Source organism: Vibrio sp. 397 (genome assembly GCF_033339395.1).
GTDB classification, from domain to species: Bacteria; Pseudomonadota; Gammaproteobacteria; order Enterobacterales; family Vibrionaceae; genus Vibrio; species Vibrio alginolyticus.
Map to the genome: position 1 here is coordinate 229831 of NZ_JAWOUN010000003.1, position 115343 is coordinate 345173.

General features: G+C 45.3%; 104 protein-coding genes and 1 riboswitch (1 of these 105 running past the window's edge). Of the genes, 47 read left to right on the forward strand and 57 right to left on the reverse strand.

The genetic code is table 11. The features are described 5' to 3' along the window. Positions 1-12 precede the first annotated feature (12 nt). Complete coding sequence (locus tag R7P36_RS06505; protein WP_318099029.1) at positions 13-1626, forward strand: alpha-amylase family glycosyl hydrolase; 1614 nt, start codon at positions 13-15, stop codon at positions 1624-1626. 331 nt (positions 1627-1957) lie between these two features. Beyond that, a complete protein-coding gene (locus tag R7P36_RS06510; RefSeq protein ID WP_167415833.1) occupies positions 1958-3574 on the forward strand; it encodes an endonuclease in 1617 nt (538 codons plus the stop codon). Between the two features lie 99 nt (positions 3575-3673). On the opposite strand, the gene pulA is transcribed toward R7P36_RS06510, so the two are convergent. Next, positions 3674-7663, reverse strand: coding sequence for a pullulanase-type alpha-1,6-glucosidase (gene pulA, locus R7P36_RS06515; protein WP_213899070.1), 3990 nt, complete (start codon positions 7661-7663; stop codon positions 3674-3676). Positions 7664-8209: 546 nt separating this feature from the next. Here pulA and R7P36_RS06520 point away from each other — a divergent pair. The 3 genes from R7P36_RS06520 (at position 8210) to pdxY (ending at position 10706) form a co-directional block, all read left to right on the forward strand. After that, positions 8210-9406: a tetratricopeptide repeat protein gene (locus R7P36_RS06520; RefSeq protein WP_213899071.1), complete on the forward strand. Its 1197-nt coding sequence runs from the start codon at positions 8210-8212 to the stop codon at positions 9404-9406. Positions 9407-9546: 140 nt separating this feature from the next. Continuing rightward, entirely contained in the window at positions 9547-9735 is a 189-nt protein-coding gene (locus R7P36_RS06525) for an AbrB/MazE/SpoVT family DNA-binding domain-containing protein (RefSeq protein WP_031780908.1), read from the forward strand. A 101-nt stretch (positions 9736-9836) separates the two neighbouring features. Further along, the gene (gene pdxY / locus R7P36_RS06530) at positions 9837-10706 is read left to right on the forward strand and encodes a pyridoxal kinase PdxY (RefSeq protein ID WP_213899072.1); all 870 of its coding nucleotides are present in this window, start codon (positions 9837-9839) and stop codon (positions 10704-10706) included. A gap of 65 nt (positions 10707-10771) precedes the next feature. Here the strand turns inward: pdxY and sstT are convergent, their stop codons facing one another. The 7 genes from sstT to malT form a co-directional block, all read right to left on the reverse strand. After that, a complete protein-coding gene (sstT, locus tag R7P36_RS06535) occupies positions 10772-11989 on the reverse strand; it encodes a serine/threonine transporter SstT (protein WP_213899073.1) in 1218 nt (405 codons plus the stop codon). A gap of 356 nt (positions 11990-12345) precedes the next feature. Then, the gene (rsgA, locus tag R7P36_RS06540; protein ID WP_053307966.1) at positions 12346-13422 is read right to left on the reverse strand and encodes a ribosome small subunit-dependent GTPase A; all 1077 of its coding nucleotides are present in this window, start codon (positions 13420-13422) and stop codon (positions 12346-12348) included. Between the two features lie 276 nt (positions 13423-13698). Then, positions 13699-14007 (reverse strand): PTS transporter subunit EIIB, encoded by a 309-nt coding sequence (locus R7P36_RS06545; protein WP_005384641.1) that lies wholly within the window; start codon positions 14005-14007, stop codon positions 13699-13701. Continuing rightward, positions 13997-14611: an SCO family protein gene (locus tag R7P36_RS06550; RefSeq protein WP_213899074.1), complete on the reverse strand. Its 615-nt coding sequence runs from the start codon at positions 14609-14611 to the stop codon at positions 13997-13999. The genes R7P36_RS06545 and R7P36_RS06550 overlap by 11 nt, the downstream gene beginning before the upstream one ends. Before the next feature lie 9 nt (positions 14612-14620). Beyond that, entirely contained in the window at positions 14621-15046 is a 426-nt protein-coding gene (locus R7P36_RS06555; RefSeq protein ID WP_017820123.1) for a hypothetical protein, read from the reverse strand. A gap of 243 nt (positions 15047-15289) precedes the next feature. Beyond that, positions 15290-16207: a DUF368 domain-containing protein gene (locus tag R7P36_RS06560; RefSeq protein ID WP_213899075.1), complete on the reverse strand. Its 918-nt coding sequence runs from the start codon at positions 16205-16207 to the stop codon at positions 15290-15292. Positions 16208-16785: 578 nt separating this feature from the next. Next, positions 16786-19494: an HTH-type transcriptional regulator MalT gene (gene malT, locus R7P36_RS06565; protein ID WP_005374834.1), complete on the reverse strand. Its 2709-nt coding sequence runs from the start codon at positions 19492-19494 to the stop codon at positions 16786-16788. A 734-nt stretch (positions 19495-20228) separates the two neighbouring features. On the opposite strand from malT, the gene R7P36_RS06570 reads away from it, so the two are divergent. The 5 genes from R7P36_RS06570 (at position 20229) to R7P36_RS06590 (ending at position 30511) form a co-directional block, all read left to right on the forward strand. Continuing rightward, on the forward strand, positions 20229-22682 hold the full coding sequence (locus R7P36_RS06570; protein WP_005374836.1) for a glycogen/starch/alpha-glucan phosphorylase: 2454 nt from the start codon (positions 20229-20231) through the stop codon (positions 22680-22682). Between the two features lie 117 nt (positions 22683-22799). Continuing rightward, positions 22800-24980, forward strand: a complete 2181-nt coding sequence (gene malQ, locus R7P36_RS06575; RefSeq protein ID WP_005374838.1) for a 4-alpha-glucanotransferase — start codon at positions 22800-22802, stop codon at positions 24978-24980. A 232-nt stretch (positions 24981-25212) separates the two neighbouring features. Then, on the forward strand, positions 25213-27459 hold the full coding sequence (gene glgB, locus R7P36_RS06580; RefSeq protein WP_213899145.1) for a 1,4-alpha-glucan branching protein GlgB: 2247 nt from the start codon (positions 25213-25215) through the stop codon (positions 27457-27459). A 136-nt stretch (positions 27460-27595) separates the two neighbouring features. Further along, positions 27596-28270, forward strand: coding sequence for a monofunctional biosynthetic peptidoglycan transglycosylase (gene mtgA / locus R7P36_RS06585; RefSeq protein WP_031778873.1), 675 nt, complete (start codon positions 27596-27598; stop codon positions 28268-28270). A gap of 180 nt (positions 28271-28450) precedes the next feature. Then, a complete protein-coding gene (locus R7P36_RS06590) occupies positions 28451-30511 on the forward strand; it encodes an alpha-amylase (protein ID WP_005374841.1) in 2061 nt (686 codons plus the stop codon). Positions 30512-30580: 69 nt separating this feature from the next. On the opposite strand, the gene R7P36_RS06595 is transcribed toward R7P36_RS06590, so the two are convergent. Both R7P36_RS06595 and R7P36_RS06600 read right to left on the reverse strand, forming a co-directional pair. Further along, a complete protein-coding gene (locus R7P36_RS06595; protein WP_005374842.1) occupies positions 30581-31297 on the reverse strand; it encodes a DsbA family protein in 717 nt (238 codons plus the stop codon). A 96-nt stretch (positions 31298-31393) separates the two neighbouring features. Next, positions 31394-31681, reverse strand: a complete 288-nt coding sequence (locus R7P36_RS06600) for a hypothetical protein (protein ID WP_049872671.1) — start codon at positions 31679-31681, stop codon at positions 31394-31396. A gap of 448 nt (positions 31682-32129) precedes the next feature. On the opposite strand from R7P36_RS06600, the gene R7P36_RS06605 reads away from it, so the two are divergent. From R7P36_RS06605 to R7P36_RS06620, 4 genes are all read left to right on the forward strand, one after another. Next, complete coding sequence (locus R7P36_RS06605) at positions 32130-32867, forward strand: nucleoside recognition domain-containing protein (RefSeq protein WP_005374846.1); 738 nt, start codon at positions 32130-32132, stop codon at positions 32865-32867. Beyond that, a complete protein-coding gene (locus R7P36_RS06610; RefSeq protein ID WP_318122072.1) occupies positions 32867-33334 on the forward strand; it encodes a YjiG family protein in 468 nt (155 codons plus the stop codon). The genes R7P36_RS06605 and R7P36_RS06610 overlap by 1 nt, the downstream gene beginning before the upstream one ends. Positions 33335-33343: 9 nt before the next feature. Then, a complete protein-coding gene (locus R7P36_RS06615) occupies positions 33344-34468 on the forward strand; it encodes a M20 family metallopeptidase (protein WP_005374856.1) in 1125 nt (374 codons plus the stop codon). 212 nt (positions 34469-34680) lie between these two features. Further along, complete coding sequence (locus R7P36_RS06620) at positions 34681-35055, forward strand: YkvA family protein (RefSeq protein WP_176311355.1); 375 nt, start codon at positions 34681-34683, stop codon at positions 35053-35055. A 98-nt stretch (positions 35056-35153) separates the two neighbouring features. On the opposite strand, the gene R7P36_RS06625 is transcribed toward R7P36_RS06620, so the two are convergent. The 3 genes from R7P36_RS06625 to R7P36_RS06635 all read right to left on the reverse strand — a co-directional run bounded on the left by R7P36_RS06625 (position 35154) and on the right by R7P36_RS06635 (position 39284). Further along, positions 35154-36458, reverse strand: a complete 1305-nt coding sequence (locus tag R7P36_RS06625; protein WP_176311354.1) for a dicarboxylate/amino acid:cation symporter — start codon at positions 36456-36458, stop codon at positions 35154-35156. Between the two features lie 389 nt (positions 36459-36847). After that, positions 36848-38113: a DUF1835 domain-containing protein gene (locus R7P36_RS06630; protein ID WP_213899076.1), complete on the reverse strand. Its 1266-nt coding sequence runs from the start codon at positions 38111-38113 to the stop codon at positions 36848-36850. Between the two features lie 280 nt (positions 38114-38393). Beyond that, complete coding sequence (locus R7P36_RS06635) at positions 38394-39284, reverse strand: LysR family transcriptional regulator (protein WP_213899077.1); 891 nt, start codon at positions 39282-39284, stop codon at positions 38394-38396. Positions 39285-39393: 109 nt separating this feature from the next. On the opposite strand from R7P36_RS06635, the gene R7P36_RS06640 reads away from it, so the two are divergent. Beyond that, on the forward strand, positions 39394-39702 hold the full coding sequence (locus R7P36_RS06640; protein ID WP_005384613.1) for a monooxygenase: 309 nt from the start codon (positions 39394-39396) through the stop codon (positions 39700-39702). 7 nt (positions 39703-39709) lie between these two features. Then, positions 39710-40081, forward strand: coding sequence for a hypothetical protein (locus R7P36_RS06645; protein ID WP_213899146.1), 372 nt, complete (start codon positions 39710-39712; stop codon positions 40079-40081). Between the two features lie 65 nt (positions 40082-40146). Here R7P36_RS06645 and R7P36_RS06650 read toward each other — a convergent pair whose 3' ends face one another. The 3 genes from R7P36_RS06650 to R7P36_RS06660 all read right to left on the reverse strand — a co-directional run bounded on the left by R7P36_RS06650 (position 40147) and on the right by R7P36_RS06660 (position 44055). Beyond that, positions 40147-42315: a polysaccharide biosynthesis tyrosine autokinase gene (locus tag R7P36_RS06650; RefSeq protein ID WP_213899078.1), complete on the reverse strand. Its 2169-nt coding sequence runs from the start codon at positions 42313-42315 to the stop codon at positions 40147-40149. Between the two features lie 51 nt (positions 42316-42366). Beyond that, the gene (locus tag R7P36_RS06655) at positions 42367-42807 is read right to left on the reverse strand and encodes a phosphotyrosine protein phosphatase (RefSeq protein WP_085569411.1); all 441 of its coding nucleotides are present in this window, start codon (positions 42805-42807) and stop codon (positions 42367-42369) included. A gap of 129 nt (positions 42808-42936) precedes the next feature. Next, positions 42937-44055, reverse strand: coding sequence for a polysaccharide export protein (locus tag R7P36_RS06660; RefSeq protein WP_017820139.1), 1119 nt, complete (start codon positions 44053-44055; stop codon positions 42937-42939). A gap of 458 nt (positions 44056-44513) precedes the next feature. Here R7P36_RS06660 and R7P36_RS06665 point away from each other — a divergent pair, with 458 nt between their 5' ends. Beyond that, a complete protein-coding gene (locus R7P36_RS06665) occupies positions 44514-45407 on the forward strand; it encodes a hypothetical protein (RefSeq protein ID WP_065275508.1) in 894 nt (297 codons plus the stop codon). 69 nt (positions 45408-45476) lie between these two features. Here the strand turns inward: R7P36_RS06665 and nfsA are convergent, their stop codons facing one another. Continuing rightward, the gene (gene nfsA / locus R7P36_RS06670) at positions 45477-46199 is read right to left on the reverse strand and encodes an oxygen-insensitive NADPH nitroreductase (protein ID WP_213899079.1); all 723 of its coding nucleotides are present in this window, start codon (positions 46197-46199) and stop codon (positions 45477-45479) included. A 194-nt stretch (positions 46200-46393) separates the two neighbouring features. Between nfsA and R7P36_RS06675 the strand changes: the two genes are divergently transcribed. After that, positions 46394-47035 (forward strand): MarC family protein, encoded by a 642-nt coding sequence (locus tag R7P36_RS06675; RefSeq protein WP_005374889.1) that lies wholly within the window; start codon positions 46394-46396, stop codon positions 47033-47035. A 190-nt stretch (positions 47036-47225) separates the two neighbouring features. Beyond that, the gene (locus R7P36_RS06680; RefSeq protein ID WP_017634445.1) at positions 47226-48098 is read left to right on the forward strand and encodes a patatin family protein; all 873 of its coding nucleotides are present in this window, start codon (positions 47226-47228) and stop codon (positions 48096-48098) included. Between the two features lie 52 nt (positions 48099-48150). Here the strand turns inward: R7P36_RS06680 and gbpA are convergent, their stop codons facing one another. From gbpA to R7P36_RS06695, 3 genes are all read right to left on the reverse strand, one after another. Further along, complete coding sequence (gene gbpA, locus R7P36_RS06685; RefSeq protein ID WP_213899080.1) at positions 48151-49614, reverse strand: N-acetylglucosamine-binding protein GbpA; 1464 nt, start codon at positions 49612-49614, stop codon at positions 48151-48153. A gap of 98 nt (positions 49615-49712) precedes the next feature. After that, a riboswitch (cyclic di-GMP riboswitch) is annotated at positions 49713-49813 on the reverse strand. Between the two features lie 272 nt (positions 49814-50085). Continuing rightward, positions 50086-50586, reverse strand: coding sequence for a fasciclin domain-containing protein (locus R7P36_RS06690; protein ID WP_213899081.1), 501 nt, complete (start codon positions 50584-50586; stop codon positions 50086-50088). A gap of 80 nt (positions 50587-50666) precedes the next feature. Continuing rightward, complete coding sequence (locus R7P36_RS06695; protein WP_318122074.1) at positions 50667-52148, reverse strand: deoxyribodipyrimidine photo-lyase; 1482 nt, start codon at positions 52146-52148, stop codon at positions 50667-50669. Between the two features lie 108 nt (positions 52149-52256). Between R7P36_RS06695 and R7P36_RS06700 the strand changes: the two genes are divergently transcribed. Further along, on the forward strand, positions 52257-52562 hold the full coding sequence (locus tag R7P36_RS06700) for a DUF6482 family protein (protein ID WP_005374898.1): 306 nt from the start codon (positions 52257-52259) through the stop codon (positions 52560-52562). A gap of 68 nt (positions 52563-52630) precedes the next feature. Here the strand turns inward: R7P36_RS06700 and R7P36_RS06705 are convergent, their stop codons facing one another. Then, complete coding sequence (locus R7P36_RS06705; protein WP_017634441.1) at positions 52631-53611, reverse strand: rhodanese-related sulfurtransferase; 981 nt, start codon at positions 53609-53611, stop codon at positions 52631-52633. A gap of 464 nt (positions 53612-54075) precedes the next feature. Then, positions 54076-55371, reverse strand: coding sequence for an alpha/beta fold hydrolase (locus R7P36_RS06710; RefSeq protein ID WP_213899083.1), 1296 nt, complete (start codon positions 55369-55371; stop codon positions 54076-54078). Between the two features lie 210 nt (positions 55372-55581). Here R7P36_RS06710 and R7P36_RS06715 point away from each other — a divergent pair, with 210 nt between their 5' ends. Beyond that, positions 55582-56739 carry a D-alanyl-D-alanine carboxypeptidase family protein gene (locus tag R7P36_RS06715; protein ID WP_104976414.1) on the forward strand — a complete coding sequence of 386 codons (1158 nt, stop codon included), beginning with the start codon at positions 55582-55584 and terminating at the stop codon, positions 56737-56739. Positions 56740-56823: 84 nt separating this feature from the next. Here R7P36_RS06715 and R7P36_RS06720 read toward each other — a convergent pair whose 3' ends face one another. Together R7P36_RS06720 and R7P36_RS06725 are read right to left on the reverse strand one after the other, a co-directional pair. Beyond that, positions 56824-59481, reverse strand: coding sequence for an alpha-amylase family glycosyl hydrolase (locus R7P36_RS06720; protein ID WP_213899084.1), 2658 nt, complete (start codon positions 59479-59481; stop codon positions 56824-56826). 129 nt (positions 59482-59610) lie between these two features. Then, on the reverse strand, positions 59611-61074 hold the full coding sequence (locus R7P36_RS06725) for a helix-turn-helix transcriptional regulator (RefSeq protein WP_318122075.1): 1464 nt from the start codon (positions 61072-61074) through the stop codon (positions 59611-59613). 167 nt (positions 61075-61241) lie between these two features. On the opposite strand from R7P36_RS06725, the gene nfsB reads away from it, so the two are divergent. Further along, positions 61242-61895, forward strand: coding sequence for an oxygen-insensitive NAD(P)H nitroreductase (nfsB, locus tag R7P36_RS06730; protein WP_213899086.1), 654 nt, complete (start codon positions 61242-61244; stop codon positions 61893-61895). Between the two features lie 69 nt (positions 61896-61964). Continuing rightward, positions 61965-62255 carry a putative quinol monooxygenase gene (locus R7P36_RS06735; RefSeq protein WP_213899087.1) on the forward strand — a complete coding sequence of 97 codons (291 nt, stop codon included), beginning with the start codon at positions 61965-61967 and terminating at the stop codon, positions 62253-62255. Here the strand turns inward: R7P36_RS06735 and R7P36_RS06740 are convergent. Further along, a complete protein-coding gene (locus R7P36_RS06740) occupies positions 62252-63175 on the reverse strand; it encodes a LysR family transcriptional regulator (protein ID WP_025768616.1) in 924 nt (307 codons plus the stop codon). The two genes, R7P36_RS06735 and R7P36_RS06740, sit on opposite strands and share 4 nt — an antisense overlap. A gap of 132 nt (positions 63176-63307) precedes the next feature. Here R7P36_RS06740 and R7P36_RS06745 point away from each other — a divergent pair, with 132 nt between their 5' ends. Continuing rightward, positions 63308-63526 carry a VF530 family DNA-binding protein gene (locus R7P36_RS06745; protein ID WP_005374929.1) on the forward strand — a complete coding sequence of 73 codons (219 nt, stop codon included), beginning with the start codon at positions 63308-63310 and terminating at the stop codon, positions 63524-63526. Between the two features lie 1051 nt (positions 63527-64577). Here R7P36_RS06745 and R7P36_RS06750 read toward each other — a convergent pair. Then, entirely contained in the window at positions 64578-65030 is a 453-nt protein-coding gene (locus tag R7P36_RS06750) for an acyl-CoA thioesterase (protein WP_005374933.1), read from the reverse strand. Positions 65031-65240: 210 nt separating this feature from the next. Here R7P36_RS06750 and R7P36_RS06755 point away from each other — a divergent pair, with 210 nt between their 5' ends. Continuing rightward, complete coding sequence (locus R7P36_RS06755) at positions 65241-66005, forward strand: ferredoxin--NADP reductase (RefSeq protein ID WP_213899088.1); 765 nt, start codon at positions 65241-65243, stop codon at positions 66003-66005. 180 nt (positions 66006-66185) lie between these two features. After that, the gene (locus R7P36_RS06760; RefSeq protein WP_025768614.1) at positions 66186-66632 is read left to right on the forward strand and encodes an RDD family protein; all 447 of its coding nucleotides are present in this window, start codon (positions 66186-66188) and stop codon (positions 66630-66632) included. 60 nt (positions 66633-66692) lie between these two features. Here R7P36_RS06760 and R7P36_RS06765 read toward each other — a convergent pair whose 3' ends face one another. The 10 genes from R7P36_RS06765 to R7P36_RS06810 form a co-directional block, all read right to left on the reverse strand. Continuing rightward, positions 66693-67364: a DUF2057 domain-containing protein gene (locus tag R7P36_RS06765; RefSeq protein WP_213899089.1), complete on the reverse strand. Its 672-nt coding sequence runs from the start codon at positions 67362-67364 to the stop codon at positions 66693-66695. 216 nt (positions 67365-67580) lie between these two features. Beyond that, positions 67581-68729: an AI-2E family transporter gene (locus R7P36_RS06770; protein ID WP_005386936.1), complete on the reverse strand. Its 1149-nt coding sequence runs from the start codon at positions 68727-68729 to the stop codon at positions 67581-67583. Continuing rightward, positions 68722-69408, reverse strand: coding sequence for a potassium channel family protein (locus tag R7P36_RS06775; protein WP_017634413.1), 687 nt, complete (start codon positions 69406-69408; stop codon positions 68722-68724). The genes R7P36_RS06770 and R7P36_RS06775 overlap by 8 nt, the downstream gene beginning before the upstream one ends. Positions 69409-69424: 16 nt before the next feature. Further along, complete coding sequence (locus tag R7P36_RS06780) at positions 69425-70315, reverse strand: HlyD family secretion protein (RefSeq protein WP_151515290.1); 891 nt, start codon at positions 70313-70315, stop codon at positions 69425-69427. Between the two features lie 12 nt (positions 70316-70327). Next, entirely contained in the window at positions 70328-70531 is a 204-nt protein-coding gene (locus tag R7P36_RS06785) for a DUF1656 domain-containing protein (RefSeq protein WP_005374946.1), read from the reverse strand. Beyond that, positions 70531-72177 carry a TolC family protein gene (locus tag R7P36_RS06790; protein ID WP_213899090.1) on the reverse strand — a complete coding sequence of 549 codons (1647 nt, stop codon included), beginning with the start codon at positions 72175-72177 and terminating at the stop codon, positions 70531-70533. Before R7P36_RS06790 ends, R7P36_RS06785 begins: the two co-directional genes overlap by 1 nt. Before the next feature lie 10 nt (positions 72178-72187). Further along, positions 72188-74362 carry an FUSC family protein gene (locus R7P36_RS06795; RefSeq protein WP_191116023.1) on the reverse strand — a complete coding sequence of 725 codons (2175 nt, stop codon included), beginning with the start codon at positions 74360-74362 and terminating at the stop codon, positions 72188-72190. A gap of 388 nt (positions 74363-74750) precedes the next feature. Next, a complete protein-coding gene (locus R7P36_RS06800; protein ID WP_318122077.1) occupies positions 74751-75620 on the reverse strand; it encodes a DMT family transporter in 870 nt (289 codons plus the stop codon). Positions 75621-75761: 141 nt separating this feature from the next. Then, on the reverse strand, positions 75762-76730 hold the full coding sequence (gene yidZ / locus R7P36_RS06805) for an HTH-type transcriptional regulator YidZ (RefSeq protein ID WP_213899092.1): 969 nt from the start codon (positions 76728-76730) through the stop codon (positions 75762-75764). Beyond that, positions 76705-77895 (reverse strand): MFS transporter, encoded by a 1191-nt coding sequence (locus tag R7P36_RS06810; RefSeq protein WP_213899093.1) that lies wholly within the window; start codon positions 77893-77895, stop codon positions 76705-76707. The genes yidZ and R7P36_RS06810 overlap by 26 nt, the downstream gene beginning before the upstream one ends. A 132-nt stretch (positions 77896-78027) precedes the next feature. Here R7P36_RS06810 and R7P36_RS06815 point away from each other — a divergent pair, with 132 nt between their 5' ends. The 3 genes from R7P36_RS06815 to R7P36_RS06825 all read left to right on the forward strand — a co-directional run bounded on the left by R7P36_RS06815 (position 78028) and on the right by R7P36_RS06825 (position 80342). Further along, positions 78028-78498 carry a GNAT family N-acetyltransferase gene (locus R7P36_RS06815; RefSeq protein ID WP_005386917.1) on the forward strand — a complete coding sequence of 157 codons (471 nt, stop codon included), beginning with the start codon at positions 78028-78030 and terminating at the stop codon, positions 78496-78498. A 118-nt stretch (positions 78499-78616) separates the two neighbouring features. Continuing rightward, positions 78617-79699, forward strand: a complete 1083-nt coding sequence (locus R7P36_RS06820) for a type I restriction endonuclease (protein WP_053303885.1) — start codon at positions 78617-78619, stop codon at positions 79697-79699. Between the two features lie 184 nt (positions 79700-79883). Beyond that, positions 79884-80342, forward strand: a complete 459-nt coding sequence (locus R7P36_RS06825; RefSeq protein ID WP_318122079.1) for a GNAT family N-acetyltransferase — start codon at positions 79884-79886, stop codon at positions 80340-80342. A gap of 34 nt (positions 80343-80376) precedes the next feature. Here the strand turns inward: R7P36_RS06825 and R7P36_RS06830 are convergent, their stop codons facing one another. Continuing rightward, complete coding sequence (locus tag R7P36_RS06830; RefSeq protein WP_017634421.1) at positions 80377-80889, reverse strand: DUF2799 domain-containing protein; 513 nt, start codon at positions 80887-80889, stop codon at positions 80377-80379. Between the two features lie 259 nt (positions 80890-81148). On the opposite strand from R7P36_RS06830, the gene R7P36_RS06835 reads away from it, so the two are divergent. The 4 genes from R7P36_RS06835 to R7P36_RS06850 all read left to right on the forward strand — a co-directional run bounded on the left by R7P36_RS06835 (position 81149) and on the right by R7P36_RS06850 (position 85132). Then, positions 81149-81859 carry a response regulator gene (locus R7P36_RS06835; RefSeq protein ID WP_031781081.1) on the forward strand — a complete coding sequence of 237 codons (711 nt, stop codon included), beginning with the start codon at positions 81149-81151 and terminating at the stop codon, positions 81857-81859. Further along, the gene (gene creC, locus R7P36_RS06840) at positions 81859-83301 is read left to right on the forward strand and encodes a two-component system sensor histidine kinase CreC (RefSeq protein WP_213899147.1); all 1443 of its coding nucleotides are present in this window, start codon (positions 81859-81861) and stop codon (positions 83299-83301) included. The genes R7P36_RS06835 and creC overlap by 1 nt, the downstream gene beginning before the upstream one ends. Before the next feature lie 75 nt (positions 83302-83376). Beyond that, positions 83377-84717 carry a cell envelope integrity protein CreD gene (creD, locus tag R7P36_RS06845; protein ID WP_213899094.1) on the forward strand — a complete coding sequence of 447 codons (1341 nt, stop codon included), beginning with the start codon at positions 83377-83379 and terminating at the stop codon, positions 84715-84717. Next, positions 84704-85132 (forward strand): DUF2809 domain-containing protein, encoded by a 429-nt coding sequence (locus R7P36_RS06850; protein WP_213899095.1) that lies wholly within the window; start codon positions 84704-84706, stop codon positions 85130-85132. The genes creD and R7P36_RS06850 overlap by 14 nt, the downstream gene beginning before the upstream one ends. Before the next feature lie 240 nt (positions 85133-85372). Here R7P36_RS06850 and R7P36_RS06855 read toward each other — a convergent pair whose 3' ends face one another. After that, positions 85373-86047, reverse strand: coding sequence for a fructose-6-phosphate aldolase (locus R7P36_RS06855; protein ID WP_021707589.1), 675 nt, complete (start codon positions 86045-86047; stop codon positions 85373-85375). A gap of 254 nt (positions 86048-86301) precedes the next feature. On the opposite strand from R7P36_RS06855, the gene R7P36_RS06860 reads away from it, so the two are divergent. Both R7P36_RS06860 and R7P36_RS06865 read left to right on the forward strand, forming a co-directional pair. Then, the gene (locus tag R7P36_RS06860; RefSeq protein WP_213899096.1) at positions 86302-87243 is read left to right on the forward strand and encodes a glycyl-radical enzyme activating protein; all 942 of its coding nucleotides are present in this window, start codon (positions 86302-86304) and stop codon (positions 87241-87243) included. Between the two features lie 2 nt (positions 87244-87245). Next, the gene (locus R7P36_RS06865) at positions 87246-89684 is read left to right on the forward strand and encodes a formate C-acetyltransferase/glycerol dehydratase family glycyl radical enzyme (RefSeq protein WP_213899097.1); all 2439 of its coding nucleotides are present in this window, start codon (positions 87246-87248) and stop codon (positions 89682-89684) included. An 84-nt stretch (positions 89685-89768) separates the two neighbouring features. Here the strand turns inward: R7P36_RS06865 and R7P36_RS06870 are convergent, their stop codons facing one another. Further along, the gene (locus R7P36_RS06870; protein WP_115386815.1) at positions 89769-90314 is read right to left on the reverse strand and encodes a TetR/AcrR family transcriptional regulator; all 546 of its coding nucleotides are present in this window, start codon (positions 90312-90314) and stop codon (positions 89769-89771) included. Between the two features lie 98 nt (positions 90315-90412). Here R7P36_RS06870 and R7P36_RS06875 point away from each other — a divergent pair, with 98 nt between their 5' ends. The 4 genes from R7P36_RS06875 (at position 90413) to R7P36_RS06890 (ending at position 91959) form a co-directional block, all read left to right on the forward strand. Beyond that, positions 90413-90886: an HPP family protein gene (locus R7P36_RS06875; RefSeq protein WP_017634430.1), complete on the forward strand. Its 474-nt coding sequence runs from the start codon at positions 90413-90415 to the stop codon at positions 90884-90886. Between the two features lie 138 nt (positions 90887-91024). Then, positions 91025-91240 carry a TIGR02450 family Trp-rich protein gene (locus R7P36_RS06880; RefSeq protein ID WP_005374999.1) on the forward strand — a complete coding sequence of 72 codons (216 nt, stop codon included), beginning with the start codon at positions 91025-91027 and terminating at the stop codon, positions 91238-91240. A 112-nt stretch (positions 91241-91352) separates the two neighbouring features. Beyond that, positions 91353-91730, forward strand: a complete 378-nt coding sequence (locus tag R7P36_RS06885; protein WP_005386881.1) for a PH domain-containing protein — start codon at positions 91353-91355, stop codon at positions 91728-91730. 10 nt (positions 91731-91740) lie between these two features. After that, a complete protein-coding gene (locus R7P36_RS06890) occupies positions 91741-91959 on the forward strand; it encodes a DUF6500 family protein (RefSeq protein WP_017634431.1) in 219 nt (72 codons plus the stop codon). Here R7P36_RS06890 and R7P36_RS06895 read toward each other — a convergent pair. From R7P36_RS06895 to fliD, 9 genes are all read right to left on the reverse strand, one after another. Further along, positions 91956-92243, reverse strand: a complete 288-nt coding sequence (locus tag R7P36_RS06895) for a hypothetical protein (protein WP_005375002.1) — start codon at positions 92241-92243, stop codon at positions 91956-91958. The genes R7P36_RS06890 and R7P36_RS06895 overlap by 4 nt on opposite strands. Before the next feature lie 77 nt (positions 92244-92320). After that, positions 92321-93316 carry a flagellar motor protein MotB gene (locus R7P36_RS06900; protein WP_005375003.1) on the reverse strand — a complete coding sequence of 332 codons (996 nt, stop codon included), beginning with the start codon at positions 93314-93316 and terminating at the stop codon, positions 92321-92323. After that, positions 93316-94173, reverse strand: a complete 858-nt coding sequence (gene motA, locus R7P36_RS06905) for a flagellar motor stator protein MotA (RefSeq protein WP_005375006.1) — start codon at positions 94171-94173, stop codon at positions 93316-93318. Before motA ends, R7P36_RS06900 begins: the two co-directional genes overlap by 1 nt. Positions 94174-94183: 10 nt before the next feature. Beyond that, entirely contained in the window at positions 94184-94912 is a 729-nt protein-coding gene (locus R7P36_RS06910) for a FliA/WhiG family RNA polymerase sigma factor (RefSeq protein ID WP_005375008.1), read from the reverse strand. A 12-nt stretch (positions 94913-94924) separates the two neighbouring features. After that, the gene (gene fliL / locus R7P36_RS06915; protein ID WP_005375011.1) at positions 94925-95425 is read right to left on the reverse strand and encodes a flagellar basal body-associated protein FliL; all 501 of its coding nucleotides are present in this window, start codon (positions 95423-95425) and stop codon (positions 94925-94927) included. Positions 95426-95447: 22 nt separating this feature from the next. After that, entirely contained in the window at positions 95448-96521 is a 1074-nt protein-coding gene (locus R7P36_RS06920) for a flagellar hook-length control protein FliK (RefSeq protein ID WP_213899098.1), read from the reverse strand. Further along, positions 96518-96838 carry a hypothetical protein gene (locus R7P36_RS06925; RefSeq protein WP_005375013.1) on the reverse strand — a complete coding sequence of 107 codons (321 nt, stop codon included), beginning with the start codon at positions 96836-96838 and terminating at the stop codon, positions 96518-96520. Before R7P36_RS06925 ends, R7P36_RS06920 begins: the two co-directional genes overlap by 4 nt. Then, on the reverse strand, positions 96822-97208 hold the full coding sequence (gene fliS, locus R7P36_RS06930; RefSeq protein WP_005375014.1) for a flagellar export chaperone FliS: 387 nt from the start codon (positions 97206-97208) through the stop codon (positions 96822-96824). The genes R7P36_RS06925 and fliS overlap by 17 nt, the downstream gene beginning before the upstream one ends. Positions 97209-97240: 32 nt before the next feature. Next, positions 97241-98587, reverse strand: coding sequence for a flagellar filament capping protein FliD (gene fliD / locus R7P36_RS06935; protein ID WP_005375015.1), 1347 nt, complete (start codon positions 98585-98587; stop codon positions 97241-97243). Between the two features lie 416 nt (positions 98588-99003). Here fliD and R7P36_RS06940 point away from each other — a divergent pair, with 416 nt between their 5' ends. Further along, positions 99004-99291 (forward strand): hypothetical protein, encoded by a 288-nt coding sequence (locus tag R7P36_RS06940; protein WP_213899099.1) that lies wholly within the window; start codon positions 99004-99006, stop codon positions 99289-99291. A 70-nt stretch (positions 99292-99361) separates the two neighbouring features. On the opposite strand, the gene lafA is transcribed toward R7P36_RS06940, so the two are convergent. The 9 genes from lafA to R7P36_RS06985 all read right to left on the reverse strand — a co-directional run bounded on the left by lafA (position 99362) and on the right by R7P36_RS06985 (position 107571). Further along, positions 99362-100213, reverse strand: coding sequence for a lateral flagellin LafA (gene lafA, locus R7P36_RS06945; protein WP_005375019.1), 852 nt, complete (start codon positions 100211-100213; stop codon positions 99362-99364). A 300-nt stretch (positions 100214-100513) separates the two neighbouring features. After that, positions 100514-101284, reverse strand: coding sequence for an EAL domain-containing protein (locus R7P36_RS06950; RefSeq protein ID WP_005375023.1), 771 nt, complete (start codon positions 101282-101284; stop codon positions 100514-100516). 19 nt (positions 101285-101303) lie between these two features. After that, a complete protein-coding gene (flhA, locus tag R7P36_RS06955) occupies positions 101304-103394 on the reverse strand; it encodes a flagellar biosynthesis protein FlhA (RefSeq protein WP_005375024.1) in 2091 nt (696 codons plus the stop codon). A 31-nt stretch (positions 103395-103425) separates the two neighbouring features. Beyond that, entirely contained in the window at positions 103426-104553 is a 1128-nt protein-coding gene (flhB, locus tag R7P36_RS06960; RefSeq protein WP_213899100.1) for a flagellar biosynthesis protein FlhB, read from the reverse strand. After that, complete coding sequence (gene fliR / locus R7P36_RS06965) at positions 104550-105326, reverse strand: flagellar biosynthetic protein FliR (protein ID WP_005375027.1); 777 nt, start codon at positions 105324-105326, stop codon at positions 104550-104552. The genes flhB and fliR overlap by 4 nt, the downstream gene beginning before the upstream one ends. Beyond that, the gene (fliQ, locus tag R7P36_RS06970; protein WP_005375036.1) at positions 105326-105595 is read right to left on the reverse strand and encodes a flagellar biosynthesis protein FliQ; all 270 of its coding nucleotides are present in this window, start codon (positions 105593-105595) and stop codon (positions 105326-105328) included. Before fliQ ends, fliR begins: the two co-directional genes overlap by 1 nt. Positions 105596-105607: 12 nt before the next feature. Further along, positions 105608-106366, reverse strand: coding sequence for a flagellar type III secretion system pore protein FliP (fliP, locus tag R7P36_RS06975; RefSeq protein ID WP_005375037.1), 759 nt, complete (start codon positions 106364-106366; stop codon positions 105608-105610). Positions 106367-106384: 18 nt separating this feature from the next. After that, positions 106385-106756 carry a flagellar motor switch protein FliN gene (gene fliN, locus R7P36_RS06980; RefSeq protein WP_005375038.1) on the reverse strand — a complete coding sequence of 124 codons (372 nt, stop codon included), beginning with the start codon at positions 106754-106756 and terminating at the stop codon, positions 106385-106387. Then, positions 106753-107571 (reverse strand): FliM/FliN family flagellar motor switch protein, encoded by an 819-nt coding sequence (locus tag R7P36_RS06985; protein ID WP_005375039.1) that lies wholly within the window; start codon positions 107569-107571, stop codon positions 106753-106755. Before R7P36_RS06985 ends, fliN begins: the two co-directional genes overlap by 4 nt. A gap of 379 nt (positions 107572-107950) precedes the next feature. Here R7P36_RS06985 and R7P36_RS06990 point away from each other — a divergent pair, with 379 nt between their 5' ends. The 7 genes in view from R7P36_RS06990 to fliI are tightly spaced (at most 15 nt apart) and all read left to right on the forward strand, a layout consistent with a single transcriptional unit that may run on beyond the window. Further along, the gene (locus R7P36_RS06990) at positions 107951-108970 is read left to right on the forward strand and encodes an OmpA family protein (protein WP_213899101.1); all 1020 of its coding nucleotides are present in this window, start codon (positions 107951-107953) and stop codon (positions 108968-108970) included. Further along, positions 108970-110301: a sigma-54 interaction domain-containing protein gene (locus tag R7P36_RS06995; RefSeq protein WP_031778880.1), complete on the forward strand. Its 1332-nt coding sequence runs from the start codon at positions 108970-108972 to the stop codon at positions 110299-110301. Before R7P36_RS06990 ends, R7P36_RS06995 begins: the two co-directional genes overlap by 1 nt. Before the next feature lie 15 nt (positions 110302-110316). After that, on the forward strand, positions 110317-110673 hold the full coding sequence (gene fliE, locus R7P36_RS07000) for a flagellar hook-basal body complex protein FliE (protein WP_005375045.1): 357 nt from the start codon (positions 110317-110319) through the stop codon (positions 110671-110673). A 3-nt stretch (positions 110674-110676) separates the two neighbouring features. Next, positions 110677-112428, forward strand: a complete 1752-nt coding sequence (gene fliF, locus R7P36_RS07005; protein ID WP_005384024.1) for a flagellar basal-body MS-ring/collar protein FliF — start codon at positions 110677-110679, stop codon at positions 112426-112428. Next, a complete protein-coding gene (locus R7P36_RS07010; RefSeq protein WP_005375048.1) occupies positions 112397-113410 on the forward strand; it encodes a flagellar motor switch protein FliG in 1014 nt (337 codons plus the stop codon). Before fliF ends, R7P36_RS07010 begins: the two co-directional genes overlap by 32 nt. 4 nt (positions 113411-113414) lie before the next feature. After that, positions 113415-114170: a flagellar assembly protein FliH gene (gene fliH / locus R7P36_RS07015; protein WP_017820534.1), complete on the forward strand. Its 756-nt coding sequence runs from the start codon at positions 113415-113417 to the stop codon at positions 114168-114170. After that, positions 114163-115343 carry the 5' portion of a flagellar protein export ATPase FliI gene (fliI, locus tag R7P36_RS07020; RefSeq protein WP_005375057.1) on the forward strand. The gene runs 166 nt beyond the window's last position, so the window shows 1181 of its 1347 coding nt (coding positions 1-1181); its start codon is at positions 114163-114165; its stop codon lies beyond the right edge, outside the window. Before fliH ends, fliI begins: the two co-directional genes overlap by 8 nt.

The following is a 115343-nucleotide window of genomic DNA, read 5'->3' on the forward strand; positions in this document are numbered from 1 at the left end:
AGGGAGAATAAAATGCGTAATATCCTACGTAACCATCGCCTGTCTCGATCGTTGCTTGCGTTAAGTGTGATTGGTGCTTTATCTGCGTGTAATTCTTCTGGTGGTGGCGACACTAATAGCAGCACTCCGCTACCGGATACCAGTTATGCTTGCCAAGCCAATGTCATGGCGCAAAGTAACCAACTTCGTACTTATCAAATCATGGTAGAGAGTTTTGTGGATGGTGATGCGAGCATTGGTCACGGTACAGGTTATGGCACCAGCCATCATAACGGCGATTTGCAAGGAGTGATTGATTCACTCGATTACATCCAAGATTTAGGGATGAACGCGATTTGGTTGACGCCAGTTTTTGAATCGGAAGCGATAGCGGGCCAAGAACACTGGGCCGATCGTCTGGATGCCACGGGCTACTTTGCAACGGATTACTTCACCATTGATCCACGTTTTGGTGATTTAGAAACGGCGAGAACCTTGGTCGAGGAAGCACACAAACGCGGCTTATACGTGTTTTTTGATGGTGTATTTGGTCATCACAAAGATGGTTTGATCAAACCATCTCCCTCCGGTTTGTTGCCATCGGGATCGAGCAATCCCGTTGATTACCCGGCCAGTCTCGATTTCTACAAAGAAGTGGCAACGTATTGGATCAAAGAACTGAAGATTGACGGCTGGCGTTTAGATCAAGCCTATCAAGTTCCGACAGACGCTTGGACACAACTTCGTAAAGCCGTCGATGAAGCCTCACAAAGTGTGACGTACACCAATAGCAAAGGCGAACAAGTGAATCCGTTGGGCTATATGGTGGCAGAGATTTGGAAGGGGGAGTCTGAGATCGCGAATGAGGCGTATGGATCGAACAGCGATCCAGCATTGTGCTCTGCGTTTGACTTCCCTATGCGATATCGCATCGTTGAAACTTTGGCCGTGAATGAGAGCGGCGTGGGTGGTCGCGGTGCGGATTGGTTAGACAACGGCTACAGCACACACAACCAATATCCAACACATGCGCAGCCGAATTTGATGATCGGCAACCATGATTTAGTGCGCTTTGGTGACTTGTTACAGCGCGGAAACTTGGCGGATATGAATGATGCAGAATATTGGTTACGCCATAAAGCCGCGTTTGCTTTCCAAGCGGCGTACACCGGGCCAATCACGTTGTACTACGGTGATGAAATCGGGGATCAAGTGGATGGTTTTGCCGCAAAAGAAGACAACAGCACCTGCGCCATTCAAGGTTTGTGCGATGATCACGTTGCGCGCAGTAGTGCGAAAATTGAAGGCGTGACGGCGACGCTTGATGCAAACCAAGCCGATCTCAAATCTTATGTGACATCGCTGATGACAATGCGCGATGCGCATCCTGCACTTTATCAAGGGTCACGCACGAATTTAGTTGCGAGTAACGGCAGTTATGTGGACTTGAAACAATCTGGTTCGGACAAAGTCTTGTTTGCGCTAAATACCTTAGAGAGCGCTAGAAGCGTCACTCTTACTCAGGAGAGTGTTGGTACTGGTGAGTTGGTGGATTTGCTCACGAATGAAAAAATTACTCCGAGCAATGGTCAATATCAGATTCTGATGTCGCCACTACAAGGACGATTCTTTGCGGTAAAACCTTAAGGAATTATTCAGAATTGATGCTCACCAGTTGAGCTGACCACAAGCTTTCTTATAAACAAGCCAAGTGTTGTTGCTGACCCCCATAGGCGCACACTTGGCTTTTTTCTGTCTGTTTTACTTTTCCCTTAATGGTTTTGCGACGATGTAGCCAACAAGTTGCTTCGCTTTTTGTATTGGCGTTTGTTTTCAGCAGATGGATATTTGTGAGATAAGCTGCACATTAAAAAGTAAATTAACACTTGTGCAACGTAAAAATGTGACTGAAGGATTACTTATGCCCCACTAATATGTTTATCGTGTTTGGGATTTATATAACTAATGGAAAAGTATAATGAAATCCATAACGAACTCCCTCTGTCTCCTTGCTGCTGTTAGCTCGCCGTTTGCATATAGCCAAATTATCAACGGTGACTTTGAACAGTGGAATGGCAATGTACCTACGCAGTGGTCAGAGATTGACGCTGGCATTGCAGTGTCGCCAAGCAGCGAGCAAATCAAATCGGGTGGTCTGGCTGCCCAGGTCGTCGTGAATACAGGTACCCAAAGCAACACCGACTTTTTGCAAACCATTAATGTGGAGCAAGGGAAAACCTATCCGTTTTCTGTCTCGGTTTATCATACCGAAGGAAATGTAAAAGCACGTCTGGTGGTTGATGGTTATCACAATTACTCGAACCCACAACAGATAAACCAGTGGCAAGAGCTCGCGCACAACTACACAGCGAGCTCGAACAAGACCATCAACGTCGGTTTGCGTTTTTACGATGAAGCCAGTTTTGATGGCTCAGAAGTTGTCTACGTCGATAATTTTCAACCGACTGAGACGAGTACACAACCTCCTGTAGAAAATTGTAGTGATCATGAGGTGGTTCTTACACTCACGACGGACAACTATGGCTCAGAAACTAGCTGGGAGTTGAAAAATAGCCAAGCGCAAGTGCTTTTCTCTGGTCAGGGGTATGAGTCGTCAACCTCTGTAGATAAGACCATGTGTTTGGCCGATGGTAACTACCAATTTACGATTCAAGACAGCTATGGCGACGGCATTTGCTGTGGCAATGGTTCGGGGTCTTACGCGTTGAAGGTGGGAGATAAGACTCTTGCTTCTGGCGCTGAATTCTCGAAAAGTGAAACCACCGATTTTAACTTAGGTGACACAACGACGACCCCACCAGTGGTTGATGGTTACTATCAAGCGGCATCTGGTAAGACGGGATACGCTCTAAAAACAGCGTTGTTTAACATTATCAATAATCACTCCAGCCGAGGCTATTCTGCGGTCTGGACCTTGGTAAAAGATGCCGATATTGATCGTTATTATGAAAATGATGGCTCTATTCTCGATATGTACTCTGAAAAGCCATCTGCTAGCGATACGGTAAGCTTTACCAAAGTCACAGACCAATGTGGCCAATACAAAACGGAAGGGGATTGCTACAACCGTGAGCACTCTTTTCCGAAAAGCTGGTTTGGCGGTAAGGTTGAGCCGATGAACTCAGACGGTCATCACTTGTTTGCAACTGATGGTTATGTAAACGCGAAGCGCAGTAATTGGCCATTTGGTGAAGTGGGCACCGCGACCTACGTGTCTAGTAATGGCTCTAAACTTGGCCAAGCAAGCACTAGTCTGGGCTACTCCGGTACGGTGTTTGAGCCGATTGATGAGTTTAAAGGCGATTTTGCTCGTGCCTATTTCTACATGGCAACCCGCTATGAAAATATTGTAGGTAACTGGGAAGGCAATTCAAGCAATGCGGATGCTGTCCTTGATGGTTCAAGTTCAACGGTTTTTGAACCTTGGATGTTAAACATGCTGAAACGTTGGCACAAAAATGATCCCGTTAGTGAAAAAGAACGAAACCGCAATCAACAAGTGTTTGATTTTCAGGGCAATCGTAATCCATTCATTGATCATCCTGAGTTTGTTGAACAGATTTGGGGAAACTAACACCTTTTTGATTTTGGTATCCACCATTTAGTGACGCCAACAAAACAAAGGGGAAGCGTGATGCTTCCCCTTTTTCATTACGGATGTTTTTAAATGAAACTAGTTTTTCGTTACCGTCACGATTGGCGCCGACTTGTCAGCCGCGTTGAAGTGGAAGTTGTAATTTCCTGCTTCTGCAATCGCAATTTTCAGGTTTGCACTACCGCCACCGACTTCCATCGTTAGCGCTTTACCAAGCTCAACACTGCCTTCGCCACCGAAGTTGGTGTCTGCTGCCCAGTCTGCGCTCGCAACTTTCATCTCGTAGTTGCCCGCCGCTAGGTCAATGTCTAGCGAATAAACGTCATTTGCAACATAGCTGAACTTCGCTGTTGAGTCTTGTGCTGGAGCATCCCATGTAGTGATAGTGCCACGTAAGTAAAGTGCTGTTTCACCGAATGTTGGTGCATCTGCTGACTTGGTCACTGACACGACCGGTTTTTCTACGCTTTCATCTTGAACATGCAGCGCGTTCAGAGTGAAGTTGTACTTACCTGTTTCAGCAACAGACAGCTTACAGTTACCTTCTGAACCTAAGTCTAGTGAACCAGAAGCTATATTCGCAGCATCACAACCGATGTTTGGATTTGCCCAACCAGAGTCCGCGAATTTGAACTCGTGCTCACCTGCTTCAAGAACGCCAGTTACAGAGTACATGCCGTTGCCAATAAAGGTCATCGCCCAATCACTGCTATCAGACCACTCGTTCATCGTGCCTTTCACGTAAACAACGGTTTCGCCGTAAGGAGGAATGCTCGATACGTCTTTGTTATCCGTGTTTACTGGCAGGCCAGCACCTTGTGCGCCGTCTTGTGGCTGCACGAATACCGCTGTTGTCAGTGCTGGTACTGTGAACGTTTCATTGGTGAAGCTTGCACCTTTCACGATGTCATCCGCAGAGTTTTGTTGAACTTCATGTAACTCGAAACCAGTTGCGCCAGCAACTTTGAAAGACTTCTCAGTTGATGTTGAGTTCACAACGGCCACAACAGCATCGTAGTTCGAATCTAAATCGGCACCTGCTGATGTACCATCGTCGATAGACATCACAATCAAGCCTTCCACTTGGTCTTTCCCTACGTTGCGGAAGTCCACACGGTTCATCACTTCTTGCGCGGTATCTAGGCGGAACAGTTCGCTTGTGCTACGGATTTTTAGTAGCTCTAGGAATTGTTGCTTAGTCAGCTCGATGTCGGTTGAATCTGGTTTCGCCGTGCTGTCACCAACGATGGTTTTGATCAGCTCCCAGTTTGCACCGTCTTTGTCTTCACGTGGTAGACCAACGTTCCAGTTATTGTCGCTTCCGTCGAAGAATACACGGTTGAACCAGTCACCAGAATCGTACGAGTCGCGCTGCATGGATTTAGAGCGCAATAGCTCAGAACCCATGTGGATGAATGGAATGCCTTGACCAAGCATCACCGTTGATAGGGACACAGACTGCATACGTGCACGCTCGGCAGATGAAGTGCCTGTCGCAATCTTGTAGGCGTTGTTATCCCACAATGTTTGGTTGTCGTGCTTAGACACGTAAGAGATGTTCTCTGATGGCACTTTTGTGTAGCCTGCAGGCGCACCATTGTAATCAACGTTCTTACCCAGTTTGGTTTCGCCTTTGTAATCAAGAAGGATGTAATCAGCCAAGTTACCAGCCATACCTAGACGAACCAGATCTTGGTTGTGTAAACGACCATTCACCGACTCTGCGTCAGTTTTGGTTTCTTCGTTAGGATAAGCGGCGTTACCAAAGCCTTGGTTAAAGCGAAGTGGGTGCTTACCTTCAGAATCTACACCGCCATCAAACGGGCTTCCGCCACGAACTGCGTCACGCAGACGATCAGAGAAAGTACCGATTTCTGTTCCCGCCATGTTGACTTGTGTCGCCTGATCGAAGCGAGCGTTTTGCGCGACTTCACCAAAGTCCCAACCTTCGCCGTAGAACAAGGTATTCGGGTCAATTTCACGGACTTTTTCAAGTGCGTAAACCATCACATCTTTCGGCTGGTGGCCCATAAGGTCAAAACGGAAACCATCGACTTTATAGTCATCCGCCCATACCATCAATGAGTCAACCATTAGTTTACCCATCATCAAGTTCTCGGTTGCGGTGTTATCACAACAGGTTGAGTTTTCGACTCCGCCAGTGTTGACGTTTAGACGGTGGTAGTACCCAGGGACAATCTTATCCAGTACTGATTTTTCGTTCACACCAGATGCATTTGTGTGGTTGTACACGACGTCCATGACCAGTTTCAGATCCATTTTATGCGTCGCTTGAACCATTTCGCGGAACTCAAGAATACGCTTAGACCCGTTAGGATCGGTCGCATAACTGCCTTCCGGCACGGTGTAGTGGTAAGGGTCGTAACCCCAGTTGAAGCTGTCTAGCATGCGAAGATCGTTCATCAACGCTTGTGCTTTGCCCGTTGTTGGGTCGTAGCTATTTAATACCTCTTCAATTACTTTGCCGTCATCTTCGGTCTCACAAATGGAGGCTTCTGGCTTGATGCCACAAAGTTTACCCACGGTGTCGGTGATATCGACTCGCTTGTCAGCGTCTTCATCCACGGTTGCAATATCAAATGCTGGCAAGATATGTAGCGTTGTTAGGCCAGCATCTTTTAAAGCTTGCAAGTGAGATACAGACTCACGCTCAGGTTCTGTAAGCGCCAGATATTTGCCATCAAGACTTGGTGTGCCTTTGCTGTCGTTAAAGCTGAAATCACGAATGTGTGACTCGTAAAGGACGTGGTCTTCGTCTTTTTTAACCGTTGGGCGTGCGTAGTTTTTCCAATCTTGAGGCATTAAGCTTGGATCATCTAAATCAACCACTTGCGAGTATCGTGAGTTCTTAGACAAGCTCATTGAATATGGGTCTGTTACCAAACGCGTTTCAACGACGCCAGTTGTTGGGTGGTATACCTTAACTTGGTAGCGATAGTATTTGTTGACAACGTTGCTTTGTGCCTCAGAAACCCAGATACCTGTTGCTGGGTCTTCCGTCATGGCAACGGTCGCTTCTTCTGCTAAGTTTTCATCGTAGATTATCAGATCAACATCTTGGGCAGTTGGTGCCCATAGTTTGAAGGTTGCGGCACCGCCTTCCACAATCGCACCGAGTTCTTGACCGATCGCGTTACCTGCCTTGGAATCGGCAAACACCGCATCCAAAACGCCCGGTTTTTGCACTTCAGTTGCAGAAATGACGTCACCATTTGCGTTGTAAGCCACCATAACGATTTGTGACTTCAGGATCGTACGCAAGGTCGCGTTATCGACATCGATACCTGCAGCTTGAAGGCTAGCAAGGTGACGGAAGCGTGATTTTAGACCATCAGACAACTCACCAGCTTTTGTCAGCTCAACCGCTGTACCGCCAGAGATTTGCTTATCTTCATCCATTTTGATGTCATTGCTAAGGCTGTAGAACAGCTTCATGGAATCCGCACTGGTCGCCGCTTCCCATGCAATGGTGTTGGCGTCTAACCAATGGGCTTTTTGACCATCAATATCAACAGGGCGCTCTTCTATTGGCTCGTAGTAAAGTTCACTGCTGCCGTGGAAGCCAAACAAACCTTTCGATTCGCCGATTTTCGTTAACTCTACTTTTGAGTTTGCGCTGCCGAACGCTTTCTCATCACCTTTGTGCAGAATGAAGTTCATGCATTCGTGTGGGTCAGAGGCGTCTGGGTTTATTTTCAGTACGTAGTAAGCACCGTAGGTGTCGTTGATGCCATCGAATGGGTGTGGCGCAGACCAATCCGTTCCTGTTCCCGGAATGCCCATTGCGTCTAAATCTGTGCTGGTACAGCCCTCACCGTTCCATAGGTGCAAGCCCCAACCTTCGTAGTCGCTTGCTGTTGAAGCTGATGCTACATCACGTTTGTAATAAATGACGACTTCGTTCTCTCCCGCAGGGTACAAGCCTGAGCCAGGGTTCGTCGTATCTTCGTTCGTGCTATCACTACCACAACCGCTGATTACCGCGACGGAAATCAAAGGCAGTACGGTTTTGGCAATTGTTGATAATTTAAATGTCTTATTGTCCACGTTTACAAATCCATTGTTATTGAATTGATATTGAGCTGCGCGCTGCCTTCGCTGACTCAATCATCAAGAAGGTTTTGCACACGCTAGAAAGGCAGATGCCAAAAAAGGAAATGTTCAATTAGATGCTAATACACTGAATCATCAGCAAAATGTGAGAGCAGGCTGTTAAGTTTTTTACAGATGCAAATTTTCTGTCACAGTCGATTTTGTTCACAAATTAAATAATAAAATAGGCGCATAGTGAGAGATTCTGCACATCATTAAAATGTAAATTTTTATGGGATGAGTAAGGGGGGATGATAGGGGATGAGAATGTCTCAGCCCCAAAACCGTGATTAAGTTCTATAAAAATGAGGGCTATATTTTTCTTTTAAAAATAAGTTGCAGTGATGTTGAATAAAATACCGCCATTAAGTCTTCGCAAGCTTCAGATTTTCGCTAAGTGGTCGTTATATAATGAAGGTAGTCGGCGTTATGTCGGCGCGTAATCATAAGATTTCCCTGAAAGGGAGTTGAATTGGGCCCTGAAACCAAAAGAGGCTATTTATGAGTAGTATGGGCATTGCCATTGCGGCAACTGGCCTTTCACTCGTCCTGATATTTGTGTGGATGATCTCGTTGTCGATGCGGAAACAGAGACTCGAGGCAGAGAGGAAAGCTCGCGAAGCCGCTTATCGAAAGGCGATGCATAAAGCGCGAGAGCAAGAGCGTAAAGAGCGAGAGTTCAAAGCAGAAACCGGGCATATCCCCACCATTTTATTTCTAGCGAAAGAAGCCGAAAAGGACAACATTCGTCAAGCGCTGTATTGGTATGATAAAGCCGCTAAACTGGACAATGTGACGGGGATGTACGGCATTGTTCGCTTAAGTGAACACATGCGCGAAGATGTGATTTTAAAAGAGCAGGCAAACTTCTGGCGTACCGCAATTGCGGGAATGGAAGGGGATACCGAAGCGAAATTTTCGACGGGCAAGGCCTTGGTCTTTGGTCGCGGAACTGAAAAAAATATCCCAAAAGGTAACCAACTGATTGAAACTGCCGCCGAAGAAGGCTGCATTGATGCCATGATTTATATGGGGGAATGGCAGCTTTCACCAGACAATAGTGCAGGACGCAGTGCAGATGCGCTTTACTGGTTTATGAAAGCGGCGGAAAAAGACAGTGCGGATGGCAAAATCCAAGTCGGCTTATGTTACCTAAATGGCATTGGTACAGAAAAAAGCATGGTTAAAGGTTGCTACTGGCTGGAACGGGCCGCGGAAGGTGGCAGTGCTAAAGCGATGTATCATGCTGGCGAAGCGTGGAAGGATAAAGGTAAAACGGGTAATGCAATTGCTTACGTTTGGCTGTTTCTTGCTGCTAATATGGGCTACCAACCTGCACGTACGTTGCGTGATGAAGTGGCAACCAATATTGGTGTTGATGTTGTCGTTGGATTGCAGTCCATAGCGAAGCCGTTGCAAAGAAAGCTGGCCTCAGGAATGGTTAGAAAGCACTCTATTATTCGAGCCCTTAACAAAGTGTACAAACGCGAAGCGTATTTTCCTGCGGAAGAGGAGCTCAATGCGGTGTTGAATGATGAGAATAAAGACGCCTCCGAAGCTTGGGAGGAGACATCAACACTAGATTTTCAGCCTAAGATGACAACGGTAACAGCAGAAGACCAGGCAAGCACATCGCCCAACGAAAAAAAACTCTCTAAAGATGCGCTCGATTTCACTCAAAACTTCCTTCAGCCATAACCTATCTTATCCAGAAGCCTCAAGATTGAGGCTTTTCTTTTGTCTTTAAAATGTTACGCCAAATCCAAGTCAGCTCAACGTATTTGAGGCTAGACATCCAATGACGTGAAAACTCATTTTCGACATTTGGAGGACGAAAGATGATAAGTCAACCTGTTAAAATCGGTGACGACACCGCCGTAGTCATTCCAAGCGTAATCCTGGCTCAGCTCGGGATAAGGGAAGGAGATACCCTAGAAATCGCACTGAATAAAGACAAAATGGAAATTAAGAAGATGGTGTTGAAAACCAACGTTCCAACTTACTCTGAAGATATTGAGGAGAATTGAGTTAGAGAATCTTGGTTTGTCGGATACACTACTGGTTTCGCAAAACTGGCGCTTGCCGCTGTCTTTGAACTATCGATAACTACAATAAGAGGTAAGGTACTATGCAAGGTATCCTCTCTATACAATCTCATGTTTCTTTTGGTCATGCTGGTAACAGCAGTGCTGTTTTCCCAATGCAACGCATGGGTTTCGAAGTATGGCCGATTCATACCGTTCAATTTTCTAACCACACGCAGTATCAAGAAGGCTGGACTGGGCGAGCGTTTGCGGCTGAAGACATCAGCGAGTTAGTTCGTGGACTTGGTAACATCGGCGCGCTGGAAAAGTGCCAAGCGGTATTGACGGGCTACCAAGGTAGCGCAGAGCAGTGCCTTGCTGTTGAAGATACCGTGACGAAAGTGAAGCAAGCGAACCCGAACGCACTTTACGTTTGCGACCCTGTGATGGGCGCGCCAGACAAAGGCTGCATTGTGGCTCCGGGCATTGCTGAAAATCTTCTAACGCGTTTGATGCCAATGGCGGACGTGATCGTTCCGAACCAATTCGAGCTAAGTCAATTTGCTGAGATGGAAATCCACTCACTAGAAGATGCGATCACCGCATGCCAACGTGCGCTAGAGAAAGGTCCAAAAGTGGTGCTAGTTAAGCACCTTTACTGCCTAGAAAATGGCAGCTTTAACATGCTATTGGCTACGCAAGAAGGTATTTACCTTGCGAAGCGTCCTCAATTTGAGTTTGCTAAACAACCTGTTGGCGTGGGCGATCTTATTTCAGCTATTTTTACCGCGGGACTCTTAAAAGGCTGGTCTCCTAAACAAGCTTTCCAACATTGTCATGACGCGTGCTACGGGGTGTTAAGTGCAACGTATCATGCAGGCGAATGGGAGCTGCAAACTATCGCGGCGCAGCAAGAGTTTGTTGAACCAAGCAAACACTTCCCGATTGAAGAAGTGGCTCTGGTCACCGCATAATTGAGCGCAATTAAACAAAAAAGGGGAGCCATCATCGGCTCCCCTTTCTATTTGTTCTGTCAGTCTTACTGAGCTTTTTGCTGCTCTGATTTACAAACTGCTGCCGTAAAGACAACGTCTGTTGAGCTGTTTAGCGCAGTTTCAGCAGAGTCTTGAATCACACCGATAATGAAGCCAACCGCTACAACCTGCATTGCTACGTCGTTTGAGATACCAAACAGGCCACACGCAAGTGGGATAAGTAGTAGAGAGCCACCTGCAACACCTGATGCGCCGCATGCAGAAACCGCAGCTACAATACTTAGAAGTAGCGCAGTCAGTAGATCAACTTCGATACCCATAGTGTGCACAGCTGCAAGCGTTAGTGTTGTGATAGTGATTGCAGCACCAGCCATGTTGATGGTCGCACCTAGAGGGATAGATACTGAGTATGTATCCTCGTCCAGTTTTAGTTTCTCACATAGTGCCATGTTTACTGGAATATTCGCCGCACTTGAACGAGTGAAGAACGCAGTTACACCACTTTCACGTAGACAACGGAATACAAGTGGGTAAGGGTTTTGTTTGGTTTTAACGAACACGATCGCTGGGTTTACAACGAGTGCGATGATCATCATTGCGCCAAGAAGAACCGCCAGAAGGTGTGCGTAGCTTGCTAGTGCGCTAAAGCCCGTTGTCGCAAACGTTGAAGCAACCAAGCCAAAGATACCAAATGGTGCAAGACGAATGATAAAGCGCACAATGTGAGACACGCTGTGGCTTAGATCTTCAAATACGGCCTTCGTTGTTGCCGATGCGTGGTGTAGTGCAAGACCCAGACCCACACCCCAAGCAAGAATGCCGATGTAGTTTGCTTCTACTAGTGCATTTACTGGGTTGTCGACCAGTTTAAACAACAGTGTGCGTAGAATTTCAGCAATACCTTGAGGAGGCGTTGCACCTTCAGCGCCGGTGACAAGCGTTAAATTGGTCGGGAAAAGGAAGCTTAGAACCACTGCTGATAGCGCCGCGAAGAATGTACCCATCAGGTACAGTACAACGATTGGGCGCATGTAAGTGTGTTGGTTTTTCTTTTGGTTTGCAATTGAAGCGGCAACCAAAATAAACACAAGAATTGGCGCGATCGCTTTAAGCGCACCGACAAAAAGGCTACCAATTAATCCCGCGATTTCGGCATGGCTTGGAGAAATTGTCGCGAGCAAAATACCAAAGACGATACCGACAAGGATCTGGACGACGAGGTTACCACGAGCATATCGGGCAACGAGGCTGTTGTGTTGCATACATCATTCCTGCAATTTTATGCCAGAGTGGCAGGGCAATAGTCCATCATTACACGGCGATAATGCCCTTATATTGCAAGGGGTGAGCATTGCTTCTGGTCACTAAGACACATGATTATCAATTATCCTGTTTTTATAAATTCAGCCATTTTCTTGCTGAATATCACATATCTTAGCTTGGTAATATTTTGTGTCTAGTTTTAGTTTGTTTTTGGATTAAATGTTTGCTCAATGTTATTTAAATAAGATTTTTATGTTGAAAATTATCATTAGTTATGAGTAATGGTTTTTAATAAAGTTGTTAAAAAGGAGACTTTCGTCTCCTTTGATTTTATTGACAACTCAAACGCAACAAATTAATAACTTTGTTGGCGCCTGCGCTTATCATTCATGGCATTGCGAGCAAGTTTACCGAATTGTCGACTTTGTGCTCGTTGCTCTGCCAAAGTCGCACCGTTAAAGGCTTGTTCTCGCAATAGTTTTTGATAGTTATTGAAACGACGAACTTCCAGTTTGCCATTTTCAATCGCAGTTTGAATTGCGCAACCCGGCTCAGTTTGATGCTGGCAATCACCAAAGCGACAACGCTGAGCGAGAGCCTCAATGTCAGAAAACGCCTCACTGACCCCCGATTCACAATCTGCTAGTTGAAGCTCGCGCATTCCCGGAGTATCAATCAAGATGCCGCCATCAGGTAATAGATGGATAGAGCGCGATGTAGTTGTATGTCGACCTTTGCTATCGTCTTCACGAATATGCCCAGTTGCCTGTTCTTGTTGCCCGAGTAATGCATTAACAAGAGTTGATTTGCCAACGCCTGAAGAACCGATAAAAGCGAGGGTTTGTCCTTCTTTGCACCAGGTCATGAGTTTAGAAGCACTCTCTATTTCTAAGCCGTTGACTGTCTCTATAGCTAATAGAGGGTCGAGCTTCTGTACTTGGCTTTTTAGTTCATCAGTATTGTCACACAAATCGGCTTTGGAAAGCACGATGACGGGTTCGACTTCGGCTTCATGAGCCAAGGCAAGATAGCGTTCAATACGACTTAAATTGAAGTCGTCGTTAAGGGAACAGACGATAAACACTGTATCCACATTGGCTGCGATGAGTTGCTCTGCCACTTTGCTGCCAGCGGCTTTGCGGCTAAAGAGGCTCAAGCGATCCAGTAAGCGAACAAATTGCTGATCTTCATTTAAGATTACCCAGTCTCCGACGGTCATGTTGGGTAAAGAATGGTGGGCATTAAGATGAACTTGCCCAGTTTCTGTTGCCAATAAATAACCACTTCGGTGGTGCGCAATCACACGAGCAAAGATAGTGTTGTCGTAATCGTCTAATGTCAGTTGTTGCTGAAAAAATGGTTTCCAACCCAATTGTTTTAGAGGGTTTGAAGTTGAAACTAATGTGTCACAAAAAGTATGTGTTTGATTCATTATTGAATTATCCCAGACGCAACAAAGCGCCTTAATACAAATCGCATTAGGGTCTAATTCGGATAGAGTTGACCCCGGTGAAGACCGGGCAGAGAAGGGGAAGTTGTGGTTATGCCACAGAGTTGGTGCTGTTAGGGTTACCCTTGCGATGCCCAGTTAGTGTTATTCAATACAATCATCTTGTGTCCTCTTCGTTGGTTAATAAATAAGTGAGTTAATTAAGCCAAAAGAGTATAGCCGCCGTTTTTTAAAGAGGGTAGCTATACTGCAAAAATATTAACTTTGTTTTGTGATGCGCTCTTCCATAATTTGCGAATACGTGTTGGCTTTTAAGCCGTATATGATTTGGACATGACGATCATCCAATATCACGACGCCATGCGCGCCATGATTTTTGAGTGCGTTCTTATCGATGACGGACGTCGCTCTGAGGGTAAGACGCAGCCGAGTCGCACATGCACCAGTTTCTAGCAGGTTCTCTATGCCCCCAATGGCGTCAATGATCGTATCGACGTCTTGTTCGACATTGGGGTTGGTATGAGTTAGGAAATTGAAAAATTGCTTCAGCACTGACTTAACCGTCATTTGAAGAGCCTTCGGTCGTTAGTTTTGAAATGGCTTCAACAATCGGTGCCGGCGAGAGCGTATGCGGTACTTTAGTGATTAACGTGCCATCCGGCTTCAAGAAGTAAAAGTAAGAGCTATGATCCAGCGTGTACTTTAGTTCCGAGCCTTCCAATTCTGTCTTGCGGAAAATGACACCATAGTTGTGTGCCAAAGGTGTCGTTACATCAAGTGGTGCCGATAGGCCTTCAATCATTGGATGGAAGTAATGGGCATATCTTGCTGATGCATCGGCCTCATCACGCTCTGGATCTAAAGAAATGAACATCGGGCGTAGTTGCGCTTTTTGCGCGTCGTCAATTTGATTCAGTGCCCCTGCCAGCATTGCAAGAGAAGTTGGGCAAACGTCTGGGCAGCGAGTAAAGCCAAAATAGACAACTCGGATGCGAGGGTCATTCACATCGAAGATATTGACGGCTTGGTTATTTTCCCCAAACAGTACCGTTTGTTGAGAGGTGGAGCTGTCCACTAGCTCTGGCTTCGTGTTCTGATTATCTAAATAGCTCTTTACGCCAAACCCGAGTGCGAAAGCAGCTACGAGAAATAGGGACCAATTGCGGCTCATAACGATTCCTTATCTTTGCATTTTTATAGCAGGGTAAACGGTATTCTCTCCATCACTGAGTTCACCAACCCAAGTCATTGCATCCTCCGTGCAAACCGGGAGAATGATGTCACCTTGATATTGGCCAGGAGCGATTTGCTTCAGCAAAAACTTAGGCTCACCCATCTCCATTTCTCTTCCTGAAAGACTTAGGATGAGTTGCTTAGCATCGCTTGTATGCCACTCAACATTTAGAGTGGTAGGAACCAAGGGTTGAGCAGTTTCTGAGTTTAGCGTCATCGTAACATTTTCTTGGACGCAAGAGGTTGTAGAGAGAAAGCAGTATTCATCTATTGACTTGCTTTGAGTGGAAGAAGAAAAGCTTTTTATTAGAGTCGGGGCATAAAATCCCGCAACTAATGCGGCTGAAACAGCGGCGATTTGTAACACTTTCATTAAGGTTCAGCATTTATCACTTAACATTACGAGCATCGTAGCACAGATGCGCCGCTCGCCAACTCGTGACCTCAGTAAATTGTGCGTTATACCTCGGTGACCAGCTTCCTAGTAACGCGACGGACTTTATTGCATCAAATACAGCAGAGTTTTCAATTGAGATGTTTTGCCCTTAGCCAATAGATAAAAACGGAGCCAATTGGCTCCGTTTTTATTTGGTTCAGTATATGTTTGATACCAAAGTTATTTATCTGAATCTGCGAATTTCTCTAGACCCAAAACCAGCACAATGGCTGCAAGCATCATTACGACAGCAAGTACTAACTGAGAAGGTTGTGATGTTACGTGTTCAAATTCAAATGGTGATAGGTTGTGCTGTAGCAATGGCACTTGTTCGCCCTTCGAATTGGTGCGCCAAGTGATGGTTTCTTTCCATGGCCAAATCTTTGGCAACGTACCAATCATTAATCCAGTCAAAAATATCAGGGTGAAATCACGGAACTTGCGTAGTAACCACGACAATAAGTGAGAGAAGGACAGTAAACCGATCACGCAGCCAGACAAAAATAGCGCTAATGTATCGACTTGAAAACCTTTCACTGCGGCTAATACAGGAGCATACATGCCAATCAGCAGCAAAATAAAACTGCCAGAGATACCCGGCAAGATCATCGCACAAATCGCGATAGCTCCAGCGAATAAGGTGTTAATGGCCGTTGGTTCCATGTGTAAAGGTTTGAGCACAGTAATACTATAAGCAAACCCGACACCAACGAGCAGAATGACAAAGCGGACAAGATCGCGTTGCTCAACCTGACGAATAATGTGATACACAGAGACCAAAATCAGACCAAAGAAAAATGACCAAAGTGGGATCGGGTGTGTGTCAAGAAGCCAAGTAATCAACTTTGCTAGCGTTGCAATACTGGTGAAAATGCCGGCAAACAGAGCGATAAGGAAGAATCCGTTGATGTGATTAAACGCGGCTTTAACCCCTTCTTTTCGCCAGATAGAGAAAAGTGAGGGGTTAATGCGTCGAATGCTTTCAAGCAGCGTATCGTAAATACCAGTGATAAACGCGATGGTGCCGCCAGATACACCAGGTACAACATCTGCTGCACCCATGGCGATTCCCTTGAAGAAAGTAATTAAGTAGTTCATTGCTCTAATGCTAAGTCGTTTCGATGGCAGAGAGTATACAAACATTGCGATGAAAAAAGTATGAAATAGTGCTGTAACTACTTGGTTTTATATCCAATCTATTGCCTATCTTTATTACCCGCCAAGAGACAATGCCGCCGTAACGAGCTTTTAATGCTTGGTTTACATTTTTGAGATGATTAACTCTACTATCAATTATCAATCTTGGTTGCATTGTGCAATTGCAATTTGCATTATCAAATTGCATTTTGATAATTTGCGCGTGAATAAATCCAGCTTATATGAGATCTTGTGCCCAAAAATAAGTCTTTGCATTTTGGCATGATTAATGCATAATACTGCTCGACCCTTCTTAAGCCGAGGGTCACCTAGCCAACTGACGTTGTTAGTGAATACAATTTGTTCACACTAAATATAAGCCAATCGCGATTATTGCGGTTGGCTATTTTTTTATATGAACAACGTTACTTACGTGCTTTGCAAATTGCACTTCTCTTACTGTCAGTCATAAAAAAGGGCTGACGTGTTACGCCAACCCTTGTGTTTTACTTTACGTTTTAACCCGTTTATCGAGCAGTTCAGTATCCCATCAACTGCAGCAAATTTTCAGCTGTCACAATGGCTTCTTTACGATTAGCAATATTAAGCTTTTGGTACAGGTTGCGAATGTGGGTTTTAATTGTCGTACCTGCCACATCCAGCTCTTGTGCGATTTGCTCGTTACTAAAGCCTGAATAAATCAGCCCCAGAACCTGCCATTCGCGTTGTGTTAATGGGCTGGTACGTACTAGCTCTGGCACATTAGGGTGATTCACCAACTTTTCAATAAAGTCTTCATCAAAGTGAATCGACCGGCTACGTTGATTCGATGAAATGTCCTTCATTAACTGTTGAGCACGGTGACGCTCAAGATCGCCCAGTTCATGTCGGAGGCTCAACTTCTCCAGCAGACCGCCAATGGTTGCACCATCAATCAGGAAGTTTCCGACCATGCCAGTTTGGTTCGTCATTACTAATGCTTCTTTTAACAGAGCCTTGGCTTGCTCCTCATCTTTTTGGCGAGCAGAAAGGACCGCTTCAACCACTAAGTTGCGATTAGTATCTGTGATTAGGTTAGTGCGACGAGCTTCACCTTGGAGAAAATCTAACGCAGCACGAGCGTCGGTATATTGGCCTAAATTAATGTGGGCGCGAGCAATGTTACGCCATTGCAATTGAGAAAAGTGGTTGCATGCCGATTCAGGACGAACCGCAGTGTTGAGCCATTCTTGCATTGCATCGGTATTCCCGCGCGCTTGCCAAAATAGAATCAACGATAGTGAAGCGTTTGCAGTCCAATCTACGTGATAAGTCGACTGTTTCATCAAGTGCTGTATATGCTCAATGAATTTACCTGCTTTGTCTAATTCACCGCGTCCAATCGCAATACGCGCCAACATCGAATAGCTATGTAAGTGCTTGCTTGGTGAATGGTTTTCGAGAATTTGCAGACCTTTGTACGCGCATTCTTCCGCTTCATCAAGTCGGTTCCAGCACCAAAGTACTTGCGCGCGAATACGCAGCAAAAATTCATGAAGAGGAACATGCTGAAGCTGCTGATCTTCAATCAGACGAAATGCGGAATCTTGTAGTTCAAAGGCAGCTTGCACGTAACCTTGTGCAATTAAAATCTCGCTTTGCTGCAATATTGCCCATAACGCTTGGTGATATACCTGATACTGACGAGCTAGCTTTTCAGTTTGTTGCATCATCGGCAAAGCACGGTCTAGTTTACCTAGCACGTGGTTAACTTCACCAACAACCGAAGTCGCCACAATTCGGCTACGGTAAATTGTGTTATCAAGTTGGCTAAGCGCTAGCTCCGCTAATTCGAGAGCTTTTTCTGGTTGGTTACTGTTGATAGCCACTTGAGCAAGCAACGCGTTTGCTTGACCTTGATAATGAATATCTAACGCAATGTTACGCTTTTTGTGTTCCTCTTCCGCTTCTTCAAGCAGGTGGCCCACTTGGTTATAACGATGCTGACTTTGAGCCAACCATGCTCGGAGCATCGTAAGTTTTGGGTGGCTGAACAACAGATCATCGTCCAACTTGTTAATTGAGCTTTCCAGTGTGCTGAGTTCGCCTTGGTTAAACATCTTCCAGCCGAATTCGTTTAGGATCTCTACCACTAAGTCCTTATCATTCGATTTTTGTGCATGATGAATCGCTTGGTGTGGTGCTTTTTGTTGTAACCAAGCGATAGCAGCATTGCGGTGGAGATCTTTTTCTTGCTGAGGAATACGAGCTTGGCGCTCATGCGATAAAAACTCGCCAAATAAGTTATGGAACCGGAACCAGTTCTGTTCCCCTTCGAGCGGATAAATGAATAAGCCGTAACGGTTAAGCGATTCAATCATTCCCAGTGCATCTTCGCGTTGGGTAAGGGCAAACACTAGCTCATCATTGAAGTGGTCAAGCACGGATACTTGCATTAAAAAGTGACGAGTTTCGTGATCGAGTAAGTCAAACACTTCTTCGACCAAGTAATCCCACAAATGCGCGTGATTGAACTGCGATACCGACTCTACAGTTTGCGCCAATGTGCGGTTTTGATGTTGGGCTTGTAATGCGATCAACTGCATCGCCGATGGCCAACCTTCAACATAGGTTCTTAGGCTGTTCGCCATGTCTTCATCAATACCATCGGCGATACGCTGGTTAAAGAAGCGAGTGGTTTCTTCGGTATCAAACGCCAACATCTCGTTGCCAATTTCGATCATTAAATCACGAACACGTAAGTTTGCAGTGCCTAGAGGCGGCGCTGCACGACTGGTTACCACAACGGTGAGGTTGTCTGGCATGTGCTTTAAAAAGAAACGCATGGATTCATGGATTTCATCATTCGTGATTAAATGGTAGTCATCAAGCACCACGTAGCACTCTTGATGAAAGTCAGCCATTTCTGCGAATACTTCGCTAAATAGGGAGCGTAAAGACGAGATCTGACGTTTTTCCGCCAGTTTTTGTGCGTTAGCGCAACTGAAGTTGGTGGCTTTGTTTAATGCTTGAAGCAGATAGTTTACAAAGCGAAAGCCGTCGTTATCGCTGTCATCAATGCTGTACCAACCGACGTTTGGCTTATCGGATAGCCACTGCGCTGCCATTGTTGTTTTTCCGTAACCTGCTGGGGATCGGAATAAAACCAATTTGTAGTAAGGCGCTTGCTGTAGTAAGTCCAACACTCGTGGGCGCACGATGGCATTGTGCAGGCGTCCTGGTCGAGTAAGCTTAGATGGAATCCACATTAGTAGTTATGTCCTTATTTATGTATACCCAAATGACAGCAACGTGATCATTCTAGTAAAGCCCCCTTGAAAGCCGTCTTACTGAATGATGCCATCAGCATCAAAAACACTGTTTGAATACCGGATAATGTCGCTACTATTGGGGCTTGCGTCCGTCTGAAAAACCATTCCATACGGTCACTTAAATATAAAAGCTAGCGAAAACTAGAAATAACTCACATCGCCTAATTCTAGTTTGTATAAAAAGCGTACAATCCTGTGAGCTGAGAGGGATGTTACGACATCAGAAATGTTCGTTACTTTGATCCACTTCCTAATTCTCAAGGGTTGATGGATTTACCATCAACTACGCCCTTTATTTGTGATTGTCGTCACTTAAATATCGTTTGTTTCGTTAGCGTTAAGATCGCGTTGCACATAGATTACGAAAAGTTCTTCTACGCTGACCGAGTTAATGTGACCGATATTACAATTTTCACATCATCAGATGAGTGGACTATAAAAAGCGTCATGAACGGGTTTTAACCTTTCTCACATTCCATTGTGATCAAAATCACTAAGAACTGGTGCAAAGTTCACTTTGTTGAGATTTGGATCACTAACCTAGCAATGGTACCCCCTCTACGCCCTCAGCCCTCCTCCTTCAAAGGATGAGAATTAGGAGGATGTTTATTCACAGAGGTAAATGCACGATGTATGGCAGATGAATTACCAAAAGACGTGAGAATTTCGTAATGAAACCTACTCAACAAAAACAATTTGACAAGAAGTCGTTCCAAGAAAGCGTAAAGAAACACCTATCTGTAACTTACGCTCATACGATTGAAAACGCAGACAGCCGAGCATGGTACCTAGCAATGGGGCATGCTCTGGCTGAATTTACTACTCTAGATTTGCTTGCGACAGAAGAAGATCCGCGCATTAAAAGTGCGAAGAGCGTTAACTACCTTTCGCTAGAATTCCTTATCGGTCGTTTGACTGGTAACAACCTAATCAGCATGGGTCTGTACGAACAAGTAACAGAAGCAATGGCTGAACTAGGTTACAACCTAACTGATCTGCTAGAAGAAGAGCGCGACCCATCATTGGGTAACGGTGGCCTTGGTCGTCTGGCTGCGTGTTTCATGGATTCATGTGCGGCACAAGAATTCCCAACTGTCGGCTATGGTTTACATTACGAATACGGTCTATTTAAACAGTCATTCAAAGATGGTCGCCAGCAAGAAGCACCTGACGCATGGCGCGGTGTAGAGGGCTACCCCTGGGAAATTGCGCGTCCAGAACTTGCGCAAGAGATCGGTTTCTACGGTCACGTTGAAGTGATTAACGAGAACGGTAAAGAAGTTCGCAAATGGGTACCAGGCATGACAGTAAGAGCAATGCCTTGGGATCTGCCAATTGTGGGTTACGAATCAGACACGGTTTACCCGCTACGTCTTTGGGAATGTCAGGCGATTGCACCATTCTCACTAGCAAGCTTTAACAATGGTGATTACTTCGAAGCTCAGCACGCACTGATCGACGCAGGTAACATCACTAAAGTGCTTTACCCGAATGACAACCACGAGAAAGGTAAAACACTGCGTCTAATGCAGCAGTACTTCCACTCAGCAGCGTCTGTACGTGACATCCTACGTCGCCACGAAGCTGCGGGCTACTCGCTAGCGGATCTACCTAAGCAAGAGACTATCCAGCTTAACGATACACACCCAACGATTGCGATTCCTGAACTAATGCGCATCCTGATGGATGAAAAAGGTTTAGCTTGGGAAGCGGCTTGGGAAATCAGCTCTAAGACATTTGCGTACACCAACCACACGCTACTTCCAGAAGCACTAGAGACATGGCCAGAGTCGCTAATCCAGCACCTGCTACCACGTCACATGGAGATCATTTACGAGATCAACCACCGCTTCCTACAAGACGTACGTGCAATGTGGCCGGGTGATGTCGCGAAGCAACAGAAGCTTTCTATCATCGAAGAAGGTTTCCACCGCATGGTTCGCATGGCAAACCTATGTGTAATCGGCTCTTACGCAGTAAACGGTGTAGCAGCACTTCACTCTGAATTGGTTAAGAAAGACCTATTCCCAGAGTTCCACGAAATGTACCCGACACGTCTACACAACGTAACGAACGGTATTACGCCACGTCGCTGGTTGAAGTTCTGTAACCCAGGTCTGTCTCAGCTTATCACTGAGAAAGTCGGCCCAGAATGGCCAGCGAAACTAGAGCAACTTGAAGGTATTGCGAAGTACGCTACTGACGCGACATTCCAAAAAGAATTCATGGCAGTGAAGAAAGAGAACAAAGAACGCCTAGCAACTTGGGTGAAAGAGAACATGGGTATCGAGCTCGATACTAATGCAATCTTCGATGTTCAAATCAAGCGTCTGCACGAGTACAAACGTCAGCATCTAGACTTGCTACACGTACTGTCTCTGTACCACCGTATTCTTAATGAACCAGGTTTTGAGTGTACGCCACGCGTTGTGTTCTTCGCAGCAAAAGCAGCACCGGGTTACCACCTAGCGAAAGAAATCATCTTCGCAATCAATAAGATTGCAGACAAGGTGAACAACGATCCTCGCATCGGTAACAAGCTGAAAGTGGTATTCATCCCTGACTACCGCGTGAGCATGGCTGAAATCATTATCCCTGCGGCTGACGTTTCTCAACAAATCTCGCTAGCGGGTAAAGAAGCATCAGGTACAGGTAACATGAAGATGGCGCTAAACGGTGCGCTAACTATCGGTACAATGGATGGTGCAAACGTTGAGATTCGTGAGGAAGTAGGCGATGAGAACATCTATATCTTCGGTCTAGATGTTGAAGGTGTGAAAGCGCTGAAAGCTCAAGGTTATAACCCATTTGATTACTACAATGCGGATCACTTACTCAAAGCGTCCATGGACCTACTACTGGGTGAAGAATTCACTCCAGGTCAACCGGGCCTACTACGTGCAACGTACGATAGCCTGCTGGATGGCGGTGACCCATACCTATGTCTTGCGGACTTCGCATCGTATGTGAAAGCGCACGAAGACATGAGCGAACAATATAAAGATCAAGCTGGCTGGGCGAAGAAGGCCATTCTTAATACCGCCCTTGTTGGCAAGTTCACGTCAGACCGCTCAATCCGAGACTACGTGAACAATATCTGGAAACTTGAAGCGGTGAAACGCTAATAGAACCTAGTTAAGACCAAGGTAGCCAAGCGCTACCTTTGGTCATTTTCCAAAAGAAGTTATTGATAACAATAAAACCCTACATGGAAGGTGTTGGTATTACCTTCGGAGAAAGCGATGAAAGAACAAACAGCATTAAAGAAAGTCGCGGAAATGGCGAGATTGGCTGATAGCTATGTCAGTGCTTGGGGAGATGAGGCTAAAGTGTCTGAGGAGACGCTACGCCGCTTGCTCGCTTCGCTTGGCTACGATACTAGCAGTGATGAAAAACTACTGGCTTCTGCTGAAAAGAAACATAAAAAAGACGTACTAGCCCCTGTTCTTGTTTTACGCGACGGCGAACCAGTCGAAGTGGAACTAAACCTAGGTACGAGTGCTCGTGAGAGTGAATTCAGCTGGCGTTTAGAAACAGAACAAGGAGAGGTACTTGAAGGCTATCTTCAGTCCCAAATTGTTCGTGATGAGCGTGCTGAGGGTGGCCCTCTAGTGTTTGCATTGCCAAAGAACTTGGCTTGGGGTTATCACAAACTGATCATCAGTCGTAAGCGTCGTAAAACACCTTACGAGATGTCATTGATCATTACGCCGAAAGCGTGTTTCAAACAAGACGATCTAAACCAACACAAAAAGCTATGGGGTCCTAGTATCCAGCTTTACACACTGCGTACTCAGCATAACTGGGGCATCGGTGATTTTGGTGACCTAAAACAACTGGTGAGTGATATTGCCTCTCGTGGCGGTGACTTCATTGGCTTGAACCCGATTCACTCGCTGTTCCCTGCGAATCCAGAAGGGGCAAGCCCATACAGCCCGTCTTCTCGTCGTTGGTTGAACATTATGTACATCGACGTAAGCTCTGTACCTGAATTCGCGCTAAGTGCAGAAGCACAACAGCGTGTTGGTAGCGCAGAGTTCCAACAACGTTTACAAAAAGCGCGAGACTCTCATTGGGTGAATTACACCGAAGTTTCGCAACTAAAAATGAGCGTTCTTCCGCTACTATTCAGTGAGTTTAAAGCTCGCCATTTAGACAAAAACACCGATCGCGCTCGTGCCTTCTTGGACTTTGTTGAAAAAGGCGGCGACAGCTTGCTACATCAAGCTGCATTCGATGCACTTCATGCTGATTTACATGCAGAAGATGCAAACATGTGGGGTTGGCCTGTATTCCCTGAGAAATACCGCACATTCGACGCAGCTGGTACTCAGAAGTACATCAAGGATAACCAAGATCGTGTTCACTTGTACATGTACCTGCAATGGATCGCAGACGATCAAATCAAAGAAGCGCAAGCGCTAGCCGAAGAAAAAGGCATGGCTGTGGGTTTGTACCGTGACCTTGCGGTTGGTGTTGCTGATTCTGGTAGTGAAACATGGGCTGATGAAGGCGCGCTAGTATTGGATGCAAGCATCGGTGCACCACCAGATGTACTTGGTCCACTAGGCCAAAACTGGGGTCTGCCTCCGCTTAACCCTCAGGTTTTAGAAGCGACTGGCTACGACGCTTACATCAAATTGCTACGTGCTAACATGAAGCATTGTGGTGCATTGCGTATCGACCACGTACTTGGCCTGCTTCGCCTTTGGTGGATTCCAAAAGGCGAGAAAGCGACAGAAGGCGCATACTTGTACTACCCAGTGGAAGACATGCTAGCAATCCTAGCGTTGGAATCTCACCGTCATCAGTGTTCTGTAATCGGTGAAGACTTGGGTACTGTACCTGATGAAATCGTTGATATCCTTCGTGATGCGGGTGTGCATTCGTACAAAGTCTTCTTCTTCGAAACATCAAAAGACGACGGTGGCTTTATTTCTCCGAAGCACTACGCTGAGCAGTCTATGGCTGCGCTGTGTACGCACGATATGCCAACACTACGCGGTTTCTGGCACTGTGATGACTTGAAGATGGGGCGTGAGATTGGTCTGTACCCTGATGAGCAGCAGTTGGAAGGCCTATTCGCTGATCGCTTGAAGTGCAAACAAGGCATTCTAGACAGTGTTCGCTGGCATGGCTATTTGCCAGAAGGCATTGGTCATGATGCTCAGTACGTGCCAATGGATTCATACCTAAGCGAAGCGCTGCAACTGCACGTAGCCGCGGGTGACTCTGCACTGCTTAGTGTTCAGCTTGAAGACTGGCTAGAAATGGATCAACCGGTCAATATTCCTGGTACGGTGGATGAGTATCCAAACTGGCGTCGTAAATTGTCGATGAACCTAGATGAAATCTTCAGCCGTGAAGATGTGAATCGTATTTCTAAACGCCTTACTGAAGTTCGTGCACAGGCGAGTAAGTAAGATGCCTAGAGTGGCGTAGATGGACGAGCTGATTACCAATTTTGTTAGCTCAGAGGTACGAAAGTTCCGTCTAGGTCACTCATTCCTAAAACACAATCCGTTAGGATGAAGTACCGTTATTATGCCCGCGACAATAGCGGGCATTTTTGTATTTTGACGCCGTTTACGCAACGAATGTGAGAAGCGGAGTCTTTTTGTGAGTTCACAACGTTGGCTGTGGAGAAACCGATGTTTGATTCAGATCTCTGGTCTTGAAAAGGATGTTGGCTCTAGGGAGAAAGATTTGAAAACCACCAAAACCAAGAAAATAAAGAAACAACACGAACGCGCATACGAACTGCTTGCTGAGGCGGCTTACTCAGATCCATTTGCGTCACTTGGTCCATTCATTGCTGACGGCGAAGGTTCGTTACGTGTTTGGATGCCGGGTGCAGACAAAGTTGAATTGGTTATCAGCGGCGAACCTCGAATTGAGCTAGAGCGTGAAGATGAAAGCGGCTTCATCTTAAAAGACAAGCGCGATTTGCATCTAACGCATTACCAACTTGCAGTAGACTGGAATGGTGTAGAACAGCTCATCGACGACCCTTATCAATACCACAATATCTACCAAGAGTACGAGCATCTGCATACGCCAAAAGACATGTATCACTACATGGGCGCACACTTTGTCACGCTAGAACGTGGCGGTGAAAACATCTCTGGTGTGCGTTTCCTTGTTTATGCACCACATGCATCTGCTGTTAGCCTTGTGGGTTGCTTCAACCAATGGGATGGCCGTCGTCATCCAATGCAACGCTTAGACTACGGTATCTGGGGCCTATTCATTCCTGGTTTGGAAGAGGGGGTACAATACAAATTTGAGCTCAAAGGGCCAAATGGGGAAGGGTTGCCACACAAACAAGACCCTTGGGGTTTCTACTCTGAGCAATACCCATCGTTCGCATCCATTACCTACGATCACAAGCGTTACCAATGGCAAGATGCGAAATGGCAAAACCGTGCAGTGACACAAAAGCGTGATGAAGCGTTATCGTTTTACGAGCTACATGCTGGATCATGGAAGCGCGACGAGAACGGTGATTTCCTGAACTACCGCGAACTCGCGGAGCAGTTGGTGCCATACCTTGTGGATATGGGCTACACCCACGTTGAGCTGATGCCTGTGTCTGAGCATCCATTCTATGGTTCATGGGGCTATCAACCTGTTGGTTTGTTTGCACCAACTAGCCGTTTTGGCTCACCTGATGATTTCAAATTCTTCGTGGATGCGTGTCACCAAGCTGGTATCGGTGTAGTGCTGGATTGGGTTCCTGCGCATTTCCCATCGGATGATCATGGTTTAGCTAACTTTGATGGTACGCCTCTGTTCCATGATCCAGATCCTCGTCGCGGTTGGCACCAAGATTGGAACTCCTACATTTACGATTTAGGCCGTGAACATGTACGTCGCTTCCTTGTCTCGAATGCGCTGTACTGGTTTGAACAATTCCATATTGATGGCATTCGTGTCGATGCTGTTGCGTCGATGCTCTATCTCGATTATTCACGTAGCCACGATCAGTGGGTCCCGAACGTTGATGGTGGCAACGAAAACTACGACGCAATCGCAACCTTAAAATGGATGAACGAAGAAGTGTACAAGCACTTCCCGAATGCGATGACGATTGCGGAAGAGTCAACGGCGTTTCCGGGTGTGTCTGCGCCAACCTTTATGGGTGGTTTAGGCTTTGGCTTCAAGTGGAATATGGGGTGGATGCACGACAGTCTTTCATACATCAAAGAAGATCCTGTTCACCGTAAATACCACCACAATACCATCACCTTCCCGCTGGTTTATGCGCACAGCGAAAACTACGTCTTGTCTCTCTCTCACGACGAGGTGGTGTACGGAAAAGGCTCTATCCATAACAAGATGCCGGGCGATGAATGGCAGCAAACCGCAAACCTACGTGCATACTACGGTTATATGTATGGTCAACCGGGCAAAAAGCTGAACTTCATGGGCGCGGAAATCGGCCAAACGGCGGAGTGGAACCACGATGATCAGTTGCAATGGTTCTTGCTGGAATACGAACGTCATCAAGGCGTTCAAAAGCTGATGCGCGATTTGAACCACTTGTACCGAAATGAAGCGGCGATGCACGATCAAGATTGTGTTCCTGCTGGTTTTGAGTGGCGTCTACAAGACGAGGCAGATGCAAGCATCCTAGCGCACGAGCGTATCAGTAAAGAGGGTGAGCGTATTCTCATCATCACCAACTTTACGCCCGTACCACACGAGCGTTTCCGTTTAGGTGTTCCAAATGCAGGTCAATACGAACTGCTGCTGAACACGGACGACAGCAAATACGGCGGAAGCGATTTTAAAGTGCTGACCAGTGTGAAAACGGAACAAGTCGAAAGTGAATCACTGCCTCAATCACTTGAGCTTCGTTTGCCTCCACTTTCAACCGTGTTCTACAAGCTGCACAAATAATTTAGTCTAATCAAATTCTAAGCCCGTTTTACATTGTAAATCGGGCTTTTTTTAACCAAGTTTTCACTAACGATAAACAGACTGCATACTCTATACTTGCATCATATTGTTTTATGAAATCAGGCTAGGTCGGACTTTGAGAAAGATTAAATCCCTTCTGTTCAATATCTTATTGGTGCTTTTGCTTTTACCAGTGATGCTCGTTGGCATAGTGAAATACATCGATCCACCAATTTGGGGATGGAAGATCAGCCGCATAATTTCTCCTCCTGAAGGATTTCCTGAAGAGAGTCAAAATGAATGGGTGCCTTTGAGTGATATTTCTAAACACATTCAACTGGCCGTGATTGCGACAGAAGATCAAAAGTTCCCGACCCATTACGGAGTGGATTTTGATTCCTTGTTTAAAGTGATCTCAGAGTCTGGCGAGAGCGGTCCCTCTCGCGGTGCGAGCACGATTACTCAGCAAACTGCAAAGAACGTGTTTCTGTTTCCTTCACACTCTTATGTGCGCAAAGCGTATGAGCTTTATTTTGCTCTGCTGATGGAAGCAATGTGGAGTAAAAAACGCATTCTTGAAGTGTATTTGAATGTGGTGGAGTTTGGTCCAGGTATTTATGGCGCGGAAGCCGCTGCGCAAAACTACTTTGGTATTCCTGCTAAACAACTTTCAACACGCCAAGCAGCAAGGCTTGCGGTGGTGCTGCCAAATCCGTATCGCATCAAAGTTTACCCTCAGACTTCTTACACCATCAGCCGCGTCAATTGGGCGATGAGACAAATGCGTAACCTTGGTAGCGTTCAGCTTTAAACTCCTTTTTACCCTGCTCATAAGTAGAACTACGCCCCCATAAAAGCAAAATGTGAAGCGTCACAAGCTTTAGGGCGTAGCTTTTCAGAATGATGCGCTCAGTTTTTCATCCATTTACTATTAGTGTGAATAAAACTACAACACGAATACTGCGCCTATGCGCAACCAATGGACTGAACGATGAAACTGAATCTGATTACGACTACCTTATTGCTTGCATCGGCAAGTGCCATCGCCGAGCCAAACATCACCATTTCTACCACGACCAACAGCCGTGACTTTCCGTTAAGTGCAGAGCAGCCTTTGGTTGTGCCCTTAACCAAAGACGGATACACGCTCAAAATCACGGGTGTTGAAGGCGACTGTGTCGCGCCTGATGGCCAGAAGGTCAAATTCAACAAACCTATCGCGCTGAACTGCGGAAAACCAACAGAACTGCCGTTAAAAATCCGTTTTACTGGCGATTACTCTTTTGCTTTTGATGCGGAAGCGAAAACACTGCGCTTCAAGCGTGAACCTAAGAAAGCCGCCAAGACTGAATTCAAACGCCCAATCCCACAAGTGCAATGTGAGGTTTACCAAGGCGGCGAAGTCACCATCGCGCTGGGTGACAGTTTCCCCGATGGCACCAAGTTGCGTGATGCCTATTCTGGTCAAATGGTCGAAGTAAAAGATCAGCAAGTATCGCTGACGCCAAGCAAAGACTCAGGCGGTTTGGTGCTACTAGAGCCAGTGAAGAAAACCAAAGAAGCAGTACCGTTTGATTACCGTAATGCCAATATTTACTTCGTGATGGTCGACCGTTTCAACAATGCCGATACCAGCAATGATAACAGCTATGGTCGCAAGAAAGACGGTAAAGAAGAGGTTGGTACCTTTCACGGTGGTGACCTAAAAGGTGTGATCGAAAAGCTAGATTACATAAAGAGCCTAGGTACAGATGCAATTTGGTTGTCGCCAATCGTTGAGCAAGTACACGGTTTTGTGGGCGGCGGCGATAGCGGCTCATTCCCATTTTACGCTTACCACGGTTACTGGACGCGTGACTTTACCAAGATTGATGAGAACTTCGGTAACGAAGCTGATCTTAAAAAGCTGGTGGAAGAGGCACATAAACGTGGCCTTAAAGTCTTGATGGACGCAGTAATCAACCACACTGGTTACTCAACGTTAGCCGATTTGCAATTTGACGGTATTGAGGTGTTAAAACCAAACGCTGACCTACCTAAGAAATGGGGGGATTGGAAACCAAAAGCGGGCGAAAACTGGCATAGCTACCACCAGAATATTGATTACCAGAGTCCAAACTGGGCGAAATGGTGGGGCGGTGACTGGGTAAGAACAGGTCTACCGGGATACCCAGTTCCGGGCAGCAGTGATATCACCATGTCATTGGCGGGTTTGCCAGACTTTATCACTGAATCAGACAAAGCCGTGAAGCCAGCTCAATGGCTATTGGATAACCCTGGCACTCGCGTTGAGGAGCGTGACAATTACACCGTCTCGGACTACCTAATTGAGTGGCAAACTGATTGGGTGAAACGCTTTGGTATTGATGGTTACCGTGTCGACACGGTGAAGCACGTTGAAGGCGATGTGTGGAAACGCTTGAAAGAAGAGGCATCAAGCAGCCTTGAGCAGTGGCGTAAAGAGAACGGTAAGTCAGGTCAGCCATTCTGGATGATGGGTGAAGTATGGGGACATACCGCTTATCGCAGCCCTTACTTTGACGATGGCTTTGACGCGTTGATTAACTTCGATATGCAGAAGAAATTAGACAAAGGCGCGGCGTGTTTCAGCCAAATGGCAGACACCTACCAAAGTTACGCAGATACTATCGCCAATGAGAAAGACTTCAACCCAGTGAGCTACATGTCTTCTCACGATACGGAGTTGTTCTTCTCTCGCTTCAAAGATTACGGTATGCAGCGTAACGCCGCGAATGCACTGCTTCTGAGTCCTGGTGCTGTTCAGGTTTATTATGGTGATGAAGTTGGTCGTAACATTGGTCCTTACGCGGACGATTTCCACCAAGGCACTCGTTCTGACATGGTATGGAAGCTATCTGATGAGAAGCAAGCGCTGCTCAAACACTGGCAAACTCTTGGTCAGTTCCGTAAAGCGCACCCAGCGATTGGTGCGGGTCAGCATCAAGTAATTGAACAAGAAGGCGCGTACGTGTTCTCTCGCTCGCTTGGCAATGACAAAGTCGTTGTGGCGTTTGTGGGTCGCGACAAGTAGTTAGAACTTCGTTTTAAGCCTAGATAGAAAAAGCCCTTCCTTGAGTTATCAGGGAAGGGCTTTGTTGTATTAGTTCGCCAGTTCTTGGTCGATGACTTTTTCTAGCTCGTCAAACGGCACATAGCCAGGAATGACTTGATCATTAATGATCAACGCGGGCGTGCCGCGTAAACCAAGTTGCGTGAAATACTGATAGTTTTTATCAAGCAACGCCTTGGTCTCTTTGTCGTCGACAAGCTGTGCTTCTGTCCCCGTTTTTTTCGCGATTTGATTTAAGGAACGTGCGTCATGTGCGCCCGGTTTTTTCACCAATAACTCATGCACTTGTTCGTACTTATCTCGCTGGTTTTGCCAAACATTTAATGCGTAACTTGCCGAGTTGTAGCCGTTTTTCTCGTATTGTTCTTTAAAAGAGACATTGAGGTTAAGCACTTTTACCTGCGGATATTCCTTACCAACTTTGACCAGCTCTCCTTCTAAACGTTTACAAAAAGGGCAGCTGTAGTCTGTTACGTTAATAATGGTTAACTCAGGGTTTTCAGCACCAAAAGAGGAATGTTTGCCATCACTTAGATATTGACGAACCTCCTTCAAGGTGTCGCCAAATGACTGTTGATACGCAATGTACTCTTGAAGGTTTTGGTGCAATGAATCAAGAATTTGAGGGTTTTCTTTTAGTATCTGAGTAACTTCCTCTAGCTTTTGTTCTGCGGTCTTTTCTGATGCGAAAGATACGGCAGGTACGATAGCCATCGTTAACGCCAAAAGTGTACGAGTGAATGTCATAATATTTCCTAAAACTTTTAAATTTCGTTGTTTGTTATGTGAAGTGAATAAAATATGTACAAAAGTCAGGCAGAAAGGTCTCTCGCCTTGCTGGCTTTATTCTCTAAACACGCAAAGTTTTAGGTGAACCCGATACTTTTCCGGTATCGGTTCTGTGTATTCCAGATAGCGAATTGCTGTGGTTGTCATCGGCAGCGCCACAATCAAAGCAAACAGAAAAAATGGAATAAGAATATGATCAAACTGATGTTGGTACGCTTGAACCAACTTTTCTGAAAGGTCGCAAGATGGTGATAAATTCACGCTTTCATCTTGCTGACTCTGTATTTGGTGAGCCTTTGGGCAGCTTTTCGAGAAACCAGAATTTTGGCTTAAGCATATCATCACCACCCAAAGCACGAGGGCGAGTGTCCATTTGGCTATTTTATATTGTGAGCGTAACAATGGGTCGTATAGTCCTGTTAATTCTGGTTTATGCCGTTTACATATGACCGGACCATCCTAACCTAAATTTCGTGGCTGAATGTTACTTTCGAGTTAATCGATATTGCCTCAATGCCAAAGTATGAAGTACGTCATGAATGTTGTAGAAAGCAATATTCGTCAGAATCATTTTTTGAGTTGATGAAGAAGTCGTGAGCTATCGACATAGATTAATATACCTAATTGTTAGCACAAATTTTTATTATCTTTCAATTGTGATTGAAATCATAAAACAAAACTTCATAACTGAGTCGCGATAATGTTCGGCAGGCGGATTGATTTTGATCATCTCTCTAGCACATTATTCAGGTGAACATATGTGTTAAGTTCCACATGTGTAGGTAATGTTATGAAAATTCCTGTTCAAACTGAGCGTAAAGTTACACTGGGGTGCTACGTTGCTCTGGCGTTTGCGGTTGTGTTCTTTTCTGGCCTGATGCAATCTAGCGAATGGTACGGTGTATTCGACTTTACAACGCTCAATGGCTCTTTCGGCAAGGTGGCGTATGGTGTCACCGAAACGGCTGACGGTGTGCAAGTTGCAACAACGTCGCTTCGCGGTACTGGTGGTAGCGGTGCTCGTGACGGTTTCATTTTCGCACTTACTTTGATTCCAACTGTTATGTTCGCCTTAGGTATGATCAACGTACTTGAGCACTACGGTGCACTTGAAGCAGCTCGTAAGCTTCTTACTCCTCTTCTACGTCCTCTAATGGGCATCCCTGGTAACTCTGGTCTGGCTTTAATTGCTTCTCTACAAAGTACCGATGCAGGTGCGGCAATGACGCGTCAGCTAAAAGATGAAGGTCACCTAACTAAGCGTGAAACGGACGTATTTACCATGTTCCAGTTCACTGCAGGTGCAACCATCGTGAACTTCTTCTCATCGGGTGCTGTGCTGTTCACACTGACGATGGCTGACGGCTCTCTAGCAGTAACGTCTTCTATTGGTTTAGCAGTTGTGGTGATGTTCGCATTTAAGATCATCGGCGCGAACCTGTTCCGTATCTACCTGAACATGACGGAAGGTAAAGAAGACAAGCAAGACCAAAACAAATCAGAGAACCTAAAAGAGGAGACGGCATAATGGGTGACGTTAAAGCGAAAAAACCAATGGTGACGGATATCTTCGTCGAGGGTGCTAAGAAAGGCTGGGTAATTGCGACTACCTCTACGGTGCCTAACGTATTGATGGCGTTCGTTATCATCAAAGCGCTTCAAATCACTGGCGCGTTGGATCTGATGGGCACGGTGTTTTCTCCAATCATGGATGTGTTTGGTCTTCCGGGTGAAGCAGCAGCGGTATTGATCGGTGCTTGGATGTCGATGGGCGGTGCGGTTGGCGTAGTGATTACGCTGTTTGACCAAGGTATCCTGAACGGTACGCACATTGCGATTCTTGCGCCTGCTATCTACCTAATGGGCTCTCAAGTTCAGTACATGGGTCGTATCATGGGTCCAATTGGTACTGAAGGTCGTTACATCCCAGTTATGATTGCAATCTCAGTATTGAACGCGTTTGGCGCAATGCTGGTGATGAATCTGTTTGTCTAGGAGTGAGTCATGCAATTCTCTCTAAATGAATATCTAGAAGAGCTACGTCCGCTGATTAATGTGGATTGTGGCACTTACACGACTGATGGTATCGAGTTTATCGCTTCTCAATTTGAAGAGAAGTACCAAGCGATGTCAGGTTGGAGCGTAAAACGCATCGACTGTGGCAGAGCGGGCATCGGTCTTGAAGTTCGAAACAAGCCGGAAGCTGAGCAAATCGACGTAATGCTGATTGGTCACATGGATACCGTGTTCCCTGTGGGTACTGCTGAGCTTCGTCCAATGTCTCAAGATGCAGAGAAAGCCTACGGTCCGGGCGTCTCGGACATGAAATCTGGCTTGCTGAACATCGTATACGCGATGCGCAATCTAGACCAAGCGGTGTTGGATAAGTTGTCTATCGCTATCTGCATGAACCCAGATGAAGAGACTGGCTCTCTGGACTCTGTGGATTGGATTCAATCAGTTGCGAAAAACGCTAAGAATGTGCTGGTTGCAGAAGCAGCACGTGCAGACGGTGGTTTAGTGAAAGCGCGCAAAGGCATGGCTCGCTACAAAATGACCTTTAATGGCGTTGCTGCTCACGCAGGTAACGAGCCAGAAAACGGCCGCAGCGCAATCACTGAGATGGCGAATTGGATTCTGGCTGTCAATGCAATGACCAACTTTGAATCTGGTACTACGCTGAACGTCGGCATTGTTTCTGGCGGCAACGGTGCGAACATCGTCCCTGAGCACGCGGAAGCGATCGTGGATGTGCGTTTCTGGAGCAACGAAGAATACGATGATGTCGATAGCAAGCTAAATGGCATGCTGGAAACACCATTCGTTGATGGCGTGAGAATTGAGTTGGTTCGTGAAGCTTATAAGCCTTCTATGGTGCCAAGCCCACAAACAGAAAGCCTGATGATGCTAGTTGAAGAAGCCGCAAGTGAACTGGCGATCGACATCAACTGGAAAGAAGTAGGTGGTGGCTCTGATGCAAACAACACGGCGATTCTTGGTGTTCCAACTTTGGATGGTCTAGGACCTATCGGTGCGGGCTTCCACAGCGATCAAGAGTACTTGTTGCTTGAGTCTATTGAACCAAGTATCAAAATGTTGATACGTGTACTGGAGAAGATTGTTCAATAAGGCATTCTGCTTCTAAAGCTTGGCTCCCAAAGCTTTTGGTTTCAAAACTTTTGTTTTCCAAGACTTTTTGTTTCCAAGGCAATAATCCCCGGACTTCGGTTTGGGGATTTTTCTATCTGTGTTTCACTTTACTATCATTTCTTGTTATTAATCTTGCGTTCAGGTTCGATTTATTAATATGTTGGACATAGTCATAAATTTCGGAGGCAACGATGACCACAACAATGTCTGTAAAATCGGCGCCGAAAGACGCCAAAGATCAAACGATGCAAGCGCCAGATGAGAAAACATTCTGGCGAAAAATGAAAGGGTCGGTTAAGAAAGCGGGTGAAGAAATTGCCGTAATGGGCATAAAATCATGGCTCGCGATGGCAGATTCCAACACCTCTGTTCGCCACAAGGCTATTTTAGGTGGCGCGCTGGCTTACTTCGTCCTACCAACAGATATGGTGCCAGACGTACTAGCTGGCGTCGGTTTTACCGATGATATGGCGGCACTTACCTTAGCCGCGAACTCAGTCGGTAATGCCATCACCGACGAGCATGAAGAACAAGCGAGAGAAAAGCTGAGTTCGATGACGGAGTAGGGCGGCTATGACCTATGCTGTAGATTCCAGATAAAACAAAAGCCCCGATGTTTCCATCGGGGCTTTCATTTAGACAGGATAATTGAGTTTGGAAGGGTTTAAGCTTCCGCGCGTTTTAGATGCACTTCTTCTTCTGCGACCCCAGCTTTTGGATCGTTGAAGCGAGTTTCATCCAGTGCGCCTTCCGATTTAGCAACAATGATAGTCACTGCGCTGTCACCGGTGATGTTAACTGCGGTACGAATCATATCAAGTAGACGGTCAACACCCATGATGAGCGCGATACCTTCAAGCGGCAGACCAACTTGGTTCAATACCATAGCAAGCATGACAAGACCCACACCAGGAACACCTGCGGTACCGATAGACGCCAGAGTTGCCGTCATGATAACCATTAGGTAATCGCCCATAGTTAAATCAATATTGAAAGCTTGAGCAATAAACGCAGTTGCTACGCCCTGCATGATCGCCGTACCGTCCATGTTCACGGTTGCACCAAGCGGTACTGTGAACGATGATACACGGTTCTCAACACCCATGCGGTGCTTTGCTGTTTCCATTGTCACTGGAATCGTCGCGTTTGATGATGCGGTCGAGAAAGCAAACATGATCGCGTCTTCCATCTTACGCAGGAACGTAATTGGATTTAGACCAGTGAAACCTTTTAACATTAAGCTGTAAGTGACTAGGCCGTGCAGGACAAGCGTCCCCGCCAGTACTAAGAAGTACTCTGCCAGATTGACGATTGCGCCCAGACCAAGACCAGTAAATAGCTTCGCCATTAAGAAGAACACACCATAAGGCGCCAAGTTCATCAAAATCGCGACCAGTTTCATGATCACTTCATTCAGATCAGCGAAGAACGCTGCAATACGTTCACCAGGTTTGCCTGCTGCGCTGATCGCGATACCAAATAGTACCGCGAACACAATAACTTGCAGGGTTTTACCTTCAGCCATCGCACTGATAGGGTTGGTTGGGAACATATCGATGATCACCTGACCCAAAGATGGTGCTTCTGCTGATTTGAATGAACTTGCTGCGGTTAGGTCAGCGCCAGCACCTGGCTGGAACAGAGTACCCATAGTTAGAGCAAGCGTAATCGCGATAGCCGTTGTTGTAACGTAGAAAGCGAGGGTTTTACCACCCATGCGACCCAGTGTAGAAAGGTCTTTGAGAGAGCTAGTACCACAAACTAACGAAACAAATACTAGCGGTACAACAAGCATTTTTAAGCTGGCAACGAAGATCTGTCCACCAACTTCGAATAATCCATTAACAATGTATGCGTCGACAAATCCGTTGTCGGCAAAAAGTGTGCGAATTGCAAATCCTGTCAAGATACCCGCAACCATACCTAAAATTACGCGGCTGGTAAGCGACATCGGTTTCTTGGTATTCATGAGAACACTCCTTATAGTTATGCACCTTGAGTTCACTTCAAAGCGGCGAGCAGATTAGCAGCGGAGTGAGAAAATACGAAAGAATAATCCTCTAAATGGTTAATAGATGTGAACTTTATCACTAATAAAAATGGAATTTTAACCAAAAATTAACGAATTGGCTGGATAAAAAGTTTGTATTTTAACACTTTTATCGAATATACAACCGATAACAAAGAGGATTTACAATAAATTCTAATAAGAGATAGAGTGCATACTCTCTTTGAGTGGATGCATTTCTGCATAACTATTTAAGTTGTATTCAGACTAGCGGTCGCTTCTTTAGGGATAATTTAGTATTGAGTGTTCATCAGAGCCAACGAACCCTTTATGCTTTCATATTTGTCAACTCAATGATGGTTGGCAAGTGTAGTTAGTTGGAGGTGATCCCAGCTCCAATAACTTTGACTGGTATTTTTAATCCCTCCAACCCAATAGCATTGTTTCGCTCGTATTAAGCCTTCCAAACACTGCTTGCCAGCCTCAGTGATACGGACGCTTTGTTCCCACCAGTGCCTTTCACGTGACTCAATCGTGATCAAAGGTGTTTGACACTGTGCTAGAGGGAGGAGTAACGCGTAAAACATCACGTCTCCTAGGTAAGGAAGAGGTTCTAGTTGTTGATATTGCTCAAACCAATCTTTGATGGGAATTGAACGATTTTGCGAGCTCAAAACCTTTAGTGCGAGGTGTTGTGTCAAGCTCAATCCAGTTTGTGAATTAGGTAACTCTTGCAAATGGCGTTTAAGCACGTTGAATATATTGGGCAAGCAATCCAGGTTATGCTGCTGAATCAAATTAACTATGGAAATAGGTGTCGGTGATGTAATAGCGTGCCAACACCGTTTAGCCTGACTGAATAATTTTGCTGTCACAGGTTTACGGTATCGCCAACAAGAACGAATAGCTTCTTCAGGCAACTGCCCAAAGCCGATGAATCGTTCAGTGCCCGAGAACTGGTTCAACTCAATGATCTCTATCACTTTATTCTCTACATTCTCTAACTGTGTTAGAGCACGAATTAGCATCAATTGATCATAACTGTCATGTTCGACCCAAAAGACGATTCGTTCAAATACATCACTTTGCAACAGATCGAGGTTTGATTGTTCCAATGTGACTATATCTTGAACCGAGTCTTCACGCTTCATCACGGGCAGCAGAGTCTCTACGACATATTGGGCACGAATGGCAAGGAAGTTCTGCGGTGTTGCTGGTATGGGGCCAATACAAAGCGGATCGATCAGGGCTAAAAATGTCCCTTCAAATCCGCTGGCTTTAAGTTGTTGTTGAATGTCGTGGCCACAACGAACGTGTAGCGTTTTTACTTTTGCATCTAGGGGCGGTTTTTGTTCTTTGATGGCTAGTTTGTGCGCTTCTAGCTCTTCGACATGAGCTTTTAGTTTACTCCAACTGGATAAGCCCAGTTCTCTTGCGAGTGCATGTTGAACGTCAGCCAATTGAATTGTATTGGGAGCCAAAGATTCTGGTTTGGAGTGAAATCGCTTAACTAACTCCAACGTGGCGTCATCGTATAGGCGGATAGCTTTGAGCCTTTTTTTAGCAATGGATTTTTGCTGATTGATATTGATCGAGAAGCTATTTGTAGAGTTCATATTTCACCTTTCTTATTTCTTCCACACTCGCCTAAATAGAAGCTAAAAAGAAGGTAAAAACAGATTGTGCCTGCTAAACCAAGCAGGTGAGGATATTGCCGTGAACCGAGTTCTTTCCGCGAGTGTTGGGTGCTTTAGGCATGAGCAGAGTGATAGTAGGTGGTCGCTATCCTTCGTGCAACCTTTTGTGAGAGTGTAGCGTCACAAAATGGCCGTTTCTCTATGTTTAGGGAGAATCAATGGGCGATAACACTAGCGATTCAACTCAATACCACTGTTGCTAGACTCGAGTTTCTACACTTTTGAGTAAAATACGATAAAGCGCTTGAGTCGCAGGACCACTTTTGGCTCCTTTGGGCAAAGTGAGGTGCAGCGCAACTTGATATTGATGGGAGTGTTCGAGCTCCAATACTTTAATTTTATCGCTCTTTCGGGCTGAGACTAAGTGCGCTGGTAGCCGACAAAACCCAACGCCTTGCTCTACGGCGTGAAAAGCGTGGTCGAAGTTATCGACGGTAATACGCTGACGTGCGCGTAACCAACCCACATCTCTTTTCGTTTTGTCTGAATCACCTAAGTCACGGATGACAATTTGGCTGGTGGTTGCAAAATCGTCGATGGAAACATGCGGCTTTTTAGCGAGTGGATGGTGTGCTGCGATTACAGGCAGCATGGTTGTTACGCCAAATGCTTCGGCAGGGTAGTTGGTTATCGGTAAGTTGATGATTGCGATGTCAGCGAGCTCATTTACGACCATTTCGGTTGTTTTGCTCAGTGACGTTTCAACCACTTGAACGGAGGTCGTGTTGTTGTCCTCCAAAAATTGACTGAGTGGTGCATAAAGCCAACAAGGGTCACAAAGATGATCTACTGCGACCGTGATTTGAGATTCCACCCCACTTTTTAACTGCTTGCTGATGACTTCTAGTTCCCGCGCTTGTTCAAGCATGGATTGTGCACGACGCAGTATGGTTTTACCGTGCTCTGTCAAACCCGCTTTGCGCCCTCGTACTTCGATAAGTTGAATACCAAGTTGGTCTTCTAACTTCCTCACCGAGTAGATCAATGTGGTATGGCTCTTGTTGAGCAGTAAAGCTGCGGATTGAATACTGCCTTCTTGAGCAATCGCTTGTAGCGTTTGCCATTGTTCTAAGGTCGTTTTTAGTCTCATGAGTCAATTTTTTAGACAGTTAATGGCAAAATTATGAACTTTTTTGTCAGTTTTATAAAGGTAATAATCTTGTCATCGAAAACGAGTCAATAAGAAGAGGAGACTCAAGATGGCGAAATTATTACAAGTTGATTTTGAATTTCATGGTCCGTTTGGTGAAGAGATGTCGAATGCTTTGGTCGACTTAGCTAAGTCGATTAACCAAGAGTCGGGCATGATTTGGAAAATCTGGACGGAAAGCGAAAAAGACAAACTCGGTGGTGGTATCTATCTTTTTGAAGATGAAGCCACGGCGCAAGCGTATCTCGAAATGCATGCCGCACGCTTACGAAAAATGGGCGTAGTCGAAGTACGAGGTCAAATTTTCGATATCAATGTGCCGTTAACGACGCTCAATCAAGGGCCTATTAGAGGATAAGGAGATGATGACCAACCGCACTTTTCTAACCGTTCATGGTGTCGTATATACGGTATTCGCTTTTGCGTTGTTTTTTGTACCAACCATAATGTGGTCGATGTATGGAGTACAAATTAACGACCAGTACGCGCTGTTTTTATCGCAGCATACTTCGATCTTTTTAGGTGGAATCGCTGCGGTGAGTTTGATGTTACGTAATGTGGAATCAGGGCATACTGCGAAACAGCTGTTTAAAGCATTATTGATTACTAATGGCTTAGGGGCAGTGATTACTACCTATGCCGGCATTATCGGAGTATTTGTCGGTTTTGGTTGGAGTGACCCAATATTCTTTGTCTTGCTTAGTTTGATTACGTACAAGCAATTAAGAGTGCAATAGAAAAAGCCCTGCTGTTTCTAGCAGGGCTTTGTCATATTTGGTTTAATTAGCGATCTAAATTCAACTTATGATTCGCTTTTGTACGCGTAGTTATAGTAGCCGTATCCATAGCCGTATGAGTTAGATGCCTTTTTCTCAACTGCATTGAGAATCACACCTTTAACTTCAACGCCTGATTGCTCGAAGCGACCTTGCGCGACTTCAATCTCCTTCAAAGTCGTTTGATCAAAACGAGCGACCATCAGAGTTGTTCCTGCAAGCGCGCCAACAATGCTTGGGTCGGTAACTGCGAGTACAGGCGGTGTATCGATGATGACTAGATCGTATTGTGCAGACATCTCGTCAACAAAGCTCTTGAAGCGAGGGTGCATAAGAAGTTCTGACGGATTTGGTGGTACTTGGCCGCGAGTCACAACATCTAAATTATCAATGGATGTAGATTTAATGATGTTGCTAAGGGATGTCTTACCGCTCAAGTAATCAGAAAGACCGTTGTCCCAACGTAGACCGAAGCATTGCTGCAAATAACCTTTACGCATATCCGCATCAATAAGCAGCACTTTCTGACCGGTTTTCGCAGCGACGGCCGCAAAGTTGGTCGATACAAATGTTTTGCCGATAGATGGTGCAGGACCTGAAATCATAAGAACGTTATTCTTCGCTTCCATCATTGCAAAGTGCAAGCTAGTGCGAAGACTACGTAGAGCCTCAATGGAAAGATCGGCTGGGTTAGCTTCCGCTAGAAGGACTAGCTCATTGTTGCTGCCTTTGTTGCGCTTAAGCTTGTTTGCAAATTCCAGTTGTTGAATAGATTTTGGAACGCTTGCGTAAACTGGCATGCCAATCTGTTCAATTTGATCTGGTGTTTCCACACCACGGTGGAATGCTGCACGAATTAATACGAAAGCAACGCCTGCCATACCGCCAAGCAGTGTTGCTAGCACAACGATAAGCGCTTTTTTCGGCTTAATTGGCTTAGAGAAAGATTGAGCGTTATCTAAGATTCGAACGTTGCCAACTGTTCCGGCTTTAATAATGTTGAGCTCTTGAACCTTGTTCAATAGTTGGATGTAGATTTGTTGGTTTACTTCTACATCGCGTGTCATACGTAGAACTTCACGCTGTGTTTTCGGTAACTTTTGAACTTGTTTATTAAGACGTTCTTTCTCTTTTAATAGTGTTTCACGTTTATCAAGTAGCGACTTATAAGCTGGGTGATCCTGTGTGAAGCGTTGGCTGATCTCACTTTCTTTGAATGTAAGCTCATTTAGCTGTGCTTCTAACTCAACCATTACTTTCAGCGTTGACTGAGCTTCAAGGCCTAAGTCGATAGATTCATTTTCTTGACGGAACCGATTTAAAACGTCTTCAGAAGCGGTCAGTTTTGTTTTGATGTCTGGGAGGTGACCTTTCAAGAACTCGAGGCTTTGCTCTGCCTCTGCAGAATTTCTTTGAACGTTTTGTAAGAAGTAGTTTTGGCTAATGTCGTTCAAGATATCTTGAATCTTAGCGCGGTCTTCACCAGAGAAGCTTAAAGATATAATCCCGGTTTGCTTACCACGTTCGCTAATCGATAAGTTTTCTTGAAGTTTATTAATTGCATCTAATTTACTGATTTTGCTGACCGTGAATGAGTCACCAGTTTGAGCCATAAGTTCAGTCGCCAAAAACTGGTATCCATTCTTCTCAAGCAGTTCACCAACTTTACCTTCTAGAATGACGTTATTGTCATCTTCTAAGAGCCTGAACGTCTGTTTTTCAGAATCAATAACTTCAAGAGTTAAAGGAACGCCAACTGCGTAAGAAGGAGCATTAAATCGTGAAACGCTCAGACTGATTTGCTCACCTTGTAGTCGAGCTAGGCCTTTACCAATAATTGGCATGTAGTTTGGAGAAACGACAGTCGTTAAGTTGAACTTATCAACAGTACCGCCCAAGATCATACGAGATTTGATGATCTCTATTTCTGTTGTCGCTGATGATTCTGCTGAAAACAGCTCTCCCATATCACCAACCATCGCTGAAATACCACCTGAACTCTTACTTTCGATTTGGATAAGAGCGTCAGCTTTATAGATAGGTGTTGATAGAATGGCAACGCCGACGCCTATAATTGAAAATAGGACTACGGTACATAGAATGAGCCATTTGGCATCGAGAATGATCCCAAATAACTTTCCCAAATCGATCTCATCGTCGGCTTGACGTGATTGCTTAATAGTTTGTGTTGTCATTACTTTAACTTCTTAAATACCTTGCCATTGGCGTTTATTTAGCCTTGCGGCTTATAGTTTTTGAGACCACGCTTTTGCTGCTTTTTCTATAAGCGTATATGCATGTTCGAAAGCTTCTCTACTTTGTCTGTATGGATCAGGGATGTTTTTTTCATTTATCCACTGTCCAAACAGCATCGTTTTACCTCGTGCCTCAGGAGCGATTTTGGTTAAGGCTTCTAAATGACCTTTTTCCATAACCAATATCAGATCGTATTGAGCGCAAAGCTCAGGTGTTAATTGTCGTGCTTCGTGTCCATCTAAGCTTACGCCATGTTCGTTCGCGATAGTGGTTGCCATCTCGTCAGCAGCTTTTCCCGTTAGATGGCTCTTATCTACTGCGATTCCTGCTGATGCGACATGTTTGTTTGGTAGTAAAGACTGCAAAAGCCGCTCTCCTGTTGGAGAGCGGCAAATATTACCGACACAGACGACAAGAATATTAGAAAACAAATGCTTACCCTACTTTAAGTTGTATGCTTATGATCTCAACTGAATTGCTGGCTTCTTTATATTGCGCAATTGAGCTGAGTAGCTATCGATTACGTGCCGCAAGAGATAATTTTCTTGCGGCACGTTGTTTTACGGCCAAGTGCGTACTCGTAGTACACCTTCGGTTAGTTCATTAAAGCCGGAAATGGTTGGAACGAGCTGAGCAATCACACGATTCCAACGACTAACAGGTGCAGCCGTCACATAGACTATGTCGTAAGGGTTGAGATCAAACTCAGTACCAATCACCAAAGCAGAAGCGTCAGAAACATCTAGCTGATAAATGTCCGCCATTTTAGCTTCTTCTTTTGAACGTCTGATGACAAACACACCGGTAGCATCTGCGGAGATTTCACTGATACCACCAACGCTGCTAAGAGCCTCAGTAAGGCTCATGCCGCTACGATCAATTTTGAGTAATTTCGGATCGTTAACCTCGCCCATAACAAATACTTTTTGCGCATCGTTTCGAGGAATATGAACAATATCGCCAGGCTTTAGAAGGCGGTTTTGAGTTAAATCGCCTTGTTGCATCAGAGCATACAAAGAGACGTTTTCAACAACGCCATTGCGTGTCAGTGTCGCATTACGCCAATCAGCCTCGGCAGCCAGTCCGCCAGCTCTATTCACAGCATCTAGAAGTGTAAGGGGGATGTTTGTAATTGGTTGTTGTCCTGGCTTGTTAACTTCGCCAGTTACATAAGTCTTTTTAGAGCGAAATGCCGCAACGCTTACATCGACCTGTGGGCTCTCAATGTATTTTGCAAGGCGGCTTGCAATGTCTGCACGAATCTGACGTACGTTTTTGCCTTCAACATGTACGACACCTATGTAAGGGTAGAAGATCGTGCCATCCGAATGCACCCAGTTACCCGCTTCGGCTGAGCTTCGGTATGAGCCCGCTGGGATCGTTAGCTCTGGGTGATCCCAAATAGTGATATTTAGGATATCGCCAGGTCCTACTTCGTATTCATATTTTGCGATTTCAATATCTAACTCTGGGTTTGGTTTTGAAAAAGGGTCCACTGAATTTAAAGACGTTACGCGCTCCAAAGTTAAGGGATAAACGGTAACCTGAGACTCTATATCACTCGATTCAGTGCTCATGACTGTTTTGTCACTGACCGAAAGGTGGCTACCAGGCAAAGTACACCCTGTAAGAAGGATAGGAAGTACTGATATCCCCAAAAATTTATTAAATGTGTTCATTGGTTTATAACTACCGAAAGAAAGTTTGCCGACTGAAATTGATTCATTCTAATTGAACTGCATTTCATCAATATTGATGATTTACTGCAGTTTTAAGCCTTTAGAAAGCGAGTCCATTCAGAATTATTTGTGTAATAAACACTCCAAATGGCTGCTAGCGACTTAGAGCTCTTAGTTTCATTAATGAAGGTGTGAAAATCCGACCCACAAAAAATAGTCAACTATTATCCATCTGGTTGCAATAAAGGCAACAAGTTACTTGAAAAAATACTGACGAATACATGACAAAATTGTGTCTATTTAACGTTAATGAGATGAATGCATGATTTTGCACAAGCAAACAGGCAAGAATGTGAAAAAACTCATGCCAAAGTTGTATGCATCCTATTTACACTATATGCAACTGCCGTTATGCTTCCTGTTGCGGTCGGATATAACAACAAATATTGGAGCTAATTTTGAAAATCAAACTTTTAACGGCAAGTGTGGCAGCAGTCCTACTAGCAGGTTGTGGTAGTGACAGCGATCCTGAGGTAAAAAGATACTCAGTTCAGGCTTATGACCCAGCTGTTATCGGCATGAAAGTTCAAGCAGTATGTGGTGGTGAGACATACGACGCTATTGAAAATACAACAAACTATGAAGGTATGGTTGGTAAAGCGCGTTTTGAAAATATCAACGTTGTAAATGCGCCAGGTGATTGTGCTTTCGTATTAACGCACACAGAAGATAGTAAAGACGCGTCAAATGGCAAACCTATTACATCTGACTACAAAATCCCTCAAGGCCTAGCCCAGGCGGATTCATTGGTAACAGGCTCTCCATTTACGACTTTGGTTGCTAACTCTTTAAAAGATGGTGAAGTATACTCTTCTGATATCGCTGAAAAAGTATTCGAGAATTTGGGTATCGATATCAATGCAAGTGGTAAAACAGTTGACGAAATCCTTCGTGATACAGAATCTGTAGTAGCAGGACTTGGCAGTGAGGGTGGTAACAGCGCACTTGCTACTCAGCTAGTTGCAACAGCAAACGTTGTATCAGATATCATCAAAGCGAACCCAATAGCTTCGCCTGAAGCTGTAGCTGTTGCTGCAAAAGCAATCACAGAAGATGTAATCGCGGCGAACCCAAATTATCCTGAGAATGATTCAGGTGACGTTATCTACGTAACGATTCCAGCTGAAGATACTCAGAAAGTTGTTGCTGATGTACAAGAGGCTATCGATAACGAGATTCCATTAGAAGATATCGAACCTGACGTACCACAAATTCCAGATGCGGAAGTCGGTGAGCCAATTGAACCTGAAGATCCACCGGGTCCAGGCACTGGCGCGACAGGCGGTAACTAAGCAAGTTTTTGCTGACAAATTCTAAAGGCCTCTTCAGAGGCCTTTTTTGATCCTATCGTATTGTAGTCATCACCTTTTAGTGAGCCCTTTTCTGTTTAAGTAAGGCAGGATATGCGGACGTGATTCCCCAGCCAATTTACTGGTGACTTCTTGCGACCAAGTACTCTGTTTTTGATTGCTCGAACGGTTTGCATAGTAGTTTTGCATAGTTTGGTCATACGTCTGAATATCATCCAAGTTTAGGTCTTGATACTGATTCTCATGCACCACGACATGCTTAGGTAGGCGAGGTTTTACTTCAGGGGTTTGATCTGGATGACCAAGACACATACCAAATAAAACGGCGGTATTTTTAGGTAAACCTAATAATTCGTCTACTTTTTGGGCATTGTTTCGTAAACCACCAATATACACACCTCCTAGTCCCATCGACTCCGCCGCAAGCAAGCAATTTTGTGCCATGATGCCCGAGTCTACAGCGCCTATTAGCGTTAACTCGGTAAAGTCAGCTTGAACATCTGGGTTGATACTGGCGTGGCGTTGGTAATCAATGCAAAACACCAAAAACTCAGCCGCGCTTTCAACGTACCCTTGATTTCCGGCATATTGAGCTAATAGCGTACGTTTTTCTTTGTCGGTCACGCGGATAATTGAAACGACTTGCAACATGCTTGATGAGGACGCCGCAAGGCCGGCTTGAAGAATGGCATCTAATTGTTCGCTCTCAATCGGTTGTGAGGTGAATTTTCGAATTGAGCGGTGATTGAGAATTGTTTGAATCGTGCTGTTCATGGTGACTTAACATCCCCTGTTACGTTAAAGGCTGAAGACTCACCTTAGCGACATTTGATGAGTCGGTAAACTATCTCAAAAGAAAAACAATGCTTGGCGCATAAGTGTGAAGACGATTCGAGATTACACCACTCGTTCTGTTTGAGAGCGTATATACTGTTTTTAGAATCAATAATTTAAATGCAGTGGAAAATATGAAAGAACTCATTGTTCATACAGTTACGGTGTTTATGGGCTTCTTTGCCATCATGAACCCTATCGCCAATATTCCCATCTTTTTGAGTTTAACTGCTGATGAAGATAAAGAAACCATCCGTTCCATTGCGCTCCGCTCGGTTTTTATTGCATTTATTATCATCGCGATATTTTCTATTGCCGGTAAGTTAATTTTTGATTTGTTTGGTATCACGCTTTATGCATTGCGAATAACAGGCGGTATTTTGGTGTTTTTGATAGGTTTTAACATGCTTCAAGGTGATTCGACGCATCAGAAAACCAAAGAGAAGGCGTATTCACCAGCTCAGCAACGGGCGGCATTGAGTATTGCAGTGTCTCCACTGGCGATGCCAATATTAGCTGGGCCTGGAACGATTGCTACCGCGATGAACTTTGCGACAGCGGGTGGTTTCGATCAAACCATTATTACTATCGTTTCTTTCGCTGTCCTTTGTGTGATCACCTATGTACTGTTTTTGTTTGGAGACAAATTGGTCAAAGCGGTTGGACCAAGTGCTCTAAATGTTGTGACTAAAATGATGGGCTTAATTCTAGCGGTTATTGGTACTCAAATGTTCATTGATGGCGCGGGCGAAGCCTATAAAACGGTTTTCTCCTAGATTTCTCTTAGACCTTGCCACCTTGGTTCAACCCGCAATTACATTTCTAACGGGGACGGATTTTTTGAACTTTAGTTTTCATTTTCTAAGAGAGAAATAAATAGACTTCACCTATTTCAATAATAAGAATATTCAATTGTTGTGATTGCACGAATTTCATTACTCTTTTGGCAAGGAGAATGGGGGAAATATGGCAACAAAAGCAATTGTAGTAGAAGGTGGCGCGATGCGAGGCGTCTTCGCAAGCGGAGTGTTAGATGCGTTTTTAGAGCAGAGTTATAAACCGTTTGATTTTGCAATCGGTGTATCTGCTGGTGCATCAAATTTGATTGGGTATTTGACCGACTACCCACATCGCAGTATTAACGTCATTACTAAGCTGGCCACAAGCAAACGCTTTTTTGACCCGACTCGCTTCGTTAAAGGTGGGGACCTCATCGATGTGAAGTGGTTGTTTGAAGAATCTAATCGCTTGTATCCCGTCGATGAAAATAAACTGTTTAATGGCGTTCCTTTTCTCGCAGCGACAACAAATGTAGATACAGGGCAGGCAGATTACTATCGCGTGACACGTGATAATTTTCACCATGCGATTGAAGCGACAACAGCATTACCGATTGCCTACAAGCATACCCCTTGTTTTTCTGGTGGTTGTTATACCGATGGTGGGGTCGCGGACTCTATCCCAGTGCGTGAAGCTTATCGTCGAGGGGCTCGCGACATAACCGTAGTACTCTCTCACCCGCTGAATTATGCCAAAAAGCCAGTTAAGACCACATGGCTGATGAAGAAACTTTTTGCGGAGCACCCCAAAATGGCGGATGCGATGTTAAGACGTGCAGATAACTATAATCAATCATTAGAGTTTATTCGTAACCCTCCACCAGGAACACATGTTAGGGTAATTGCCCCACCAGATAATTTTCATGTTCAGCGCTTATCAATGCGACAATCCGTTTTACTAGAAGGGTATGAAATGGGACTGATTGAGGGGCGAGCGCATCTCACTAGTTTATCTGGTGTTCATGGTTTAGACCGGGAAAATTGTCATTTTTGCGTTTGATTATAAAAGAGCCTCATAGTGAGGCTCTTTTGCGTAACGTTCAAAGGGTGATTTAGTTGACTTTATCCCAAGCCATCTCCCAGTGTGAACCTATTCCAGGCTCGTAATGGTTTGCGCTTTCTTTCCACTGCATACAGTAACCAGAGTATGGGAAAGGTTTACATTGATAAATGCCCCCGTCGCTGGCAAGCACTTTTGTGCCCGCCGTGTAGCTAGATAGTCCTTCAGGGAAGACAAAATCGTACTCACCAGATGGTGGCGGAGTAACTGACTCTTCTTTTAAGTGAAAGTCGAGTGTTTGCTGATCCACCAAGTTGCCATTTTTATCCTTAATACGTGTCACGAGCATATGGTGACCCGGCTCCGATTTACTTAAAGCGAGCGATATCGCCTCTACCGAGCCGTCTTTCATTTCGTTTGCCCAACTTGCAAGTGGTTCGCGATGGTGATTGTAAACGGTGAGTTCTGCATTTAAATCGCCTTCAGCAGTTAGTGTCAGATCCAACGTTGTCGGTGTTGACTCAATGATATATTCGTCTGCTAAGCCATCTACTGTGAGTGAGTATTCTGGAACAGGAGTTTCAATGTTATAGCCGATCTCTACTCGCTCAAGGCCGCTATTTGCTTGCAGATACACCGGATTAGTACTATAAACAGGAGTGAATTTATCCTCTGCATACTGCCCGGCTTGCAGTTTTGCTTGTTCTTGGTTTAGCTTAGTCGCGAGTGCGTAAGACCAGTTTTTCGCTTGGCCCATTGCTGCATCGGTAATTTCTAGTTCAGTTCTATACGCCACGTTTTCACCTGCTTGATCAAATACGCGTGTATAAACCGAATCCCCAATATTTAAATCCATTGTAGGAATAATTTGACCGCCTTGCTTCCAATCTGGAATAACGGGACTGTCACCATCAAATTTCACATCGATCACGTTATAAAATGAGGCTGCAGTGTCGCCAACATCCCATACTGCCAGGATGACATGGTATCCCTCGCGAGTAGGCACATTACATTGATGGCTTACCTGTTTCGGGGGTTGAACCATATTGCCGTCGACGACACAGAAAGGAGTTAGATCAAAAGAGTCTCGTGATAGTGAAGCGTTTGGGTTCCAATCAGGCTTGGTGATGTAATATTTCCAGTCGCGCGTCACGTGGTTAGCGGTAAATGTCCATTCAAAAGTTTGTGTACCTGCTTGAATAGGGCGTTTTACCCAACGGTCGGCAGTTTGCTCATCAAGGGCAGCTGCTAAAGCGGTTTCGGCACTCGCTATTTTACCATCGCGAGGCCCTGTTTCGGGAAAGCCATCAGGGCCTTCAACGCTTTGCGGTTCATATTGAATCGCACCGCAGTTATTATTTTTTTCGTTAGTATCTGGCGTTGGATACTTACATAGTGCCGAGCGACTTGCAGCGACACCACCATTGGTTTCTGATACATAACCGTGAGCCGCAGCACCTGAGCTAATGCTTGCAAGTGCTAACGCGAGTACGGATTTGGTTGGAAATGATTTCATCACATGTCCTCTATTATGGCTGACAAACTAGTGTCACACCCCGGCGCATGCTGAGCATAAAGCAACGCTACAGAAATTGGACTTCTGTAACACCGCGTCATGGTAACCCCGCTATCATGAGCATTCTTTTAGATTTTTAAATGCTGACAGACCGGAAGCTTTGCGTCCCACCCTTTCGAATGGTTTGCCGAAATGTGATTGAGCAGCCAAAATTTAGCTTAAGAATTTACATGTGGAAAAGTAAACGTCACTGACATGGAATCCTGTTCTCAAATTGAAAGATAACGATATCTTAACCTCGTCAATATTATGCAGTATCGTATTGTAAGATATTGATTTTAATTTTGTTTTTATCTTATTAATAATCATGGAGAATGAGTGGAGGTTTGTTGGGGATAAATGGAGAGGAATCGTGCTAAGGGTGGAAGAAGTTCTGTCTAAAGGGCGGAGTGTACCGCCCTCTGGATGGTGTTATTTCGGCATAATGACAGTATCAATCACGTGAATGACACCGTTTTTAGCTTTCACATCGGTTGCGATGACATTTGCATCGTTAACCATGACTTTATCGCCCATGGTTTTAATCATCACATCTTGCCCCTGAACCGTAGTCGCTTTGTCTAGCTTAACAACATCGGTAGCCATCACTTTCCCTGGGACGACGTGATAAGTCAAAACAGATACTAACTTGTCTTTGTTTTCCGGCATTAAGAGCATGTCGACTGTGCCGTCTGGCAGTTTTGCAAAAGCGTCATCCGTTGGTGCAAAAACAGTAAATGGGCCTTCACCTTTGAGAGTGTCAACCAGGCCCGCTGCTTTCACCGCAGCAACAAGCGTATTGAAAGAGCCATTTTCAGCGGCAACGTCGACAATATCGGCTTTCATCATGCCATGCTCATGAGCCTGAACGGGAAGCATAAAAGATAATGTCGCCATCAGTGTCGCCGCGATAACTAAGATACGTTTGAACATAATGTGTTCCTTACTAGTTGAGGGTACAACGGGTTCCCTGGAGTGTGTTTGCATTTGTACGCATCGTGATTGAAAGATGATCATCGCGTCCTACTTTCTTTTGAGGGTCTAACATGTCGCGCAAGAATTCGTCTGCCTTCTTGTTTCACATCAGCTCGTTTCCGCCACGTCCATAAGCGCTCTCTTGCTGCCTTAGCTGCTTTGTCTGGTGCGATAATAGGTGCAAGGTAACGGCTATCTGGCTGCAATTGATACATGACAGCTTCCATCTGGGTCATTGTCCAGGGCTCGAATAAAAGAGGGGGAGGAACCATTTGTAACTCAGGTACCCACTTGTAGATGAACGTACCGTTAGGATCATGTTCTTGGGCTTGCTTGATCGGATTATAAATACGGATTGTGTTAGTCCCGGTTACTCCTGCTTGCATTTGGAATTGTGGGTAATGAATTCCAGGCTCAAAGTCGAGAAACAGTTGCGCTAAATGCGTTACACCTACTCGCCAATCCATGTTCATGTGGTGAGTAAGAAAGCTAACCAGCATGGCACGCATGCGAAAGTTAATGTAACCAGTGTGGTGCAAACAGCGCATGCAGGCATCAATCAAAGGTACGCCAGTATGCCCGGATTTCCATGCTGCTAACTTTTCTTCATCGAAAGTACTACTTTGTTTAATCAATGGTTCGTAAGCCCGATTAACGCAGTAAAACTCCATGTCGTATTCCGATTCGAATTTTTGGATGAAGTGACAGTGCCAATGAAGCCGTGAAGACAATGCAATTAAGCTGCGACGAAACCCAGCGACTTGCCAGTGTTTCAAAAGGTATTGATAAACTTCACGCAAGGATATGTTACCCCAAGCGAGATATGGAGAAAGTCGAGTAAAGGCTGTGCGTGAGGCGGTGGGACTAGAAATGCTTCGATAGTAATCACGACCTCGACGATGGAAAAAGTCCTCTAGTGTTTTCCAAGCGAGCCGGCTTCCTCCCGTTTGCATTCCTTTGCATTTTGATAGCCAGGATGATGGTGGCGAAAACGAACAGCCGAGAGCTTCTGCATCCAATGCATGCAATAAGTCGGTTGGGAGCTCAATAGGGCTTATTGAGGCTCTCATGACAGAGTCCCAATGTTTGTCCCAACCTTGCCGGTTTATTGCACCTCTGATTACAGCACCGTGTTCGAATTCAAACCAGTCGATGTTCTGCTCATACAGCCAAGCGGCAACTTGTCGGTCTCGTTCAAAGGTGCAGTTGAGTCCTATTTCTTGGTGAGAAAAAACAGCGTTGATTTGATATTGCGCTTGAATTGATTGGAAACATGCTAAAGCATCGTCAAACAGCACCGTGATTCGATGCCCATACGCTTTGAGCGTTTCATCCATGTCTTGCAGTGATTGCCAAACAAATCGCCAGTGGCGCTCAGAATAGTGTGGGTTGTTCAATAGCAATGGTTCAACAATATACAAAAGCACAGTTGGGTGCTTTGTTGATAATGCTTGAGTTAGTGGTTGATGGTCAGTCAGCCTTAAATCTCGCTTTAACCACACGACATTGATTGTTTGCATCGGAATCCTCTTTGTTTCCGATGTTGTACGCAAGTAAACCGAAGAAATCTCATCCAATGATCGGTTTTATTCTACAAAACGTAGAGGTAACTTTCAGGGAGGTGACACATGGCAATACCATTGAGTAAGTTACAAAAATACTTCTATGTAGACAAATTGGTCATTCATTCGCTTGATCTCGCATTGTACCAGGCATCTGTCGTGATTGATGGAGAAGCGCAATTTATCACTGATGACAACGGTATCTTTTTGAGGGCTCATTCCCTGATCGAGATGCAAAAGAAGTGCAGGAATATCAAAGCAAATAAGCAGGTTCTAGTGCATCAAAGTGCTTATGATGAAATGGTGGGGCTACCCGAAGGCAAAAGAGACAATCAACTAGAGGTATTGGTGAGGGATACAAAATTGTATTGAAAGAGTATTGGTGCGTAGTAAAAGCGAGCCACCTTACGGCAGCTCGCTAAATATAAGGAGAGTTGGGCTTAGTCTTGTTTACGCTGCGCTTCTTTTTGCGCGTACTTAGCGGCACGTCGGGCTTCTCTTTGCTTGGCACTTTCACCACCAACATGCTGCTCGCCTCGCTGCTCTGCAAGAACAATTTGTTTTTCACGCTCGCGGAATCGAGCAATTTGTTCTTCTGAGTGTGTGCCGTGACATTTTGGACAGCTCACGCCTTGCTCGAACAATTCTGACTGTTTGTCTTCTTCAGTGATCGGTAGACGACAAGCGTTACATAAATCGTAATCTGCTTTTTCTAGCTGGTGGTTCACTGCAACACGCCCGTCAAATACGTAACAATCGCCTTCCCACATGCTCTCTTCTTGAGGAACTTCTTCAAGATATTTAAGAATGCCGCCTTCTAGGTGGTAGACCTCATCAAAGCCCTGTTCTTTCATGTAAGCCGTTGATTTTTCGCAGCGGATACCACCGGTACAGAACATCGCAACTTTCTTGTGTTTTGCCGGGTCCATGTTTTCTTTTACATAGTCTGGGAATTCACGAAAGGTTTCAGTATTTGGGTTTACAGCGCCTTTGAATGTCCCGATCTCGATTTCGTAATCATTACGTGTATCGACAACAAACACTTCAGGATCAGCAATAAGATCGTTCCACTCTTGAGGTTTCACGTAAGTACCCACTACGTGGCGAGGGTCTATACCTTCAACACCTAATGTTACGATCTCTTTTTTCAGTTTCACTTTGGTGCGATTGAATGGCTGGGTCTCAGAATACGACTCTTTGTATACGGTGCCAGTCAAACGAGGTTCGTTGTTTAGCCACTCCAGTAGCGTATCAATACCTGCACGATCAGATGCAACAGTACCGTTGATACCTTCACTTGCCAGTAGTAATGTTCCGCGAATATGGTGTTTTTCCATCAACGCAAGTAATGGCTCGCGTAGCTCTTGATAGTTATTCAGCTCAACAAACTTGTACAGCGCACAAACTACATACTGACTCATGAGGTTTCCTTTAAAAATACAGGTGGTCAACGACCTTAAAATTTTAGCGGCACGAAGTATACCTGACTAAACTAGTCGGAAATACGGACAAATTATACGGATATTATGAGTAGGCGGGGCCTGGCGGTCTTTGATAGGGGGAGCATGTCCGCAGGTGAAGCCGCTATGTGTTCAAATTATAAGCATTAATTATAGTGGGTTAGGTAGGTTGGAGCCGATACTTTTGGTTTAAATTTATGCTGTTATTCTCTTTTAGGCCCTTCAAAAAAGTTAGGCGCAAGAAGCACCAAGTAATCACCGGAGTCATTGACAAGGAAAGGACATGTCGCAGTTTTATACATGAGGTTGTGAGGGATAAAGGTTTAGGGACAAAGAGTGAATGACTGATCGCCATTGTTCATAAACCGCTATAAAACGCCTTTTCACCACATACTGAAAAGGCGTTTTTCTAACGTCTGCCGTGCTTATTTCAACGTAGCTGCGGTCTGTTTGCCCATGGCTATGAGCCTATCGAGAATACGTTCACCGTCGGCACGTAAACCGTTGTGCTCGTACTCATTGGTGATCCACGCTTTTGAGTTTGGGATTAACGCGAGCGTCTCTCGGCTGATATCCATTTCAACAAACATATCATCGGCGTAAACGGCGCAACTGACAGGCACTTTGTTCTGAGCCAGTTGTGTTTGATCGTACAGCGCAGTCCAATCTTCTTTCGCTGCCAATATTTCTGCGGTGTCTTTTAGTGGTTTGAGGTTAACGTATTGGTCGAACATCCATGGGAAGACCATTTCCCCCGTAAAGTAAAATGGCTTGCCAGATTCATAATTAAACTCTGATCGGGTTTGGCGAACGCGGTGCGCACTCCAATTCGACGCGAAGCTTTGACAGTAAATCGATTCATGCAAAATGGCGTAGATCGGGTTGGTTTGGAAGTTTTGCTGCGCCAACATATCGTTTAAGAACTCATAACGAAGTTGTGGTTTGCCGTCCACTTCAATCAACGCGCTTTCTAGCCAATAGTAAGTTGGCAAGAAAGTATCACTCACACCAAAGTTGATGCCGATTTGTTGAAATTGCTCCACCGTGAAGCGTTGACCATTTGGTAGGTACTCTTCGTTTTCCAGCAAGTGATTCGCAATGTTTTGGCAAAGTTGTTGCGCACTTGGAAATTGTTGGAAGAACGCTTGGTTTTTCTCCATGGTGCGTTTGAAAGTGGCTTCATACACATCGTCGGCATGACGTGAGACTGATGGCACGCCACCTGTGATGTAGCTTTGTAGCAAGCTGTCTGGGAACAAAGACAAATAGGTGAGGGAGCAAAACCCACCAAAGCTTTGACCTAAGATCGCCCATTTTTCGACGCCAAATTGCTCACGAATGTATTCCGCGTCGCGCACGATGTTATCCGCTCGGAAGTGGCTCAAGTAGTCTGCTTGTTGCTCTGGCGTGAGGTGAGCAAGCGTCTGGTGATTAATTACGCTGCTGTTGCCCGTACCGCGCTGGTCGAGAAGCAAAACTCGGTACTCTTGCAGGGCGCGTTTTACCCAGCCATTATTGCCGTTTTGACGTGGAGAGGGAAAGCCAGGCCCGCCCTGAAAGTAAACCAACCAAGGTTTGGTCGATTCTTCATCGCCAACTAGGCAAACCGAACGGGCGAAGACTCTAATGGTGCCTTTGCTTGCGTCTTGGTAATCCAGAGGAACGGTAAAACTGTGGGGAGTGTAATGCAATCCTGCGTCGATAAATGATTGAGCGTTCATTGTTATCTTTATTTCCTTATTGAGGGGTAGCGCTACTTTACTGCGAATGGCGCGAAGAACCAACGCTATTTCCCAATTGCCTCTTCAGTTCTATACCTTGGTCAAATCAATGTAAGTTCAAGAAAATGAAACGATTAGCGACTGGTGCAACTGGTTGAGTGAGCTATGCTCAATAGAGTTGCGACAAAGTAAGAGCATGGAGGAAGTCGGATGAAAGTGTCACTGGCTCGATGGACAATTGTGACTTGTTTAATAAGCGTACCTACTTTTGCCGTTGTTACGCCCAACCCACCTCAGTTACAGGCAAAAGGCTACGTATTAATGGACTTTCAATCCGGTGCCATTATTGCCGAGTATAACGGGCGAGCAGGCCTTGCTCCGGCGAGTTTAACCAAGTTGATGACCGCTTATGTAGTTGGACAAGAAATCAAAGCGGGGCGTTTGAAATGGGATGATGTTGTCACCGTGAGCGAAAACGCGTGGTCGGCCAAGTTTCCCGGTTCTTCTAAAATGTTCATCAAACCGAAAGATGAAATTAGTGTTGCGAACTTAATGCGCGGCGTGATCATCCAATCAGGAAATGACGCGTGCGTTGCACTGGCTGAGCATGTTGCAGGCAGTGAACGCGGCTTTGTTGCCTTGATGAATGGTTGGGCGGAGAAATTAGGACTGCAAGACACCTATTTTGTGAACTCCCATGGTCTTGATAGTGATGGCATCCAAACCTCACCAACCGATATGGCAAGACTCATGCAGTCGATCATCAGCGATGTTCCTGATGTGTACGCGCTATACAGTGAGAAAGTCTTCAAGTGGAACGACATTACGCAGTACAACCGCAATAAGTTGTTGTGGGACAATTCCATTGATGTCGACGGGGGAAAAACCGGCTACACCAGCAATGCCGGATACAGCTTGGTGAGCTCGGCCAAAGAAGGAAGAATGCGCCTTATCTCGGTGGTGATGGGTACGCCAAGTAAACAGGCTCGGATCAGCCAATCGAAGAATCTACTCAGCTATGGTTTTCGCTTTTATGACACCAAGCAAGTTGCTAAACAGGGGGAAGTTGAGTCTAAAGTTCGCGTTTGGAAGGGAAATGCTAATCAAGTTGAGGCGATCTTTGCTAAAGATGCCTATCTCACTCTGCCTCGTTCAATGACGGCTGGGCTTGATAAGAGTGTGGTGTTAAATGAACCGTTGATTGCGCCGATCGCGCAAGGAGATGAGATTGGTAAGGTCGTTTGGAAAAGCGATGACAGTACCGTGGCGAGTTATCCCTTGGTCAGCAGCCAAGCGGTAGAAGAGGGCTCGTGGTTCGCTCAGCTTTGGGACAGTCTGGTGCTGTGGGTGAAATCGTTCTTTAACTAGAATAAAAACGAGCAGAAGTGTCTTTCTGCATTTTTTTGTTGATGGCCGCCCAGCTAAACGCTGGGCGGTGTTTTATTTAACGGTTTATTCCGACAAGGTGATGATTGGTAAATCGTCCCAAATCTTACTTTCATCCGATGCGCCACCGGAGAAGTTCCAAGGGCCTTTGTCTTGTTCTAGCGGACGGTAATTTGCCGAAAGGCCGTCTAAGTCCCAAGTCGTGACATAGAAGCGGATACCATCGAGCGAATCTGGGCGGCCTAGTGCATCGCTAGCAAAGTCCATTGAAATGGTGTTGTTGGCTTTGTCTACTGTCACTGTTGGTGCTGGCGTTACGGCTTCTCCCCATGTCGTCGCGTTTGCGCCTTGAGTGTTGTAAATCGAACTTTGCCAGCCGAAGACCACGGCATTGCGACTCCATGTTCCGCTTGGCATAGAAGCGTTGATCTTAGGCAGTTCCGTTAGGTTGGTTGCCGCTTCTTCCGGTAAATCAATGAAGATGGTGAAACCAACGTGGTCAAAGCCGTTTGGTGGCAACCAAGTATCGGTGATCTTGTCCATAGTGAAGGTCAAGCGCACGTTACTGCCGACGGTAAATACCTCAGCTTTGTTGATTGCGAGTTGGCTGTTATCTTTATCGAACGTTGGATCCGTTGGTAGCGAGTAGTTACCGTTAGGACCGCCCATGCCATCTTGCGCATCGCCTGCGTCATCAATAGTGTCGTCTGGCGTGTTTGACCAGCTTAAGTCCGACACAAAGTTTACATCTTCAATGCCCGCTTTTTTCTCAGTGGAGTAAATCGCGAAGCGGTGCTGTTGCTCGCCAATTGCAAAGTGACGGGTAGATAAAGTCACGCTAAATTGACCGTCAGCACTTACGGTAATGGCTTGTGCGGTTTCTAGATTACCGTCCACGACAAGGTTCAATTTCTCGTTTGCGTTAGCAGTACCAGTAATCACGATGTCATCAGTGATGGTTTGTCCTTCCCAATCCTGTGCCAGTTGGATGTTGAGATCTGGGGTCTCTACCGATTGGATGTCGTTAGTTTTCGAGTAAATCACGGCAGATTTGGCTGGTAGCTCAAGGGTTACGTGACCGTTTTCATCGGCGATTAACTGTTCTGGAGCTTCTGCCCAGTTCGACATGATTTGTTGTTGGAAAACGGTGCCGCCCGCTTGCTCTACATCGAGTTGGTTCATCAACATTGGGGAGTTAGATGTGTTCATTACCACTAAGACTTCGTCGTTATCCAAAGTGCGGGTAAAGGCGAACACACCTGCACCAGCTTTATCGCTGCCAATGACTTTCATTTCGCCGCGTGTCATGACTTTGTTTTCGGTACGTAACTTAGCAAGCTCTTGGATGAACAAGTACATCTCGCTGTTTTGGTCGAATGAATCTACGTAGTCGCCGTCTTCACGGTAACCGCCAGCAAACATCGCATCGCGCGCTGCTGGCATCGCTTGCTCTGTACCTTGGTAAATCACAGGAATGCCCGGTACCGCCATCATGGTAATCAGCGCTTGCTTCATATCGTTGACACTGCCTTGCGATAGAAAACGCGGCATATCGTGGTTATCAATGAAGTTTGGCATGATGTATGGATTCGGGAACATCTCCATCATTTTCTCAAGGCGGAAGCGTAAGTAATCGGTCGGTTGTCCTGCTGCAAACACGCGCGTCATGGTAGCTTGCAATGGGAAGTTCAGCACCGAGGTTAATTGTTCTGGTGAGCCGCTTTCGCCGATGTAACTTAGCATCTTCTCTTCGCCTTCGGTGTGGTAAGGCGTAGATGTTTCGAAGACTTCACCAAAGGTAAGGAAGTTATCGCGACCAGTATCAACCGCTTGAGTCATCACACCATCGTCGGCGTGCAGGAAGTCGTTCCAGAAATCGTGCTCAACAAACTTCACGGTATCGATACGGAAACCGTCAACGCCCACTTCGCGAATCCATTTACGGTAGCTCTCTTTTAGATAAGCGCGTACTTCAGGATCGGACGTATTTAGGTCATCCAGATCCGACAGTTGCCAGGTTTTTTCTTGGACGGGATCGTTGTGGTCGGTGATGCTTGGCGTCCAGTGGTAAATGCCAGTACCGTCTTCTTTACACTCATTCATGTTGAGCGGATAAGGCAGTTCTTGCCCTGCTGGCAGCGCATTTTCAATCAAACGGAAACCTTGGCAAGGAAGGCTAGGATCGTAATTGTATGGATCATCGTAAGTGAAGAAGTTACCTACGTGGTTGGTCACGATGTCTTGAATCAAGAACATGTTACGAGCGTGCACTTCTCGCGCTAACGCTTGGTAGCTTTCCATGTCACCAAAGTGCTCATCCACTTTTTGGAAGTCACGCGCCCAGTAGCCGTGGTAGCCGCCGTAGTTTTGTTCTGCGTCCCACCATTGGTTTGCCACTGGCGGCGTAATCCAGATAGAGGTTGCGCCTAGGTCTTCGATGTAACCCAGTTTGTCGCTGACACCAACAAGGTCACCACCGCTGAATTTCTTGTCTGAGGTAGGATCGTACTCATTCTGACCTTGATCGTTAAGCGTGTTGTCGCCGTCGTTAAAACGGTCGATCATCAAGAAGTAAATGATCTGGTCTTGCCAATCAGGAGATGCCACGTGGCTTCCTGTATCTGTTGGCGTAGTTTCATCGCTACCACAGCCAGAAAGAGCTAGGGCGATCGCTAGAGGGAGTATTTTTATTTTATTCATAGGGTTAGGAAAGGTTTCAAACACGGTTTTTGTCTCCGTTATGCAGCAATGCGGAAACGATAAAGCAAAGGTTTGAAATTGAGAGTGTCATTTCACGCCAAAAGAGACGTGAAATGATGTCACGAAGAGACGATTTTGATCTGACCGACAGTTTTAATTGAGCGGTTGCACAATAGGATATTGTATCGGGTAATGCTCTTTCGCGAGCTCGTTGTCGGATTCATCATAAAGGCGGAAACGGCACTGCTTTGCAGTTTGAGTGAGCGATAATTGCAGCACCCAACAAGCATAATGTAGCGAGTGTTTGGTTAAGCGCATTGCGTGAGGTGTGGGATCATCATCGACGTAACAGTCAATCCTCGCAACGTTTTCAAGTCGGCATGCCAGTTCGATAAAGAGCGTGTATTGCGCCCCAATATTAATAAGCTGCCGAGTCGGGACAATGTATTCCGTTGCACCAATTAAAAGCCCCTTAGAAACCACATAGTCACGCTGGTGGTTATTCTCAATGTAACGTTCCCCATCGACTTCATAACAAAGGCGAAAGGTAAGGGGGTGCGCTACCGGAAGTTCGGTCGTTGCCCAGAGTTCGATGCCATGACTTAAAAAGCGCTCGAAGAAGGCTGGGTAGCGACGCCACGTGCCATCACGGTCACGGCATTCTACCGAGACCACTTTTTCAAACGCAATATTGTCCACTTCCATCCAGATTTTGCCGACAGGTTGGTCGATGTGGTTATCGTCGAAGGTATTGGCTTTGGCGTAGTATAAGCGGATCGGTTGTTGATTTAGTTGAGTTCGGTTATCCAAACATTGTTGGCGATATTGCATGGGTGAAAACGGATACCAACGACGAAAAGTGCGGTGAAAGTTCGAAGGTTCTTCATAACCAAGTTGATAGGCGATTTGCTGCGTTGTGAGTTGGGTGTCGGCAAGCAAAGTGAGTGCTTGCTTTCTTTTAGCGAAATCAACGCATTGAGAGTAGCTCATTTGCTTCTCTTGCAGTCGACGTTGCAAGGTGCGTTTGGAGACGCCCAGTTGCCTTGCCGCTTGCTCTAACTTGAGCGCGTAATTGCTGTTTTTGATGAACAAGGCGTTCAAAACACTCAGCAATTCGGGTTGCTCAATTGGCTGGTGAGAAAGCAGCAAATAAACGTGTTTCACCAGTTCAAACACGCTTGAACTCGTTTTAGAATCTCGCGTTTCCCCTAGAAAAATATCGGCCGAGAATGGATTGCTGGCTTGAACTTGTACTTGTATTGATTCGCTTAGCTCAAGCATCTCCAACTGCATTCTGAGCAAGCCAAACACCGACTCCGCCCAATTTGGCATATCGCCCGTTCTGCATTCTACTTGCAGATGGATTTGGGCATCACCATGTTGAAATGTGACGTACAAACGGCGGTCGAATAATGAGACACTTTTACTCCACCAAAGCAGCCCTTCTTGGAGGTTAGGCGCTTCTTTCAACATCATACATTGCAAGGCCACCAACTTCTCAATGTGCCAATATTCGCCAGCAATTCGAAGGTGATTGTGACCGAGCTTTTTGCACAGAAAGGATGTAATAATGTTATCTTGAGGCAGTATGAGTTGAGTTTGGTTGCGAGCAAACATGCATTATTGCTGAAAAGATGAAGAAGTTCAGTGAGAACGCTCAAAGCCTTTCTTATCGTTTTATTTTCAAATTTATTTTGAAAATGTTTTTAATCGAAATCGGTTTTTCCCTTTATCTCATGAGGTTATGCTGTTACACAGCTTAAATTCATTAATTGGAGAACCTCATGGATATCGTACAAGCTGCAAAATCTCGTTACTCAACGAAAGTGTTTGACCCAACACGCAAGCTACCTCAAGAAAAAATCGACGCAGTTAAAGAGCTGATTCGTTTTAGTCCATCGAGTGTGAACTCCCAGCCTTGGCATTTCATTCTGGCAAGCACAGAAGAAGGCAAGCAGCGCATCGCTAAAGCGGCGCAAGAGAATTACGCGTTTAACGCGGCGAAGATTCTCAACGCTTCTCACGTATTGGTGTTTTGTGCAAAAACAGGCATTGATAACGACTACATTGAAGCGCTAATGGTGCAAGAAGAAAAAGATGGTCGATTCCCAACTGAAGAAGCGAAAGCGGCTGTGCGCGGTGGCCGTAGCTACTTTGTGAACATGCACCGTTTTGATTTGAAAGATGCAAACCATTGGATGGAGAAACAAGTTTACCTCAACGTGGGTACGTTGCTGTTGGGTGCTTCGACGCTAGAAATCGATGCAGTACCAATTGAAGGGTTTGATCCAAAAGTGCTGGATGAAGAATTTAGCTTGCGTGAAAAAGGTTATACCAGTGTTGTGATCGTGCCGCTTGGCTACCACGCGGAAGATGACTTCAACGCGAAAACGCCAAAGTCTCGCTGGGACGCAGAAACCGTATTCACCGAGATCTAATTCGAGCTTACTTACAGGTGACGTAGCACCCCGTAATCAATATATAAATCGCAAAAGAGTGATAAAACGATGATCCACTTAGTCGCAGAAGTGAAAGCCTATCCAGATAGTAAGGAGCAGGTGGTGAATTTGCTTGCTGGTTTACTAGAGCCAACTCGTAAAGAAGAAGGCTGTTGCCAATACGAGTTGTATCTCGACGAAAAAGTCGATGGCCTATTTATCTTCCAAGAAATCTGGGCGTCGCAAGAGGCCTTGGATAAGCATTTGCAAAGCCCGCATATGGCGACGTTTCTTGAAACATTGGAAGAGAACGATTGGGTTGAATATACCCAGATTCGTCCTCTTCGATTTATCGCCTAATGACAGAAGGTTGCCAGCACGTTGGCGCGTTGCTGGCAGCATTTTTGTTGGATAAAGTCGCGGAAAGTCCGAATCGTTGGCGTCAATAATCGACGATCGGCACATACCATGTAGAGCGGCACTGGGCCGCAATCCCACTCTGGTAACACTCGTACCAATCTTCCCTCGATTAAGTCTCGGCTAATGTCCATCAATGATTTATTCGCAATGCCTTTGCCTTTGATCGCTAACCGGTGTGGCAAGTCACTATCGTTGCTCAACAAGTTACCGCTGACCACGATTTGTTCTTTCTCGCTGCCACGCGTGAGCGTCCATTTGTTGTAGACCGAATCCGCGACCATGTAGCACAAGCAATTGTGTTGCGTTAAATCGGCAGGAGAGGTGAGTTCTGGATGTGTAGCTACGTACTCTGGCGATGCACATAATATCCGTTCGTTTGACCCACACAATGCCAATACGACCAGATTGGAGTCGGCCGGTTCGCCGTAGCGAATCGCAATATCGACAGGCTTGGTGTACATATCCGTCAAGCTATCGGACAGCTCTAGTTTAATGGAAACATTTGGGTAGAGATCGATGAACTCATCCACCCAATCGAGCAACATATTGCGACCAAAATCGGAGGGTGCAGTAATGTGCAGCTGACCAGACAACTCCCCGCGCGCACTTGAGATCTGATCCAACCCCTCTTGCAATGTTGCCAACGCTTGCGTGGTTTTGTCTAAAAACAGTTCGCCCTCTGAGGTTAAACGCAGGCTTCGGGTGGAACGCACAAACAACGGGAAACCGATTTGCCCTTCAAGACGCTTAATCGATGCGCTAATGGCGGCTGGTGTCATGTCCATGCTGTTAGCGGCTTTTGAAAAGCTGCCTTGGCGCGCTGTTTCGACAAAAATATTGAGGTCGTTGAGGGCTTTCATCGTGAAAAGGGCTTTTATGAAGTTTGGGCTACTATAGGGGAGAGTCGTAGGCCAATTCAAGGTTAAAACATTAGGTTGCACGGCGAGTTTGAGTTAGATTAGCGCGCAACTTCACTTTACCGGATCAATAGCATGAGCCAACAGCAGCCGAATAACCCACTTCACGGGTTGAGTTTAGAGAAAATCGTCACCCGACTAGTTGAACACTTTGGTTGGAATGGCATGTATGAGCGCGTTCGTGTGAACTGTTTCAAGAAAGATCCTTCAATCAAATCGTCGCTGAAGTTCCTGCGTAAAACGCAATGGGCCAGAGATAAGGTGGAAGCGCTGTACATCGAGACATTCTGCTAACCGCTCTATGGTCTGCAGCAAGCGGCAAGCAGATTCTTAGCCTCGCTATGGCTCGCTAGAATGACGCAGCTTTTCTTATCGCGTAGGCCGGAAGAGTCGCGCTGCTGATGCGTCTCAAGCGAGATTTCGGATGGTCACTTAGGCTTGTCTGGAATCGCTTTTTTAGATGGTTTTGTAGAGGTCAGAGTCAAACTCGAACCGTCATTCTGAACCGCGAGGAACGAGCGTGAATCAGAATCTACCTTCAGATTGTATTGAGTTTATTCATGGTTCTATGGTCTGCAGCAAGCGGCAAGTAGATTCTTAGTCTCGCTATGGCTCGCTAGAATGACGCAGCTTTTCTTATCGCGTAGGCTGGAAGAGTCGCGCTGCTGATGCATCTCAAGCGAGATTTCGGATGGTCACTTAGGTTTGTCTGGAATCGCTTTTTTAGATGGTTTTGTAGAGCTCAGAGCCAAACTCGAACTGTTATTCTGAACCGAGAGGAACGAGCGTGATTCAGAATTTATCCTCAGATTGTATTGAGTTTATTCATGGTTCTATGGTCTGCAGCAAGCGGCAAGTAGATTCTTAGTCTCGCTAGAATGACGCAGCTTTTCTTATCGCGTAGGCTGGAAGAGTCGCTCTGCTGATACGTCTAAAGCGAGATTCCGAGTGACTCACTTAGGTTCTTCTGGAATCGCTTTTTTAGATGGTTTTGTAGAGGTCAGAGCCAAACTCGAACCGTCATTCTGAACAGCGAGGAACGAGCGTGATTCAGAATCTACCCTCAGATTGTATTGAGTTTATTCATGGCACTATGGTCTGCAGCAAGCGGTAAGTAGATTTTTAGTCTCGCTATGGCTCGCTAGAATGACGCAGCTTTTCTTATCGCGTAGGCTGGAAGAGTCGCGCTGCTGTTACGTTTAGCGAGGTTTCGAATGATTCACTTAGGCTCATTAGAATGACGCTAGTTTTCTTATTGCGTAAGTTGGAATGGTACCTCAGCATCATTCCCGATAGCGATGAAGAAGCGCTGTCGGGAACCTCGCCTTTAATCTCTCGTTTATTGCTACTCCAAATGATGCGTACTACCCACGGTTCCTTCCAAGTCTAAAATCGACTGGCGAACGTGATCTGGAATCGCAGCTTTAACGTTGTTCTTAAAATCAAACATCACACCAGTGGCGGTCGCGATGGTCGCAATTTTACCCCACTTCTTACTCAGCACTTGGTACTCCATCGTGATGCGATCTTCTTGCATGTCGATTACGCGAGAACCGACTAATAGCGTGTCTGGGTAAGTAACAGGCAATTTGTAGCGGCATTGAGTCTCGCTCAGTACTGGTCCAATTTGCGAGGTCTGCAGGTCGACCAGCAGGTTAATTTTGTTGAAGTAATCTAAACGTGCGGTCTCGAAGTAGCGAAAATAGACCACGTTATTAACGTGTTGCAGAGCATCCATTTCACCCCATGCGACTTTTATCTCTGTGATAACGGGAAAGTCCTTTAACAGTGTGTCCATTTTTATTGCTCCTTTTTCATCTGCTTTGCCACAAATTGCGACGCGACTTATCACTTTGAGCATTTATTCTAGATGTAATCATTTAATATGTAATAAAATTGTTTTTAAAATGTGAAATGAAATAGTGGTTTGATTATGTAAACTAGAAACTTTACATAATCGAGTTGAAGGCGTAAGTTTAACTAAGAGTAACCAGATAGGAGGTGTCTCATGATTGAACTCAAAGGTTTCAACCTCGCAAGAGTTGAGAAACGCATTGATTGGACAGGTGAGCTGTTCAGTTTGAGAATATCTGGCGCGCCTCTTTCATTTAAAGCTGGCCAATTCACCAAGCTTGCTTTGCTTGATGATGAAGGTAAGCCGATCAGCCGTGCTTACTCTGTGGTTAATGCGCCAAGCGAGCAATTCGATTGGTTGGAATTTCTAATAGTAGCCGACCCTCAAGGACAACTTTCTCCACGGCTCCAAAAGCTTAAATCTGGTGATAGCATTTATGTCGGTGTCACCGCACATGGCGATTTAATCCATGACTCTATTCCTAAACAGGCTCATGACCTGTGGCTGCTATCTACAGGTACGGGGATTGGACCGTTTTTATCGCTGCTGGATGATATAAACTTACCGCCTCACAATGAGCGCATTGTGCTGGTTCATGCCGTTCGTTTCGAAAAAGATCTGGTTTATAAATACCTAATTGAACAGCTTCAGCAACGATATGAAGGCAGATTAAAGTATATACCGATAGTCAGCAGGGAAGTGGTTGATGGTAAATTACAAGGCCGAATTCCTGAACTCATCGAATCGGGTTTACTGTCCAACGCCGCTGATGCGCCATTCTCAGCTCAGCGTAGCTTTGTCATGATGTGTGGGAATCCACAAATGATCAAAGATACCGCGCCCGTCTTACAAGAGCTAGGCTTGGAAAAGTATCGCCATCAAACAGGGGGAAATATCATTTACGAACGTTACTGGTAGCGTTTTGTTAAATTGATACGGTTATGCTCAAGATGTAATGATTACTTTTGAGATACGACCGCGATTTAGTATGTTCTTAGTTGAATATTATGTTGGCAATACCTAAACTGCGCTCACCATTGCGCGTCTGTACACTCAGTCATTCTCGCTTAACCAATTACATTGAGGTGACTGAAGTCCATGTATGCTTTTATCGCGAGCAAGCAACAGAGAATCATTGCTGGTTTTATCGACCTGCTCTTTACGATGGTGGTCGTGTTAATAATTGCATTGAGTATTAACTCTTTTCTTAACGACTTTCAGCTCTCTTTAGCAGATAACCTCACGCTTGTTCGTGAAACTCAGGCGTTTTACTTGCTTTCTTTACCAACGGTTTTAATGATCAACTGGAATGCATTGAGTCATGGGCAAACCATTGGTATGCGCATGATTGGTATTAAAGTTGTAATGAAAAATGATAGTAAGGCAACGAAAGTTACAGCAGGGTTAAGGCTTGTTATTAGCTACTTACTGGAGATGCTCATTCCGGGGATCCCGTTGGTAAATTTGGCATTGTTGTTCTTTCATCCGGAGCGACGTTTGTTGCATGACTTGATCGCCAATACTAAAGTTGTCCAAGTTTCCTAATTTTTTGATCGAAAAAGCCACGTGAAGTGGCTTTTTTAATATCGATAAAGTTAACCAGATTTACTGTTGATTAACATATTTCTTAAAGCGAGCTTTGGTTTCTGCGTCTGCTTTTTGGTACCAGAAGTGCAGCATCTCTTCAGCTGTCGAATCCGCTTTAACCGCAGTTGCTCTCACTTGCTTCATATCCGCAGGAACCTTTGCAGGAAGCGTGACTGGCTGCATAGTTGCTGCGCCAGCAAAAGCCACGGCTGCTGCACCGCCAGCTTGGTTATAATCTTCGATTTCACGTACGTAATCACGACCGATTTGCATACCCGGTTTGAGCAACTTGTCTTGGTCAACCGCGATTGCGTTGCCTGAATCATCAACCAGTTTCCAATCTAAGTCTTTGATCTTCTCTTCCGCATCACGTAGGTTGCGGTATTCTGGCATTTGTAGAGTGAGTTCGGCATTGGTTGCGTCAAATCGTGTAACGATAACATCGCTTTCAACACTTAAACGGTCATTACCTTGGTTGAAGTAAGGGGCGAAACGAAATACGACTTGGTTAAGGCCATCAGGTAACGTCAGTGTTCTTTCAGAGGCGAAAAAACCACCCGAAAGATCTGCTTTTTCACCGTTAGCCGCTAATACTGAAACGTTGTCAGGAACACTCACGGTTACATCGGCGAATGCCATGCCACTCATTGCGAGAGCAAGCGCACAAGCTAAAGGCTTGATCAATTTCATTGTTTTTATCCTAAGCAAATTAGTGGTCATCGAGAGTGCATCGTTCATTGCCCGATTGCAACTCCCAAGTGTAATAAGTATGAAAATTTAACAAGAACGTCATTTTTATCGCATTTATTACGACGAAACTGTGATCCAAATAGAATCAAACCGCTGAAATGCAGCGGTTTGATATCATAAGTTATAGATTAAATTTCTTTCTAACTTATTGATTTATTAAATACCAGCACCGTGTCCAGGTTCTGATTGGTCATCAGAAGCGTCTTGTTGTTCTGCCATTTCTTCTTGCTGTTGTGCTTTCTCAATGCTCAACCACCAAACAAATAACTCATACCAAATTGCTAGGATAACGGCACCTAAGAACAGACCAACGATGCCGTAGAAAAGCATACCACCGATGGCACCGAGCAGAATCACAGGCATTGGCACGTCGACGCCACGTCCCATTAACATTGGTTTGAACAGGTTTTCAGAAAGAGCCGCAACTACGACCCAAACAGTAAACATGGTTGCTGTTGAGGTGTCTTGGGTCATGTACATGAAGCCAATCACAGGTAGCACAGCGAGCAACGCCGGGAGCTGAGCGATACACAAGATCATTAGAAGCAGTGTGAGTAAACCTGCTGCGGGAACGCCAAATACGAAGAAACCAGCACCGATCAACAGTGCTTGAATCGCCGCTACACCGACTACGCCAAGCAGTACGCTTTTAATTGTCGCAGCGATAAGCGTGGTCCAGCTTTTTGCGTTTTCACCAGCGGTTCGAATCGCGATGGTTCTTAAGCCTGATGCTGCAGATTCAGAGTACGTCATGAAACCTGCTGCAATCGCAAGTGACAAGATTGAAAGCAGTAAACTTCCCAATACGCCCCCAAGTGTACCCAGTAAAGATGTGAGTCCTGCCTTTATTTGTGGCATAAAGGTTTGAATCGCTTGCTCAAGATTAGTAGCGAATAGGGTCCACACTTCGTAGAGCTTATCACCCACGATAGGCCAATCCGCTACGGAAGGTTTTGGCCCTGGTATTTTCACTTGTCCATTTTGTAGTACTTCAAGCGCGTGCGTTGCACCATCCACAATGGAGCCTGATACCATAACAAGTGGCGTGACAAGGAGGGCAATACCAAGTAAAGCAATGGTTGTGGCTGCCAGACCTCTGCGACCACCATATACACGCTGCAATTTTTGGGTAAGCGGCATTAAAGCGACGGCTATAATAGCGCCCCAAATAACCGGAAGGATGAAGGGTTTGATGATGTCGTACGTAAACATCAGCAAGACAAAGATCAAGCCAATGCGTATTGCCGATTCCACCATATTACTGATGAAAAGCTTACTGTCGATTTTTACCGATTGTTTATCCATTTTTGTTTACCTGATGATCAATGTTAGAACTGACGAGACTTGAAACAACAATCGCCATATAAAAAACACCTGTGATGGCCTCTAAATACACCACGACTTGAGCCAGTGGTGTTAGAGGACTAATGTCGCCATAACCGAGCGTGGTTAAGGTAACGAAACTGAAATACGCTGCATTGGAGAAGTTCTGCCCCCAAGAAATCGCTTCCATACCGGTAAAGGCTTCAGGCGAAAACTCAAGCAGAATGAGGTAGGCAATCGCCCACATCAGACCAAGCAGCAAGAAAAGCGCTACCGAGCCAATGACTTTGTTGCTGTTGACATGGCCGGTGAAAAGAATCTGTCTTGCGATGGATTTAAAAGTGCCGAAAAAGAACGCAAAGGTGAGGGCAAGCATCACCACATTCATCTCTCTGATGTCGAAAACGGTCTTGATCACAATCACAAGAACCCAAACACCAAACAGGCTGTAGAGGAAACGAGACCAGGTTTTGTCAAAGCGAAGGCTCGCAAAACAGACGATAAACGTCAGAACCGTGAAAGCCTGAAGTATGTGTTCAATCGTCCCTTCACCTACTACTTGTGCCATCGCACTCCCTAGCAACAAAATCACTAGCGCTAAGGTTAGATAGAAGAAGTTGTTTTCTTCATTAATGTTTTTGAGGTTTTTACCAATGACCATGGCTCTTCTCACTTAGTTATTGTTCACTGTCTGCGGATGACTCTTTCATCACCATGATGGACGCAGAAAGCCCGAATCGAAGATCAACATCTTCAGGAAGTTCTTGTAGGGAGATTCGCACCGGAATACGTTGTGCTAAGCGAATCCACTGAAAAACAGGGTTTACGTTTGGAAGAAGGTTGTAGCCGACCGTGCCGTCTTTGGGCGCAATACCCCAACCAATCGAGTCAACCGTCGCGTCAATTGGCGTGTCTGGGTGAGACATCAAAGTGACACGCGCTTGGCTGCCAGGTTCGATTTGCGCAAGTTGGTTTTCACGGAAGAAACCAAATACCCAAAAGCTGTTTTTGTCGATCAGTGCGAGCAGTGGTTGGTTTGCGACCGCTTGCGTACCGTTTCTAATATCGAGGTTAGATACAAAACCATCGACGGTCGCATAAACTTTGGTAAAGCTGAGGTTAAGGCGCGCTGACTTTAATTGCTCTTCTGCAGATTTGATTTGCAGTAGCGATTCTTCGTAAGCGATTTCACGACGAATCAGATCCTTGTGAGAAACCGCGCCGCGGTCTTTCGCGCGAATATCTTTAAGGCGGTCGTATTCGATTTTTTTACCGCGAGAGCTAACAATGGCGCGTTCTAGTGCCACATCGGCTTGAGACAAAGCAACTTCGTAAGTCGCAGGGTCGATTTCAAACAGTAAATCGCCTGTTTTCACTTCTTGGTTGTCTTGCACCGCGACATTTACAATTGGGCCTGATACGCGAGGAGCCACTTTGATGACGTTAGCACGCACTTGCCCATCTCGTGTCCATGGGTTATTAAAGTATTCCTCAAACTTTTGATAGCCGAGCCAAGCTGCGCCACCAAGAATGACAAGATTGAGTGCGATTACGAATAGTTTTTTCATCTTGTTTGGCACCTAAAATTGAATATAAAAGCTGTCGATGGCCACCACATAACCGACCATGATGGCAATAAACGTCAGAGACGGAAAAGCGATGAAGCGAGATAAACGTGTCTTGTTCAATATCATCACCGTTATCCACGTGGCCGTGACGGCGAGAAAGAGCACGAGTAGCGTAGGAGAAAAGTAAACGTCTCCCCAAGAAAGTTCATGAGGCATTAGAGATCCTCCGTTTTGTTTTCATCACTGGTCTCAGCCGGAGTTTCGAGGCGCAAAGGCGGCAATACGCGGTTTTCTTCATTTAAATAACCATCCCAGTCAGTTCGTTCTGTCATTTGCTTGGCAATAGATTCACTGAGGAAGGGTTTGCCTGTTTGGGTTTGCCAGCCTCCACCGAGGGCTTTATAGAGTGCGACAACTTGGTTCGCGACGTTCCCTTTGATCGTTGCGTAGCTGTCTTCCGCACGGGTCATTTTTTCAACCGAGTTAAGCAGACGTTCGAATGAAATTTGTCCGTTTTCGTACTGTGTCATGGATATGTTGAACGCACGAATGGAAGAGTTGACCGATTGCAAGCGTAAATCTTTTTGCTGCAAATACAGGTCGTACGCTTCGATTGCATTGGTGACTTCATTAACGGCTTGCAGTACCTTTTTGTTGTAGTTCGTCAGCGTTTCTTGGAAGCGAGCATCTTCGAAACGAATGTTATTTTTCACGCGTCCGTATTGGAAAATGTTCCAACTGAACGTTGGGCCAACCACCATGGTGAGCGAATCGCTAAAACTGAAACTGCTGCCATCGGGAACCGTACTGTCGATACCGATGGAACCGAACAACGAAAAGCTTGGGTACAGAGCGGTTTCTGCCACGCCAATATGCGCACTTTGCGCGCGAGCTTGCATCTCAGAGACTTGCAAATCCGGACGTCGCATCACTAAGTTAGCATCCACTTGCGTATCCAAAAGCGGTGGACGTGGCACAATGGAACGCTCGTCGGTGCCCGATAGCGCCGATTTTCTGCCCGTCGATTTGAACTGGGCTTCGTACTCAGCGATTTGCTTGTGCATCCCATCCGACTGTAGCAGTCGATCTACTTCTTCTGGTAACAGACCCAGTAGCAAAGCCAACACAGTACGTGATTGCTTCATTGCCACTTCGAGGCTCGGTAACGCTGCTTTGGTGGTGTAGAGTTGGTTTTTAGCTTGTTGAACGTCCAATTCTGTAACGTTGCCAGAGTCGAACTGCACCTGAGTAATACGTACGACACGCTCTTGAATCTCGATATTGCGGCGAGACAGCAAAATACGTTCTTGGAATGTGCGATAGTTGATGTAATTGCGCGCCACTTCGGCGGTTATGGTGACCATGATGTCGTGATACGATGCGATGGATGCGTAGTAACCCGCTTCTGCCGACTCAATTCCGCGAGCATACTTGCCCCAAACATCCATTTCCCAAGCAGCATCAAACGACAAAGTGGCGTTATTCACGCCCTGATCATTTACGTAGGCACGCGCTAGGTTTCCTGACACTGTTTGAACTTGTGGGTATTGCAAGCCAGTCGAAATACCAAGCAATGAACGTGCTTGAACAATTCGTAGCCCTGCGGCTTCTAAATCGAGGTTTTGTTTGCTCGCCAACTCAACCAGCTGATTAAGAGTTGAGTCATTAAATTGCTGCCACCATTGTTGTAGCTGTTGCTCTGATTGCTGCGTATCTTTGGCTGCTGCTTTTTGCACCGACCAGTCACTTGGCAGTGGCGCCTGCTTTGGATGAACATAATCTGGTCCTACCGTGGTACACGCACTGAGTCCGAGCAAAGAAAGTATGGCGAGGCTTGGTTTGGTTAGTTTTGGAAGCATCATATCCCCACCTTTAAAAACGCTTCTGTTGTAAGTTCACCCAATCGATATCCTCGTAGGTTTGCTTGCAATGCTTGATTGCTTCGAACACGTTCCGTTTTAAATTCAGCAAGATATAAAAACCGGCTATCTCTGAATAAGCGTAGTCAGATAAATCCAACTCACTAAAAAAATCTTCCAGTTTATCTTCGAATGTTTGGTAATCTTGACTGTATTGGTCGAATACGGAGTCGAGTTCTTGTGTTGCTTGATGGCTGGCTAAAGCGCCCGCCATCAAAGGAATGATGGAATCGCGGTGCTGTTGGCGAAGCTGAGTAATTAGTGGATTGGTCATCAACTTTTTCTCGGCGGCCATTAAGATGTTGATGTGATTACTGAGTACATCACACGCTTTGCTAAACGCGCCAATCGCTTCTGGCGTGGTTTTATCAAAGTGTTTGTGGTTGATTTTCGAACCCCAGACTTTGAGCTTTTTCGATGAGACATTGAGCGTCACCAAGTGTAAGGCCCGTTTGAGCGGCGTAATAACCGAGCTAGACTGCTGTTGATAGGTAGTGAACAGCTCTCGGGTATGTCGGAAGTAGCGTTCTTTTATGGTCAAAAAGAGGTGTTCTGGTCGTGAGCTAAACGGGAAGTAGTGCGCGAAAATAATCATGAACACCACCGTGTAGAACAACAGCATGATCGTCATGAGGATCCCGAAGTGATAAAACATGTTGTTGTCTAAACCGAGAACAAACAAGCCAATCATATAGAAAATCGTCACTGGCCCGTTAAACAGATAAAAACCGATAAAGGTGTAGATAAAGATAAACAGGCCAAGCTCTAACCCGAGATCCAATTGCGGAAGAATGAAGACGTAAGAAGGCACCGCGAACAAGAAGCCGAAAGTGAAAAGCACTAGCAACAAAATCGGGTGCACAGGCACGAACGACAGCAAAGACATAAACATGGTCGAGAAGACCACGAACGAGTAGCCGCCTGGTGGATTGAAATAAATCCAAATCAGTCCTGCAACCCAATAAGTGACAAAGGTTTTGACCGCGGTTTTAAAGTTTTCTGCGTCCCACCATAGAAACTTGCCTTTCGGTTTCGGCAGCGGCAGGTCAAAGGAGACATTGTTCGTCACAGAGTCAATGCAGCTAATGCTCTCCGCTAAACGCGACAAGTTTTGATGCATGAGCCCCAAGAGGTGCCCCAGCATAATCGCAGAGCCTTTCTCTAGGTGCGCTGCGTCTTCAAGTAACGCTTGGTTGTATTCGACTTTGAACTCTTGAGCACGAAAAGCGGGCTCTTTTTCGTCCCAGACTTGTTGGCAGGTATCAAATAGCGCGTCAATTTCCGCAACGGCTTGATCAAAGTTGCTGATGCTTTCACGGTCTTGCTGGTGGCTAAAGTGGCTGTGCGCCGCAACGGTCAATTGTTGCGTTACTTGCTTGTTCAAATGGACCGCCAAGCGCCACTCTTTCATGTAGGCCGACACGTCGCTGCATTCCACACTGACTGTGGCAAAACGCTGTTCGAGCGCATTTTGGGCGGCAAACATCTGTTCGATAAGAGAATCCACGCTAGGTTGTGGCTCTTCCGCTTCTGGATTTTCTTCGCCCTCTTCTTGAAGAGAGACTTGCCCTGCCGATTTTTGCTCGAAATTTTGCAAGATAGAGGTGAACAACGCGCGTTGTGCTTGGTTGAGTTGTTCGATGAGCTGTCTTAGGTTTTGTTCTGTTTTGGTCGGGAATAAGAAAGTCCCCACGAGTGTGTAAACCACCACCCCAAACACCGTCATATAGGCGCGGTCAACGCCATAAAGAAACGCACCTTCTGCGTCACCGCCATTGGACATCATCAACGTCATCACGCCGGTCAGCATGAGTAGCGTTGGATCTTTTTGATAGGCATTACGGAAGTAAAAAATGAATGAGACCACAACCGACACGCTCAACATGTACAGCAAGCGGTCTTGAGCAAACAATCCCACCAGTAACAAGCCAACGACGGCGCCAACCAACGTACCGAACACGCGTAAGGTACCTTTGGCGAGGGATTCACGACGACTGCCTGTGGATGCAATCAGCATCACTGTGGTTGCGGCCGTCGATGCTTGCGGCCAACCCATGGCAAACGGGATCAGATAAGCCAGAGTCAGGCTAAGCGATACTTTAATAGCGAATTTTATTTTGTCGTTCATAGTGTCAAAGTTTGCTCAGGCTTATCGTTATAAGTTGATGAATTTCTTATGTGAATAATCAGAATCTTGTTCTGAATAAATTCGGGGGGCGGAATATAGCGGGTGAAAAAGTGTGCTTTGTAAACCCTTTGTCAAAACAAAAAGTGCGTATTTGGCTTGATCTCGTGCTAGCCCTTGGCGTTATTGGTGAAACGCCTAAAACGAGCAAATTCGCGATCTGTGATGATTCTCACTTTGGAAACAAAATCGCTGCATTGTGTGAGCCAATTCTCACCTTATATTCTTCGCCTGGTACCAAAGCAGACCACTTGTACCATCTGCAATGAGCTTTACTGCTTTAAAAAGCATAGATGATGAATGGGTACTTGAGAGGGAAAGTTATTACTTTTTATCGGCTTGCCGATTGTTCGTTTGTTTTTTTGGATCGAGATAAAAAAACCAAAGCGATGCCACCAAGAATGATGCCGCTGGTTAAAAGAATATGCAGTGAAAGAGGCTCGTGGAGTACGACGGTGCCGAGTAGCAAAGCAATGGCTGGCACGGAAAGTTGGCTGACGGCGGCTTGAAGCAAAGAGAGCTTACGCATTACTTGATACCAAAGCGTATAACCAAGGCCAGAGGCCATGGCACCAGATGCGATAGCGAGCAACACTCCGTTCCAAGAAAGGTGGATTGAGGACAAGATTAATGGCGAAAGGAGCACGCCAATTATTGATGCAGCGATGAATCCCCACGTGATGCCACTACTTGGAGAAGGCGCTTGTCTACCGAGCGCAGTAAACGCAGCCCAACAAACGCCAGAAATCAACATAAGAAGTGCAGAGCTAATATCGGGGCGAGTGGCAGATGGCAACATCAACCAAACAAATCCAACAATTGAAAGGCCGATACCGATGATTTCGAGAAACTGAAAGCGCTCACCTTGCCACCAATAGATTGCCAATAACGTAAGTTGCACGGCACCAAACAAAAGCAAAGCACCTGTTCCTGTCGCCAGTTGTAAGTACGCGAAAGAGAAAAGGGCAGCGTAACCAAATAACGCCACGCCAGCAAAAAAGCGAAAGCGAGAAGTTGGCCGATCGGTTTTCCACTGACCTCTCACGACAAGCATTGCGATTAAGATAACAGCGCCGGATATCAATCGAACGAGCGTGAAGCTTCCTGCATCAATTAACCCTTCTGCCAAGGCAATTCGACACAATAATGAATTGGCAGCGAACGCCAGCATTGCAATAGCAGTGAGTAAGAAGGTCGACATCCTTGATCCTTAGCGTGTAAATGAGCAGCTAGTGTAGATCCAAAAGAACATTTTTATTAGTTGATAAAGTGATTAGTTATAGCTATCAGAGCAAGAAAGTCATTAAAAATAACCAGAGAAAACCTGACCTTAGCCTGAGTCTTACTGTGGTTGGGAAGGTTGTTTGTACAATGACTTAATGGTGTTTTTCAACCATAGCAATTTGGGATTGTACGCATTGCGTTTATGCCAAATCATGGTAAATGGAATCAGTAACTTGTCTTGTTGAGCTTGGTCTAATGGAATTGGCAAGCACACCAAATCGAGATGCAGCTTTTCTGTGTAACTTTTGCAATAGTGCGGCGCGGTGGTGATCATGTCATGCGTCGGCTGCGCTGCCATAAAAAGGGATTGCTCAAAGTTGGACATCGTCAGCCCGATAGAGCGCTGTAGCCCTAGTTCCGTTAATACTTCATCCAACGCCCAAGTTTCACTTTTTTCCCAAACAATATTGATGTGTTGGTAGCTCAGAAAGGTCTCGAGATTCCACTCTTGCTGTAATACCGGATGATCTTTATGTAAATACACCATCGGCAGGTCATAAAATAGAATCTCAAAATCCAAGAAATAAGGCAGAAGATCCAACGACTCTTTCGATCTAGGGTGACTTTCTCGGCCGGTAAAACCGATATCCGCCTCGCCTCGAATGATGGCGTCGAGTGAATCGTAATCCCAGTTACTGGTTTTTACTTTCGCTTCAGGGTATCGCTGGTGGATAGCGATGATGAGTCTGTCCAGCACTGTGAGCACTAATGGCGACTCAATCGTGATATCAAAACGCACTCCTTTAGGCGTAATATCGCTGCGTTTTTCTGCAATCTGGCTGCCAATTTGCAGCCATTCTGCAAGATCTTGCTCCATGCTTTGCGCCAAAGGCGTTGGCGCAAGACCTTTAGGTGTTTTGACAAACAAAGGATCATCGAACCAATGACGAAGTTTGTTGAGCGACTTACTTACGGTAGAGGGCGTAACGTTCAGCTTTTTCGAGGTTTTCGAGACGCTTTGCTCTTGCAACAATAATTGCAGAGTGAACAGTAAGTTTAAATCAAGTCGCGCTAGGGATTTCTTCATAATGGGTATCGTGAACAGGCTTTGGAATCAATAGTATTAGAGCAAGGCTGATTACGCTACCTAGCACTAAGATAAACACCAACATATTCAGTGCAGTAACGCCGATGAAACCCATAAACCAAATATAGAACGCGGAACTACAAACTTGAGCAATGCCCAGTAACGAGCTCGCCACGCCAGCTTGTTGAGAGAATGGGCTGAGCGCTTGGCTCATGGCCACGCCAAAGCCACAAGCGAAACCAGCGCAAATCAACCCAAGTCCGAACACATAGTAATGAGATTGTCCATCATGGAAATGGGCAGCACTGAGCACGATGCCTGCACAAGCGAGCAATACTTGAGAGGTGATCATTAAGGTTCGCTGCTTAAAAATCCCCAATGCCAATGGCGCAGAGAACGAAATCAACATACTGATCGTCGCAGTCCCCGCCATGATGGAAGAATAGCCACCGCGATCAAAACCAAGCATACTCATCACAACAATTGGTGAAGCGTTAACAAAGGTCAGGATGGTGGTCACTCCAAGTGCAGTAATGATCAGCCTACTGATAAAAAATCGCTCGAAGAACGTCTCTTGATGGCTCTCTGGCGTTGTCTGTTCTTCACCTTGTTGGCTGGGTAGTGATTCCTTGAGAACAAAAATGGCCAATACACTGACGAGAATGCCCATTCCTGCCATCGTGGTAAACAAACTCGGCCAAGGAAATTTCAGCATAATCAAGTGACCAATCACGGGTGCGATCACTGGAATGATACAGGTGATGCCATTGAGCATCGACAATACTTTCGCGCGGCGTTCATCGTCTAACGTGTCGCGTAAAATCGCGAATGCGACGACATAGCAAGATCCAGCCCCGATGCCTTGGCAAAAGCGAGCAATCAAGAAAGTGTTTGGTTGCTCAGCCATCCCGCCGAGAAAAGACGCGAGCACGAAGATCATCGCGCCGACGACGGCAACAGGCTTTCGTCCCACAGAGTCTGCAATTTTCCCCGCGAATAACATGGTGGTAGCCATGCCAGCTAAATAGATCGAAAACGCAATATGCAACTGAGATTCACTGGCGTTGAGATCTGACGCAATTTGAGGCAAACCAACAAGATACAAATCAATGGCAGTAGGGTAGAGTAAAACGAGTGCAAAACTACAAAGTAAAAAACGGGACATGGAAACCTCTCTATCGAATGGCGAGGATAATAGAGTGCTAAACGTTTGCCTGCGAGTGGGAAATACGACACTAGGTATTTCTATTTACGACATACCCTGTATGAATTGAGCATAAAAACAACAAGGAAGATTATGATTACTATTGAAAAGTATTCGCCTGAGCGACATGAACAAACTTGCGAACTTAGCGTGCTAGAAGAGCAATCGCAGTTTACGGTCGCGGATGTGGGTGAAATGCTTACGCGTCTTGAACCTACAGAACTTCCGCATCTGATTTTGACAGACGATGATGTGGTTGGCTTTTTTCTATTTGATGCAGCTTACAGTGAGAAATACGATTTTTGCCCGAAAAACAGCTTAGGCGTACGTGCTTTGCTGGTGGATCACCGTCATCAAGGCAAAGGCATCGCCAAGCAAGCCATTCAACAGTTTGCCGATTTCGCCAAACGCCATTATCCCGAGTTTGATGCGCTTTATCTCACCGTGAATTGCCGCAACATACCTGCTTATCAGTGCTATTTAAAATCAGGGTTTGAAGATACCAATGAGCTTTACCACGGCGGCCCCGTTGGACCGCAGCACATTATGAGACAACCGCTTTAAGTTCGCTGTTGGGTGAGTGTTTGCATATGGCATTCAAACTTTTAACTACACAACATTTTAAGATACCAGTGTCATATATACTTTAAGTGTTTAAATGAACAATATGATGGAGTGTATTATGGATTTTATAGAACGAGTTCAAGCTCTTTCCAAAAAAATTCCCCAAGTATCAGCGAGTTTAGCTACAGAAGAAGCAACAAAAAACGCATTAGTAATGCCATTTTTGCACTCTGTATTAGGTTATGATGTCTTTAATCCAAATGAGGTTATCCCTGAGTTTACTGCTGACATTGCTACTAAGAAGGGAGAAAAAGTAGATTACGCGCTCATTAAAGATGGGGTTGTACAAATTCTTATCGAGTGTAAAAAATTTGGTGAGCCATTGGCCACTAAACATGCTAATCAATTGTTTCGGTATTTTTCAGTAACCAATGCACGTATTGCGATTTTAACTAATGGATCTGAATATCAGTTTTTTACGGACTTAGACGCTCCAAATAAAATGGATGAAAAGCCGTTTTTGACTTTGGATCTTGCCAATCTTGATGAGCACGTAATTCCCGAAGTGAAAAAGCTTACAAAGTCTTCTTTTGATGTTGAGTCTGTAGTTGATGCTGCCGGTGAACTCAAGTACCTCAATCAAATTAAAAAAGCACTTCATGAACAGTTTCAGAACCCTGAAGAGGAGTTTGTAAAATTCTTTACTTCAAAAGTGTACGATGGCGTCCAAACCGCAAAAGTCAAAGCACAGTTCATGGATATTACAACGAAGGCCCTAAAACAATTCTTGAACGACAGCATTAATGCTCGATTGAAATCTGCAATTGGTGGAGATGATAAAGCACCGATCAAGGTAGACGATAGCGTTAACACCTTTGAAGAATCCGTCGAACCTGCTCAAGATAAACCCAAAGTTCAAACGACAGATGAAGAGATCGAGGGTTTTAATGTAGTTAAGGCGATATTGCGACAACAAGTTGATGTACAGCGAGTGTGCGCCCGTGATACGCAAAGTTATTTTGGTATCCTGCTTGATGACAACAATCGGAAGCCATTATGTCGCCTTTGGTTCAATACCAAACAAAAGTACATTGGCCTCTTTGATGAAGCTAAAACAGAAACCCGCCATCCAATCGACTCGATTGACGATATTTTCAAATTTAGTGAGCAGTTACAAAGTACGCCAGAACTTTACGAATAGGCTTACATAGAAATGCAAATGAAGCTCCAACACATGATGTTTTGATATCTGTGCTGGGGCTTTTCTATTATTCAATCGCCTTAGTTTTGTACAAACCTAGGTATCTTTGAGTTTTGGGATGGACATTTAATTTTAAAACATATACTTAAGGTGACTTAGATAGTTAAAAGCCAAGGATGGAAAGATGAGAATTGAAATCGACAATTTAGAACGGCCGCAAGTGATTACGCTGTTGGAAGGACATTTACAGGACATGTACGCCACGTCACCACCAGAAAGCGTGCATGCGTTAGATTTAGATAAGCTCAAAGCGCCAGAAGTGACATTTTGGACCGGATGGAAAGGTGAGCAACTGCTTGGGTGTGCGGCGATTAAAGAGTTGGATGACCAACACGCGGAGCTGAAATCCATGCGCACCACGCCTACGGCAAGAAACCAAGGTGTGGCATCTCAATTATTGATTCATGTGATTGAGCAAGCGAAGCAAAAAGGTTTGCAGCGCTTGAGTTTAGAAACGGGCTCGATGGAGTTTTTTAAACCAGCGCGCCTGTTGTATGAAAAGCATGGCTTTGTGTACTGCGAGCCGTTCGGGGATTACGAACTCGATCCGAACAGTCAATTCATGACCCTAGAACTGAGCTAGGGCCATGAATTTTTAGAAGCTAAATCCAATCGATTTAGAAATTCAGATTCAAGTTGATGGTTGGCGACAAGAGGCTTGAACGCTCGTCAGCCAATCGCTTTCTCTTCTCTTTCAGTCTCTTGGCATTATCTTTGTCTGGATTGCCATCAAGCTGATTATCGATGACCGAGATTTCAGTATCGATTTGTTGGATGCGTTGCTGGCGTTGATATTCTTGATGACCTAACTGGTAGTTCTCAATAAACTCTTTGCTGCTGCATACACCGTAATATTCTTTGCCTTCGATACCGACAGTGTACCCATTGTCTGGTGAGCAATATTGGATAGTGCCTTTATCAAAGCCTTCTTTCCATTTCGCTCGGTCGGGTATCACACCCGCTTCACCACAGTCTTCGGTATAGCTATTGATAATGCTTGGATCGTTGCCGTCTCGGCCATCTTGATAACCTACGTTGTACCAGTTTGCCGTTTTGCACTCATCCGGAGACATGCTAGCGCAACCTGAGAGCAAAGTCAGTAAAGCCAGGGGGATTAGCGCTCTTTTCATCAGTGACTGTCCTTTAAATAAAATCGAATTGATAACTTGAGTTTAAAATGAACACTGTTCATATCAATGGTTGAAATCATTGTATCCACAATTGTGGTGACTCATTAATCTAAGTGATAAATTTATTATGCTGAATAGAAGTGTGTTTGATTAGTATTATCCACGAACTGCGCCTTTGCTGCATCAATCCACTAGCCTTGGCCCCAAATTAAGTGATAATACCAACATAAAGATAAACACCGTCAATGAGGCTAAGACATTGAGCGAACAACCCACCGTCCTTATTATCGAGGATGAATCTGCTATCGCAGAGAACCTGATTCATGTATTAGAGATGGATGGCTACCACGCAGAGTGGTTTGCAACGGCAGGAGAGGGCTTGGCCTTTTTGCAGCATAACTCTGCAGCGTTACTTGTCTTAGACGTAGGCTTACCGGATGGCAATGGTTTTGAATTATGCAAAACCATCCGTGAGTTTTCTGATATTCCCATTATCTTTCTCACTGCAAGAAGCGATGAAATTGACCGCGTAGTGGGCTTGGAGATTGGCGCAGATGATTACGTGACTAAGCCATTTAGCCCGCGTGAAATGTTGGCTCGTATTAAACTTCGAATCAAAGCCAAAATGCCGATGATGGAGCACAAACCAGAGCCTGTGGCTGTTCCAGAACAACCTCATTTGAACCACGATTTAGTTGCGCAGAACTTCGACTACGGTGTTGGCGGGCAAATGCTTGGGCTGACCGCGGTGGAGTTCAAGATCCTCGATAAACTGATTTCCGTCTCTTCCAATGTATTGAGCCGAGAGCAGCTTATGGTCGCGGCAGACATGGCTCCAGAGGCTGCATATGAGCGTAATATCGATACCCATATCAAAGCTATTCGCCATAAGTTGAAGCCGTTTGAGATGTCTGAACGCATCTGTACCAAGCGTGGCTTTGGTTACTTCTACTGCATTAAAGGTGAATGATGAATCGCTGGCCGAAGATCCCGCTTGGACTCAGACTGTTTTTTCTCTACTTCATCTTAGTCGGAATGACGGCTTACATGGTGAGCAAAACTGTCGTCCAAGAACTTAAGCCAACCGTACGTCAAACTACCGAAGAGACGCTGGTGGATATGGCGAACTTGCTTGCGGTATTGGCAGAAGAAGATGTTGCAAACGGAAAGTTGTCTGAGAGTCGTTTCTCCAAACTACTAGCGGCTTATGGGCAGCGAGAACCTCAAGCGCGCATTTGGGAAATCGGCAAAAAAGCGATTAACCATCGAATTTACATCACCGATAAACAAGGCATTGTGATTGCGGATTCTTGGCAGCAAGACGTAGGCAAAGACTACTCGCAATGGAACGATGTATATCTCACGTTGCGTGGTCAATACGGCGCGCGCAGTACCATCGAAGACCCGAAAGATCCGCTCTCAACCGTTATGCATGTTGCTGCGCCCATTTATCACAAAGGCGAAATCATTGGCAGCGTGACGGTGGCAAAATCCAATCGCTCAGTACAACCCTTCATCGATCTTTCTAAACGCAATGTGTTGTTTTGGATGGTGTGGATGAGTGGTTTAGTGCTATTGGCAGGGGCATTGTTTGCTTGGCGAATTCACTCGGCACTGAACAAGCTAGAAGACTACGCGACCAAAATGGGTGAGGGTGAAAAGGTCTCTAAGCCGACATTTCGTATCTTTTATGAGTACGGCACGCTAAGCGACGCATTAGAGAAAATGCGCAATCAGCTCGATGGTAAACAATATGTGGAAGAGTACGTACAGACGCTGACTCATGAGCTGAAAAGCCCGTTATCAGCGATTAAAGGCGCGAGTGAAATATTGCAAATGCCGTTGCCTGAAGAAAAGGTCGCGCGCTTTGCTGGCAACATTGAGCGAGAAAGCGACCGCATGCAGTCATTGATTGATAAGTTGCTAGAACTTGCTCGTCTTGAAAAGCGCCCTGAGCTAGAACAAGTCGAAGCTATCTCGCTAAAACAAATGGTCAATGAAGTGGTTGAATCGGCGGATGCGCGCTTGAGTGCTAAGTCGGTCACTGCCAACATCCAAATTGATGACCATCTCGCCGTGCTTGGTGATGTCTTCTTACTGAAACAAGCCGTTTTTAACCTGATGGACAATGCGCTGGATTTTGTTGATTCAGAGGGATGCATTGAATGGAAAGCTGAGGTCACAAAAGAGAAGGTGTGCTTGTCGATTTTCAATTCAGGTCCTCACATTCCTGATTATGCGATGCCTCGTTTGACCGAGCGCTTTTATTCCCTCGCTCGGAAAAATGGTGTTAAGAGCACTGGGCTTGGGCTGAATTTTGTTGAGCAAGTGATCAAGCTACACAAGGGTAAGTTGCAAGTCGAAAACGTCGATTCTGGCGTGAAAGTGACCCTGATTTTACCAACTCCATAGAAACTCCACATTAGCTCCATTCGTTCTCCAAATTGCTGATTTAGATTACTCCCATCAGCAAATGGAGAATGAAACATGAAAAAGATCCTCAATAACCAACTCGGCACGAAGTTCGCCTTCGTGCTGTTTTTGTTTGTCTTATTGCAAATCCCGCTTTCAATGGTCACAGGGCTGATCTCAGAGCGCTCATATCGCCAAGATGAAGTCAGAAACGACATCGCACGCAGCAGCAGCGGTGAACAGCGCATCATTGGTCCATTCATCATGGTTAACTACACCGAAACCAGTTACCGAGATGACAAAGTACAGATTAAAGAGCGTCGTAAATTTCTTTTACCTAGCACTTTTGATATGAGCGCGAATCTGGACAGTTTTGAAAAGTACCGAGGCATTTACCGCGCGCGTTTATACAAAGCACAAGTGGCACTGAAAGGCGCTTTTGATGCAGACGATCTCGCGGCGTTGCAGGGGCTTGATATTGAAAACATGAGCCTAGTGGTTGGCATTGAAGACAGCCGTGGATTGATTCGTTTGGATGACATGACCATGGCGAGTGCTGACATCGAAGTCGCACCGGGAACGGGGTTAAATCAGTTGCCACAAGGCTTCCACAGTGATCTGACACTTGCAGACCTAAACGCAGAACAACCTTTGGCATTCGATCTTAACTTCTTGCTGCAAGGTATGGGTCAGCTTCAAGTCACACCAATCGGCAGTCAAACAACGGTTGAACTCTCTTCAACTTGGGCACATCCAAGCTTTATTGGTGATTACTTACCGGTGTCGTCAGAGGTATCTGAAGATGGATTTAACGCGCAATGGGCGAGCAACAACTTCTCAACCAATATCGCGCAGCTGTTCCAAAGCTGTTTGTCATCGAATCATGCTTGTCACGAGCTTGAACAGCGACAAATGGGCGTAGATTTGATTGATCCCGTGGACCACTATTTGAAATCCCACCGAGCTGTGAACTATTCACTGTTGGTTATTACATTAGTATTTGCGAGTTTCTTCTTGCTGGAGCTGTTCCAAGCGCGTCCGGTTCACCCAGTGCAATACGGTTTTATTGGTCTGGCTTTAGCGCTTTTCTATCTGTTGTTGATTTCGATGAGTGAACATCTGGGCTTTAACTGGGCATATGTGGTGTCGGCAGTCGCATCGACGGGGCTTTTAAGTGTGTACGTGAGCGGTATGTTGAGCAACACCAAACACGGCGCGATATTTGGAGCGTGTTTGCTCACTCTCTACGGATTGTTGTTTGGATTGCTACAAGCAGAGAGCTACGCGTTGGTCATGGGGGCATTACTGTGTTTCGCGATTTTGAGCTTCACTATGGTCATTACACGCAACATCGACTGGTACGCACGAAATAAGAAAGCAGAAGAAAGCGCAAAGGCGAATCATGAAGATGTTTAAACGAGCAATTCTCACTGGTCAGCCAAGCGATATAGTGGAAGAGACGTCCGCTATCCACCAGCGATTTTCTGCAAAAAATGGACTCAAAAGCTTGGTGTGTTTTATCGCATTGGTCGTTATCGCGCTCTTTGTTCGAGACAGCTTTATTCGTCCGACATTTGGTGATGTTCTCGTTGTGGTTTGGCTCTACTACTTTCTTGCAAGTATGTTCTCTATGCCCGTTAACTGGCTGGTTTCATTGGTGGTGTTGATTGCGTTTGCCGTCGAGTTGGGGCAATTGTTTCAGGTCGCAGCTTGGCTTGGTATCGAATCTTCATCGCCTCTGGCTGTAATTTTGGGTGCCACATTTGATTGGAAAGATCTGCTGGCTTACTGCATCGGAGGTCTACTGTGTTGGTGGATGGAAAAGAAATGAAAAACGAGATGAAAGCCATTGCGCTACCAAACCGACTCCGCCATTCCAAACGAGGTATTCGTAAAAGGATCAAAATCAGTTTACTAAAGCGCGTGTACCTTTGGTCACTGACCAATAGAGAACTGCTGTAAACCTCACCTCTTTATATGAAATACAAAAGGGAATCTTAAACTCACCGGCGCACAAGGTGAGTTAAGACTCCCTTTATTATTCATTGAGACGTCTAGCTGCTACTTTTAATTAGCTTTCAAATGAAAGCTTGTCGCCGAACGTCTCTTTCCAGTCTTTATCGAACTGTTCAACCGCCGGTTTTACTGCTGGGTGAGCGAACATTTGTGCCGCCACATCGGTTGGCAATGTAATGGCTTCGATGCCCAGTTTCATCACTTCCATCGCTTGTTGAGTGTTCTTGAAGCTGGCTGCCAAAATCTTCGCTGGTAGTTGGTTCTGATCGAGCAACAATTGAAGATCCGCGACCACTTCAACACCGTTGCCGTTCATCGCATCAATGCGGTTTACGTAAGGCGCTAGGTAGTCTGCACCGCACAGTGCTGCAAGGAACCCTTGTTGAGCTGAATAGATAGCGGTAGCAAGAACCTGAATTCCCTCTTTTTTCATTAGCTTAATTGCTGCTAAGCCGGTTTCTGTTGCTGGCACTTTTACCACCATGTCGTAAGGCAATTCATTCAGTTGGCGTGCTTCTGCCACCATGCCTTCGACGGTTGAACTCACAACTTGAGCATGAAAGCGAGGTGTACCACCAAGTGCTTCTTGCATGCCTGCTAGGGTTTCATTCAGTCCCTGTTTTGACTTCGCCAAAATGCTTGGGTTTGTCGTCACGCCTTTTAGCGGTAGGCACTGGTTAAAGCGTTTTACTTCTGCCACATCAGCAGTATCTAAATAAAGTTCAATCATGGTTTCTACCTTAAACAAAATCTTCGTTTTGATGATGGGATCACTATAGATCTGACAATCGAACGAGATCTTGATTTTGATCAATTGAAATTTCATTTGAAACTATAATAATTTCATTAAATGAAAGTTAAGTGAAACTTGTAAACGCTCAAATGAAGCTTTCAGTTCGAACAAAGAAAAGCCGCTGATAAGACTTAACCAGCAAGAAACGGATTAAGTACACAGCGGTAGCACAGACCAAGAGGCAAGCAGAGATGTATTTCAATATTCAACGATTCTCTACCCATGATGGCGATGGCATTCGTTCCATTCTTTTTCTTAAAGGATGCAGCTTGTCTTGCCCTTGGTGTCAAAACCCAGAAAGCCGCAGCGAAAAGCATTCACTGCTGTTTGATCAGCGAAGCTGCATGGAAGGTTGCCAACTGTGCGTTTCTGCTTATCAAGCCACAACTCAATCTACAGCGGGTAGTGAAACGGTGGGTGATGGTATTCAACGTATCGACAACCAGATCATCATCAATCGCAAAGCCATCAAAGAAGACCAACTGATCGCGCTGCGAGACGTCTGTCCTACGCAAGCACTGACTGTCTGCGGTGAAGAGGCGAAATCAGACATGCTGTTCGACACCTTAATGAAAGACAAACCTTTCTACGACCAAAGCCAAGGTGGTGTGACCTTCTCCGGTGGTGAGCCACTCATGCAAGCGGATTTGGTAGCAGAACTCGCACAGCGTCTGCATGACAACCAAGTCTCTACCGCTATTGAATCGTGCATGCATGTGCCGTGGAAGAACGTCGAAAAAGCCGCGCCGCATATTGATTGCTGGTTGGCGGATTTAAAACATACCGATGAAGAGAAGTTTCTTAGCTGGGCGAAAGGTTCACTAAAACGCATCAAAGACAATTTCCGAAAACTGGCACCTATCGCGAAACGCATTGTGATTCGCGTTCCCGTTGTGCCGGGGTTCAATGACACCATCGAAGAGTTGAAAGACATCATCGATTTTGCGGCTTCACTAGAAAGCTGCCAAGAACTTCACTTGCTGCCGTACCACACGCTCGGCATCAATAAATACCGTTTGCTCGATATGCCTTACGAGTGTTCTGACAAGCCATTAAACAAACCAGAACTGCTAGAAAGCGCCATGCAATACGCAAGCGAAAACACCCAACTTAACGTGATTGTAAGAGGTTAACTATGGACCTGAATTACCTTCCTGAGCGTATCAAAGCGCACAAATCGGCACTGGTAAATATCGTAACGCCACCTGTCTGTACCGAGCGTGCAGAGGCATACACTCGTGCTTATCAAGCGAACGAAGACAAACCTGTAATTGTCCAACGTGCGCTAGCACTGCAAGAGCACTTACGCACTCGTACGATTTGGATTAAGCATGATGAGTTGATCGTCGGTAACCAAGCGAGCAAAGTGCGCGCTGCGCCTATTTTCCCAGAATACACAGTGCGTTGGATTGAAGCGGAAATTGATGAGCTAGCCGACCGTCCTGGTGCAGGCTTTGCGGTCACTGAAGAAGATAAGCAAAGCATCCACAGCATCACACCGTATTGGCGTGGTAAAACAGTTCAAGACCGTTGTTATGGCTTGTTTACTGATGAGCAGCAAGAAATCTTAGCCAGCACCATCATTAAAGCCGAAGGCAACATGACTTCGGGTGACGCGCACCTTGCGGTGGATAACGAGAAAATCTTGAAGCTAGGCATGAACGGCTTGCTAGAGGATGTTCGTCAGCACCGTGCTAAAAATGATGTTTCGACCTTTGAAGGCTTGAAGAAAGAGCAGTTCTACAAATCGGTCGAAATCGTACTGCTTGCGATTCAAGATCATATGGTGAGCTACGCTGAATTGGCGGCAAAAATGGCGTTAGAAGAGAAACGCCCGCTGCGCAAAGCTGAGTTAGAAAGCATTGCGGCAAACTGTCGTCATGTAGCAAGTCACGCACCAGAAAACTTCTGGCAAGCACTGCAATTGAGCTACTTTGTTCAATTGATGCTACAAATCGAATCGAACGGTCACTCGGTTTCTTTCGGTCGTATGGACCAATTCCTCAACGAGTTTTATGTTCGCGATATCGAAAACGACGCGATTGAAAAAGACTTTGCACTAGAGCTTTTACAAAGCTGCTGGTTGAAGCTGCTTGAAGTAAACAAGATTCGCTCTGGCGCGCACTCAAAAGCCTCCGCAGGTTCTCCGCTGTATCAAAACGTGTGTATCGGTGGTCAGAAGTTGAATGAAAAGGGTGAGCCTGAAGACGCAGTGAATCCACTTTCTTGGGCGATTCTCGAATCTTGTGGTCAGTTACGTTCGACGCAACCTAACTTGAGTGTGCGCTACCACGAAGGTTTGAACCAAGAGTTCTTAATGGGTTGTATTGAAGTGATTAAGTGCGGCTTCGGTATGCCAGCGTTCAACAACGATGAGATTGTTATTCCTGAATTCATCAAGCTTGGTGTAGAGAAAGAAGACGCTTACAACTACGCATCTATCGGCTGTATCGAGACGGCGGTTCCGGGCAAATGGGGTTACCGTTGCACGGGCATGAGCTTCATTAACTTCGCTCGTATCCTGCTCGCTTCATTGAACGAAGGTGTGGATGCAACAACGGGTAAAGCCTTCTTGCCGCACGATAAGTCATTAGCAAAAGGCAACTTTGAGAACTTTGAGCAAGTGACGGCTTCTTGGGCAGAGCAAATCCGCTACTACACCCGTAAATCGATTGAGATTGATACAGTAGTCGACAGCGTACTTGAACAGCAAGCTCAAGACATCTTCTGTTCAACGCTGGTGGATGACTGTTTGGCTCGCGGTAAAACCGTGAAAGAAGGTGGCGCGAAATACGATTGGGTATCTGGCTTACAAGTCGGTATCGCAAACTTAGGTAATAGCCTAGCAGCTATCAAGCACCTTGTTTTCGATGATGCGCAAATCACTCAGCCCCTTATCTCACAACAACAGCTAGCAAAAGCATTGGCAGAAGATTTCGACGGCATGGAGAACGAACAGCTTCGCCAACGTCTTATCAACTTTGCACCAAAATACGGTAACGATGATGACGCGGTAGACCAACTGCTCGCAGACGCGTACCAAGTGTACATTGATGAGCTAGAGCAGTTTGTTAATACGCGTCATGGGCGTGGTCCAATTGGCGGCGGTTACTACGCAGGTACATCAAGTATCTCGGCAAATGTCCCATTCGGTGCTTCAACCATGGCAACGCCAGACGGTCGTAAAGCGAAAACGCCATTGGCAGAAGGTGCAAGCCCGTCATCTGGCTCAGACCGTTTAGGTCCAACGGCTGTGTACAATTCGGTCGGTAAGATCCAAGCAAATAAGATCCTTGGTGGCGTACTGCTTAATCAGAAGTTAAGCCCGGCAGCGGTTGAGTCTGAAGGGGATAAACTCAAGCTTTCTATGTTGATTCGTACCTTCTTCAACCACCACAAAGGTTGGCACGTGCAGTACAACATCGTCTCTCGCGAGACCTTGCTAGCAGCGAAGAAGAACCCTGAACAATATCGTGATCTGGTTGTGCGAGTTGCAGGCTACTCAGCCTTCTTCACCGCGCTATCACCAGATGCGCAAGACGACATCATCGCACGTACTGAGCACGAGCTGTAAGTTCACTCACTAAGTAAAGAAAAAGGCACCGATTGGTGCCTTTCGTTTGAATACTTAATCCGCAAATGACTATACCTGAACGCATTAAAGCTTGTGCAAAATGGTCACGCATTTCTTCGTGATGTTGTCGTACTCTTTCGTCATGTAAGCGGTAGTGATCGCGCCCTCTTTCATGATGCAAATGGCATCGAGTAATGCAGCGTTGTCTGATTTGAGATAGTGTTGAATTAGCTCTCTGACTTGCTGCTTATGGTAGCGGCAATACGTTGCGATCTCGCCACTGTCGTCACTGAATTCCGCGGACGTATTGATGAAAAAGCAACCGCGAAACTCGCCCAACTTTTCTTCAGAGCCATGAAACCAGCCGTTGAGTGCTGTAAATAACTGATCGATTACCTCCGCGCACGTTTGTGCTGAAGAAAGCTTTTCCTCCAACCATTCCATAAATACTTGGTGGCGTTGTTCTAATGCGGCGATGATAAGCGCTTCTTTGCTCTCAAAATGGTTATATAGCGTGCGTTTAGCCACGCCGGAAACATTGAGGACTTCATTGATGCCAATAGAGTTGATGCCTTGTTTATAAAACAGTGACAAAGCTGTGTCGATCAATAACTGTTTCTTTTTGTTCATAACTACGTCCTCAAAAAGTTCCATAAACACATATTGACAAAAGTAGACAGATTTGTCTATTTTATTTTGTAGACAATTCGGTCTACTTTGAGGTGTTTATGAATAATTTAATTTTATCGTTGGTTGCCGGGCTTGGCGCTACGTTGGCTATTGGCGTATTGTCCTACGCTGAGGTATCACTGACGGAGGTTGTACTCCTGATGGCACCATTTGGTGCTACCGCAGTACTGGTGTTTGGGGTGCCTAGCAGCCCTCTCGCTCAACCAAAAAACGTGATCATTGGTCACTTCATCACGGCATCTATCGGTATTGCGTTTAGCCAGTATGTTGACGTCACGCCGGTCACGCTCGCGATTGCGACGGGGCTAGGTGTTTCTGCGATGCTGATTACGAAGACCACTCATCCACCTGCGGGTGCAAATCCAATTTTGATCATGGCGTCTGGGCAGGGATGGAGTTTTCTCTTCACGCCTGTCCTGATTGGAGCGATAGTGATTGTTCTGGTCGGTAAAGGGTTACAGTTGCTACAAAGTCAGTACCTAAACCCTCGACTGAATGGTCAGAAGACCTAGTCGGATTGTAGTTAGAGCCGCGAAAGGGAGTGATCTCTTTTGCGGTTTTATCTTTTGTCGGTTTGCAAAAACAAAATCTGATTCTCTCTTGGTATTCAGTCGTATACATCAACATGGTAGTTAAATTGGTACAATGCGATGAACAGAATCCACCCTAAGAAACTATTGCACAGTAAATGGACGGCAATTTCACCTAAAAACAAAGAGAAGCATTTTGTCGTGACAGAAATGGAACTAGATGAAGATGGTAACGTTGTGAGATGTGTCATCGAGGCAGTCATGAGTAAACGCGACCGAGAGATGAACTGGCAAGACCTAAAAGACTCTGAGCAATGGATGCAAGGGTGGAAGTGAGTGACGCTTCGTTGTTGGGCGAATCAAGCAGAAACGTGCGTTGCGAGTAGGCAAAAGTGGTGCTATCTGATACGTTGATAATTCGTTCTAACGCCCACTCAAAGGATTAATTATGATTGATTTCGACAATTCCTCTGTATTTAAGCTTAAGCCGATTGACGTTTCTAATGCCAGAGAAGACTTCCTTAAGTTCTTGATTGATGGTGAGACTATTTTCGCTGCTTTTAAAACAGTTCGTGACCAAGTGGTGTTTACGAACAAGCGAGTGATAGCGGCAAATGTGCAAGGGATTACCGGCTCAAAAGTGGATTACACTTCTTTGCCTTACAGTAAGATCAATGCATTTTCTATCGAGACCTCTGGTACTTTTGATTTGGATTGTGAAATCGAGTTCTTCATGAGTGAGGTGGGAAGAGTGCGTTTTGAAATTAAAGGCTCGTTTGATTTGATTTCTTTCAACCGTATGGTTAGTGAGTATGTACTAGGTTAAGGGATTAGAAATGAGAGCTTCGCTGAGAGACAAAATTATAGAGGTCTGTGACAAAAAGATCGCGAGTAAAGGTGAATTGGTTGGTCTCTCATTTTATGCGTTTTTCGCTAATAAAAATGACGACCCAGAGCTGTTGATGGAAGCGGCTACGTGGTGGATTCAGACTCATCAGCTCGACCACTTCGAAAAAGCAGTAAAAATAAAATCAATGGTCGAGTCGGGGAGCTAAATTAAAAAAAAGAAGTAAAGAAAGCAGACAAATGCTAATAACGTTGCGGACAAAACAGGGTAGATAATGTAAGAGTCCTGCTTGTTGGTTCGTTGAAAGCATAGCGAAACAAGTAAGACGTTATAAACAACAAGTAACAAGCTGATCATGGTTCCGCTGTTTAGTGTCATACTTGATAGCTGAGTTAAGAAAAACGCCAATAAAAGGTAATCGAAGACAATGAGCCATAAAAAGGCTTTCTTCAGTAAGTCGCTTTTTCTTTTTTCGGATGATGTTATGTGCATATAGAACTCAACTAAAAAGTCACAGTAACAGAGGCTTTGGTTAGAGAGGTCACCATCAGAGTGGTGACCTTTTAAGATTATAATTCTTGAATTTTTACTTCGCTGGTGGCGGTATCGCCGGAGTAATTGATGACTTCTTGACGAATGACTGGTTGGTTAAATTCAGCCTTATCTTTCGCTTTTTGCAGTTCACTTTCTTGGTGGTTGCCAAAAAGGGTCTCAAGCACTTTAGCGGCAGGAGTCGTTAAAACAAACAGCTCAATACGACGGTTTTCGCTAGAATCTGGCTCATCAGGATTAAGCAGCGCTCTATCTGACATACCCGTTACCTGCATTACTCTATCGTCCGGCATACCGCCTTCAACTAACGTATTTCTTGCTACGTCTGCTCGAGAGGCTGATAACGCCCAGTTAGATTGACGACCAAAACGCTTTTTAAATGGAATTGCATCTGTGTGTCCGCTGATGATCAGAGGGTTGTTAACACGATGAAATACAGGTGCTAGTGCGAGCAGTAAATCTTCAAAAAAAGGAGTAAGTTCTGCACCACCACGGCTGAACATATGCTGTTTGTAATCATCTTGAAGGACGATACGCAAACCTTGTGGTGTCACCGTGACGTTTACATTTCCCTGCGCATTAATTTGGGCAGTCATTTGCTCAATTACTTTCGCTAGTGCGGCAAGTTGCTCTTGAGTATCGAAGTTACCAGGAATCAAAGAATCAATTTCTGGTCCATCCCCATCACCTTTAAAGTAAGAGCTTACTACATGGTTGGAGTTGTGTTTACTTGGCACAGAAGAGTCCTGTGCCAAGTCGATAGGAGAAATACTTTGTGACGTATCAAATGGGTTGCCGTAACTCTTATCGAATACGCTTGAACTATGCAAGTGGGCAACAATCGCTTTACGCTCTTCTTTGTCTACCACCTGCATAACCCAAAGTACAAGAAACAGCGCCATTAGGGCGATCATGAAGTCAGCAAACGCGACTTTCCACGCGCCGCCATGAGACGACTCATCATGGCTGTATACTTTGGCACGTTTGAACACTACATGCTCTTGTTTTTGCATTATCCCTCCTGTTCAGCTAACCACTTCTCCATTTGGTTGAATGTTGGTTTGATGTCTAGCTGAATATGTTTACGACCAGCGTCAATGGCGAGCAATGTCGGCTTTTTCGCTACGTAGGCAACCAAGGTTGCACGAACGCACTCAAAAGCAGTCATATTACGTTTTACTCGCTGAGCCATGGCGTTACTTAGTGGATCTAAGCCACAGTAACAACCGAAAATACCAATGAATGTACCAACGAGAGCTGCCGCAACGTGATAACCAATCATAGCGATTGAGCCATCAATAGCTTGCATGGTGATAATGATGCCACCAACTGCTGCAAGAATACCGAAGCCAGGTAGTGCTTCTGCTGTACGCTGTAGTGAGCGTGAAGGTAAAAGCATTTCGTTCTGTATTGCTTCGATTTCTTGCTCTAGCAGTCCCTCTAATTCATGAGGCGACATCTGTCCCATTGCCATTAAACGTAAATTGTCAGTAATGAAAGAAATTAGGCGATGATCTTCTGCGATCGTCGGGTAAGCGAGGAACATAGAGCTTTGCTCCGGAGCCTCAATATGAGAATCCAGAAACTTGTATCCGCGGTTTCTCGCTGTCTCTAGCAAGTTGTTGAGTAGTGCCATTAATTCCATGTAGTACTCATGCTCTTCTGTTGGACCTTTAATGGTCGCTGGCACTTGGCGACGCATTTCTTTCAGTACATGAGGCGGATTACCGATGATCAAAGAACCAGCAGCGGCGCCAATAATGATAAGGAATTCGGCTGGCTGCCAGATAGCACCTAAGCTACCACCGGCCCACATATATCCACCGAAGACGCACACCAGGATAGTGAGCACTCCAAAAAACTTTTGCATCTTGTGACTCCTAAGAGGACATTAATTGGTTGAGTTGTTTCAGCGCTTGTTTGTGAAGCTGACATATACGAGGTGGTGTCAGATCCAATACCAGAGCTATTTCGTGTAAGTTGAGTTCATGTTGATAGAACAGAGTCAGGAGCAGCTGATCGCGCTTAGGTAACTTACCCAAAGCACTGTCTAAACTACGACGAATATGTTCATGTTCCATGCCATCGTATTGCCCGCCAATGTAGCTATCACCGCTGCTCTCCATCAGTTGGTCAAGGCTTTGCATCTCGCCTGCGAGAGCGGCATTTTGGCGGTTGTAATAATCTTGCTCATTCGTCCCTAAAGCCTGGATGATTTCGGCATCCGTTGGCATTCGACCTAACGTTCGAGTGAGATCTCGAGTCACGTCGTTGAGCTCGTGGGCTTGTTGACGAGTCTTACGTGAACGCCAATCTAGTCGGCGTAATTCGTCTAAAATAGCTCCCCGAACTCGACAAACGGCGAAAGCAGGAAAGTGAGGATCGTCAACATCGCCATATCGGCGTCCAGCCTCGACTAGAGCGATAAGGCCTATCTGCTGCATATCTTCAATACTACAGTGAGAAGTGGCATGAACGCGCAGCTGGTTAACTACGCGTTTTACCATGACCTGATGACGTTGTAGCAATGCGTTTTCATCAATTGGTCGTGACGGTGTTGTCACTTCCTCTTCTGTGGTGTAAGTGTCTTGTACATTCATGTCTAACATGGTTGTGCTCCGTTATTGCACAACATATTTAGTCAACAAAACATCGTCGATTTCTCGGACGATGTCTGTTTTAGCAAAAGCGAGTAGAAGCGTTTGCTTCACTTCGTCTTGCAGAATATCGATGGCACCCGCTTGCTGTAACTGATCAAACGTTTTGTCGCTAAACAGTTTTAATAGAGAGTTTTGTACCATAGGCATGTATTCATCGATCTCTTTGATACGCTCTGGACGGCGTGTCTCAATTGCCAGTTCTAGCATCACAAAGTGAGTCTGTTTCTTGCCTTTAACGGTCAAAACGACTTTGTCCAAAGGATGGAAGCTAGGACCTTTACTTGTCGGTTGTTCTGTGACCAAAAAAGACAGTGGAGAGTCTTCGATCAGTGAACCAGAGTCAGGTGACTCTTGAGCGTGTTTGTTTAAGTACCAGATTCCGCCCATAATTGTGACGGCCGAAACGAGGGCACTGGTGATGATCATGGCGATAAACAGGGCGATCATTTGTTGTTTGGTCATAACCTTTTTCCTCGAAGATTCACTAAGCTTGAGTGCTTAGCCAGTGTTCTGAATAGTTAGTTGTTGTCGTGGTTTGGAATGCACCAGATTCTCGTGCGGCGAAAATATTGGCGTCTTCTTCGTTTGCATGTGGGTCATTTCGACCTTGGTTTTGATCAGAGCCAACATTGACATCGACATGAACGAAGTTTTGCTCTTGTAACTCAGTACGCAATCGTTCCGAAACTTGCATTAAAGCTTCTCGTGTTGCTGCGGCATTGGCGTTGATGTGGACACTCAATCGGTCACCTTCAACACGTACAAGTAAATCCAATTTCCCTAAGTCTGGTGGGTCTAGGCGGATTTTTGCTTCTTGTACATTTTGTTGAGCTTGGAGCGTCACGCGATCATGTAATACTTGCATCATTTGCTCCCCCCACTTTCCGGCAGTGGTATCAACACGCACCGCTGCCCACTCAGAGCCTTGAGCTTGAACATGACTCGTCGCAACCGGTGAATGTGCAGGTTGTGTTGTAGGAGCTTGTGCTTGAAGTAGAGATGCGGTTGGTTGCCCTTGAACAGGTTGATTCAAAAGAGTTTGAAACTCAGCACCGGAGATAGGCAAACGCGAACTCGATGAAGTCGGCAGACTTTGCTTCACATCTTGTTTTGATGATGTGTTTAACATAGCGTTAGACGAATCTTGAGTAACAGACTTAACTTCGCTCGCAGTCATTAAAGATGACGCTTTTCCTAGTTTCTCAGCCTGCTTCTCTGCCATGGTAATCATACCCTGGGTTAAAGCTTGAGCTTGCGCTGCAAGATCAGTCGATTCTGTTAACCCTGGTGTACTGGTCAAGTTGGCATCCGGATCTGAAGCTGAGCGGCCATCAGTATCAAAACCATGACTTTGTACTTTGTTTGCGCTGTTCAAAGTAGAGGCCGTAAGGTGAAAACTCGGTACCGCTGACGCAGAGTTAAAGTCTTGCTCACCATTCTGCTTGTTCCCTGATTTAAAACCATGAGAAAAGCCGTGTACCGAGTTCGCTTGCTTGATGTGACCCTCATTGTTAGCTGGTGAATTACCCGAGTGCTGAGTTGAAGAAGGTATGATCATTGAGTTAGCTCCATGGTCATTGCTAATTGATAGGCCATAGCGCGTTCTTGATGGTCATTGACCATGTTCATCTCTTTTTTCAACTCGTTGGTCGACTTCTCTAATACTGCGAAGGCATTAGCGTGCACTGTTTTCGCTCGCTGGATTTCAGGTGCAAGCTTAGGATCTTTCAAAAAAGGCTTGTGACTGATCAAAAGCTCACGCAACTGCAAGTCGTACCGCTTGAGCGCATGCCAATCGGCGGTTTTTGCGGCGAACTGGATGAGCTGAGATAAATGACGGAATCGCTCTGGCGATACTTTATGCTTGTTGTCCAAAATTCATCCAACCTTCACGAATGTTACCCATTACACGCTCAACGTTAACCAAGCGATTTGCATCGTTTTGCACGCTAGCGTAATAAAGTTCGACTTGGCAGAAGTCATACAGCTGGCGTAGGTTTTCCGCAATTTCACCGCCGTTTTCATCATCTAGAGCACTTGTTAGTCCAATCAAGATGTTCATGCATTTGTTGATTCCATTCCCTTTCTCGGCCAAACGATTTGCGGCTAGGTGGCCGCGAATACGCTCAACTTCATCGAGTAGGCCATCGATTAACATGATGACCAATTGGTGTGGATTTGCTGCTGCCGCTTGAGCGTCGAGATCGACTTGTTGGTACGAATCGTAACCAGAATCCATAAGCATGAATATTTCTCCTAAATTTGGAACCAAATGTCTTATTTTTGAGCATTAAACATGGACATGGTTTGGTTCATTTGGGTCATAATTGAATTCATTTGAGTGAATTGTTTGAGATAGCGGTTGTACGACATTTCGTACTTACGCTCTAAATTGGTTTGTTTATCTTTGATTCGGTCTAAGCTTGACTGTATTGCGTCTTTACGCGTGCTGAAGGTTCCTGATGAGAACTTCAAGAAAGGCTCTACCATCGCGTCAAGAGAATCTAGCAAAGCGTCATCCCCATTAAACAACGCCTCTAAGCCTGCGCTGTTTGTTTGTTGAGCTTCTTTGAACTTTTCTTGATCAACTTTCATTTTACCGTTGCGGTCTAGGCTCACGCCGATTTCGCTTAGGCGCATACCATTGTGTTCACCTCGGATTAACCCCGTTAACTGACTCTCAATAGAACGCAATGTCGAGTCGCTAGCGAGCACGCCGCGTTTCTGATCTTCACCGCCAATTTGGGTGTACTGATCGATAGTCGAAACAAGGGCATTGTAGGTTTCCACAAACTTATCTAGTTGTTCTTTAGTGCCTTCGCTATCAGCTCCAATTTTTAAACCGATTGGCGAATCTCCCGCGGCTTGCGGTTTAGATACGGTAATGTCAACACCGTCGATGACACCTTCAAAAGTATTACTTGCGTTGGTTAGTTTCAGGCCTGAGTCTTTTGCACCTAGCCACATAACCGCATCTTGCGGAGCGTTGATTTGCTTGAGGTTGGTGAAGGCGTCTTCAAACCACGCTTGGCCAGTACCCGATGCAGATACGTTGATCTTATTTTCGACACCAGTCTCAGTGCTCGATAGCATAAAGTGTGTTTGACCATTCGAGCGAACTAGAGTGGCGTTAACGCCAGGGTTATCCGTGTGATTGTTAATCGCACTGGCTAAATCACTGATCGTTGCAGTGCCGTCACCATTAACATCAACGGAGGACAAGTCTAGAGTCATTGTTTCACCGTTGATGGTGAATTCTAAAGATCCAGTTGTTGGTACTTCTGTCGTCGCCTCAAGGTCTGCAGGCATTCCTGTAGATACTTGATGCGCCGTTGCCACTTTTTCTACAAAAATCTGATAGTTACCCGTTAGCGCTTTAGCATCCGCGTTTGCAGTAAAGTTACCTTCTTGAGAGAGTGTCGCACTGTTTTTGATGATGCTGTTTGTGCTGTTATTCATCTCTTTCATTGCAGTACGAAAATCACGTAGTGCGCTTTCAACTTTATTAAAAGCTGACAGTTGTGACTGGTACACATTAGCTTGCGCTTGGTAACGGTTTTTGAATGGGTTTGTGTCCAATTGTGCGAATTGGGTTGCCATTTTTACTGGGTCTAAAGAACTCATGAGGTGTGCTCCTCTCATCTCTTATTGGCTTGAATACTTTGAATGCTACGCCTTAGTTTAATTATCAGTGGCAAGATGCGTGCCGTATATTAAATTCAATTAAAACAAAGGTTTAAAGCTATTTTGTTTTCTTGGGAGGAAGTGGTGTTTCCACCTTGTTTGTTCCGCCTTCCTCCATGGAAAAAGTAATTTCCTTATAAGAAAAGGCGACCTAAACAAAGAAAATATTTAATTGTATTGACGGTTCTAATTAGGAGAGATGTTTTAATTAGACGTTATATTCAGCCTTTACTTCAGCTTGATTCAGATAATTCTTACAGAGTGCATTAATTGCGTTCTGATATTATTTTTGATAGTGCGATGTGCAAGTGTTCTCACTAAAAATTAAATTTTTTACGTTTCAAAGAATGTCAGTTATGAATGAATTTGCGTTACGATTGATGAAATGTGCTCGTGCATATGAAGAGTTCATTAACAAAAAACTATTAAGTAAACAGAGCATCAATTCTGATGAGATAGCTAGTATCTTAAAGGAAGCTAAGTTCAATTTTCCTGAACTTAGAGATAGTAAAATAGGAAGCAAATTAGAGACGATAGAATTAGAACTGTTTAATAAGGTTTTATTTAATATTATGTTGAAATTCGGATTCAGAGTGCCTGAATCTCACAAAGATAATACGAGATCTATTTATATTCGTAGATAAAAATAAAGCCTTCCATAGGAAGGCTTTATAATTAAGACGATTTAAATTAAGCGCACTATTAACTAAGTAATTAGCGTAGTAGTGACATTGCCATGCTTGGAAGCTGGTTAGTTTGAGACAGAACAGTTGTACCTGCTTGCATCAACATTTGGTTCTTAGTCATGTTTGAAGACTCTACTGCAAAGTCTGTATCCATGATACGACCTTTAGATGCTGTAACGTTTTCTACCATGTTACCAAGGTTAGCCATAGTGTGCTCAAGACGGTTGATGTTCGCACCGAAGTCTGCACGAGAGCTACCAATTTTTTCTACTAGACCGTCAGCGCCGCTGATTTTGTCTAGTGCTGCTTTTGCTTTAGTCGCGTCATCGATACCATCTGTAATTGCTGCATCAGCAAGAATAGTAGTGATTTCACCGATACCTGCGCTTGCGCTTACAGTCAATGTTTCAGCAGAAGATGCACCGATTTGGAATGTTACGTCACCTGCACCGAAGCCGCCGCCTTTAAGAAGGTTTTGACCACCGAACTTAGTGTTGTCTACGATGTTGTTTAGTTCTGCAGTAAGCTGTGTGAACTCTTTGTTAAGAGACGCACGGTCTGTTGCACTGTTTGAACCGTTCAACGATTGTGTAGCAAGGTCGTTCATACGGTAAACGATGTTTGTCATTTCATCCATCGCACCTTCAGCAGTTTGCATCATAGAGATGCCGTCTTGTGCGTTACGCATTGCTACTGACATGCCGCGTGTTTGCGCTTCTAGACGGTTAGCAATTTGAAGACCAGCAGCGTCATCAGCAGCTGAGTTCACACGGTAGCCTGTGCTTAGACGTTCCATTGCTGTGTTTAGAAGTCCGCTTGTTGTGTTCATTGTGTTTTGAGTTACAAGCGAAGCGTAGTTAGTGTGCATTGATAAAGCCATCTTAGTCTCCTTAGTTAGTCACTATATCTTTCAGGCCTCGGGATATTCCCTTGTCACTAACTAGAGGCGGTCGGTCGGCTTTAATGATTAATTTGAAAATTAAAAAATTTCTAAAAAAGATAAAAATTGATGATTTTTAGTGATTTGTATTCCATGAAAACCGGGAAAATCATCATATAAGCCTAAATTTTTTAGTTAAGTTAAAGAAACTATTGCCCAATGATCTTGTGGTTATCCGTTATAAATAAAAAACAGCACGAATAAATCGTGCTGTTTTAAATATAAATGGTTGAGTTTCAACTATTCCTCATCAAAAGATTGAAAGGAGAGAGAGGTTGGGATATCGCTGAAATAACCAAAATAATAACTGGCACCCAATAAACGATACCGGTTAAGTTCCGTTTGACTCGCTACACGTCCGGCAACCCAAGTATATTTATGCTTTCTTAAGAACTTAGCAATAGGTAGGAAAGCGTGTCTTTCTTCTTTATCTTCTAGTGTGACTGACAATTTGATCATATCGGGACTAAAGTCTGCGACGCGCTCGAAGTTCACTTGCGATGTCGCGACTTCAAACCAAAGTGAATATGCATTCTCTTTTAACTTTTTGGTGAGTGTGGCGACTTTATCACGATCACATAACGTTTCATCAGCTTGAAGAGAAGGAATCACATGTTGAAAAGCAGAAGAGTGGAATTGAATCGTCTGTTCGAGAAAATAAACCCCAGGCTCCCACAGTAATGCATCCACGCGAATCGGCACGACAACATTACTAATCAAGTCGTGATGAAAGGCTTCTAACTGAAATTGTGTTTGTCTTAGTGCAAGGTAAAGACTGAACAAATCCAGGCAGTACTGCATTTGTTCAGAGAGTTTGAATTGATAGACACTTTGTTCTCCACGCATACCAAATCTCAACGTCAGGTGTTGGAATTCTACTTCTCCTGATTGAGCTTCCCTAATTGCTTGGCATGCGTGTTGGACATCATTGTGTTTTAAAGCATCAAAGACTAATTGATCGTCATCCGTGACGATATGTTGTACTGCGAGACCAACCAAATGTTCGTACATCGCATGTGTTGAAATAAGATTAACCAAGGTTTCCTACCACATTGATTTGTTTGTTTTCTGGGATTTCGTTGTAAGACAATACTGCCAGCCCTTGTGTAAATGTGCGAGCGTAACGCGCTAGAAGAGGGCGCAGCTGTGGCATAACGAGAAGGATCGGAGGTAGCCCCTGTTGTTTAAGCTGTTGTCTGATCAATGGCAAGTTTTGTTGGAACTGACCAAGAATGTTTGGCTCAATTGGGAAGCTATCTAGTGTTACCGTACCAGAAGATTGTGCTTGTTGCAGTGAAGTTAGTAGCATTTGTTCTAACTCATCAGACAGTGCGTAGACATTTAATTCGTTCTTTTGTCCTGCAATTAAGTTAACAAGCGTACGCTTTAGTGCACAGCGTACATCAGATGCAAGTAGGATCGGGTCCTTTGTATTTTCCGCGGATTCCAACATTGTGTTGGCAATCGTGCGAATATCTTTTAGTGGCACTTGGTCCAATAAAAGCTGACGATATACTTTCAGCTGCTGCGCTGGATTAAGTGCTGCTGCTAATGCTTCTGCTAGTTTCGGGGCTTGTTGTGTCAAACGCTGGGTTATTGCTTCCACATCGTCGTGCGTAAACAATTCTGCAAGGTTTGTCTTCATGATTTTACTAATATGAGTGGCAATAACAGTGCCATCATCGACAACTTGGTAACCCATATTAAGTGCTTTTGCTTTATCTTGATGCTCAATCCACACAGCTGGCAACTGATAAGCAGGATCGCTACCCAAAATGCCATCTACCTCACCGTAAGTTTCGCCAACCGCTATCGCCATTAAACGCTCTGGTTCAATAAAGCCTTGCTCAATGACTTCGCCATTTAGAGAAATTGTGTATTGGTTTGGCTTGAGGCTCAGGTTGTCACGAATACGAACTTCAGGTAATAAAAAGCCAACTTGTTCAGAAAGGTTTCGACGCACACCGCGGATACGTTGTGATAAAGGAGCCCCTTGTTCTTTGTTGACTAGATGGACGAGTCGGTAACCAAGCGCAAGTGATAATGTTTGGACGTGAGGAATATCATCCCATGTCAGCGGTGTATCATCGTCTTGCATTGCTTGTGAGAGTGCTTCGACCTCTTCAATCTGGGAGTCTTGCACTGGCTTCTTGGTTTGACGCCACCCTGCGAACGCTAATGCGCCAGCAAACGCAAAAAAGGCTAGGTGTGGCATACCCGGTACCATACCGATTACCGCCATAATACCTGCGACAGTAAATAGCGTTGCAGGAGTTGCCAGTAATTGCTTTTGCATGGTTTCCGACATGCCATTATCGCTATCATTAATTCGCGTAACGATGATCGCGGCAGCCGTTGCCAACAGTAGTGAAGGAATTTGAGCAACTAGACCATCACCGATTGTGAGTAGGGCATAAGTTTTAAAGGCGTCAGACGCAGCGAGTCCATGCTCGAAGACACCAATACTGATACCACCAATGATATTGATAAACAGAATCAACAAACCTGCGATGGCATCGCCACGCACAAACTTTGATGCACCATCCATCGAACCATGAAAATCGGCTTCGTTGGCGACTTCTTTACGGCGTAAGCGAGCCGTTTCCTGATCGATAAGGCCAGCGTTTAAGTCGGCATCAATTGCCATTTGTTTGCCTGGTAAAGCATCCAACGTAAAGCGGGCTGAAACCTCAGAAATACGTTCACCACCTTTGGTGATTACGACGAAGTTGATGATCATCAAGATGACGAACACCACCATACCAACGACGTAGTTACCGCCAATGACGACTTCACCGAATGCTTGAATGACCTTACCCGCTGCGTCACCACCATTATGTCCTTCTAGGAGTACAATTCGCGTAGAAGCCACGTTCAATGTGAGACGTAATAATGTTGCGACCAGCAAAATAGTTGGAAAAACAGAGAAATCTAATGGTCGCTTTGCGGTTGTGCTGACGAGCAATACTAGAATTGCTAAGACGATATTAAAGGTAAACAGCGCATCCAGTAGCAGAGGAGGCAAAGGAAGAATCACCATTGCTAATATCATTAGCAAGACGATTGGAATGCCAACGTAGCCTTTGGTTGATGTTTGAAGTTGTTTTAACCGGTTAAGCATACTTTCGTGTCCTTGGATAAACGCGGGTTAATCAGTGCTGCAAATGTTTTGGAATCGAAAAATGAGGTAAAGGAATTGGCTCTTTTCCCTCACCTTTACGAAAGGCTTTCAATTGCAAAACGTAAGTAAGAATATGTGCCACTGCGATGTACAGTTGGCTTGGGATTGCTTGTTCAATCGCCGTCGTGTGATAAATCGAACGGGTAAGTGGCGGGGAGTTAATGATTTCCACTTTGTTTTCTCGGGCGATACGTTGAATGTGCATAGCAGTTTCGTCTACGCCTTTTGCGACGACAAAGGGCGCGTCAGAAAGCGAAGGCTCGTATTTCAGTGCGACTGCGTAGTGCGTTGGGTTTGTGATGATCACGTCAGCCGTCGGCACCATTTTATCGATCTTACGGCGCGCAAACTGTTGCTGTATTTGACGAATACGTTGTTTTACTTCCGGACGACCTTCATTATTTTTAAATTCCTCTTTCAATTCTTGTTTCGTCATGCGGAGTTCTTTTAGGTGTTCCCAACGCTGATAAGGAATGTCGATAACCCCAAATAACAACAATGCAAAGCCCATTAAGAGTAAGCCTTCAAACAGAATTGACATTACTAGAGAAAAACCTTGGCTGAGTGGGAGGTTTTGCATGCCAAGTAATGGCTGTAAGTGGTTGTCTAAATAGCCATATAAGATGCCGAAGATCACGGCTACTTTGAACGTCGACTTTAAGAGCTCAACCACTGAGCGGGTCGAAAAAATGCGCTTTATCCCGCTCAAAGGATTAATTTTGCTGAGCTTTGGCATCACGTTCGCGGGACGGAACATCCAGCCGCCTAGCACAAGGCTACTACCACAGGTCACGATAATAATGACGGTAAACAATGGTAATAGCATGTCGATGATGACTGCTAAACTTTGTCCCAATTGCTCGATAAGTTGTTTAGGATTTTCTAGGTCGGCTCGCGTCAGCATCATGTTGTAGCGAAAGATCCCCGACATGCTTTCCCAAATACTATTAAGCTGAGAGTAAAAGTAGAGCGCCACCGCTAGAAATATTACTGCAGTAGTAAACTCTTTCGCGCGAGGAATTTGTCCTTCCTGGCGGGCTTTCTTTACCTTCTGCGGTGAGGCTTTTTCAGTTTTGTCTTGAGAAGATTGATCGCTCATGCTCCCCCCAACATAAAGTTACTCAAGTGTCTAATGGTGTCGTGAACGAGCGCCGTGTAGCGACCAGGAACACCAGAAACTGAGATTAATACGCTGAATAGACCCAGCAGCATCGTCATAGGAAAACCTAACGCATAGACATTAAGTGATGGTGCGGCTCGGTTCATTACACCAAAACTGATGTTGGCTAGAAGCATGGAAACAATAGCGGGCAAAGCCAAAGCTAGTGAAGAGGCAAACATCCAACCGAAAATATTGACAACACCTTGCAGAGAAAGCGATGTGATACCAGATCCGACTGGCCAAACAACAAAGCTTTGAATCACGATATCTATGACGAGTAAGTGTCCTTCTAGCGCGAGGAACAACAAGGTTGAGAAAATCAGAAATATGCGTCCCAAAATGGCGACAGAAAGCCCGTTAATAGGATCATTCATCATCGCCATACCTAAGCCCATTTGCAGAGAAATCACCTGGCCAAGCATGGTGAAAACGTTAAAGAGCATGTGCAAAATTAACCCAAACATTACTCCCCAAATAGCTTGCTCAAAAGCAAGGAACAGGGAAGTCATAGAGAATAACTCGACTTGTGGCATGGGTGGCATTAACGGTCCAGTAATGACAACGATCGAGAGGGCCAGTAAAGTACGAACCCAAACAGGAATAATCGCATCACCAAAGAAAGGCATTGAAATAAATACGGCCCCCACACGAAAAAACGGCCACCAGAGTTGACCGAGTATCGCCGAGAGCTCTGCAAATGTGATGGCCATTAGCCAATCATCCCTGGTATGTTGTGGAACAAGAAATCAAACAGTTCCATGATCTTACGTAGCATCCAGTGACCTGCAAAAATCACCATTAATAAGGTAACGAGCAAACGTGGCAAAAAGCTGAGTGTTTGCTCGTTGATTTGTGTGGCAGCCTGAAATACGGCGATACACAAACCGACAATTAAGCCTGGAACAACCAATACGGCAACCATCAAAATGATCAGCCATACTGCATCGGAAAATAACGTTACGGTTAGTTCTGGGGTCATAACTGCTCCTAGTTAACCGAAGCTGGCAGATAAGGTGCCAACTGTCATTGCCCAACCATCCACGAGTACAAATACCACCAACTTAAAGGGAAGTGAGACAATCAAAGGTGATAGCATCATCATACCCATTGCCATCAGGACACTGGCGACAACCAAGTCGATGACCAAAAACGGGATGAAAAGCATAAAACCAATTTGGAAGGCGGTTTTCAGTTCACTAATGACAAATGCAGGCAAGACAACGGCAAATGAAATATCCTCAACGTTTTGGTCGAGAGGCTCATTGGCAATACGTAACATTTGTTCAAGAGAGCTTTGGTGCGTCTGTGCCAACATGAACTCTCTCACTGGTTTCTCTGCAACAGAAAAAGCCTGTATTAGCGTGATTTCGCCGTTGTCGTATGGCTGAAACGCATTTTCATAAATATCGCTCCAGACAGGGCGCATAATCAGTAACGTCAATGCGAGAGCGATCCCGACCAACACTCTGTTAGGTGGGCTTTGTTGAAGACCAAGAGCTTGGCGCAAAATCGCAAGGACAACGACAATTCGAGTAAAGCTCGTCGCCATCAAAATAAATGCTGGAAGAAAACTGAGCGCCGTCATCAACAACAGAATTTGCAGTTTAACGCTGTATTCTTGTTGTGTGTCGCCATCAGAAACGGACAAGATAGTTAAGCCGTTGTCAGCCGCCATTGTTGGGAAAGCAAACAAAAGTGACACCAATACCAAAAGAGGTAACCAACGGTGCCAAGCGCTCAGATTTTTCATTGTGATGCCTACCTAAGATTATTGACCAACGCCACTCAATGCAGAGTCATGTACATCGATCAGACGAAGTCCATACTTATCATTGACAACGACAACTTCAGCGTGGCCCATAAGAGAACCGTTTACTTTCACGTCTAAAGGCTCGCCATTGAGCTTTTCCAACTCGATAACCGTGCCTTCACCCGCTTTCATTAAGTCCCCAAGTGGGATCTCCTTACTCGCAACTTCCAGCGTGACTGTGACAGGAATGCTTTTGAAAAAGCTAAGGTCACGTTCCGCAGTGGCTGGTTCTTGTTGGAGCGTATCTTCGGCTTCAAAGTCTTCTAATTGAAAATCATCAAAGTTCAGTTCTTCTGCGTCGAATGCATTAGTTTCTAGCGCTTCGCTCATCGCTGCGGTTCCTTATCAGGGTTAAAGATCAAAACAAGTTGGCCGTCTTGCTCGGCAATACGACCTGTAAATAGAGATTGGTTGCCAATGCTTACTGGAACCGTGTTAAGAAGCTCAATAGGTAAAATATCGTTGGGTTGTAAGCCAACCACATCACTTAAAGGCATCTTCTTTTTACTTAGAACAACGTTCAGTCGAACGGGGGTCGTCTCTAAAGAACGACAGAAAGGTTGAAACAAATCGGTATCAGGCTGCAGTTCAAGCTGCTCGATTAGCGTTTGAATAAGATGACCATCTAGCTTGAGATGAATTGAGCCTTGATGATCGTCAAACGCAATGTTTAATTGAACGTTAATGCCAATACCTCTAGGGGTCTCATACTCACCCGTGTCCCACATTTCACCAGGAGCAAGCCAACCGATGATGATTCGACTGATGCGCTCTTGTAAACGTAAGTCACTGGCCGTCAGAGTAGCGGCTGAACGCTCTGCACTTGCACCATAAAATCTATCAGCCAACTTTATTAGCGTGTGAGGGTTACCATGGATGAATACCATGCCGCCTTCCTGATGTTGATAGGTCGACGTTTGCTCTTTGTCCATCTCAACCGATGTAAAGCGGTGCAAGTCTACTGAGGTTAAGCTAGCTTCCACTTTTCCTGTGCTGAGCCAATTTTGTAATTCAGTCGTAAGGTTTGAGCAAGATTCTGAAATTAAATTATCGAGCTTCTCACGAATGATATGAATAGGTTTGCCTAATAATTCTACATCAAGTAGTTGACTATCAGAAATAGGCTCGCTAACTCTATTTTCCATTTATATTTTACCGTGCGTTAACAATCGAAAGTGTTTTAACTTAATGGCGTGTAGTCTACACAGAAATTTTAATGATCTTTTAGCTCCAAACTCTAAGATTGTGACTTTAGTTCACATGTTGCTTTGTTCATATAGTCATAATCTTTTAATGAAATTTAAAAAGAGTTAGTTTTCTTTATAAATCGCTTAATAAATAAAATAACAATGTTGAGCGTTTTAGTTGTTATAGATTTTTTAAATTGCCTTTATGGCGTAACAACAACTTCAAACAAATAAATTATAAGATACTGTTTTTTATGCTTAAAGCTTCCATTGGAGGCTAAGCGTGCTCTCTTGAGCGTTTTGTAACCAATTTTAATATTCAGAATAGGTAATTAAAATGATTAGCTATGCCAGTTCTCTCGGCTTGGTGGCATATTTAATTAAACGGTTTAAGTCATGGGAATGTAAGATATACATGAATCATGTCCGTTTGATAATTTGTAACACAATTATTGTTATCAGTTTTATTTTTTCAAAAGTGTCATATTCAGAAGAAGTCTTAACAATCCCTATGGACCTCTCTAAATGGACATATGAGGGAAATAAATTCAAATGCAACTTGTTGCAATCAAATAATGACTATGGGAAGTTTTATTTCCTAGCGGAACCTAATAATAAATTCTATTTTATTTCCGATATAGAATATGAAAACAATAAATGGAAAACGATTGCTTTAACAACTCAAAATGCTCCTTGGAGTAATGAGCTTTATAGAAAAGAATTTGGCTCCCTTGAATTTACTAAGCCGTCTCAGCGTTTCATCTTTAATAAAGGCGCTGAAGAATTCATGGATTCAATTGCTTCGGGTAGTTGGGTGACGCTGTCACTTAAAGGAAGTAATGCTTCCTCTGTTTCAGAGATTGTGATTCCTACTCTTCAAATTCAAAACGCATTGAAATCATTTAATGCGTGTCGCGCGCGATTGCCTAAATTGTCTTTTTCAGAGGCAAGGGATATGGCGCTCTCATTTGAGTTTGGTCAGAAGACGTTAAGTCGTGGACAGAAAGCAACACTAGAAGCGCTGTATAGCTATGTATCTGTGGATGATCGAGTGACCAAAATCCTCATCGACGGTCACACCGATAACGTTGGTTCAAGTTTAACGAACCTTTCTGTGTCACGTACTCGAGCAGAGCAAGTCACCAATGCTTTGATTGATCTTGGGGTCGACGAGTCGATGATCGAAACACGAGCTCATGGTTCACGTTACCCAATTGCCAGCAATAACTCGGTTAATGGCCAAGCAAAAAACCGACGTGTCACCCTGCGTTTAGTGAGGGACAACGAGTATACGGCTGCGAAACACTACCCAGATCTACAATCACAAAATCAACAAACGAAAGTTAAGGTTCAATGATGACGAAAACGAAAATTTTGTTGGTTGAGCCAAATGAAGCTCTTGCTCAACCAGTATTGGATGTGTTGCAAAATGCAGGTTACACCGCGAAACACACTCGTACTGGTCGAGGCGCTCTGCTTGAAGAGCGAGCAGAAATCACTTTAGTGAGCTCTACGCTGCCGGATATGTGTGTTCGTGAGTTTGTCGCGTGTCACCAAAAGCAGCGAAATTCGGGTGTTGTTATTGCGATTGTCGACCAAGAACAAGGCATCTTGGCTGCTGAGACGATGAAAGCGGGCGCTACTGATTATCTATTACGCCCATTTGAATCTAATCAGTTGGTTAATCTGCTTAAACGTGTTGAAGCGCTAGGTAAGCCAATGGCCAACATTGTTGCGGAGTCTTGGAGAAGCAAACAAGTTCTGCAATTGGCGCATCGTGCAGCATGTACTAACGCGAGTGTGCTTATTACAGGTGAATCGGGAACGGGTAAAGAAGTGCTGGCGCGATATGTGCATGAGCACTCTCCGCGTATCAATGGTCCATTTGTGGCGGTTAACTGTGCCGCCATTCCAGAGTCAATGTTAGAGGCTGTGCTATTCGGTCATGTAAAAGGCGCGTTCACCGGAGCGACAAATTCTCAAAGCGGTAAGTTTGAAGAAGCAAATGGCGGGACGATTCTGCTTGACGAGATTGGTGAAATGTCACCTGCGGTTCAAGCGAAATTGTTACGCGTCCTTCAAGAGCGTGAAGTAGAACGTGTTGGTAGCCATAAAGCCGTTCAGCTCGATATTCGTGTTATTGCGGCAACCAACAAAGACTTACGTGAGGAAGTTCAAAAAGGCACGTTCCGTGAAGATCTTTATTATCGATTAGATGTGCTGCCTCTGCACTGGCCGCCTTTGCGTGAAAGAAAAGAGGACATTCTACCGATTAGCCAATTCTTTATTGAAAAGTATCAAGATAGCAGCCGCTGTCACCTATCCCAAGATGCGATTAGTGCGCTGAGTCAGTATCACTGGCCGGGCAATATTCGTGAGTTGGAAAATGTCATTCAACGCGCTTTGGTCATGCGTCATGGTGATTACATTACAGCCCATGACCTGATGCTGCCTATTGAGCTTGTTGCGTCAGTTCCTACAGCAGAGCCAACTTCAAGTTTTGGTCATGTAGAAGCGAAGAAGCAAGCTGAATATCAGTTTATTTTGGAAAAGTTACGTCAGTTTGGTGGAAACCGAACGAAAACCGCAAACGCGCTTGGAGTCTCTACTCGAGCGCTACGCTACAAGCTCGCAGCAATGCGAGAACATGGTATTGATTTACAGTCGGCACTAGGCTCGGCTGCCTAATAGGAGAAAAAATAGATGGCAAGTCAACCTACTCATGCGGTCTCGGCAGAGCAACTTATGTTGTCAAAAATGCAGGCGATGCAGGCACAAGTGCAGCCGCCAGAGTTTATCGTGAGTGCAAATCCTTTAGATCAACAATCACTAAACGCACCTTTATCGTTCTCACAAGCGATGACAAATGTGTTGGATACAGTGAATCAACATCAATCAGTGGCTAGTCAAAAAATGACGGCCGTAGAAACAGGAAAAAGTGATGACCTAGTTGGTGCAATGGTCGCGAGCCAAAAAGCCAGCTTGTCCTTTAATGCTTTGATGCAAGTGCGCAACAAAGTCGTGACCTCATTTGAAGATATTATGAAGATGCCGGTGTAATTCATGTCAGAACTAACCCCCCAAGTCGCCGGAAACACAGCTATGGCTACCGGCACAGCACAGACATTTTCTACTGCCAACGGCATGGACGATGTGACAACGAAGCTGAAGCAAATCTGGTCTAGCAGTCAGAGAAACTTAGTGCTATCTGCGGTGTTAGCTGCGATTGTTGCAGCGATTATTGTGGTTGCACTATGGAGTTCCTCGCAGAGCTTTCGTCCGCTATATAGCCAACAAGAGCGTTTTGATATCGGCGAAATTGTGTCGGTATTAGAAAGCGAAGGCGTAAGCTACCGCATGCAAGAGCAAAATGGACAAGTTCTTGTACCAGAAGGTGAGGTTGCGAAGGTGCGCATGTTGCTTGCATCAAAAGGTGTTAAAGCTAAGCTGCCGACAGGTTTGGATTCGCTCAAGGAAGATAGCTCTCTTGGTACGAGCCAATTTATGGAAACGGCGCGTTATCGTCATGGTTTAGAAGGTGAGTTAGTACGTACTATCATGTCTTTGAACTCAGTAGCGAACGCGCGTGTTCATTTAGCAATACCTCGTCAAACTCTATTCGTCCGCCAAAACAGTGAGAATCCTTCAGCATCTGTCATGCTTGAGCTCAAACCTGGTGAAGACTTAAAGCCTGAACAAGTTGAAGCGATCATTAACCTAGTGGTCGGCAGTGTCACGGCAATGAAGCCAGAATTTGTTTCTGTCATTGACCAGTATGGCCGTCTTCTTAGTGCGGATGTCGCTTCTGCGGAAGCTGGTAAAGTAAATGCGAAATATCTTGAATACCAGAAGAGTGTTGAAAAACAGATCATCCAACGCGCAGCAGATATGCTTACGCCGATTGTGGGGCCGAGTAACTTCCGAGTACAAGTCGCTGCCGATCTGGACTTTAGCCAAGTTGAAGAAACACAAGAAATTTTGGATAACGCACCGGTTGTGCGTAATGAGCACACCATTCATAACAACTCGGTTGATCAAATTGCGTTGGGTGTTCCTGGTTCTCTAAGTAACCAACCGCCAGTGACAGGATCTGGTGAAGTGGAAACGAACGATAGCCAAAACACGAATGCGCGATCTGAAGTGAATCGTCAATATGCTGTAGGGAGCAGTGTTCGTCGTACTCAATACCAACAAGGCCAAATAGAAAAGCTTAGTGTCTCGGTTCTGTTGAACTCCAAAGCTTCGCCAGATGGTGTCGCGTGGAGTGAAGCCGATAAAGAGCAAATCTCAAACATGATCATGGATGCTGTTGGTATCTCTGCCACACGAGGTGACAGCTTAAGTTTAATGAGTTTCAACTTCACCCCAATTGAAATTGATGCTCCTCCTGCACTGCCGTGGTGGCAAGACCCTACAGTACAGCAGCCAATACGCTACGTTATTGGTGGCTTGTTAGGCTTGGCGATGATCTTCTTCGTACTGCGTCCATTAATCATGCACCTAACTGGCGTTGATAAACCTGTGCCTGAGCTAAATTTTGCTGAGCCTCAGGAAGAACCTGACTACGAAAACTTGCAAACGCGTGAAGAACGCGAGCATGAAGAAGTACTTGATCGCCGCCTATCTGAAAAAGGCATCTCAGCCTCTTCAGGTTTAGATGTAAACAGCGACATGCTACCACCAGCAGGTTCGCCATTAGAAATTCAATTGAAACACCTACAGCTTATTGCTAATGAAGAGCCAGAGCGCGTAGCCGAAATACTGAAACAATGGGTAAACATCAATGAACACAGTTCTATCAAAGCAGACGCTTAGTTATGTTGAACAAACCGCGCTCGTGCTATTAGGCATGGGCGAGGATGCCGCAGCGAAGGTTTTGCAACACTTTAGCCGTGATGAAACCCAGCGTGTGACTCGTGCAATGGCGAAGTTAAATGGCATTAAGAGCGATTCTGCTCGTGGTGTTATTCAAACTTTCTTTGAAGATTTCCGTGAGCACAGCGGTATTCGAGGAGCCTCTAAGGAATACCTATCTAATACATTGCGTAAAGCATTGGGTAACGATTTGGCAAAAGGGTTATTAAATACCTTATATGGCGATGAAATTCGCAACAATATGCAGCGCTTACAGTGGGTGGAAGCAGAAACTCTCGCTCGTTTCATTGTGAACGAGCACCCACAAATGCAAGCAATTTTTCTAGCGTATTTGCCAGCAGACAGCTCTTCAGCGGTATTGAAGCACTTGCCACAAGATTACCATGACGAAATCTTGTTCCGTATTGCTCAATTGCAAGATATCGATCATCAAGTTGCCGTTGATTTGCATGAACTCGTTGAGCGTTGCATCGAAAAAGTATCCGCAAGTCAAAGCACGCCGTTATCAGGTGTTAAGCAAGCAGCAGATATCATTAACCGCTTTGAAGGTGACCGTGGTTCATTGATGGAAATGCTGAAGTTGCATGATGAAGATGTTGTTAATGCAATTGAAGAAAACATGTTCGACTTTATGGTTCTTGGCCGACAACGCGAAGAAACTATGGACATGTTGGTGCAGCAAATCCCGCTAGAGTTGTGGGCTGTTGCGCTAAAAGGTTCCGATATTACCTTACAACAAGCTATTAAGCGTTCAATGCCGCAACGTATGGTGAAAGCGCTAGAAGATGACATGGACGCACGCGGTGCTGTTGCGTTAAGTCGAGTTCAAAAAGCACGTCAAGACATCATGCAAATGGTACGTGAGCTGGATGAATCTGGTGAAGTTCAGCTGCTTCTCTATGAAGAGCCAACGGTGGAGTAAGGTCATGCTAGAGACAAAATCAAGTACTATGCGATTGCCTCCGAACGGGTATCGTTTACACCGTTTTCCGCCTTTAGCGCAACCTAAGACTATCGAAGACGAATTCGGGCTAGATAACCAAGGCTGGCAAGAACCTCAAATTGATATCCAACAGCAACTTGAAGAAGGTTTTCAACAAGGTTTGCAACAAGGACATGAGGAAGGCTTACGCCAAGGTATCGAACAGGGCAAGCAACAAGGTCTGTTGGAAGGCCAAAAAGAAGGTTTCCAAAAAGGCTTTGTTTCCGGTGAGCAGTCTGGAAAGCAAGGCTTTTTGGAGGCGGCGAAGCCTGTCAATGAACTTTTTCACGCCCTTTCTCGTTGGCAAGATGAAAAAGAACAGCAACAACGCCATATGATTTGTGAACTGGTACAAAAGGTAGCTCAGCAAGTGATTCGTGCCGAGCTCACTTTAATGCCTCAGCAGATCCTAGCTTTGGTGGACGAGACATTGTCTGCCATGCCTGGTAAAGCGGAAACAGTAACTGTGCATTTAAATCCGCAAGATTTAGAGCGCATTACTCACATCAATGCTGATTTGCCGCAATCTTGGAAACTGGTCCCTAATACGGAGCTTCCTATTGGTGGCTGTCAGTTAGTGACTGATGACGCAGAAGCGGATGCGAGCTGCGACTCTCGTTTGGAAGCCTGTATGGACAATGTAAAGCAACACCTTTTGGATGAAGTCAGTATTCCACAGGTAGAGTCTGAGCATGAGTAATACCCTAAGCCATGAACTATTAAGTGAGCGTTTGAGCGAAGCCTTGGCTTCGCTCGATTCAATCCCTGTTGCTCGCGTAACAGGGCGATTGATAAAAGTAAACGGCTTAATGTTACAAGCCGTAGGGTGTCGGTTTAAGCTTGAGCAGCGTTGTCTCGTAGAAACCGCGGAAGGCGATATGATCGAAGCGCAAGTTGTGGGCTTTGAACACACTATTGCTTACCTCATGCCTATCCGCCGTTTAGGCGGTCTGTTTGCAGGTGCAAAAGTCATCCCTCTTGATGGTGACAGTACCGTGCAGCTAAGCTCTCAGTGGTTAGGACGCGTACTGAATGGTTTAGGTGAGCCGTTAGATGACGGGGCACCGCTTAAGGGGGGTGATCGAGTTTCACTTGAACCAAAACCGATTAACCCACTGAAGCGACGCCCAGTTGATACGCCACTCAACGTAGGCGTGCGAGCGATTAATGGACTATTGACGGTAGGCAAAGGCCAACGTATTGGTTTGATGGCTGGCAGTGGCGTCGGTAAAAGTGTGTTAATGGGGATGATCACCAAAAACACGGAGGCCGATGTAATTGTGGTCGGGCTTATCGGTGAGCGAGGCAGAGAAGTACGTGAGTTCATTGAGAGAAACTTAACCCCAGAAGCGCGCAAGAAAGCGATCATTATCGCGGCTCCTGCTGATGAATCCCCGCTAATGAGGTTAAGAGCGACACTACTTTGTCATCGCGTTTCAGAGTATTTCCGAGACCAAGGCAAAGACGTTCTACTTCTGATGGACTCTCTAACCCGATACGCCATGGCACAGCGCGAAATCGCTCTTTCGCTCGGTGAGCCTCCAGCTTCTCGTGGTTATCCGCCCTCAGTCTTCAGCGTGTTACCTCAACTCCTAGAGCGAGCGGGTAACAGTGAAAATCAACATGGTAGCTTAACGGCAATTTATACCGTATTGGCAGAAGGGGACGACCAACAAGATCCTGTCGTGGATTCCGCGCGCGCCATCTTAGATGGGCATGTCGTTTTATCGCGTCAACTGGCTGAGCAAGGGCATTATCCCGCGATAGATATCAACGCGTCTATTAGCCGTTGTATGAATACTTGTACGCAGGACGCACACAGCACGATTGCGAATAACTTCCGTCAAATGTACTCCAACTACCTTCAGGTTAA

Bases quoted from the DNA above. Each gene is read 5' to 3' on its own strand.
- R7P36_RS06770 (WP_005386936.1), bottom strand. From the start codon at position 68,729: ATGGATAAACAATCGGTAAAAATCGACAGTAAGCTTTTCATCAGTAAT.
- R7P36_RS06630 (WP_213899076.1), bottom strand. From the start codon at position 38,113: ATGAACTCTACAAATAGCTTCTCGATCAATATCAATCAGCAAAAATCC.
- R7P36_RS06725 (WP_318122075.1), bottom strand. From the start codon at position 61,074: ATGTTTGCTCGCAACCAAACTCAACTCATACTGCCTCAAGATAACATT.
- R7P36_RS06735 (WP_213899087.1), top strand. From the start codon at position 61,965: ATGATCCACTTAGTCGCAGAAGTGAAAGCCTATCCAGATAGTAAGGAG.
- fliR (WP_005375027.1), bottom strand. From the start codon at position 105,326: ATGGCCATCACATTTGCAGAGCTCTCGGCGATACTCGGTCAACTCTGG.
- R7P36_RS06520 (WP_213899071.1), top strand. From the start codon at position 8,210: ATGAGTAGTATGGGCATTGCCATTGCGGCAACTGGCCTTTCACTCGTC.
- R7P36_RS07010 (WP_005375048.1), top strand. From the start codon at position 112,397: ATGAACACAGTTCTATCAAAGCAGACGCTTAGTTATGTTGAACAAACC.
- R7P36_RS06510 (WP_167415833.1), top strand. From the start codon at position 1,958: ATGAAATCCATAACGAACTCCCTCTGTCTCCTTGCTGCTGTTAGCTCG.
- fliP (WP_005375037.1), bottom strand. From the start codon at position 106,366: ATGAAAAATCTGAGCGCTTGGCACCGTTGGTTACCTCTTTTGGTATTG.
- R7P36_RS06700 (WP_005374898.1), top strand. From the start codon at position 52,257: ATGGCAATACCATTGAGTAAGTTACAAAAATACTTCTATGTAGACAAA.
- R7P36_RS06785 (WP_005374946.1), bottom strand. From the start codon at position 70,531: ATGCCTCATGAACTTTCTTGGGGAGACGTTTACTTTTCTCCTACGCTA.
- R7P36_RS06600 (WP_049872671.1), bottom strand. From the start codon at position 31,681: ATGATATGCTTAAGCCAAAATTCTGGTTTCTCGAAAAGCTGCCCAAAG.
- R7P36_RS06570 (WP_005374836.1), top strand. From the start codon at position 20,229: ATGAAACCTACTCAACAAAAACAATTTGACAAGAAGTCGTTCCAAGAA.
- R7P36_RS06675 (WP_005374889.1), top strand. From the start codon at position 46,394: ATGAAAGAACTCATTGTTCATACAGTTACGGTGTTTATGGGCTTCTTT.
- fliH (WP_017820534.1), top strand. From the start codon at position 113,415: ATGCTAGAGACAAAATCAAGTACTATGCGATTGCCTCCGAACGGGTAT.
- R7P36_RS06615 (WP_005374856.1), top strand. From the start codon at position 33,344: ATGCAATTCTCTCTAAATGAATATCTAGAAGAGCTACGTCCGCTGATT.
- R7P36_RS06830 (WP_017634421.1), bottom strand. From the start codon at position 80,889: ATGAAAAGAGCGCTAATCCCCCTGGCTTTACTGACTTTGCTCTCAGGT.
- R7P36_RS06985 (WP_005375039.1), bottom strand. From the start codon at position 107,571: ATGGAAAATAGAGTTAGCGAGCCTATTTCTGATAGTCAACTACTTGAT.
- lafA (WP_005375019.1), bottom strand. From the start codon at position 100,213: ATGGCTTTATCAATGCACACTAACTACGCTTCGCTTGTAACTCAAAAC.
- R7P36_RS06690 (WP_213899081.1), bottom strand. From the start codon at position 50,586: ATGTTCAAACGTATCTTAGTTATCGCGGCGACACTGATGGCGACATTA.
- R7P36_RS06555 (WP_017820123.1), bottom strand. From the start codon at position 15,046: ATGAAAGTGTTACAAATCGCCGCTGTTTCAGCCGCATTAGTTGCGGGA.
- R7P36_RS06790 (WP_213899090.1), bottom strand. From the start codon at position 72,177: ATGATGCTTCCAAAACTAACCAAACCAAGCCTCGCCATACTTTCTTTG.
- R7P36_RS06635 (WP_213899077.1), bottom strand. From the start codon at position 39,284: ATGAGACTAAAAACGACCTTAGAACAATGGCAAACGCTACAAGCGATT.
- R7P36_RS06640 (WP_005384613.1), top strand. From the start codon at position 39,394: ATGGCGAAATTATTACAAGTTGATTTTGAATTTCATGGTCCGTTTGGT.
- R7P36_RS06505 (WP_318099029.1), top strand. From the start codon at position 13: ATGCGTAATATCCTACGTAACCATCGCCTGTCTCGATCGTTGCTTGCG.
- R7P36_RS06865 (WP_213899097.1), top strand. From the start codon at position 87,246: ATGGACCTGAATTACCTTCCTGAGCGTATCAAAGCGCACAAATCGGCA.
- R7P36_RS06765 (WP_213899089.1), bottom strand. From the start codon at position 67,364: ATGAAATTGATCAAGCCTTTAGCTTGTGCGCTTGCTCTCGCAATGAGT.
- yidZ (WP_213899092.1), bottom strand. From the start codon at position 76,730: ATGAAGAAATCCCTAGCGCGACTTGATTTAAACTTACTGTTCACTCTG.
- R7P36_RS06525 (WP_031780908.1), top strand. From the start codon at position 9,547: ATGATAAGTCAACCTGTTAAAATCGGTGACGACACCGCCGTAGTCATT.
- R7P36_RS06590 (WP_005374841.1), top strand. From the start codon at position 28,451: ATGAAACTGAATCTGATTACGACTACCTTATTGCTTGCATCGGCAAGT.
- R7P36_RS06620 (WP_176311355.1), top strand. From the start codon at position 34,681: ATGACCACAACAATGTCTGTAAAATCGGCGCCGAAAGACGCCAAAGAT.
- R7P36_RS06825 (WP_318122079.1), top strand. From the start codon at position 79,884: ATGAGAATTGAAATCGACAATTTAGAACGGCCGCAAGTGATTACGCTG.
- R7P36_RS06850 (WP_213899095.1), top strand. From the start codon at position 84,704: ATGAAGATGTTTAAACGAGCAATTCTCACTGGTCAGCCAAGCGATATA.
- fliE (WP_005375045.1), top strand. From the start codon at position 110,317: ATGGCAAGTCAACCTACTCATGCGGTCTCGGCAGAGCAACTTATGTTG.
- sstT (WP_213899073.1), bottom strand. From the start codon at position 11,989: ATGCAACACAACAGCCTCGTTGCCCGATATGCTCGTGGTAACCTCGTC.
- R7P36_RS06605 (WP_005374846.1), top strand. From the start codon at position 32,130: ATGAAAATTCCTGTTCAAACTGAGCGTAAAGTTACACTGGGGTGCTAC.
- R7P36_RS06910 (WP_005375008.1), bottom strand. From the start codon at position 94,912: ATGTTAGACATGAATGTACAAGACACTTACACCACAGAAGAGGAAGTG.
- R7P36_RS06715 (WP_104976414.1), top strand. From the start codon at position 55,582: ATGAAAGTGTCACTGGCTCGATGGACAATTGTGACTTGTTTAATAAGC.
- R7P36_RS06550 (WP_213899074.1), bottom strand. From the start codon at position 14,611: ATGAGCCGCAATTGGTCCCTATTTCTCGTAGCTGCTTTCGCACTCGGG.
- R7P36_RS06940 (WP_213899099.1), top strand. From the start codon at position 99,004: ATGAATGAATTTGCGTTACGATTGATGAAATGTGCTCGTGCATATGAA.
- R7P36_RS06680 (WP_017634445.1), top strand. From the start codon at position 47,226: ATGGCAACAAAAGCAATTGTAGTAGAAGGTGGCGCGATGCGAGGCGTC.
- malQ (WP_005374838.1), top strand. From the start codon at position 22,800: ATGAAAGAACAAACAGCATTAAAGAAAGTCGCGGAAATGGCGAGATTG.
- fliQ (WP_005375036.1), bottom strand. From the start codon at position 105,595: ATGACCCCAGAACTAACCGTAACGTTATTTTCCGATGCAGTATGGCTG.
- R7P36_RS06880 (WP_005374999.1), top strand. From the start codon at position 91,025: ATGAACAGAATCCACCCTAAGAAACTATTGCACAGTAAATGGACGGCA.
- R7P36_RS06895 (WP_005375002.1), bottom strand. From the start codon at position 92,243: ATGCACATAACATCATCCGAAAAAAGAAAAAGCGACTTACTGAAGAAA.
- R7P36_RS06560 (WP_213899075.1), bottom strand. From the start codon at position 16,207: ATGAACTACTTAATTACTTTCTTCAAGGGAATCGCCATGGGTGCAGCA.
- malT (WP_005374834.1), bottom strand. From the start codon at position 19,494: ATGTGGATTCCATCTAAGCTTACTCGACCAGGACGCCTGCACAATGCC.
- gbpA (WP_213899080.1), bottom strand. From the start codon at position 49,614: ATGAAATCATTTCCAACCAAATCCGTACTCGCGTTAGCACTTGCAAGC.
- R7P36_RS06995 (WP_031778880.1), top strand. From the start codon at position 108,970: ATGACGAAAACGAAAATTTTGTTGGTTGAGCCAAATGAAGCTCTTGCT.
- R7P36_RS06705 (WP_017634441.1), bottom strand. From the start codon at position 53,611: ATGAGTCAGTATGTAGTTTGTGCGCTGTACAAGTTTGTTGAGCTGAAT.
- R7P36_RS06650 (WP_213899078.1), bottom strand. From the start codon at position 42,315: ATGACAACACAAACTATTAAGCAATCACGTCAAGCCGACGATGAGATC.
- motA (WP_005375006.1), bottom strand. From the start codon at position 94,173: ATGCAAAAGTTTTTTGGAGTGCTCACTATCCTGGTGTGCGTCTTCGGT.
- R7P36_RS06745 (WP_005374929.1), top strand. From the start codon at position 63,308: ATGAGCCAACAGCAGCCGAATAACCCACTTCACGGGTTGAGTTTAGAG.
- R7P36_RS06795 (WP_191116023.1), bottom strand. From the start codon at position 74,362: ATGAACGACAAAATAAAATTCGCTATTAAAGTATCGCTTAGCCTGACT.
- R7P36_RS06775 (WP_017634413.1), bottom strand. From the start codon at position 69,408: ATGGTCATTGGTAAAAACCTCAAAAACATTAATGAAGAAAACAACTTC.
- R7P36_RS06885 (WP_005386881.1), top strand. From the start codon at position 91,353: ATGATTGATTTCGACAATTCCTCTGTATTTAAGCTTAAGCCGATTGAC.
- R7P36_RS06780 (WP_151515290.1), bottom strand. From the start codon at position 70,315: ATGAAAAAACTATTCGTAATCGCACTCAATCTTGTCATTCTTGGTGGC.
- R7P36_RS06740 (WP_025768616.1), bottom strand. From the start codon at position 63,175: ATGAAAGCCCTCAACGACCTCAATATTTTTGTCGAAACAGCGCGCCAA.
- R7P36_RS06595 (WP_005374842.1), bottom strand. From the start codon at position 31,297: ATGACATTCACTCGTACACTTTTGGCGTTAACGATGGCTATCGTACCT.
- rsgA (WP_053307966.1), bottom strand. From the start codon at position 13,422: ATGAATCAAACACATACTTTTTGTGACACATTAGTTTCAACTTCAAAC.
- R7P36_RS06890 (WP_017634431.1), top strand. From the start codon at position 91,741: ATGAGAGCTTCGCTGAGAGACAAAATTATAGAGGTCTGTGACAAAAAG.
- nfsB (WP_213899086.1), top strand. From the start codon at position 61,242: ATGGATATCGTACAAGCTGCAAAATCTCGTTACTCAACGAAAGTGTTT.
- R7P36_RS06820 (WP_053303885.1), top strand. From the start codon at position 78,617: ATGGATTTTATAGAACGAGTTCAAGCTCTTTCCAAAAAAATTCCCCAA.
- R7P36_RS06750 (WP_005374933.1), bottom strand. From the start codon at position 65,030: ATGGACACACTGTTAAAGGACTTTCCCGTTATCACAGAGATAAAAGTC.
- R7P36_RS06710 (WP_213899083.1), bottom strand. From the start codon at position 55,371: ATGAACGCTCAATCATTTATCGACGCAGGATTGCATTACACTCCCCAC.
- R7P36_RS06860 (WP_213899096.1), top strand. From the start codon at position 86,302: ATGTATTTCAATATTCAACGATTCTCTACCCATGATGGCGATGGCATT.
- creC (WP_213899147.1), top strand. From the start codon at position 81,859: ATGAATCGCTGGCCGAAGATCCCGCTTGGACTCAGACTGTTTTTTCTC.
- R7P36_RS06855 (WP_021707589.1), bottom strand. From the start codon at position 86,047: ATGATTGAACTTTATTTAGATACTGCTGATGTGGCAGAAGTAAAACGC.
- nfsA (WP_213899079.1), bottom strand. From the start codon at position 46,199: ATGAACAGCACGATTCAAACAATTCTCAATCACCGCTCAATTCGAAAA.
- R7P36_RS06645 (WP_213899146.1), top strand. From the start codon at position 39,710: ATGACCAACCGCACTTTTCTAACCGTTCATGGTGTCGTATATACGGTA.
- R7P36_RS06695 (WP_318122074.1), bottom strand. From the start codon at position 52,148: ATGCAAACAATCAATGTCGTGTGGTTAAAGCGAGATTTAAGGCTGACT.
- creD (WP_213899094.1), top strand. From the start codon at position 83,377: ATGAAAAAGATCCTCAATAACCAACTCGGCACGAAGTTCGCCTTCGTG.
- fliN (WP_005375038.1), bottom strand. From the start codon at position 106,756: ATGAGCGAAGCGCTAGAAACTAATGCATTCGACGCAGAAGAACTGAAC.
- pdxY (WP_213899072.1), top strand. From the start codon at position 9,837: ATGCAAGGTATCCTCTCTATACAATCTCATGTTTCTTTTGGTCATGCT.
- R7P36_RS06625 (WP_176311354.1), bottom strand. From the start codon at position 36,458: ATGAATACCAAGAAACCGATGTCGCTTACCAGCCGCGTAATTTTAGGT.
- R7P36_RS06920 (WP_213899098.1), bottom strand. From the start codon at position 96,521: ATGATCATACCTTCTTCAACTCAGCACTCGGGTAATTCACCAGCTAAC.
- fliS (WP_005375014.1), bottom strand. From the start codon at position 97,208: ATGCTTATGGATTCTGGTTACGATTCGTACCAACAAGTCGATCTCGAC.
- R7P36_RS06870 (WP_115386815.1), bottom strand. From the start codon at position 90,314: ATGAACAAAAAGAAACAGTTATTGATCGACACAGCTTTGTCACTGTTT.
- R7P36_RS06755 (WP_213899088.1), top strand. From the start codon at position 65,241: ATGATTGAACTCAAAGGTTTCAACCTCGCAAGAGTTGAGAAACGCATT.
- R7P36_RS06760 (WP_025768614.1), top strand. From the start codon at position 66,186: ATGTATGCTTTTATCGCGAGCAAGCAACAGAGAATCATTGCTGGTTTT.
- R7P36_RS06810 (WP_213899093.1), bottom strand. From the start codon at position 77,895: ATGTCCCGTTTTTTACTTTGTAGTTTTGCACTCGTTTTACTCTACCCT.
- R7P36_RS06800 (WP_318122077.1), bottom strand. From the start codon at position 75,620: ATGTCGACCTTCTTACTCACTGCTATTGCAATGCTGGCGTTCGCTGCC.
- R7P36_RS06815 (WP_005386917.1), top strand. From the start codon at position 78,028: ATGATTACTATTGAAAAGTATTCGCCTGAGCGACATGAACAAACTTGC.
- fliL (WP_005375011.1), bottom strand. From the start codon at position 95,425: ATGACCAAACAACAAATGATCGCCCTGTTTATCGCCATGATCATCACC.
- flhA (WP_005375024.1), bottom strand. From the start codon at position 103,394: ATGCTTAACCGGTTAAAACAACTTCAAACATCAACCAAAGGCTACGTT.
- R7P36_RS06660 (WP_017820139.1), bottom strand. From the start codon at position 44,055: ATGAACACATTTAATAAATTTTTGGGGATATCAGTACTTCCTATCCTT.
- R7P36_RS06610 (WP_318122072.1), top strand. From the start codon at position 32,867: ATGGGTGACGTTAAAGCGAAAAAACCAATGGTGACGGATATCTTCGTC.
- fliD (WP_005375015.1), bottom strand. From the start codon at position 98,587: ATGAGTTCTTTAGACCCAGTAAAAATGGCAACCCAATTCGCACAATTG.
- fliF (WP_005384024.1), top strand. From the start codon at position 110,677: ATGTCAGAACTAACCCCCCAAGTCGCCGGAAACACAGCTATGGCTACC.
- R7P36_RS06990 (WP_213899101.1), top strand. From the start codon at position 107,951: ATGATTAGCTATGCCAGTTCTCTCGGCTTGGTGGCATATTTAATTAAA.
- R7P36_RS06950 (WP_005375023.1), bottom strand. From the start codon at position 101,284: ATGTACGAACATTTGGTTGGTCTCGCAGTACAACATATCGTCACGGAT.
- flhB (WP_213899100.1), bottom strand. From the start codon at position 104,553: ATGAGCGATCAATCTTCTCAAGACAAAACTGAAAAAGCCTCACCGCAG.
- R7P36_RS06875 (WP_017634430.1), top strand. From the start codon at position 90,413: ATGAATAATTTAATTTTATCGTTGGTTGCCGGGCTTGGCGCTACGTTG.
- R7P36_RS06545 (WP_005384641.1), bottom strand. From the start codon at position 14,007: ATGACGGTTAAGTCAGTGCTGAAGCAATTTTTCAATTTCCTAACTCAT.
- R7P36_RS06900 (WP_005375003.1), bottom strand. From the start codon at position 93,316: ATGCAAAAACAAGAGCATGTAGTGTTCAAACGTGCCAAAGTATACAGC.